This is a genomic window from Streptomyces sp. SP18BB07, from assembly GCF_036322545.1.
In the GTDB taxonomy this organism is placed as follows: domain Bacteria; phylum Actinomycetota; class Actinomycetes; order Streptomycetales; family Streptomycetaceae; genus Streptomyces; species Streptomyces deccanensis.
Window position 1 is genome coordinate 1 of record NZ_JAQYWT010000319.1, and the last position, 112,564, is coordinate 112,564.

The window sequence follows — 112,564 nt, forward strand, 5'->3', positions numbered from 1 at the left end:
AGGCTCTGGAAGCTGACATCCGGACCTGGGTCAAGCACTGGAACGAAGACCCCAAGCCGTTCATCTGGACCAAGACCGCCGAAGAAATCCTCGACTCCCTCGCCCGCCTCTGCCGACGGATCTCCGGCGCAGGACACTAGCTCGGGGGTGCGGGTTTCGTCGGCGGGTGCGGGTCCGGGACTTCTCGCGCAGTTTCCCGCGCCCCTGAAAAGCAGGGGCTGCGCCCCGTGCTTTTCACCGCCCCACCCGGCCACCGTCTTCCAGGACCGCAGGGGCCTGGGCTTTTAGGGGCGCGGGGAACTGCGCGAGAAGCCCCACTCACCCGCAGTCGCCAACGAGACCCGCACCCCATGCCCCCTCAGGCGCCGTCCCCCAGGAACACCGCGTACTCGTCCAGCAGCCCCAGCACCTCCGCCTCCCCCGCCGGGGGCAACTGCACCACGGCCTCCTCGATGCCCAGCTCCGCGTAGTACGCCAGCTTCCCCGCACTCGGCTGCACGGCATACGGCACGACCTGCAAGCCCGCCGGATCGCGCCCCGCGTCGGCCCACGCCTGCCGCAGCACCGGCAGCGCCTCCCCCAGCCCCCGCCCCCCGATCGGCAGCCACCCGTCCGCGTACTCGGCGATGTGCGCGAACAGCTTCGGCCCGGCGGCCCCGCCGATCAGCGTGCGCGGCCCGACCACCGGCCCGCGCGCCTTCCGCACGGGCTTCGGGTACGCGGAGCTCGCCCGCACGCTCCCGAACTCCCCCTCGTACGCCGTCGGCTCCTCCGCCCACAGCGCCCGCATCAGGGCCATCCGGTCGCGCACCAGCTCCCGCCGGGTGCGCCACTCGACGCCGTGGTCCGCGGCCTCCTCGACGTTCCAGCCGTAGCCGACGCCGAGGGTGAGACGGCCTCCGGAGAGGTGGTCGACGGTCGCGATCTGCTTCGCCAGGTCGATCGGGTCGTGCTGGGCGACCAGGGTGATCCCGGTGCCGAGCCCCAGTCCCTCGGTGACGGCGGCGGCCTGGCCGAGGGCGACGAAGGGGTCGAGGGTGCGGCCGTACTCGCGGGGCAGGTCGCCGCCGGCCGGGTACGGGGTCGTCCGCTCGACGGGGATGTGCGTGTGCTCGGGGAGGTAGAGCCCCGCGAAACCGCGTTGCTCCAGCTCACGGGCGAGCCGGGTCGGAGTGATCGTCTCGTCGGTGAGGAAGATCGTCACGGAGATGCGCATGTGTCATCTCTAGCCCCTCAGGACAGGGATGTCCATACCGACCGGTCGGCACTTAGGGGAGCCGGCCGGTCGGCTGTTCGCACGCATCGGCCGGTCGCCGTTCAGGTGTGTCGGTCGGGTCGAGGTGGCGTGGCCGTGCGCAGGGCGCGCTGGGCGGTGGTGCCCGTGCCGGCGATGTCGCCGAGGCGGTGGACGAGGACCCAGCGGCCGTCGTCGTACGCGACGGCCACGACGGACGAGCCCCGGGTGGCGCCGTCGTGCCACCGGAGGGACGGGCCCCGTTGCCAGGAGGGCGCCGGATCGCCGAACCGGCGTGCCACGAGCAGGGCGACCACCAGGTCCGCCAGCGTCCGGCAGCTGGACCACAGGCCGCCGGCGGGCAGGATCGCGCCGGTCAGCGTCCACAGGGGTCGGGGCCGGCCGAACACATCGCGCGGCACGAGCCGTCGACGCTCCGGCGGACGCGCCGTCATCGCCCCCGCACCCAGCCCGAGCGGCAACAGGACGTGGGTGTCCAGCAGTTGCTGGTACGAGCGGCCCGTCACGGTGGTGAGCGCGAGCCCGAGCACGGCGTAGCCGAGGTTGGAGTACTCCTCCCGGCCCTGCCGTCCGGCCGTCACCCGGTCCAGCTCGCGCAGCGACTCCCGCAGGGCCGTCTCCGTGAAGCCGGCGTACGGGTCGTCGGGCGGGCCGGTGGGCTGCCCGGTGAGCCCGGCGGGCAGCCGGGGCAGGCCCGAGGTGTGCTCGGCGAGGTGCCGGAGGGTGATGCCGGTCCCCCTCGGCACCTCGTCGAGGCACTCCTCCAGCGGGGTGTCGAAGCCCAGTCCCCCGGCCGCCTCCAGCCGGGCCAGGACGGTGCCCGTGAGCACCTTGGTGAGGGAGCCGATCTCCACAAAACGGTCCGCGTCATGGCCGTACGCGACCCGGTCGGTGACACCGGATCCGCCCAGCAGACACGTCGGCGTCCACACGCGCACGCTCCCCCGCTCTCTCGAAAACTGGCGATTCCCTTCCCTTGCCCCACAGTTCACCACCGCATACGAAGGTGGCACGCACCACGCCACGCACCGCGACACATCACCGCACGCACCACGCCACGCACCACGCCACACATCACCACGCACCACCGGCAGCACCACCCACGCCATGTCACTCACGACCGACCTGGGGAGCAGCAGCATGTGCGACGACCACCACGGTGACGGGAACGGACTGGGAAGGCGCGCGCTGTTCGTGACGTCGGCCGCGGCCGCGCTTACGTTGGGAAGCGTGACCTTTGGGACGAGCGGCGCCGACGCCGCGGACGGCGAGCAGGAGACGAGGACGATCCGGGGCACCCTCCCCACCGGATCCCCCGATTTCGTGTACCTGCCGGTCGAGGTACCGGTGGGCGTAAAGGAGTTGAAGGTCTCCTACAGCTACGGGAGAACGACCGTCCCGGCCGGCACCATGGGCAACGCGCTCGACATCGGCGTCTTCGACGAGCGCGGCACCGAACTGGGCGGCAAGGGTTTCCGGGGCTGGTCGGGCGGCGCCCGTACGGAGTTCTTCATCCGGACCGACGAGGCGACGCCGGGCTACCTCCCGGGCCCCGTGCGCCCCGGCACCTGGCACATCGCGCTGGGCCCGTACACGGTGGCACCGGACGGGCTGCCGTACGAGATCACGATCACCCTGACGTACGGACGCCCGGCCCCGGCCGTGCAGCCGGTGTACCCGCCGGAGCGGGCCAAGGGGCGGGGCCGGGCCTGGTACCGGGGCGACTGCCACCTCCACTCCTGGTACTCCGACGGCCGCCGCACCCCCGCCGAGCTGGCGGCGCTCGCGCGGGCCGCAGGGCTGGACTTCATCAACAGCTCGGAGCACAACACCCAGTCCGCGCACGCCCATTGGGCCGAGCACGCGGGTGACGACCTGCTGATCATGCTGGGCGAGGAGGTCACCACGCGCAACGGGCACGTGGTGGCGCTCGGCGTCGACCCGGGCACGTTCGTCGACTGGCGCTACCGGGCGCGGGACAACCGGTTCGGCAAGTACGCGCGGCAGATCCGGCGTGCCGGGGGCCTGGTCGTCCCGGCCCATCCGCACGCCACCTGCATCGGCTGCAACTGGAAGTTCGGCTTCGGCGAGGCCGACGCGGTGGAGGTGTGGAACGGGGCGTACTCGCCGGAGGACGAGGTGGCGCTCGCCGACTGGGACGGCATGCTCGTCGCGGGCGTGCGCGAGGGCCGCCGGGACTGGATCCCGGCGATGGGCAACAGCGACGCGCACCGCGACCCCGACCCCGTCGGCCGCCCCCAGACGGTCGTCCTGGCCGACGAGTTGAGCCGGGAGGCGATCCAGGAGGGGTTGCGGGCGGGCCGCTCGTACGTCGCCGAGTCCAAGGACGTGTCCGTGGCGTTCACGGCGTCCGGGACGCGGGGCGAGCACGCGGGCATCGGTGAACGGTTGAAGGTGGACGCCGACACCCCGGTCACCGTCCGCCTGGAGGCGACGGGCTCCGCGGGCTGCGTCATCCGCTTCGTCACCGACCAGGGCGTCCTGTTCACCTCGCCCGCGATCCCGGACTCCGGTACGGGCTCGGCGGAGTGGCGTACGACGGCCTCGTACGCGGCGTACGTCCGCGCCGAGGTCCGCCGGCCCCCGGTCGTGCCGGGGTTCCCGGGCCCGCTGGCGGCCTTCACCAACCCGATCTTCCTGGGGCGGCGCCTGGGCCTGTAATAGCAGCCACCCGGAAGTCAGGGGGAACCCGCGTACGAAACAACTGTGTTGGGCCTTAGGTTTGGCTCGACACAGTACGTGCGTCTGTCTGGATGACGACGCATCTGCATGGCCAAGGAGACGGCGCCCATGACCGACAACGCGACGACGCCCGACCCGGCGGTGGCTTCGACGGCGAAGGAGAAGGTCGACACCTCGGTGCCCGCCTCCGCCCGCATCTGGAACTACTGGCTGGGCGGCAAGGACAACTACCCGGTGGACGAGGCGGCGGGCGACGCGTACGCCGGCGCCTTCCCCGGCATCGTGACCATCGCGCGCAGCAGCCGCGCGTACCTGCGCCGCAGCATCCGGCACCTGGTGGAGGTGGAGGGCGTCCGGCAGTTCCTGGACGTCGGCACGGGGCTGCCCACGGCCGACAACACCCACCAGGTCGCCCAGCGCAGCGCGCCGGACGCGCGGATCGTCTACGTCGACAACGACCCGATGGTCCTCGCGCACGCCCGCGCGCTGCTGTACTCCTCGCCCGAGGGCGCCACCGCGTACGTCGACGCCAGCCTCTACGAGCCCGAGCGCATCCTGGAGGCCGCGGCGGCGACGCTGGACCTGTCCCGGCCGACGGCGCTGATCCTCAGCGGCATCCTGGGGCACGTCAGCTCGTACGAGGAGGCCCGTGACATCGTCCGCCGCCTGCTCGCCGGCCTGCCCTCCGGCAGCTACCTCAACATCAACGAGGGGTCCCGGGGCACCGACCCGGACTACGAGCGCGCCCAGGACGCCTACAACGAGACGGGCGCCGTCCCGTACTTCCTGCGCCCGATCGACCAGATCACCGGCTACTTCGACGGCCTCGACCTGCTCGACCCGGGCGTCGTCTCCGTACCCCTGTGGCACCCGGACGACACGACGCAGGGCGAGCCGAAGCCGATCGGGCAGCACGGCGGGGTGGGCCGGAAGCGGTAGGGGGTGAGGGGCGGTGGAAGCGGCCGGGGGCCTTCAGCGCGCCCCGGCCTGACCACCGGTTCCGGGCCGACCGCCGGTATCGGGCCGACCGTCGGCTTCGGACCCACCCCCGTCCGGCAGGTCCGCCAGGTCGGTGGAGTCGGCCAAGTCCGTGACGACTGCTGTGTGGTCGGAGGGCCAGGTGCCGTCGACGGGGGTGTCGCCTGCTCTGCGGACGGCGCGTACGTGGCCGAGGCCGTCGGGGCCCGGCGGTCCGACGTGGATGTAGTCGACCCGTACGCTCGGCCCGTGCGAACCGGCGACGTACGGGTTGGCGAGGTCCCAGGTGGCCGACGGGGCGCCCGGTTCGGCGTACTCCCAGACGTCGAAGAAGTACTGTCCGGGCACGGCGGGCGCGGTCTTGTAGCCGCCGAACAGCCGGACCTCGTCGGAGTCGGGCCAGGCGTTGAAGTCACCGGTGATCACGGGCGGGTGGCCGGTGCCGCCCCGGTGCCGGGCCACGAACTCGGCCAGCGCGGTGACCTGGCGGCAGCGCTGCGCGGACCCGTCGGTCTCGGAGCTGAGGTGGGCGGTGAAGAACGGCACGGGCGCGCCCGGCGCGTCGAGGAGGGCGTACAGCGCGCCACGCCCGCTACCGCCCTCCGCTGTCGGCAGCCCGATGGCGTCCCGCTCCAGGACGGGCCACCGGCTCAGCACGGCGACACCGATCCCGACACCGGGGTCCTGGATCCGCCGCTGCCAGCGCTCGGGGTCGCCGTACTCGCCCCAGGTCCAGTGCATGCCGAGTTCCCGGGCGAGCCAACCTGCCAGGTTCTCCCGGTTCGTGCCGCTCGCCTCTCCCTCCCCCTCCTGCTCCCAGACCTCCTGCAACCCGACGACATCGGGGCGCAGTTCACGCAGCACGGCGAGGATCGCCTTCTGCCGCTCCTGCCACGGCCCGAACCGCCACCACAGGTTCCACGTCACGACCCGCACCGACCACCCACCACCTTCGCCCCGCACCCGTTCCTGTACTCCGTACCTCCCACGCCCCGAGGAGAACCACGCCGATGTCCCGCGAAACGGATCGCAAGCAGCGCGTCGTGACGGCCTTCCAGCGCCACGTCGCCAACCCGCTCCTGCGCAGGGTGCCGCTCCAGACCGTCCTGGAGACCACCGGCCGCACCTCCGGCCTGCCCCGCCGCACCCCCATCGGCGGCCGCCGCGTCGGCGACACGTTCTGGCTCGTCTCCGAGTACGGCGAGAAGTCCCACTACATCCGCAACATCAAGGCCGACCCGTCGGTCCGCGTCCGCATCCGGGGCCGCTGGCACGAGGGCACGGCCCACCTGCTCCCCGACGACGACCCGGTGGCCCGCCTGCGCACCCTGCCCCGCATGAACAGCGCGGCGGTACGGGTGCTCGGGGCGGAGTTGCTGACGGTGCGGGTGGATCTACGCGGCTAGTGCCGCATCAGGCAACGTTCGCCCTGGACGGTCTGCGACGATGGCGCCATGGACGAGGAAGCCATTCCCATTCTTCGCGTCGAGGACGCTGCGGCGGCGGTCGCGTGGTACGAGCGACTGGGCTTCGTCAAGCAGTGGGAGCACCGCTTCGAACCGGGACTTCCCGCGTTCGTCGAGATCGCCCGGGGCGGGGTGCGGTTGTTCTTGTCGGAGCACAAGGGAGATGCCCGCCCTGACACGTTGGTCTACCTCCGCATGCGTGATGTCGAGGCCGTCGCCTCCGAGTTCGGTGTGCAGGCGAAGGACGCTCCGTGGGCGCGTGAGATTGAGCTGCGCGACCCTGACGGCAACCGGCTTCGGATCGGCACGCCAACGGAATGACACTCGCCTGCAGCGCGCGGCAGGGAAGCTGTGCCGGTGGCTGAGCAAGTGCGCGTCCGCGCTCGTGCTCGACAACTTCTCCCCGCACCTGACCACGAAGAAGGACAGCCGGGTCGGCGACTGGGCCGCGGCCGACAACGTCGAGTTCGCCTGCACGAGGAACCGTTCGGCAGACGGCAGATGACCCGCGCACGGCCCTGGACGACACCGTTTCGCTCCCGTGGCCCTGGGAAGCCGAGCCCCAGCTGTCCCCCGGGGCCCGGCACGTCCCACGGCCCCCGCGACGGATAGCATCTCCTGTTCCTCCCCCCACCTACGTATTTGGAGTCCCCCCGTGAACCGCACCCCTGGCTTCCCTCTCTCCCGCCGCGGCCTCATACGCACCGGCGCCGGCGCCTCGCTCGCGGCGCTCGGGCTGGGCGTCGGCGCGCAGACCGCCTCCGCCGCGGTGGCCGCCACCAAGCGGTTCGATCTCACACAGCCGTCGTACGACCTGTTCCGGTCCAAGGACACGCACGGAGCGCGGGTCCAGCAGAGCTTCGCCTTCGACTGGGAGAACAAGTTCCTGTTCGTGGCGACCAAGCGGAGCGGAAGCACCGAGGCCGACGGCGACCTGTGCATCAACAAGATGGACTTCGACGGGAACTACCTGTCGTACATGCACCTCAACGGCTTCGGCCACGGCGTTGCCTTCGCCGCGCTGCCGCACGGTTCCAGCACCGAGCTGTGGATCGAGTGCGCCGCGAACACCAAGGGGTACGGCACCGCGCTCGCGCCCATCACCTACCAGGCCAACACCACCCTGGGCTCGCCGGCCGGCTCGGCCGCCTACCGGCCGATCTCCGGGGCCACCGAGTACACCTGCTCCGCCGATCCGGTCCACGACCGCATGATCGTGCGCTACCACACCAGCTCCGGCAAGCGCATCGCCGTGTACCCCCTGTCCGCCTTCCGGACGGGCAGCTTCGGCTCGCCGCTGGTCGACTTCGCACAGCCGGCGATCTCCGGCACCCCGCAGGGCTACGCCCTCTACGGCTCGTACATGTACTACCTGACGGGTGACGCGTACCCCGGCGACGGCAGCCCCGTCGGCGACGGCAACACCTACATCACCAGCATCGACATCAACACGGGCACCGTGAAGCAGGGCCCCGTCCTCAGCAAGGCCGGTTCCACCCTCCACCACCGAGAGCCCGAGGGCCTGGCGGTCTACCGCACCGACGCCGGCGAGACCCGCCTCTTCATCGGCTTCGCCACCGGCGTGGAGGGCGACCGGCGCTCCAGCATCTTCTACAAGAATGCGCTGGTCTGACCCATGTCCGTGCTGAGCCCGGGGAGTTCGCGGGTGCGATCCCGGTCAGGCCTCCTCGGGCTCCAGCTCGAACGTGAAGTAGATGCTCAGCGTGTAGGGCTCGTCCTCGTCGTGCGCGAAGTCCCATGACACGTCCACGAGGAAGACGTCGTGCTCCCCCACCCACTCCTGGGCCTTCCTGAAGGCGTCGGCGGCGGTCGTGGCGGGAAACAGCTTCCTCGCCATGGGATGCACCTGGGACTCGGCGTCCGTGTCGTCGAAGCCCTCCGGAACGGCCAGGCAGAGATCGGGATCGATTTCCATGGCGTACGCCCTTTCCGGTCGGTCGCTGGGACGAGTCGGGCGGAGGCCGACCCTCCGATCACGGCGTTCGGGTGACGCCGCCGGGTAAGACCGCCGCACCCCCGGACCGGTTGCTTCAGCCCGCTACGGCGCCGCAGTCGACCCACAACAACTTCCCGCCCCGCGAGACGCCGAGGTCGCGCAGCACGGACACGCCCCGATCCTCGGAGCAGGCCCGTACGAGACAGAGCCCCCGGCCGCGTTCCGCGTCGCCGTGGACCTCGACGCGTTCGCACCCCGCTTCGAACCCGGGCGGCACCCGCCAGTCCCGGTCCCACACCCCCACTCGCAGCCGCCCGCCGATCCCCACCGCCCTCAGCGCGTACTCCCTCGTGGTGTGCTGATGGGCGTTCGTCAGCAACTCCGTCGCCAACAACTCCGCGACCGGGCCGAGTTCCGCCAGGTCATGCGCCGCCAGCACGGCCCGCAGGGTGGCACGGCCCACGCCGGGGGAGCGCGGGTCGCGGGGAAGGCGCAAGGTGTAGTCGAGCGACGGCGATACGGTGGCCATGGAAGTCTCCGGTCACTGAGGGGAGTTGGATCGTGTCGTTGAGCAGTCGAAGTCGGGGTCGAGCAGTACCCAGTGGCCGTCGCCGCTCCGTCGAGCGGGGCACTTCTGGGTGGGGCGCCTGAAGACGAAGGTAGCCTGCCCGGCAAAGCCGCTTTGCAAGATTCCAAGGAAATCGATGCGGTTTCCCTCGTGTGAGTGACCCTCAACGACTGGCCGCACCTGGAGGAGCTGCATGACGACCAGGCCGGCGCCGTCAGCCAGGCGCACCCGTGTCGCCACCGAGCTACGGAAACTCCGTGAGCGCGCGGGCATGACCACCACGGAGGCCGCTCGGCAACTGGGCACGAGCACGGGTCAACTCAGCAATGTGGAGTCGGCCCGCTTCGGCGTGAGCGCGGACCGCATCCGCGCCATGGCCCGCGCGTACGACTGCCCCGACCAGGAGTTCGCCGAAGCCCTGGTCGACCTGGCGAGCGATCGGACACGCGGCTGGTGGGAGCAGTACCGCGGGATCCTCCCCGCCGGCCTGCTCGATCTCGCCGAGCTGGAACATCACGCGACCGGCCTGCGAACCGCGTTCACCTCTCACGTGCCGGGGCTGCTGCAGATCTCGGATCACGCACGCGAGATCTTCCGCCATGTGATCCCGGCACCGACTCCACCCGAGGTGGAACACCGTGCGTCCTTCCGGATCAAGCGGCAGGACGTGCTCTACAGATCAGGCGCCGTCCCCTACCGGACCGTCATCCACGAAGCGGCCTTGCGGATGAGGATCGGCGGCGCCTCCGTGGCCCGCGCCCAGTTGCACCACCTCATCGAGATGAGCGAGCGCGAGCACATCACCCTCCGCGTACTCCCCTTCGACGTCGGAGCCTTTCCAGGCTCAGGCCAGTCGATCAACTACGCGTACGGTCCGGTACCGCAACTGGACACCGTCCAACTGGACCAGTTCCACGGCCCCGTACTCCTGGACGCCGAAGCGCACTTGGGGAAGTACCGGCGCCTGCTCGACGTCGTGGAAGGCGTCGCGCTCAGCCCCGCCAAGTCCCGTGACCTGATCCACTCCATCGCCAAAGACCTCTGAGGAGCCCCCATGTCCACACCCCACTGGCAGAAGTCCTCCTACTGCCAAGAAGGCGAAGCCTGCGTCCACATATCCGCCGCCCCCACCACCATCCGCCTGATCGAATCCGCCGACCCCACCCGAACCGCACTCGACACAACCCCCACCGCCTTCGGCGCCCTGCTGCGCTCGCTGAAGGAACGCCGACGTCGCGACTGACAACCTCCGCGTGCTGACGGGCGATCGACATCGAGGGCTCGATGTACTACACAACCTCAAGCAGGCGCTGGCACTGGTGCACGCCTGATACCCGGGAGTCACACCCCCGGCGGCCGACGCGCCACGAACACGAACTCCCTGCCGGGGCGGTCGGGAGCGTCCCGTACGTCCTCCAGCACGTATCCGTGAGCGGCCAGTTCCGTCTCGATCTCGTGCCGCTCGCGGAATCTGAGGGTGGAGTCGGAGGTGAGCTGCGTCTTGTCGCCGCCGCGAGAACGGCCGTCGCCGTCGCCGTCGCCGTCGAAGGTGTAGTGCCAGCGGAAGGTGACCAGTTGGCCGGTGACCTCGGTCAGCTCCACCCAGCTCTCGACCGCGCCGAAGCCCGGCACCTCGGTGACCCCGTACGAGTCCTCGCGATTCCACGCCTCCCAGGCCCGTCTGGCCGGGTCGCGCGTCTCGAAGACCAGACGGCCGCCCGGCCGAAGGGCCTCGCGCGCGGCCGTGAGGGTCCGCCGCCACAGCTCCGGGGCGACGATCGCCTGCGCCACGTTGGCTGTCATCGTGACGAGGTCGACCTGGAGCGGGGGAAGGGCCGTCGCGTCCCCGTGGATCCAACGGACCCGGTCCGCCCCGGGTTTGGCCCGTGCGACGTCGAGGGAGGCGCCGGCCGGGTCGACCCCGACGACCTCCACCCCACGGTCCGCCAGGAGCAGCGCGAACACGCCGGTCCCGCAGCCGATGTCCAGCACCTTCCTAGCGCCGAACTCCTCCGCGAGCAGGAGGTAGGCGTCCAGATCGCCGCGATCGGGGTCGAGCGGGTCGTAGAGCTCGGCCAGCCGCCGGTCGTGGAAGATCTCGTCAGCCATGGGGCCCAACGGTAGTGGGCGAGACCACCAACGACACGGAGGGCGCCCGCAGCCGTACCTCCCTCCCCGCCTCCCTCCCCCGACCGGAATTCACGCGACACGGCACGACCGCTCTGGAACGCTGAGCCGTCGGAGCCCGGGGCCCGGGGCACAGCCACACACCGGGCCCGGAACGCACCATGAAGGCTGTACCGGCACTCGATTGGCTTTGGCGGCAGATGAGTTTCACGCTTGAGGGACCGGTTCTTGAGGGCACACGCGTGCGCCTGGAGCCGTTGGATCACCGCCACGCGGCGGACCTGGCCGTGGCGGCCGAGGAGGACCGGAGTTCGTACCGGTTCACCTGGGTGCCGCGAGCGGCCGAGGTGGAGGCGTACGTCGACGCGCAACTCTCCCGTGCCGCCACCGGGTTACTGGCCCCGTACGCGCAGATCGAGCAGGTGTCGGGGCGGGCGGTCGGGGCGACGGGCTTCCTGGATCCGCGGCTGTGGCCGACGGAGGACGGCGGGCTGTGCGCCATCGAGGTGGGCTACACCTGGCTCGCGGCGTCGGCGCAGGGCACGGGGCTGAACACAGAGGCCAAATACCTCCTGTTCCGGCATGCCTTCGAGCGGTGGGACGTGGCCCGCGTCGATCTGAAGACGGATGCGCGCAACAGCCGTTCGAGGGCGGCGATCGAAGGTGTGGGCGCCCGCTTCGAGGGGGTACTGCGCAACTGGTCCCGCTCCTGGGCGCCGGGGGAGGGCGGACGCCTCCGTGACTCCGCGATCTTCTCGGTCACCGCGGCGGAGTGGCCGGGCTGCCGGGCGGCGCTGGAGGCTCGCCTCGCCCGCGGGGCCGGCGCCGCCTCCCAGCGCGCCCCCGCCGACCACTGACGACTGTCCACCGGCCCGGAACCACCGGGCCACAGCCGACAAGCCCACAGCCCACAGCCCACAGCCACTGAACGAGGTGTCCGAATATGACTTCCCGGCCGACGACCGTGTCCATCACGGAGTTCCCCGTCTCCGACGCCGAGGCGGGGCCCTACGGAATCGCCGCCGGGCCGGACGGCGCGCTGTGGTTCACGCTGGTGCACGCCGGGCGCATCGGCCGCCTCGCGCTCGACGGTGACGTGACGTCGTACGCCCTCGCATCCACGACCGGTGGGCCGTCGGTCCTCACGTCCGGGCCGGACGGGGCGCTGTGGTTCACGGAGTTCCAGGGGCATCGGATCGGGCGGATCAGTACGGCCGGCGAGGTCACGTCCTTCGCGCTGCCGACGCCCGGGGCAGGCCCGTTCGGTATCGCGGTCGGCGCCGACGACGCGTTGTGGTTCACGGAGTCGGGGGCCGACCGGATCGGTCGGATCACGACCGACGGGGAGGTCACCGAGTTCCCGCTCCCGATCACCGGGGCGTTCGCGTCGGCCATCGCGGCCGGGTCGGACGGTCGGCTGTGGTTCACGCTGAACCAGGCGAACGCGATCGGTGCGATCACGCTGGACGGCGAGGTCACGGTCCACCCGCTGCCGACGCCGGGCGCGGCGCCCGTGGGTATCGCCGCCGGTGGTGACGGGGCCCTGTGGTTCGTGGAGATCGGCGCGGGTCGGATCGGGCGGATCACACCGGACGGCAAGATCGACGAGTTCCCGCTGCCGGACCGCGAGTGCCGCCCGCACGCCATCGTCGCCGGCGCCGACGGCGCTTGCTGGTTCACCGAGTGGGGCGCGAACCGCGTCGGCCGGATCACCTACGACGGCCGTCACCCGGAATCGCACGAGATCCACGAGTACGACCTGCCGACGCCCTCCTCGGAGCCCCACGGCATCACCGTGGGCCCGGACGGCGCCGTGTGGACGGCCCTGGAGACAGGCTCCCTGGCCCGCGTAGAGACGCGCTTCCAGGAGTGAGTCACCACCAACCTCAGATTCTCCTCTGAACCCGCCCCGCCGCCTTGTTGCCCCTCTCGCCCCGGTGTCACGATCACGCCCTCGCCCACCACCAACGGGCCGACTGACGGGGGTAGTTCATGTCACGAGCAGCACGCAGGCCGCACCGGGCTCTCGCCACCACCCTGGCGGCCCTCTCGGCGGTCGCGCTCCTCTCCACCACCGCGTGCTCGTCCGAAGCCGGCGGTGACACCAGGGCGGAGGAACGGCAGCCGGGAGGGTCGGTCGAGCAGCCCCGGGCGAAGGCGACCCCGGCCTCCGACGCGAACGAGGACGACACGGCTCACGAGTTGGCGGACGAGGCCCCGGACCCCGTGGCCGACCGCGTCGTCCTGCGTCAGAACAAGACGCGGAACAGCGCGCACCTGGAGTTCGGGGCGGCGAGGAAGGGCGAGGGCAAGGCCCTGACCGTCGCCGTGAACTGCGAGGGTGAGGGCACGATCGAGGTCACACTCCGCCCCACCGGCGCCTGGTTCCCCATGAAGTGCCTCGACGGCGAAGTGACGCGCATCGACAACGAGTTCGCCATCGACGACGCCGACCGCGCCGGCACGATCTCCGTCGCCGCCGCCCCGGGAGTGCTCTGGTCCCTGTCGATGGGCCGGGGCGAACCGTCCGGGCAGGACCTCCCTGACTAGGCCGTTTCCCCACTCAGGAGCAGGAGCGAACCGCGTCGTCCCAGGCGCGGGGGCTGCGGTAGTGGTTCTTGTGCCCCGCGGTGAGTACGTGGCGCAGTTCGGCGAGATGCCGGGTGTTCGTGGGGAGATCCAGCCGGTCGAGGAGGGCCAGTGCGGCAGCCGGTTCCAGGTCACCGGAGAGGTCGTGGAAACTCGTCCGAAGGCCGCAGAAGACGGCTGGATGCAGGGCGGTGCGGTACGTCGGCTCCTTCACCGTCCAGCGCACCGGGCCCGATAGGTGACGGCCTCGACGTCCCGGTCCTCCTCCAGCCGCCGGCGGTAGCCGTCCCACAGCACGTCGGCCGGCAGTGGACCCTCCGCACCCTCGTTCGCGAACCGGATCTCGCACGTGACCCAGTATGCGTCGAGGAGGTCCAGCAGCCCGAAGGCCAACCGAACCCGGTCGGCCGCGCTCAGATCTTCGGCGAACACATCGCCGGCCCAGGAATGCGCCACCTCGTTGGATGTGAGCAGCACCCCCGGCTTCTCGTCGCTCACCCACCCGTCGCGCACCTGGCTGACGCCCTGATCAGCCAGCCAACGCCGCGCCACCTCCACGGCTCGCGTCTCCATCCGGGAAGTATGGCAAGCCGCGCAAGCTCCGAACGAACGGCCCAGCCTGAACCCACCGACTCGGGGCGGCGTGGCGGCGGGCGCTACCGGAGGGGGAAGTCGATTCCGTGCTCGTCCGTGGGCCGGGGGCCGCGGATACGCCGATCGGCTTCAGGGATGGGGACGTCGTTGATGCTCGCCTCGCGGCGCCGCATCAGACCGCGCTCGTCGAACTCCCACAGTTCGTTGCCGTAACTGCGCCACCACTGGCCTTCCGCGTCGTGCCACTCGTACTGGAAGCGGACGGCGATCCGGTCCTCGTGGAACGCCCAGAGGCTCTTGCGCAGCGCGTAATCCAGTTCGCGCTCCCACTTCCGCGTCAGGAAAGCGACGATCTCATCGCGGCCACGGACGAACGTGTCCCGGTTCCGCCACGTCGAGTCCCGCGTGTACGCCGATGCCACTCGGCGGGGATCGCGGGTGTTCCAGGCATCCTCAGCCGCCTGGACCTTCTGCAGGGCCGTCTCCTGTGTGAACGGTGGGTAGGGCGGGCGATCTTCCGACACTGCGGCCTCCTCATATCGAGAACGTGCGTTCTCTACGGACGGAGCCTAAGGTAGGGAACGATCGTTCTCAACGTCAAGGAGCCCCGGATGCCAGCCCCGATCAGCGACGAGCAGAACCGCCTGGACCGCGAAGCGCTGCTCGATGCAGCGGAGAGGCTCTTCTACGAGCGAGGCATCCAGGCGGTCGGGATGGACGAGATCCGTGCGGCATCCGGCCTGCCGCTGAAGCGGATCTACCGGTTCTTCGCGGCCAAGGAGGACCTCGTGGTGGCGATGCTCAGACGTCGCGACCAGCGATGGAGGGGAAACCTGGCCGCCCACGTGGAGCAGGTCCCGGATCCCCGCGAGCGCGTACTCGCGATCTTCGACTGGCTTGCCGAGTGGTTCGCGGAACCCGGCTTCCGCGGATGCGCCTGGATCAACGCCCACGGCGAGCTCGGCCCATCGTCAGAGGCGGTGCTTGCCGAAGTCCGGTCGCACAAGCAGGGGTTCCACGATCAGATCGCGGTGTGGGTGCACGCCATCGGGCTGCCGGTGGCTGAACCGGTCTTCCTGCTTGCCGAAGGAGCCATCGTGACAGCCGGCATCAGTGGCGACCCAGCCCCGGCCCGTCATGCACGGGCCGCCGTCGCAAGGCTGATCGGGACACCTTGACGATCTTCGCCACCGCATGTCCGACCCGGCGCTGTACGCCGGTGGTGCCGTCGATGCGTTCTCGGAGCAGATCGGCGTGGCCGTTGTGGCGGGCGTACTCCTCGATCATGTGGACGTAGATCCAGCGGAGGGTGACGTCCTGGTGCCAGCGGCCGAAGTCGTCGACAGGCAGGGCCTCGCGGCAGGGCGGACGTCGACTGGTGCGGCATCAGGTGTGCTGTTCGGGGACCGCGTCGAGTTGGTGGTCCGCCCAGACGTAGGTCGCGGGCAGCAGGTCGGTGATGGGGACGGTTCGTGCGCGGTCGCCCTCGCCGACGATGACCCCGATCGTGGGGAAGTAGTCGAGCAGGACCTGCCGGCACCGGCCGCACGGCGGCACCACACCTCGGTCGCGGTCGCCCACGGCGACGATCACGTCCAGTTCGTAGGCGCCCTGCGCGGCCGCGGCGCCGATGAGCACCAACTCGGCGCAGGGCCCTCCGGTGAAGTGATAGGCGTTCACGGCGGTGACGATCCGACCGTCCCGGGCGCGGGCCGCGGCGGCCATGGTGTGGTTGTCGCCCCGGCAGCGCGTGCGGGCGACGTGGGCCGCGGCCCGGATGAGTTCGTGGTCGACGGGGTGGGTCTGCGGGGTCATCCGCTCAGCCTCTCCCGCCCACGCGCCCCAGCACCAGCTCCGCCAGCTCGGCCGGGCTCGACTCGCCGTCCAGGAACACCGTGTCGGCGGGGAGGGTGTCGGCCGCGGCCGTGCACACCGCTATGCGGTCCTTGCACCACCGGCGGACCCGTTCGTCCTGCTCGGGGTCGTCCGGGGTGAAGCTACGGCCGTCGATGCGGGCGGTCAGCACGTCCTCGGGGACCCGCAGGAAGAAGTGGTGGAGAGGGATGCCGGCGGCTTCGATCGCGCCGAACACCTCGGCCACGTAGTCGGACTTCACGAGGGTCATCGGCACCAGCACCGTCCGCGGCCCGTACTCCTCCGCCAGCCCCACCAGGAACCCGGCCACCTGCCGCCGCCACAGCCGCAGATCCTGGAAGTCCCCGGTCGGCACCTCCACTATCTCGCGGAGCACGTACCCGATCACCTCCGGATCGAAGACCAGCGCGTCGGGCCACCACCCCCGCAACTCCTCCACCAACGTGCTCTTGCCACTCCCGAAGGCCCCGTTCACCCAGACGATCATCAGCCGACCGTACCCATGTCCTGTCCGGGCCGCACTCCTGTCCGGGCGAAGTCGGCCAGTGCCGTGAAGTCCGGCTCGCGCAGGCCGAGTCGGGGGTCAATGCGGTGCAGCAGGGCGTGGGATCCGTGGCGTCCGGTGACGAAGGTGCGGTCGATCACGCTCAGTTCGTCGTCCACCCACGCGAACGGCCGCCCCGCCGCGTGCTCGACGAGATGCGGGGTCTTCCAGAACAGACCGGCCGGCCAGGACGTCGTGTCGAGCGGCTGGGTCCGCGCCGCCCCCGGCCACTCCACCACCGGCAGTTCCGGCAGCCCCAGCACCGGCCCGATGTACGTGTTCGCCTCGGCGCCCCACGTCGTCGCCCACACCAGGTCGTACAGGCGCCCCAGCTCCCGCAGCCGCCGCCCGTGCTCCTCGTTCAGCCACACCCGCAACGGCTTGACGTACGCCGCCGGCTCGCCCGGATGCTGGTCGAGCCAGCCCTGCGGCTTCATCCGGTGGGTCGAGTACCCGGCGGGCCGCCGCTCCGGCTTCGCCGCGTACGGGTTCAAGGGCCCGTCCACGTCCAGATAGAGCAGCGGACGCCGCCCAGCCCCACCAGCTCCGCCAGCCCCACCCGACCTACCCGTCCCACCCGATCCACCCGACCCACTCATCCAGCCATCATCACCTCAGCCGCGCGCCGAAGGGAGAGGGCATCGGCTCACCCCGGCCAGACGATCGCCTGCGTCTCGCTGTACGCGTGCAGCGCGTACGAGCCCACGTCGCGTCCCACTCCGCTCTGCTTGAAGCCGCCGAACGGCGCCTCCATGTTGCGGCCGACCGTGTTCACGCCCACGCCGCCCGCCCGCAGGCGCCGGGCCACCCGGAAGGCGCGGGCGACGTCGCCGGACCAGACGTAGTCGATGAGGCCGTAGTCGCTGTCGTTGGCGAGGGCGACCGCTTCGTCCTCGTCGTCGAAGGGGAGGACGACGACGACCGGCCCGAAGATCTCCTCGCGGACGACCCGCATGTCGGGGGTACAGTCCGCCAGCAGGGTCGGCGCCACCCAGAAACCCCGTTCGTACGGCGGCCGTTCACCCCCCGCCACCACCCGCGCCCCCTCCTTGCGGCCCAGCTCGACGTACGACTCGACGCGGTCGCGGTGGGCCGCCGAGATCACCGGCCCGACCACCGTGCCCGGCGCGCGCGGGTCGCCCACCGGCAACCGGGCGGCGTAGGCGGCCAGTTGGCTCACCAGCCGGTCGTACACCCCGCGCTGCGCGATCACTCGCGTCGGCGCCGTGCAGATCTGCCCGCTGTAGAAGGTGAAGGTGGTGGCGATGCCGGCGACGGCCGCGCCCAGGTCCGCGTCGTCGAAGACGACCGCCGCGCCCTTCCCGCCCAGCTCCATCAGCTGGCGCTTCATCCCGCGCCCGCACACCTCCGCGATCCGCCGCCCGATCGCCGACGAGCCGGTGAAGCTCACCATGTCGACGTCCGGTGAGTCCACGGCGGCCTCACCGACGTCCGCCCCCGACCCGCCCACCACGTTCACCACACCCGGCGGAACACCGGCGGCCTCCAGGGCCTCCGCCATACGGTGGACGGAGAGCGGGTCCTGCGGGGCCGGTTTCACGACCACCGTGTTGCCCATGGCGAGGGCGGGGGCGATCTTCCCGGCCGGGTTGGCCCAGGGGTTGTTGTACGAGGTGATGCAGGTGACCACGCCCACGGGCTGGCGTACAGCGAGGGCGCCCATCACGGCCGCCTTCCCGAAGGGCCCGGCCTCGTTGATCTGAGGCGCGATCGGCTCCTCCACCGGCTCCACGCGCGCGTACCGCTGGAACCGGGCGGCGCCCACCCCGACCTGCATGCCCCGCGCCGTCCCGGTCGTCGCACCGCTCTCGGCCTGCGCGAGCGCGGCGTACGGGACGAGGTGGCGTCGTATGTGGTCCGCCGTACGGGCGAGGATCGCGGCCCGCTCGGCGGCGGGCGTCCTCGACCACGGGCCGAAGGCCTCCCGGGCGGCGGCGGCCGCCGCGTGCACCTGTTCCCGTGAGGCCTCCGGCGCCCACCCGACGACCTCCTCCGTCGCCGGGTCGACCACCTCGTAGTGCCCGCCGTCGGGCTCCACCCAGGAGCCCCCGATGAACAGCCGCCGCTGCGAGGACTTCTCCGACGCCCCCTCCGAGGACTTCTGCGACGCGCCCTCCGAAGACTCCGGCCGGCTCACCGCGTACTCACCGTCCGCGTGTCCCGCCCGCTGCGCAGCACCTTGCCGGGCACGGCGCCCGTCACCACGTCGTCGCGGATCGCCTCGACGCCGTTGACCCAGACCGCCCGTACGCCGATCGCCTTGGAGTCGAGGCGCGGGCTGTCACCCGGCAGGTCGTGCACCAGGGTGGCCTTGCCGGCGTCGACGCGCTCCGGGTCGAAGAGGACGAGGTCCGCATGCCACCCCTCCCGCACCTGCCCCCGTTCCCGCAGACCGAAGAGACGCGCGGGGTCGTCCGTCAGCATCTTCACCGCTTGCTCCAGCCCGACGAGCTTGCGGCCGCGCAGACAGTCGCCGATGAACCGGGTGGTGTACGGGGCGCCGCACATGCGGTCCAGATGGGCGCCCGCGTCGGAGCCGCCGAGGAGGACGTCCTCGTGCCGCCAGGTCTCGGCGCGCAGGGTCCAGGAGTCGGGGTCGTTGTCGGTGGGCATGGGCCACAGGACCGTACGGAGATCGTCGGCGGCGCAGATCTCCACCAGGCACTCGAACGGCTCCTGCCCCCGCTCGGCGGCGATGTCCCGCACGACGCGCCCGGTGAGGCCCTCGTTCGCCTCGCTGTAGGTGTCCCCGATGACGTACCGGCCGAAGTTGGCGAGCCGCCGGAAGACGCCCGCCTCCTTGGAGTCCGCCCGGCGCAGCATCTCCGCCCGCACCCCGGGGTCGCGCAGGCGCGCGATCCGCTCGGGCACCGGCAGGCCCAGGATCGGCCCCCAGCCGGGGATCAGGTTCAGCGCGCAGAACGTGCCCAGCGACATGTTCATCGGGGTGAGGATCGGCATGGTCAGGGCGACGACCCGACCGCCCGCTTTGCGGGCCCGCTCGCTCGCCTCCAGCTGCCGCGGTACGCGTTCGGGGACGGCCGAGTCGATGGTGAGGACGTTCCAGTTGAGGGGGCGCCCGGCCACCGCGCTCATCTCGACGAAGAGGTCGATCTCGTCGTCGCTGAACTGGTCCAGGCAGCCGGCGACGATCGCCTCGATCTGGGTTCCCTCGTGCTCGCCCACCGCCCGCGACAGCGCGATCAGTTCGGCGGGTTTCGCGTGCCGTGAAGCGACCGGCTGCCCGTCGCCGTCGCTGTGCGTCGAGGACTGCGTGGTCGACAGCCCCCAGGCGCCCGCCTCCATCGCCTCGTGGAACAGCCGTAGCATGGCGTCCAGTTGCTCGGCGCTCGGCTGCCCGCCGATGGCGTCGGGCCCCATCACATACCGCCGCAGCGCGCAGTGCCCCACCATGAACCCGGCGTTGACCGCGATCCGCCCTTCGAGCGCGTCCAGATACTCCCCGAAGCCACTCCAGGTCCAGGGCGCCCCCTCCTCCAGCGCGACGAGCGACATCCCCTCGACCTTGGACATCATCCGCCGCGTGTAGTCCGCGTCCTCGGGCCGGTCGGGGTGGAGCGGCGCGAGTGTGAACCCGCAGTTCCCGCCGGCGACGGTGGTCACCCCGTGGTTGAGGGACGGCGTCGCGTACGGGTCCCAGAACAACTGCGCGTCGTAGTGCGTGTGCGGGTCGACGAACCCGGGCGCGAGCACGAGCCCGGCCGCGTCCTCGGACGTGCGGGCCTCTTCGGTCACGCTCCCGATGACGGCGATACGGCCGTCCCGTATCCCGACATCGGCGGTGTACGCGGGAGCCCCGGTCCCATCGACGACGGTCACACCTTTGATGACATGGTCGAGCACGACTCGCTCCTTCCGGGTGCCTGGTAAGAACTGGGTGCCCTTGACGCTCTTAGGGGCGCGGGGAACTGCGCGACCAGCCCCCACGAACCCGCTGCCGCCGTACCGACCTCAACTCGCCGCCCGGAAGCGGGACGTCCGATGCACAGGATCCGTATCGATCTTCGGAATCACGTGCTCCCCAACGAGCCGAATCGTCTGCAGGGTCTCCTCCTTGGGCACCCCCACCGGCAACCCGAAGCTCAACTGGTCCGCCCCGGCCTGCTCCCACCGCTTGCACTGCCGGAACACCTCATCGGGGTCCCCACAGATGAGCAGCTCCTCCTCGATGAGCAGTTCGATGAACTCCTCGTTGTACGCGGGCAGCGTCTCCGGCCACACGGGGAAACCGTCCGGCCGGGGGAACGTGTCGTGGTACCGGAAGACGAGCGACGGCAGATAGTGCAGCCCGCCGTTGACCGCGATCCGCACCGCCTCGTCGTGCGTGGGCGCGCAGATCGCGGTCGTCGTCACCATCACGTTGTCGTTGACGAAGTCCCCGATGGGCTCGGCGTCGACGATGGCGGTCTTGTACTTCTCCAGCACCCACTCCATGTCGGAGACCTTCTGCACACTGAAGCCGAGCACCCCGAGCCCCTTGCGCGCGGCCATGGAGTACGAGGGCGGCGACCCGGCGGCGTACCACATCGCGGGGTGCGACTTCCCGTACGGCTTGGGCAGGATCTTGCGCGGCGGCAGCGACCAGTGCTTGCCCTGGAAGCCGACGTACTCGTCCTGGAGCCACATCTTGGGGAACTCGGCGATGGTCTCTTCCCAGATCTCCTTGGTGTAGTTCATGTCGGTCACCCCGGGGATGAACCCGAGGATCTCGTGCGAGCCGGCCCCGCGCCCGCTGCCGAACTCGAAGCGGCCCTCGGTGAGATGGTCGAGCATCGTGACCTTCTCGGCGACCTTCACGGGGTGGTTGACCTGGGCGAGCGGGTTGAAGATGCCGGAGCCGAGGTGGATCCGGTCCGTGGCGTGCGCCAGGTAGCCGAGGAAGACGTCGTTGGCCGACAGGTGCGAGTACTCCTCCAGGAAGTGGTGCTCGGAGGCCCACGCGTACTTGAAGCCGGACTTGTCGGCCTGGATGACGTACTCGGTCTCCTCCATCAGCGCCTTGTGCTCCGCGAGGGGGTCGGTCTCGGCCCGCTTGCCCACGTATCCCTGTACAAAGAGCCCGAATTCCAAGGAGGTTCACCGTCCTCAGCCATATCCGGCAGTCGTCGTCTCGACCGTTTCTGACAGTCCGTCAGATCTCGGTACGGCCGACTGTTCCACCGGCCCCGTGGAGCGTCAATAGCTGACGTCCCGTCAGATACGCGTCCGGCCCGGGGCGGTCAGAGGCTCACGCCGGCCAGCCAGCCCCCGTCGATCACGAAGGGCTGCCCGGTGATGTAGGAGGAGTCGGCACAGGAGAGGAAGAGGGCGAGGCGGGCAACCTCCTCGGGGCGGCCGATCCGGCCGAGCGGGATGCGCTTGCGGTAGAGCTTGTCGACGGCCTCGGCGGACGCCTCGTCGCCCGGGTCGGTCATCGCGGTGTCGATCGAGCCGGGGCAGACCGCGTTGACCCGGATGCCCTTGCGGGCCAGCTCCAGCGCGGCGACCCGGGTGAGACCGACGATGGCGTGCTTGGTCGCGGCGTACGCGCCGACGTACGCCATGCCCGTCATCCCCGTGTACGAGGCGGTGTTGACGATCGTGCCGCCGCCGGCCGCCTCGATCTCGGGGGCGAGGGCCTTGATCCCGAGGAAGACGCCCACCTGATTGACCCACACCACCTGCATGAACTCGTCGAGAGGGGTGTCGACGAGGGAGTTGAAGCGCAGCACACCGGCGTTGTTGACCAGTCCGTCGACGCGGCCGTACGCGCCCTTGGCCGCGGCCACCGCGGCGGTCCAGTCGTCCTCGCGGCTCACGTCCAGATGGATGTAGAGCGCGCCGATCTCCTTGGCGAGGGCCTCTCCCTGGTCGTCGAGCACGTCGGCGACCACGACTTCGGCCCCTTCCGCCCGGAACAGCCGGACCTCCTGCTCCCCCTGGCCGCGCGCGGCGCCTGTGACGAGGACGACACGTCCGTCGAGCTTGCCCATGCGGACTCCCATCGCGGTGTGTTGGTCGAGGTCAGGGTACCGGCAGACCTGACGATGCGTCAGTCCGGCTGGTGACAGCTTGCTTCCGTGATCACAAGTGACCGGAGAGTAGGGACATTTGACTCTGTCCACTGGCTGTACACGGCCCCAATAATTCTCCATCAGAAGGTAAAGCAACTCCCAAGGAGAGACAGCCATGGCAGCCAAGAGGCGCTTCAAGAACAAGAAGGTCCGATACTTGGCGATCGGCGCTTCACTCGTGACCGGCGCGGCCACCGTCACCGTACTACTGCCTTCGGCCAACGCCGCCGACGAGCCGTCCGTAGAGCGGATCATGAGGATGTGCGAAAGGACTGCCAAGCTCAACGGAAAACAGCAGTCGGTGAGCGATTTCAAGGGCGGACTCGGCGATGGATTCGAATCCGATACCTGTGATTTCGTCGAGACGAAGTTCGAGACCTTCGACGGTCCCACGGAGAAGGTCACCGTCGATTTCCCGAACTGCGAACCGAACGCCACGGAACCGTCGAAGGTGACCACCGAGTTCTCGAAGGCGGTGGGCCAGGGCCAGGGCAAGTACACCGCGACCCAGCAGGGCGCACTCGGCGGGCTTTTCGGGGCCCTGAGCGGCGGCTGGGTGAAGCACAAGGGCACGCTGGACATGACCGTCAGGACGGCCACCGCCAGCGAGTCGGAACAGCGGGAAGTTCCTGTGGGCAAGGTCATGCATGTGACCTTCACGCCGAAGATGCAGCGCATGACCGGCGAATGGCGGGTGCATCTCGACGCCGACCCCGGCAGCTTCGCCGTAAACCCCTCCCCCGAGAAGAACTTCGTGGCGCCGGAGGTCGTCGAGGGCCCGGTCATCCTGGACAGCGCCGCGGGCACCCCCGGACTCGCGGACGGCACCACGAAGGTCGTCCTGGAGGACTGCTGACCTCCCCCTCCCCCTCTCCCCCACCCCTCTCTCCCTCCCCGTCCCCCACCCCTCCCCCCACCAGCACTTCCCTCTCGATTCGACCCTTTTCGCAGGAGACCCCCATGACACGCACCGGGCGCAGCGGCAACCACCGCAGCAAGAAGAAGCGCATCACCCTCGCGCTGGCGCCGGTCGCCGCCCTCGGACTGGCCGTCCCGCTGATGTACAGCGCGGGAGCCGCCACCCCCGACGAGGTGGCCACCGACTGCCGCACGGACTCCGACAAGCTGGAGAACTGCGAGTTCGTCGACGTCCAGTTCAAGGCCAACAGCCTCGGCCCCAACGAGCGGGTCACCTCGGTGACCGACAACTGCGGGGTCAGCACCGCGGCGACGAAGACCTTCAGCGGCACGGCGTCGGTGACCCGCGTCATTCAGCTGGAGGACGGTTTCAACACGGACGGCAGCACCAAGCTGGCGAGTTCCGTTTTCGAGATCGGCGTCAAGTTCGCCACGCAGGAATTCAACATCAAGCGCGACGACACGACGTCGTCGTTCTCCTTCTCCAGGTCCGACACGGTCAAGGCGGACCACGTCGCCTTCTTCATGTGGTCCCACAAGCGCACCGACGTGAGCGGTTTCCTCAAGGCCACCTACAAGGAGGCCCAGGACGGCCAGAAGGTGTTCTTCTCGCCCAGCGAGAACGCCGCCACCGTCCACGTCTTCTATCCGCAGCTCCTGCCCAGCGGAACACCGGACGGCCGCCTCTGGCTGCGCAATGTGAAGTGCGATTCCCCGCAGGCGAACGGAATCCTCAACAGTGAGGGAAGCGTCCGCGCCGAGCCCGGATTCGAAGAGGGTGGCGCGAACGTGACCGACGTCGAGGTGCCGCTCTCCGAAGTCACCATCCAATAGCGACCGGAGAAAGCCGAATGATCCCCCGTGCCTTGCGCGGGGGATTTTTCAGGAGACCTTCGGGAGATCTTCGGGAGATTACCAGGAGACCGTCAGAGCGTTCTCATACGCGAACCGCGGAGGCCGCGCCCAGCCATCTCAGCACTGCCTCCGTGCTCCCCCGGGCATCCAGCTTGGCGTAGATGTTGCTGAGGTTGTTGCGGACGGTCTTCTCGCTCAGTGTCAGTCGGAGCCCGATCTCCTGGGCGCCGAGTCCGGTGGAGAGGAGCTCCATGATCTGGCGTTCACGCGGCGAGAGCAGGGAGCGCAGGTGCTCCGTCGCCTGCGCCTGCTCCGGCAGTTGTCGCGCCGCGTCGCGGATGGCGGCGCAGGCCACGGGCGAGAAGGAGGTGTGGCCGACGGTAGCGGCCACGACCGCGGACGACAGCATGCAGGTGCAGTAGTCGCCCTCGACCAGATACCCGGCCCCGCCCCGGAACACCTCCACCACCGTGTCGGTGTCCTGCCGGGGGCTGACGACGATCACCGGGGCGCGCAGGGAGCCCATGGCCTTCAGCAGCCCGGCGAAGGACTCCGACGGGTCCTCGCAGTGCAGGACCACGACATCCGCGTCGGTCTCGCGCAGTTCACGGTAGGGCGGCGGGACGAGGAGCGCGCTGCTCACGTACCGGTCGTCGGGGGCCGGCCAGTCGTCGTGCGGCCACCGGCCCGGGGCACAGGCCAGGGCGACGGACAGGCCCGGGGACGACGGTGAGGGTTGGCGGGGTGGGTGTGTCGGGAGGTGGGAGGGGCGTGCGGGAACAGCTGATACGGGGGTGCCTGTGTGCTGGGACGTTCTGACGTGCCGGGGGGATCGCACCTCGCGTGTCCTTCCGCCGAAGCCATGACTCCCCTACATACGTGACTCCGGCGCCAGTTGTTCGAAGTTTCAAGAACGAACCGCGAAGCTGTCAGACAGGTTGCGTGGCTCGGCCCACGGTGACGACCGAAACCCGCCTGTCCCGAACTTCGTTGCGGGACAGGGGAGTTCGCCGACGAGCCGGTCAGTGCGCGGAGACAGGGCCGCTCCGGCGGGGGGCGGGACCCGGGTGCTCGGTGGGCCCGGTAATGGGGTGATCACGACGAGCTGATCCGACACACTGGTTCGATGCGGCCCGATGATGAACAGCCTTTGTCCGGTGGCAACGTAAGTGAGGGTGTCGTTCGCGTCGGGGACACCGTTCGCCGTCCGGCCGGACCATGGACTCCCGCTGTGCATGCCCTGCTTGCCCACCTGCACAAGGTGGGATTCGGCGCGGCGCCTCGCCCACTCGGCATTGACGATCAAGGGCGTGAAGTCCTGACCTTCATGCCGGGAGATGTGGTCTGGCCCGACCGGTTCCCGCTGATGGAACCCGCTCGACAACTGGCTCGCGTCGCACGGCTGATCCGGGACTTCCACGACGCCGTGCAGGACTTCACGCCGCCCTCCGATGCGCGGTGGCAGACGCTGATCCCCGCTGAGGGCAGTGACATCATCGCCCACAACGACCTGGCCCCCTGGAACCTCGTGGTCGCGGACGAGGCGCGGTGGGCCTTCATCGACTGGGACGCCGCAGGTCCCGGTTCGCGCCTGTGGGATGTCGCATACGCCATGCACGGGTTCATCCCACTGTCCGCGCATCCGGACTGGCAGAGCCCGGACGCCGCGGACCGACTGCGCGTCTTCGCCGACGCCTACGGTCTGGCTGAGTCCGAACGCCGTGGGTTGGTCCCTCTCCTGGGGCGCCGTACGCGTTCCATGCACGACTTCCTGCGCGAACAGGCAGCCCAAGGAGCGCAGCCCTGGGCAAGGCTGTGGGCTGAAGGCCACGGCGACGCCTGGCGAAACGACGCCGAATACATCGAGCAACGCGAAGACCAGTGGCTGCGGGCCCTGCTCGCCGGCTGAGGCATCAGTGCCCGTGCCTGACAAATTGCGTAGCGAGTTGTTGCGCGTGTGGGGACACTGCGGCGGTGACCGGTTCCGCACCGCCTCAACTGCCTCACCTGCTTCGGCCTCGTGCCCTGAAGCCCGGGGATCTCGTCGTTGTCGCAGCACTCTCCGGACCGCTCGACGCGGTGTACGAGCCCGACCTCCAGCAGGCGGTGGCCGTGCTCGAGCGGATGGGGTTCCGGGTGCGTCGGGCACCGCTGCTCGAAGCGGGGCGGCACCGTTGGTGGAGCGCGGCTGCGCCGACGGAGATCGCCGGGGAGTTCAACGCTCTGCTGCGTGATCCTGAGGTGCGCGCGATCATCGCGCACGACGGCGGGCAGACCGCGCTCGGTTACCTCGACCTGATCGACTTCGAGGCGATCGCGGCCGACCCCAAGCCGATCCTCGGCTACAGCGACATCTCACTGTTGCATCTGGTGCTCTACGCGCGGACGGGGCTGGTCGGATTCCACGCCGACGTGGCCACCCGTGGACTCGGCGGGTACTGGCAGTCCGCGCCCGCGGCACGCAGAGCAGAACTCGAAAAGCTCTACTCGACGCTGCTGACCGGCGACGAGGCGATCGGTGCGCTGCCGGCCACCCCGTCGTGGGAGTGCTGGCGCGCCGGTCGCACCGAAGGCCGGCTGATCGGCGGAGTGATCAACCGTATCGCGCTGGTGCAGGCGACGTCTTTCGCGCTGCCACTCGAATGCTTCGACGGCGCGGTGCTGTTCTGGGAGGAGGCGGGCGGCCAGGCATCGCATGTATGGAGCTATCTGCAGGTACTGCGACACGCTGGCATTCTCGATCGGATCTCCGGCATGGTCGTGGGCGTTCCGGACGCGATCGACGGGCTCGGCACGGCCGATGCTCCTGACGCATCACCGACCCTGGCCGAGATAGTCCTCGACGTCCTCGGCGACCGTGATATCCCCGTCCTGGGCAACGTCGAGTTCGGGCATGCCGGCCCGAATCTGCCGATGCCGGTCGGCATCCGCGTCGGCCTCGATGCGCACCAGCGGACATTGTCGCTGCTCGAACCGGCGGTACGGCCGCTCGCGACGACGGGACCGGTCGGCTGAGCAAAACGGATCAGTGAACGGCCTCGGCAGCAACCCAGGACGAGTGCGGGACTCGTGCGACGGGTGGGCGGTAGGGTCCGCAGGTGCGTTGATCTGCCGGGCGGTGGCCGAGTGCCGCCGCAGAGGATGCGGGTGACCCCGGCGCGTCCCGGGGCCGCCCGGTTCGGCATACCCGTCCTCCACCCACACCGGGAGATCACGCCATGACCGCCCCTCGGCCCCGCATGTCCTACGACTACGACACGTTCGTCGAACTCGCCACCGCCGACCCCGCCGTCGTCGGCCTCGTCCTCAAGGGCTCCCGGGCCCACGAGGGCATGACCACCGCCCACTCGGACCACGACCTGTACGTCGTCCTCGCCGAGGGCGCGTCGACGGCCCTGACCCGGTTCGCGGGGCACCGCACCCCCGAGCTCGACCTCGTCGTCCTCACCCTCGACGAGTTCCGCGCCGCCGGGATGCCCGGCTTCGAGCGGTACGCCCTCGCCCGCGCCCGGGTCGTGCTGGACCGCCTGGACGGAGGGATCGCCCGGATCCTGTCCGCCAAGGCCCGGCTCGACGCCGACGAGGCCCACGGGGAGGCGGCCGCGTACCTCGACGCCTACGCCAACTCCCTCTACCGCTCGGTCAAGAACGCCCGCGACGGCCTCCCTCTCGCGGCCCGCCTGGACGCCGCCGACAGCGTCCGCCTCCTCCTGGAAACCCTCTTCGCCCTGGACCGCCGCCCCCGCCCCTACAACAAGTACCTGGCATGGGAGCTGACCCGATACCCGCTCCCCGACTGGACCACCGCCCCCCTCCTCGACGCCGTTCAACACATCACGGCCACGGGCGACGTATCCGCACAGCGCCGACTCTTCGCCCAGGTCGAGACCGTGGCCCGCCGGGCAGGACACGGAGCGGTGCTGGACGCGTGGGGTGAGGATCTGCACCTGATGAGGCCACAGCGGTGACCGCCCGGTCCGGCTCGGTGCCTCGGTGCTCCGGTGCCGCGTTCAGCCGGGCAGGTCCTGGCCCGGCCCTTCCGGGGAGGCGAACTGCTGGGTCATGGCGGTGCATTGGGCTTCCTGCGCGGCCAGGACCTCATCGCCATGCTCGAAGGCCCAAGCCCCGACAGCGTCGATGGGGGCCAGCAGAGACCGCCCCAGGGCGGTGAGTCGGTACTCGACGCGCGGTGGCGCTCCGGGGTGTGCCTGCCGGTCGACCAGTCCGTTGGACTGCAGGCGCCGCAGTGTCTCGGTGAGGACCTTGGAGCTGATCCCCCCGATCTGCTCGCGCAGTTCGACCGGGCGTCTGGGGCCGTCGCGCAGTGCCCAGAGCACGACGGCGTTCCACGTGTTGGACAGGAGGTCGAAGGCCAGGCGGGCGCGGCAGTCGGCGAGGAAAGCGTCGGTCGTCACGTACCGAATGGTGCCCGACGGGCTCTCTAGCGTGGTTGCGAACGGTCCAAGCGGGCCCTGGGAGGACACGAGTGAGGGGAAAAGCAGTGATGAGAATCGGCGTACTGGGCACCGGCAACATGGCGGACGCGCTCGCCGCCCACTGGGTCCGGGCCGGGCACGACGTGGCCGTCGGAGGGCGGGACGTACACAAGGCGGAGCGGCTCGCGACGCGGCTCGGGGGCCGCGCGAAGCCGGCCAGTCTGCGTGCGGCGGCCGAGTTCGGTCAGGTGGTGCTGGCCGCGCTGCCCTTCGGCGCGGGGGCGAGCGTGGCGCGGGAACTCCGGACGGCCCTGCACGGCAAGGTACTGATCGACTGCTCGAATCCGGTCGGTCCGGGCTTCCAACTGCTGACACAGGGCGGCCTCTCGGCTGCACAGCGACTGGCCGCGGCGGCACCGGGAACCCATGTGGTCAAGGCCTTCAATCTCTGCCACGAGGATGTGTGGCGCATGGCGCCGCCCGTCTTCGACGGGCGGCCGCTGGCCGTTCCGGTCTGCGGAGACGACGAACCGGCTCTCGCACTTGTTCACCAGTTGGTGCGGCATGTCGGCTGCGAACCCGTGGCCGGCGGCGGTCTCGAACGAGCCGGGCTCCTGGAAGCGACCGCCGCGCTCTTCATCGGACTGTGGGTCGGCGAGGGAGCCGACGCCCAAGCCATCGCACCCCCGCTCGCCTATGCCGCCGGCCCCGGGCAAGCGGAACCGGACGACGCCGAAAGGGCTTCTCGCTAGGAGCTTTCACAGGAGGGGCCCCGCCTCGGCCCCGAACTTGCCGATCTGATCTATGAGTTCGCCTACGTCCCGACTCCGGAACCGCACCTGGATCTGATCCACCCCCATCGCCCCGTAAGCACGCAAGGACTCGGCGATCGCGGCCGGGCTCCCGGTGAGGGTGCGGCGACCGACGTCCCACCCCGGCTCGCCCACGTACAGCGGCTCGGTGATCGCGCCGATGGTGAAGGGGCCGGTGACGCCCGCCTCCTCCCGCAGTCGCCGGAGTCGGGCGATCTGGGCCGGGAGGCGGTCGCGGGGGTCACCCTGGGGCAGCCAGCCGTCGCCCCGGACGGCGGCCCGGCGGACGGCGGCGGGGGACGAACCGCCGACCCACACCGGGATACGGGCCTGGGCCGGGCGAGGCCGCTGGCCCAGGTCCTCGAAGTCGTACACCTTGCCGTGATGGGACGGGAATTCGTCGGGGCCGAGGGCGGCGCGCAGGGCGTCGACGCACTCGTCCAGCACCGCTCCCCGCCGGTCGAAGTCCACCCCCAGCGCCTCGAACTCCTCCCGTACGTGCCCGGCGCCCACGCCGAGGATCAGCCGGCCGCCGGCGAGGTGGTCGAGGGTGGCGTACTGCTTGGCCGTGAGGAGGGGATGGCGCAGGCCGACGACCGCGACGTGGCTGAGCAGCCGGACCCGTTCGGTGACGGCGGCCAGGTAGGCGAGCGTGGCGACCGGGTCGTACCAGACCGTGCTCATCGCGGGTGCGAGGCGGCGCGGGACGGCCACGTGGTCGCAGACGGCGACATACGCGAACCCCGCCCGGTCGGCGGCCCGCGCGACCTCGGCCAGCTCCGCCGCCCCGGCGTCCGCCTCCCAGAGCTCGGCGTAGAGGGTGCTCTGCGACTGGACGGGGAGCTGCATCCCGTAGGTCAGTGGGGCTTCGTCCGCTGATGGCACGGCTGCTCCTCTGTCTGTCGGACCACGAGTCGGTCGGAACCCTCATCGTCGTAGCTGACGGCCCGTCAGACAAGGGACGTGGCGGCATCGTCCAGGGGCGAAGGCGGTCGGTGCCGAGGGTCGGGCCCGACCTTGGGCTCGATGCGTGGATCGCACCGGATCACGCCGGATCACACAGGGGGGCCTCGTTGCGGGGCGCCGCCGCGGGCGCGATGCTCGGCTGATGTCGGAGACCTCGGAGATCCTGCTCGTGCTGCTGGCCGGGCTCGCTGCGGGCACGCTGAACGCGGTCGGCGGTGGGGGCACGTTCGTGGCGCTGCCCGCGCTGGTCGCGGCCGGTCTGCCGCCGGTGACGGCGAACGCGGCCTCGACCATCGCCCTGCTGCCCGGCTCGGTGGCCGGCACCTGGGTCTCCCGGCACGAGATCACACAGGTCGGCGGGGCCTCCACACGGGCGATGACCACGACGAGTGTGCTGGGCGGCGGCGTCGGCGCGGCCCTTCTGCTGGTCCTTCCGTCCGCGTCCTTCGACGCCGCCGTGCCGTGGCTGCTGGCATTCGCCACGGTCGTCCTCGCCTTCGGGCGGCCCGCCCTGCGGCTGCTAGGCGCGGGCCCGGAGCGGGTGGGCAGCCTAGGGCCCGGGGTCCTGCTGGCCGGTCAGTTCCTGCTTTCCATCTACGGCGGATACTTCGGCGGAGCCGTAGGCATCCTGATGCTGGCCCTGTGGAGCCTCGGCCTCGGGCTTGATCCGGCCACCGGCAATCCCATGCGGATCGCCCAGGTGACCGCCGTCTACGTCAGCGCCGCCGCGCTCTTCCTCGTCGCCTCGGACGCACTGGCCGCGCCGGTCCTCCTCACCGCCATGCTCATGGGCGCGGTCGTCGGCGGCTTCGCCGGGGCCCGGCTCGCGCTCCGGCTGCCGGGGCGTGCGCTGCGGGGCGTCGTGCTGGGCACGGCGGTGACGATGACGGTGCTGTACTTCCTCCGCACAGGCACCGACTGACAGGCGGTTCGGGGTGGGTGGGTAGACGCGGGTCCGGTGGGGGTTCTCGGGCAGTTCCCGCGCCCCTTAGGAGTCCTTGCAGAAAGATCGTGTTGGGGCACGGCGGAGAGGTATGTGATCCCGTCTTTTGTGGGGTGTGACCATGGCGCGGCGGAAGCCGTGGGAGGTCAGTGACGGGTTGTGGGCGGTGATCGAGCCGCTTTTGCCGAAGGGGCTGGCCGACCTCGCCGACCCCGACCAGCCCACGCTCCGCACCGCCACCCGCGCCTACGACAAGCCGTGGACGACTACCTCCGACGAGCCGGACCAGCCACCTGAACAGCCAAAATCTGCACCATCACGCAAACTTGACCCGATCAGGACGGCTAGCTCGTCCAAGCCTTCTAGGGGATGCTGACCGTGTAGGTGCCGTTGGAGACGTCGGCGGCCGTGGGCTTGACGGTCACGCCGCCGAGGGACTGCATCCCCCCACCCGAGCCGCAGTTGCCGCCCTCCCAGGCGGAGATGTTATAGGTGGCGCCCGTGGTGATCTTGTAGTCGGTGGCGAGTATGATCCGGCCGTTGCCGCCGGAGACGTCGGCGTCCCGCGCGCCCAGGCAGGTGACGGAGGTGCCGTCGTCGATCCGGAGAGTACCGAAATACACGACGGACATGCCGGCCCCTCTGGCGGCCATCGGTACGTTGGCGGTGAGTGAGGCCGTGGTGGCTGCGGACGCCGTGGGCGCTGCGACAAGGGCGGTGGCACCGGTGAGGGCGAGCAGGGCGGCCAAGGAAGCGGAACGGACCGTGCGGCGCGTGCGGCTGTGGGGGGTCGTGAGGCGCATGCCTTCTTCCAATCACCGAAGGGTTGTACAAGTCTCAAGTAACTTACGTGCCCAGTGATACCCGAGGGAATATCAGCACGGGACCCCAGTTTCGGCCATGTTTGAGCTCCGTCGTGACCCGGACGTACGGAGGAACCGCCGACCCCGTTCCGGCCTGTGGATAAGAACCCCTGACGAGATGAGGTGGCGATTGCACTCCGGCGGGGCGACGATCTCTCGGCACTCGCCGATGAAGGGGTGGCTATGGACGACATCACTCCGAGGGAGCTCATCTCCCTCGCCGATGACGAGGGGAACAGCGTCACCGTCAACGTCCTGGGGCGTAACCCCGGGTGGGCTGCCGGGCTCGATGCCGAGATCGTCGTCGGGACGCCCTTCGTGTCCGGCCGCTGTTACCTGGCGTTGTCCGTTTCGAAGCTGGAGAGCTGGTCCCACGCACTGAACAAGCTCGACGCCGGCGAGGATGTCGCATGGATGGAGATGAGCAGGGGAGCGTCCATCTTCATCCAACTCACTGGCGAGCGTGACTGTCCGGAGGTGGTGGTAGAGGACGAGTCAGGATCCATGGTCACCGTGCGCGTGCCGATCGCCCTGCCCGACGACTGGATCGCCGACCATCGACAGCGTCTGCACCAGCTGATGAAGCACTGGGTTCCGATGCTCTCAGCGTAGCTTCGTGGATGTCGTCCCGTATCGCCCAGCGGATCCGCAGGCGGCGGAACCAGTGCAGGTGGGCGAAGGCGCGCTCCACGACCCAGCGTTGGGTGCCCAATCCGGAACGACGAGGCGGCGGTACTTGTCGTGATCGTAGCCACGGTCGCCGAGTACGACGTCGGGACGGCGCCGGGGCCTGCCGCGCTTGCCCCGCACGGGCGGCACGGCTTCGAGAAGCGGGATGAGTTGGGTGACGTCATTGCGGTTCCCGCCGGTCAGGGTGGCGGCGAGCGGGATGCCGGTGGCGTCGGTGATCAAGTGGTGCTTGCTGCCCCTACCAAACCCGCACCCGACGACGCACCCGATCCCCCGACCCGACCCGACCCGACCCACCCCTCAGGGCCCCGCCCACAACCCCTCCTCCGTCAACCCCAGCAACTCGATCGCGTTCCGCCGCACGATCCGGTCCACGACGTCCGGGGCCAGGTGGCCCATCTGGGCCTCGCCGACCTGGCGGGACTCGGGCCAGGTGGAGTCGGAGTGGGGGTAGTCGGTCTCGTAGAGGACGTTGCCGACGCCGATCGCGTCCAGGTTGCGGAGCCCGAACGCGTCGTCGAAGAAGCAGCCGTAGACGTGGTCGGCGAACAGTTCCGACGGCGGGCGGTGGACCTTGTCCGCGACGCCGCCCCAGCCCCGGTTCTCCTCCCAGACGACGTCCGCGCGCTCCAGGATGTACGGGATCCAGCCGATCTGGCCCTCCGCGTACATGACCTTGAGGTTCGGGAAGCGTTCGAACTTGCCGCTCATCAGCCAGTCGACCATCGAGAAGCAGCAGTTGGCGAAGGTGATCGTCGAGCCGACGGCCGGTGGCGCGTCCGCCGAGGTGGACGGCATCCGGCTGGAGGAGCCGATGTGCATCGCGACGACCGTGCCGGTCTCGTCGCAGGCCGCGAGGAAGGGGTCCCAGTCGTCGGTGTGGACGGAGGGCAGGCCCAGGTGCGGGGGTATCTCCGAGAAGGCCACGGCGCGGACCCCGCGCGCCGCGTTGCGGCGGACCTCCGCCGCCGCCAACTCCGCGTCCCAGAGCGGGATGAGGGTGAGGGGGATCAGGCGCCCCTGTGCCGCCGGCCCGCACCACTCCTCCACCATCCAGTCGTTGTACGCCCGGACGCCGAGCAGCCCCAGCTCACGGTCGGCGGCCTCGGTGAAGGTCTGGCCGCAGAAGCGCGGGAAGGTCGGGAAGCACAGGGCCGACTGGACGTGGTTGACGTCCATGTCGGCGAGGCGCTGCGGGACGTCGTACGAGCCGGGGCGCATCTGCTCGTAGGTGATGATCTCCAGTTTGATCTCGTCCCTGGAGTAGCCGACGGCGGTGTCGAGGCGGGTCAGCGGGCGGTGCAGGTCCTCGTAGACCCACCAGTCGCCGATGGGGCCGTCGTCGCCGGGGGCGCCCATCACGGGCTTGAACCGGCCGCCGAGGAACGTCATCTCCTTCAGCGGCGCGCGGACCACCCGGGGGCCCGTGTCCAGGTACTTCTTGGGGAGCCGGTCCTGCCAGACGTCCGGGGGCTCCACCGTGTGGTCGTCGACGGAGATGATCTTCGGGAAGGGGGCGGGGGCGGGGCGGTCGGGATCCGTGGCGCTCGTCTCCAAGGTGTCCATGTCCGTCACGGTAGCGCCGATCTGACGGTCCGTCAGCAATGCCCGTCAGTAATGGTGCCGCCGCCAACCCCGCTGCGAAGAGTCTGTGTGGAGCTCGTGACATCCCGCGTGGCTCCCTGTGATCGACCTCTCGCACGGCTGACGGATCTGCCATGAACAAGGCAAACTGGCCTGGATATCAGGAGGCCTGAGGGGGCTGTCGATGGGCGGTGGACCGGGAGTGCCGGAGGTCGGTGGGCCGCGAGTGCCGGAGCAAAGGACCGCAGTGGACGCCGAGATCGCGACACCGGCCCCCGAGGCCCCGGCCGAGCTGCGCTTCAGCGTGCTCGGACCCGTGCGGGCCTGGCGCGGCACCGAACCCCTCGCCACCGGTTCGCCACAGCAACGCGCGCTGCTCGCCGCACTGTTGCTCCGCGAGGGCCGCACCGCCACCGCGAGCGAGCTGATCGACGCGCTGTGGGGCGACGAGTCGCCGTCCCAGGCGCTGGCCGCCGTACGGACGTACGCCTCCCGGTTGCGCAAGGTCCTCTCCCCCGGTGTCCTGGTCAGCGAGTCCGGCGGCTACGCGATCCGCGCGCTGTCCCCCGGCGCCCTGGACCTCGCCGTGGCCCAGGAACTGGCGACCGACGCGGAGAAGGCCAAGAACTCCGGGGACCTGTGCCAGGCCCGCCAACTGCTGAACAAGGCGCTCGGACTGTGGGACGGCGAGGTCCTGGCGAGCGTTCCGGGGCCGTACGCGGAGACCCAGCGGGCCCGCCTCGACGAGTGGCGGCTCCAACTGGTCGAGTCCCGGCTGGACATGGACCTGGAGCAGGGCTGCCACGCGGAGGCGATCTCCGAGCTGACCGCCCTCACCGCCGCGCACCCGTTGCGGGAGCGACTGCGCGAACTGCTGATGCTGGCGCTCTACCGCAGCGGACGCCAGGCGGAGGCCCTCGCGGTGTACGCGGACACCCGCCGCCTGCTCGCGGACGAACTCGGCGTGGACCCGCGCCCCGGCCTGCGGGAGTTGCAGCAGCGCATCCTGCGAGCCGACCCCGGCCTCGCGGAACCCTCCGCGCCGCTGGCCCCCGAGCCGGCCGCCGCCGCGGTCCGCCCGGCCCAGCTTCCCGCCACCGTGCCGGACTTCACCGGCCGCGCCTCCCTCGTCGAGGATCTGAGCGCGGTGCTGGCGCAGGCCTCCGCCGCCGAGGGCCAGGTGATGGCCGTCTCCGCGCTGGCCGGCATCGGCGGCGTCGGCAAGACGACCCTCGCGGTGCGGGTGGCCCACCAGGCCAGAGGGGCCTTCCCCGACGGCCAGTTGTACGTCGACCTCCAGGGCGCCGGCGCCCGCCCCGCCGAGCCGGAGACGGTCCTCGGCGCCTTCCTGCGCGCCCTGGGCACGGCCGACTCGGCGATCCCCGACTCCCTCGCGGAACGGGCCGCCCTCTACCGGTCGGTCCTCGACGGCCGCCGGGTGCTGGTCCTGCTCGACAACGCGCGCGACGCCGCCCAGGTACGGCCCCTGCTGCCGGGGACGGCGGGCTGCGCGGCCCTCGTCACCGCCCGGGTGCGCATGGTGGACCTGGCCGGTGCGCATCTCGTCGACCTCGATGTGATGTCCCCCGACGAGGCCCTGCGGCTCTTCACGAAGATCGTCGGCGAGGAACGCGTCGCGGCGGAACGCACGGCCGCCCTCGACGTCGTCGCGGCCTGCGGCTTCCTGCCCCTCGCCATCCGCATCGCCGCCTCCCGGCTGGCGGCGCGCAGGACCTGGACGGTGTCCGTCCTGGCCGCGAAACTCGCCGACGAACGGCGGCGGTTGGACGAACTGCAGGCCGGCGACCTCGCGGTGAAGGCCACCTTCGAGCTGGGCTACGGCCAGCTGGAGCCCGCGCAGGCACGGGCGTTCAGGCTGCTGGGGCTGGCGGACGGCCCGGACATCTCGCTGGCCGCCGCGGCCGCCGTACTGGACCTGCCGCCGGAGGAGACCGAGGACCTGCTGGAGATCCTCGTCGACACGTCCCTCCTGGAATCCGCCGCACCCGGCCGCTACCGCTTCCACGATCTCGTCCGGCTCTACGCGCGTGCATGCGCCGAACGCGACGAACAGCCGCCGAGCGACCGGGAGTCGGCGATGTCGCGGCTGTTGGACCACTATCTGGCGACAGCCTCCCAGGTCTACGCGATCGAGCGCCCCGGCGACCGGCTCGTGGACCATCTGGAGCCCACCGTCTATCCGGGCCTGCGCTTCACCGAGGGTTCCGCCGCGCTGGACTGGCTCTACACCGAGGCGTCCTGCCTCCTGGCCTGCGTACGCCAGTCCGCCGGCACGGACCGGCTGCGCCGCGCGGTCGACCTGCTCTGGGCCGCCAAGGACCTCACCGAGTCGGGCGCCAACTCCCACCAGTACGAGACGACGGCGCGCGCGATGTGCGACGCGGCGCGTGCGGCGGGGGACGCGCGGGCGGAGGGGCGGGCGCGAACGATGCTGACCAACGTCCTCCTGGTCTCCGGCCGTATCCAGCAGGCCGGGGACCAGGCACGGCTGGCCATGGACCTCACAGCCACAGCCCAGGACGTCGCCGCCAGCTGGGTGGCCAACGACCGGGGCCTCATCTCCATGCACCAGGGCCGCTACGCGGACGGCAAGACGTTCCTGGAGCAGGCGATCGAGGGCTACCGGGCGGCGGGCAACCGGCTCAACGAAGCGGTCACCCTGGCGAACCTCTCCCGCGCCCACCTGGGCATGGGCAATGTCGAGAAGGCGATCGACATCGCCCGGCACAGCCTCGACCTGCACGCCGAGATGGGGCGGCCGATGCGCCGTGCCAACGCCCATCTCGCGCTCGGTCTGGCGCTGACCAGCGCGGGCCGCCACGACGAGGCGCTGGGGCAGTTCTCGGACGCCCAGTACATCTTCGCCGAGCACCGGCAGCGGCTCTGGGAAGGGAACACCCACTTCCGCAAGGCCGAGGTGCATCTCGCCGCGCGACGTCCCGCACGCGCCGCCCAGCACGCCGAACAGGCCCTCGCCCTGGGCTGTGTCGGCGGCGACCGGATGCGTGGTCACATCGTGGCCCTCCTGGGGCGGGCCCTTTCCGCCGTGGGCCAGACGGACCGGGCGAGCGCCTGCTGGCGGGACGCGATCAGCCTGTACGAGCTGAGCGGCGCCACCGACGAGGCAGCGGCCGTGCGCAAGCTGATCGCTCGCTCCCCGGCGGTCTGACCGTCGCACGCGCGGTCGTTCAGCATTCGTTTATGTCCGACCGGCAGTCTCATACGTGCCAGACCGTCGCGTCGGGGGGCAGGCGGTCTGAGCAGGGAGCGCCCCGGTTAGGGTGCGACTCCGATTCGCCCGTCCGGCGGCCCTCGGGGGAGCTTCCGGGCGGGCGTTTCTGCCCAGTCACCACAGCAGAGGAACTCAGACCATGAGCGACAAGAAGACGGACGCGGAGAACACCACTCAGGACAACAGCATGCCCAGCGAGCCGGTCAAGACCGACGCCGCGACCATCACGACGATGGACAACAGCATGCCCACGCCGCCGAAGAACCCGATCGTCAAGCCGCTGGACAACAGCATGCCCAGCGAGCCGGTCGACACCGACGCCATCACCACGATGGACAACAGCATGCCCGCCCCGCCCGCCCTCGACCTCGACGGCGGCAAGTAGGCGCACCGGACGTTCCGTACCGACGGGGACACGGGGATCGGCCGCGGTGGCGCGGAGGGGGAGCCACCGCGGCCGAGGTGTGTCCGGGGAGCGGGCCGGTACGAGCGAGGAGAGGACCAGGATGGTCACAGCGGAGGTCGAACCCGGTGCTCCCGTCGCCTCGCGGCCGGAGCGGACACCCCCGGCGCTGCGAGCGGCCCTTGAGCAGGTCGCCCCGCACCGCGTGGGCGAGATGGAACGGCAGAAGGACGAGGCGATCACGCTGGCGGCCCGCACGGGCAGCCTCGGCCCGATCACCCGGTTCCTCGACACCTGGGCCGTGGCCGTCGAGATCGCCCGCGTCCCCGCCACCGCCGCCCGCCTGCGCACCGCCGAGCACACCGCCCGCACCGTGAACCCCGACGACCCCGCCTGGCGCGAGGCGATGGAGGAGATCCACGCACTCCACACAGCGGCCCGACAGTCGCTGAACAACACCTGACCGTAGGCCGGACGGCGATTCGGCGCCGGCCGGACGGCAACTGGGCGGCGGCCGGGCCGCCGTGTGGAGGGCGGCGGCTGAGCGGCGGCTGAGGCGAGACTCTCCCGCCGTTCCGGCCGCTCTCCCCCGCTACCACCCCCGCAACTCCCCCTTCACCACCTTCCCGCTCGCGTTCCGCGGCAGTTCGCTCACGAAGTGCACCACCCTCGGGACCTTGTAGTTGGCCATCTCGCGGCGGGACCAGGCGATGAGGTCGTCGGCGGTTATCAGGGACCCCGGGCGGCGTACGACGAACGCCTTGCCGACCTCGCCGAGGCGGGGGTCGGGGACGCCGACGACCGCCACGTCCGCGACGTCCGGGTGGAGGCCGAGGAGTTGCTCGATCTCGGCGGGATACGCGTTGAAGCCGCCGACGATGAACATGTCCTTGAGCCGGTCGGTGATCCGGAGGTTGCCGTCCTCGTCCAGGACGCCGATGTCGCCGGTGCGGAGCCACCCGTCGGCGGTGACCGTGCGCGCGGTCTCGGCGGGATCCTCGAAGTAGCCGCGCATGACGTTGAAGCCACGGACGAGGACCTCTCCGGGGGAGCCGGCCGGCAGGGGGACGCCCAGCGGATCGACGACCCGCACATCCGTCCCCGGGACCGCCCGTCCGGACGTCGACGCGATCACCGACGGCTCGTCGCCGCGCCGGCACATCGTGACGATGCCGGACGCCTCGGACAGGCCGTACGCCGTCAGCACGGTGTCCACGCGCAGTTCGGCCCGCAGCCGTTCGACGAGCCGGAGCGGGACCACCGCCGCGCCCGTCACCACCAGGCGCAGGGCGCTGAGGTCGTAGTCGTCGCGGGCAGGGTGGTCCAGGAGGGACTGGTGGAGGGTGGGCGGCCCGGGCAGGACCGAGACCCGCTCGGCCGCCACGTTGGCCATCGCCGTCTCCACGTTGAACACCGGCTGGGGGATCATCGTCGCGCCCCGCATGAGGCAGGCGATCACCCCGGCCTTGTAGCCGAAGGTGTGGAAGAACGGGTTCACGATGAGGTAGCGGTCGCCCTGCCGGAGCCCGGCCAGCTCGCTCCACACCTCGTACGCCCGCAGGGTCTGCGCGTGGGTGATCACCGCGCCCTTGGGGCGGCCGGTCGTCCCGGACGTGAAGATGATGTCGGAGGGGGAGTGGCCCGTCAGTCCGGCCGACCGCGCCCGCACCTCCTCCGCCGTGACACCGTCACCGCTGGCGAGGAAGTCCTTCCAGGTGCGGAAGTCGGCGGGGGCGTCGTCCGAGAGCACCACCACCTGTTCCAGCTGCGGCAGTCCGGGCAGCGGCCCCGGCGGCTCGCACCCGCTCCCGGCCCCCGGCGCCCGCAGCCGCCCCCCGTCCGCGCCCGCCGCGCGCCGGAGCGAGGCCACGTACGAGGTGCCGAGGAACGTTCCGGTGACGAACAGCAGCTTCGCCCTGCTGCGTGCCAGCACGTCCGCCGCCTCGCCGCCCTTGAAGCGGGTGTTCAGCGGGACGAGGACCGCGCCCGCCGAGACCGCGCCGAGCGCGGAGACGATCCAGTCGAGGGAGTTCGGCGCCCAGAGGGCGACCCGGTCCCCGACCCGCACCCCGTTCGCCACGCACGCCGCCGCCGCGCGCTCCACCCGGGCGCCCAGCTCCGCGTACGACACCCGGGTACGCCCGTCGACGACGGCCTCGACCCCGGCGAACCGTTCCGCCGCCGCGCGGACCAGCCCCGGGACGGTCCCCCAGGCCAGATCTCCGCGCTCCTCCACGCCACCGTTCACAGCAGGCCTCCGTACCCGAGAACCAGTGTCCAAGTGCGCCAGCGGCAGCCGGACACCCGACCGGGCACCCGTAGCTGACTACCCGTCAGATTAGCTGTACCCTGACGGACTGTCAGCAGCCGAAAGCCCCCGTGCGGAGGTGTGCCTTCATGGCCGTGCTCAAGGACGCGACAGCCATCGTCGGCATCGGCCAGACCCCCTTCGCCAAACAACTCCCGGAGAGCGAAAGGGCGTTGGCGTGCCGCGCGATCCTCGCCGCGCTCGACGACGCGGGTATCGCGCCCGACGAGGTGGACGCGCTCGCCTCCTACACGATGGAGGAGACGGACGAGGTCGAGGTGGCGAAGGCACTGGGCCTCGGCGACCTCACCTTCTTCAGCAAGGTCGGCTACGGCGGCGGCGGTTCGTGCGCCACGGTCGCGCACCTCGCCGCCGCGATCGCCACCGGCCAGGCCACGGTCGGCGTCGCCTGGCGCTCCCGCAAACGCGGCTCCGGCCCGCGCCCGTGGAAGAACACCACGGTCCAACTCCCCACCCCGGCCCAGTGGACCCGCCCCTACGGCCTGCTGCGCCCCGCCGACGAGATAGCCATGCTGGCCCGCCGCCACATGCACGAGTACGGCACCACCCGCGACCACCTCTTCAACGTGGCCCTCGCCTGCCGCAACCGGGCCAACCAGAACCCCGCCGCGATCATGTACGAGCGCCCGCTGACCCGCGAGATGTACATGACCTCCCGCTGGATCAGCGAGCCCCTGTGCCTCTTCGACAACTGCCTGGAGACGGACGGCGCGCTCGCCTGCGTGGTGGTCTCCGCCGAGCGCGCCCGCGACTGCCGCCGCACCCCCGTCTACGTCCACTCCGCCGCCCAGGGCCTGCCCGCCCAGCACCACGGCATGGTCAACTACTGGAACGACGACCCGCTGACCGGCCCCGCCTGGACCGCCGCCCGTCACCTCTGGAAGCACGCGGACCTCACCCCGGACGACATCGACGTCGCCCAGATCTACGACGCGTTCACCGCCCTGATCCCCCTGTCGCTGGAGGGGTACGGCTTCTGCGCGCGCGGCGAGGGCGGCGCGTTCACCGAGGGCGGCGCCCTGGAGATGGGCGGCCGGCTCCCCCTGAACACCTCCGGGGGCGGCCTCAGCGAGGCCTATGTGCACGGCTTCAACCTGATCAACGAGGGCGTACGGCAGCTGCGCGGCACCAGCACCGCCCAGGTCCCGGACGCGGCGACCTGTCTGGTGACGGCGGGTGAGGGGGTACCGACCTCCGCCCTCCTGCTCAGGAACTGAGGAGTCGAGGACATGCTGACACCGGTGGTGGACGACGACGGCGCCCCCTTCTGGGAGTACGCCGCGCGGGGCGAACTACGGATCCAGGCCTGCGCCGACTGCGGCGAACTCCGCTTCCCGCCCCGCCCCTGCTGCCCGCACTGCCGCTCCTTCGCCACCGAGTGGCGCCGGGTCTCGGGCCGGGGCCGGATCTGGTCCTACGTCCGCCCGCACCCGCCGCTCCTCCCCGACTACGCCGAGCAGGCCCCGTACCACGTCGTCCTCGTCGAACTGACCGACGCGCCCCGCATCCGCCTCGTCGGCAACCTGGTGAGCGGACCGGGTGCCCGGCTGGACTCGGTCCCGGCCGAGCGGATCCGGATCGGGGCGAGGGTGCAGGTGGTGTTCACCTCCACCGGACTCCCCCAATGGGCACTGGAGCGACCGTGACCCTGCGCACGACGACGGACAGGACCACGGGCGTGGCCCTGCTGACCCTGGACCGCCCGGAGCGACTGAACGCGATCGACCTGCCAATGGCAGAACAACTCACCCAATTCTGGCGGGAGTTGAGGTACGACGACACGGTACGGGCGGTCGTCGTGACCGGTGCCGGCGAGCGCGCCTTCTGCACGGGCCTCGACCGGGACGCGGCGACGGCCGTCCCGCAGCCGAACTCCCCGTACGCGATCGAGGACCCCCTCCTCAGGATCGGCCCGAAGTCCAACGACTGCTGGAAACCGCTGATCGCCGCCGTGAACGGCATGGCGTGCGGCGGGGCCTTCTACCTGCTGGGCGAGTCGGAGTTCCTCGTCGCCGACCCCTCCGCCACCTTCTTCGACCCCCACACCGGCTACGGCATGGTCAGCGCCTTCGAGTCGATCCTGATGGCCCAGCGCATGCCGTACGGGGAGGCCGCGCGCATGGCCTTGCTGGGCACCGCCGAGCGGATGTCGGCCCGGCGGGCGCGGGAGGTGGGGCTGGTGTCGGAGGTGACGGAACCCGGCGAGGCGGTCCCCGCGGCCGTGCGGTGCGCGGAGATCGTCGCCGGGTATCCGACGGAGGCCGTCCAGGGCACGGTACGGGCCTGCTGGGCGGCGTGGGAGGCGGCGCGGACCCACGCTCTGGCGCAGGCACCGCACCTGATCTCCCTGGGCAACCTCCCGGCCGACCGGCAGTCCGAGCTGTTCGCCGAACGCCGGCCGGGCGGGTTCCGGGTGCGGTGAGCCCCGGTACGGAGCCAAGAAGCGAGCCTCAGAGGTGAGCCTCAGAGGTGAGCCTCAGAGGTGAGCCTCAGAAGGAGGAGCGCTCCAGGTCGGCCAGCTTGCAGCTGCCGCCGCTCGCGCCGCCGTCGTCGACCGTGCCGGCGGGCGCCTTCACCTCGACGGTGGCGGACTCGCCCGGCGGCACCGAGGGGATGCTGTTGTCCTCGGCCGTGTGCAGCACGGTGCCGCTCGCGTCCGTGAACTCCAGGTCGAACTCGTACGAATAGGTGCTGCTGGAGCTGGTGTTGGTGGCGCGGACGCGGGAGACGAGGCCGTTGTCGTAGGTGCAGGTCTCGATCTTCAGGTCCCTCGCGGCGCCGCGCTGGGAGCTCGACGAGCCGCCCGTCCCCACGGTGGTGCTGCCGCCCGAGGTGGACGTGGAGCCGCTGTCCGATCCACCGCTGGAGCTGGAGCCGCCGCTGGAGCTGGACGAGGAGGACGAGCCGCCCGAGCAGCCGCCCCCGCCCGAGCCGCGGGCCCCGGTGAGAGCGAAGACGACGATGCCGAACACGGCGACGGCTCGGACATGACGAGTTTTCACGTTGCTCAACCCCCGTTGAGTAGCGTCGATTTGAGGCCACACGCACGCAAACGGAACAATCGCGGCGGTGACAGGTGCACGACACCATACCGTTTTCGGCCGCGCCCCGTGCCCCGGTCCGCGCGGGGCCGTCCACCGCCGCGCGGCCTACGTGGTCCGCGCCGTCCCCGTCCCCTTCTCCGCGTCCAGGGCGTACACGCAGCGGTCCTTGCTGCACGCGTACACGACGCCGTCCTTGACGACCGGCGACCCGGTGATCTCCCCGCCCGTCGCGAGCTTCCACCGCAGCCGGCCGTCGTCCGCCTTCAGCGTGTAGAGGAGGTGGTCGGTGGAGCCGAAGTGGATACGGCCCTCCGCCACCGACGGGGCGCCCACGATCTCGCCGCCCGCCTGGAAGCGCCACTTCGGTGTCCCCGTGACCGCGTCGAGGGTGTAGAGCCCCTTGCCGCTGCCGACGTGCACATGGCCCGCGGCAACCAGCACCGGTTCCACCGAGGCACGGGACTCCGTCGCGATGCGCCAGCGGTCACGGCCGTCGGTCGCGTCGAGGGCGTAGACCGTGCCGAGGTAGTCGGCCAGGTAGACACCGCCGCCCGTGACGGCGGGGCCCGGCGCGAAGGTGGGGGCGGACAGGAACACCGCAGGGGCCTCGAAGTGCCAGCGGACGTGACCGCCGGCGATGTCGATGGCGAGGACGCGGCTCCCGGCGGCGATGTAGACGTAGCCGTCGGAGGCCGGGGTCAGCCGTACCGGGACGCCGCCGCAGGAGGCCGCGTCGCCGATGGGGTACGACCAGCGCTCCTCGCCCGTCCGGGCCTCCAGCGCGCGCAGCCGGGCGTCCTTCCAGATGTACACCGTGCCGTCCTGGACGACCGGCCCGGCCTCCGGGGACTCGAAGTCGGTCTGCGCGCCGGTGAGCTCCCACAGCTTCTGCCCGTTGGACGCCTCCCAGCCCTGGACGCCGCCGCCCCGGGTGGCGGTGACCACCGTGCCCCGGTCGGCCTTCAGCGAGTACACCCAGGCCTCCGTGGACAGCCGCCACAGGTCGGCGCCCTCGCGGGCGTCGAGCGCGAAGAGGGTCGGGCCGTCCGAGGCGTGGATACGCCCGTCCGCGACCGCCATCGACCAGGCGACGTCCCGGGTCTTGAAGCGGCGCCGGCCGGTGGCCACGTCCAGGGCGTGCACCTCGAAGGAGGTGACGTAGACGAGGTCCCCGGCGACGGACGGCGTGCCCCAGACGTCGTTCGACATGCGGAAACGCCAGGGGCGCCAGCCGGAGGCGGCCGGTTCCGGGGCGGGCGGGGCCACGGCGGGCGCGGGGTCGGCGCCGTTCACGCCGGCGCGCGGCCGGGACCAGGACGCGGCGAGACCGGCCTCCGGAGGGGGCGCCTTGACGGCGGCGGCGCGGGCGTCGGCGACGCGCGGACCGGGCCCGATGGGCACCTGACCGCCCGCGAGCCGTACCGGCCCGGTGTCGGGTGCGCCGAGCGCGACGGGCGCGGGGTCGTACGAGGGCGGGGGCGGGGGTACGGGTGCGGGGCGCGCCCCGCCACCGCTGCGGCCGCCGGAGGCCTGTTGGGGCTTGGCCGCGGGGCGTCCGCCCCGGCGGGTCTCGATCAGGCTGACCGCCTTCTCGGGCAGCCACGCCGACGCCGTACCGCTGTCGTCCGAGCCGGAGCCGAAGAGGTGGGGCGCGAGCTGCGCCTGGAGGTCGGCGGGGTTGGGGCGCGCGGTCGGGTCCATCTGCATACAGGACTCGATGAGGGGGCGCAGGTCGTCCGGGAGCCCGGAGAGGTCCGGCCCCTCCCTCAGCAGCATGAAGACGGTCTCGACGGGGTTGGCCCCGTGGAACGGCGCGTGGCCGGTGGCGGCGAACACGAGCATCGAGCCGAGCGAGAAGACGTCGCTCGCGCCGGTCACACTGCGCGAGTCCTTCGCCTGCTCCGGCGACATGTACGCCGGGGTACCGACGGCGACGTTCGTCATCGTCAGACGCGTGTTCGAGACGCCGGAGGCGATACCGAAGTCGATCACGCGCGGCCCGTCCTCGACGACGAGCACGTTGGAGGGCTTCAGGTCGCGGTGGACGAGTCCGGCGCCGTGGATGGACTGGAGGGCTTCGGCCACACCCGCGGCGAGCCAGCGAACGGCCTGGACCGGCATGGGCCCGCAGTCGTTCACTATCTCCTCGAGCGAGGGCGCGGGGACGTACGCGGTCGCCAGCCACGGCACGGCGGCACGCGGGTCGGCGTCGACCACGGCGGCCGTGTAGAAACCGGACACCGCGCGGGCCGCCTCGACCTCACGCGTGAAACGGACCCGGAAGAGCTGGTCCTCCGCGAGCTCGGTCCGCACCGTCTTGATCGCCACGCGCCGACCCGACGCCGAGCGCGCCAGATAGACCAGCCCCATGCCGCCGGCCCCCAGCCGTCCCAGCACCTCGAACGGCCCGATCCGCCGCGGATCGTGCTGCGTCAGCTGATCCACCACTTGCCCTGCCACCTCCCCGTACGGACCGCGTCACCCACGTTGTGCGCGCGACCCCCGTGCAGCGTCTCACCACCGCACCGCCATGGCGGCACGCACCCCGATTCTTCCTGCTACCGGGGGCAGGTGCGAACCCGGGTGCGGAACGGGGTGTCTCAGGACAAAACCACGTTGTCCGCCCCTCGGGAAGTGGGAGCCCGGATGGTGGGACAGTGCGGCGGGCCGCGTACCACCGGCGCACAACCCCGTACGTCTGCCTGCCCGGCGCCCCCCGCGCGCCCCGCGCGAGCACCGGACCGCCGCTCGGCCGGTCTCCTGAGCCGCAGCGGTCTTCCCGCTGGTCAGCCGTCGTCCTCCGGGCCGTCCGCCGCGCGTTCTCCCGCAGGTCGCCCCTCGTCCTCGCGCCGGTCCTCCCCCTGTTGCCGCAGGTCGTCCGGGCGCTGTTCGGCCTGATCCGGCGCCTGCGGGGCCTCCCGCCAGCCGTTTTCGTCCGTCCGCTGGAGCAGTGCGAACGATGCCCCTTGATTGTCCGTGACGACCGCCACATTTCCGTACGAGGTGTCGAAGGGCGGCACCTGCACCCGGCCGCCGAGCCGGCTGACGGTCCCGAGCGCGGCCTCGCAGTCCTCCGTCCCGAAGTGGACCAGGAAATGCGGCGGCATCTCCGCCGGGAAGACGTCCGTGAGCGTGGCACGGCCGAAGTCGGGGGTGGCGTCCGGGCCGAAGAGGGCGTCGTGGAAGAGGTGCGCGTAGAAGGAGTTGGCCGCCGTGGTGTCCCGGGTGTAGAGCTCGGCCCACGTGAACGTGCCGGGCTCGTGGCGCCGGCCGAAGCCGTGGTGCGCGGCGGCCTGCCAGAGGCCGAAGACCGCGCTCTCGGGGTCCGTGGCGAGCGCGGCCGTACCGAGGCCGCCGACGGGGGTGGGCGGGGTGATCACCTGGCCGCCGGCCGCGACGATCCGGGCGGTGAGGGCGACCGCGTCCGGGGTCGCGAAGTGCACGGTCCACACGGTGGGGAGGCGGCCGTCGGGTTTGGGGGCGAGGGCGGCGACGGGGGCGCCCTCGATATGCGCCCACACCTCGTGCGCGCCGTCCCCGGGGGCCACCGTGAAGGTCCACCCGAAGAGTTCGCCGTAGAACCGCTTGCCCGCTTCCACGTCGGGCAACTGGGCGTCCACCCAGCAGGGCACGCCCTCGGGATACGGGGCGATTCCCGTCTCGGCGGCGCCACCCGTCACATCGGCCATGCCGCCAAGCTACGGGCGCACGCCCCCACCCGCGCGCCGAACGCGTCCGACCGCGCGACGTTCTGAGGCCGGCGGGGGGTGGGGGGTGCCTGTGCGTCGCCGGGTACGGGTGATTCGTGGTTGCTCGCACAGTTCCCCGCGCCCCTTGGCGGCATGGGTCGCGCCCGGCGCTTTTCAAGCCCCTGGGTGGGGGCACCTCCCGCTCGAGCGAAGCCGAGAGTGGGGGAGGGACGGGTAAGGGCGGCCGGGGCGAAAGAAAATGGCCAAGGCGCCCCCCGCTCACCACCCGAACCCCTTGGTGAAGCCCACACTCCCCATTTGCAGTCGGCCGAATCGCGCTCCGATCACCCCTCGGTAAGCTGACGGCATGACAGGACAAGTGCGTACCGTCGACGGCCGCGTGGCCGGCCGACGAGGGCAGGCGACCCGGCAGAAGCTGCTCGACTGCCTCAGCGAGATGCTCAGCTCGTCGCCCTACCGGGACGTCAAAGTCATTGATGTCGCCAGAAAGGCGGGCACTTCACCCGCGACCTTCTACCAGTACTTCCCGGACGTCGAGGGCGCCGTCCTGGAGATCGCCGAGCAAATGGCCACCGAGGGCGCCACGTTGACGCGCCTCCTCGATGGCCGCTCCTGGGTCGGCAAGGCCGGCTGGCAGACCGCCCAGGAACTCGTCGACGGCTTCCTGGAGTTCTGGCGCAAGAACGACGCCATCCTCCGCGTCGTCGACCTGGGCGCCGCCGAGGGCGACAAACGCTTCTACAAGATCCGTATGAAGATCCTGAACTCGGTCACCAACTCCCTCTCGGAGACGGTCGCCGAGCTCCAGGCCAAGGGCCGCGTCGACAAGGACGTGAACCCGGGCGCCCTCGCGGGTTCCCTGGTCGCCATGCTCGCCTCGGTCTCCGGCCACCAGAAGGGCTTCCAGTCCTGGGGCGTGAAGCAGGCCGAACTGAAGCCCAACCTGGCCCTCTTGGTCCACCTGGGCATCACCGGCAAGAAGCCCACGAAGTAGCCAGGAGCCCCCGGGCACGCCCCCGGACGCGATTCCTGTCACGCAGACGGCACCCTCACCCGAGGAGTGCCGCCTGCCGCGTTCAGGGCCCGGGGCCCGCGACTCCCTCGGCGAGCGCCTCAGCGCCGCACGATCCGGAACACCCGGATCTCCCGGTCCACCCGGGCCTGGTACGTCGAGTACGGCGGCCAGAACCGCAGCAACTCCTTCCATACGGCGGCCCGTTCCGCACCCGCCAGCAGATGCGCGGTGACGGGGATGTCCTGCCCCTTCCAGTTGATCTCGGCCTCGGGGTGGGCCAGCAGGTTGGCGCTCCAGGCGGGATGACCGGGCCGGCCGAAGTTCGACCCCACGAGCACCCAACTGCCGCCCCCTTCCTCGGGCATACAGGCCAGCGGCGTACGACGCGGCACCCCGCTGCGCGCGCCGGTCGCGGTCAGGACGACCCCGGGCAGCAACTGCGCGCTGAGCAGCACACGCCCCCGGGTGACCCGGTGCACCGCCCGGTCCAGGGCGGGTATGACGTGCGGCGCGACCCGGGCGAACGCGGGTGCCGAGGACACCTTCTGCACCAGTCGTACGCCCATGTCCTTGATCCCGCCGGTCATCCCCGCCGCACTCCTCGAAGCCATCAGCCCCGCACCTCCTCGCGTACGTCCCGTTCACCGAGATCCCGAACCCCGGGAGCCCGCACACCACCGCCCAGGCCGTCGCGGCCCTGGCCGTCCCGCTCCCGGCCGTCGCCCGTGAAGACCCCCGCCGCGTCGGCCGCCCGCCCCCGTAGCCGGTGCACCGGCCCGAAGAGCAGCTCGTCCCCCGCCGCCCGCTTGAAGTACGACTGCGCCTCGTGCTCCCAGGTGAACCCGATCCCCCCGTGCAGCTGGATCCCCTCCCCGGCGGCCACCCGCAAGGCCTCCAGGGCCTGGGCGAGCGCCAGCCCACCGACCCGTTCACCGCCCTCACGACGGCCCTCCCCGGGGGACTCGGCCGCGACCGCCCAGGCGGCGTAGTACGCCGCCGAACGGGCCGCCCGCACCGCCACGTACACATCCGCGAGCCGGTGCTTCACCGCCTGGAACGACCCGATCGGCCGCCCGAACTGCTCCCGCTGCCGCACATACGCGACCGTCCGCTCCAGCACCCGGTCGGCGGCGCCCACGGCCTCCGCGGCGAGCACGGCGGCCGCGGCGTCCCCGACTTGCGCCAGGGCTCCCGGCACGTCCGCCGCGTCATCGACGCCCAGCAACTCTGCCTGCACGTCCCGCAGTTCGATCCTGGCCAGCGGTCGCGTCTCGTCGACGGAGGTCTGCCGCACCCGCATGACCCCGGCGCCGACACCAGCCCCGCCACCGTCCCCCCTCCCCATCCGCACCAGGAACAGCAGCGTCCGCGAGCGGGCGTACCCCCCGGTGTGCGCGGCGACGACCAGCAGCCCCACGCTGTGCCCGTCGAGGACCTGCCCGGCCTCCCCGTAGAGCCGCCACCCCTCCCCGACGCGTCGCGCCTGGACGCCGCCGGCCCGCCCGCCGCCCGACCAGGCGCCTCTGTTGTCGGAGGTCAGGGCCAGTGCGGTGGAGAGGGCGCCGCCCGGTACCGCGAGGGCGGCGGTGAGCCGGCCGGAGGCGAGCGGGGGAAGCAGGTCGGCGCGCTGCCGCTCGGTGCCGAGGACGAGGATCAGGGGAGCCACGAGGACCGAGCCGGACAGCAGCGGCGAGGGCGCGAGCACCTTCCCCAACTCCTCGGTCGCCAGGGCGAGTTCGGTCACCGAGCAGCCGACGCCGCCGTACGTCTCGGGGAGTGCGAGCCCCGGCAGCCCGAGCTGGTCGGAGAGGGCGACCCACAGCCCGCCGTCGTACCCCTCCGCCGTCCGCACGGCGGCCCGGACCTCCTCCGGACCACAGCGCTTGAGCAGCAACTCCCGTACGGTGCGCCGGATCTCCTCCTGCTCGGCGGTGAAGCGGGCGTCCATGGGCGGTCCCCCTTCGGTTCCCAGCCAACGTTCTCCGGATCTGACGGTCCGTCATATTAGGGCTGATGGCGAGCGAAGCACAGGGTTGCCGCGCGGAGTTACCGCAGACAGCCGCAGCCCCTCTTATCTGATGTACCGTCAGATTCATGACCGCTGTGCCTGTCCCACAGAAGTCCACGCAGAGCACCACGAAGAGCGCCACGCGGAGCGCCAAGCGGAACACCGGACGGAACGTCGCGATCGTCGGCGTCGCCCTGTCCGACTGCGGACGGGTGGACGACGCGACCCCGTACGCGCTCCACGCGCAGGCGGCCCGACGGGCCCTCGCCGACGCGGGGCTGGAACGCACGGCCGTCGACGGGCTCGCCTCGGCCGGCCTGGGGACGCTCGCGCCGGTGGAGGTGGCGGAGTATCTGGGCCTACGGCCCACCTGGGTGGATTCCACCTCCGTCGGAGGCGCGGCCTGGGAGGTCATGGCGGCGCACGCGGCGGACGCGATCGCCGCCGGGCACGCGGACGTCGTCCTCCTCGTCTACGGCTCCACGGCCCGCGCGGACATCAAGGCGGGCCGCCGGACCGGCAACCTCTCCTTCGGCGCGCGCGGCCCGCTCCAGTACGAGGTCCCCTACGGGCACACCCTGATCGCCAAGTACGCCATGGCCGCGCGCCGCCACATGCACGAGTACGGCACGACCCTGGAACAGCTGGCCTCGGTGGCCGTGCAGGCCCGGACGAACGCGGCGGCGAACCCCGAGGCGATGTTCCGCACCCCGATCACCGTCGACGACGTGCTGTCGTCCGCGCCGATCGCCGACCCCTTCACCAAGCTGCACTGCTGTATCCGTTCCGACGGCGGCGCGGCGGTCGTGCTGGCGGCCGAGGAGTACGTACGGGACTGCCGGCCGACGACACCCGTCTGGGTCCTCGGCACCGGCGAGCACACCTCCCACACGACCATGTCCGAGTGGCCCGACTTCACCGTCTCCCCGGCGGCGGTCAGCGGGCGCCTGGCCTTCGAACGCGCCGGAGTGCGCCCCGCCGAGATCGACTTCGCCGAGATCTACGACGCCTTCACGTACATGACCCTCGTGACCCTGGAGGACCTAGGGTTCTGTGCCAAGGGCGAGGGGGGCGCATTCGTGGAGAAGGGCCGCCTGACCCTGACCGGCGACCTCCCCGTCAACACCGACGGCGGCGGCCTCTCCGCCCAGCACCCGGGCATGCGCGGCCTCTTCCTCCTCGTCGAGGCCGTACGCCAGCTGCGCGGCGAGGCCGACACCCGCCAGATCCGCACCCGCACCGGCGACCTCCCCCGCCTGGCGGTCGCCTCGGGCACGGGTGGCTGGTTCTGCTCCTCGGGGACGGTGGTCCTGGGGCGGGGGTGACGGGCCCGGAATAGGCGGCGGGGCCGACGCGCTGAAGCGACTCGGCAGGCGAAGGCGCCCCGACGCACCACGGGGCGGTCCCAGGCACCCCGAGGCATCCCGGAGGAAGTGACATGGCGCTGTCCCGCAAGGAACGCGAGGAGTTTCTGGCCGAGGTTCATGTGGCCGCGTTGGCGGTGGACGCGGGAGAGGGGCGGGCCCCACTGACGGTGCCGATCTGGTACCAGTACGCACCCGGGGGCGACATCTGGGTCATGACCGGCCGGGACTCCCGCAAGAACCAGCTGATCCAGGCCGCCGGACGCTTCACCCTGATGATCGACCGGCTGGAACCCACCATCCGCTACGTCTCCGTCGAGGGCCCCATCACCGACACGGCCCCCGCCACCCTCGACGACCTCCGGGAGATCACCGCGCGCTACCTCCCGCCCGAGAAGGTCGACGGCTACGTGGAGTTCTCCTCCGCCAACCACGGCGACCAGGTCGTCATCCGTATGCGTCCCGAGAGGTGGGTCTCGTCCGACCTGGGCACGGTGTGAGACCGTCCCACCCATGATCGAGCCCCCTTCCCGGCCCCAGGCCCAGGCCCAGTCGCAGGAGCAGTCCCAGCCCCGGCCCCAAGCCGAGGCCGAGGCCGCATTCGCGCCCTGCCCGTCGTCCGAGTTCGTCCAGGCGCTGCGCGGGCTGCGCGTCTGGGATCCGCAGGTCAGCGCGCTGCCCCTGTTCGACCCGGCCACGGCCCCTGCCGAGCCGGTGCCGCTCTTCGCGAGCTGGTTCGGGGAGGTCGTGGCAGCCGGGGAGGTGGAGCCGCACACGATGTCGCTGGCCACGGCGGACGCGGAGGGGCGACCGGACGTCCGTACGGTGATGCTGCACGACGTGGACGCGCGCGGCTGGCACTTCGCCTCCCACGCCGGAAGCCGCAAGGGCCGCCAGCTCGCCCACCGGCCGTACGCGTCGCTCGGCTTCTACTGGCCCCTCCTCGGCCGCGCGGTACGGGTGCGGGGCCGTGTCACGGTCGAGCCCGCCGAGGTCGCCCAAGCCGACCTGCACGCCCGCTCGATGGGGGCACTGGCCGCCGCCCTCGTGGGTCACCAGAGCGAAGTCCTTTCCTCGTACGAGGAGTTGGAGCATGCGTCGGAGGCGGCCTGGGCGCGGGCCGAGCGGGAGCCGGATGTGCCCGTGCCCTCCTGGACGGCGTACGTCGTGGAGCCGGACGAGGTGGAGTTCTTCCAGGGCGACGCACGGCGCCGACACGTACGGCTCAACTACCGCCGGGAAGGGGAGGGTTGGGTCACAGAGCTGCTGTGGCCCTGACGGGGGACTCCGCTCGGACCTTCTCCCACACGGACACGTGCTTGGTGCTGTCGTTCGTGAAGGGCTCCCCCTTCCACCCCGCCCACCGGTCCCGCAGCCGCATCCCGGCCAGCCGGGCCATCAGATCCAGCTCGGCCGGCCAGACGTATCGGAAGGGGATCGACCGGTACTCGGTCCGTCCGTCGACGACCGTCACATGGTGCGACCGCATCCCCTGCGTCGCCACGTCGTACGTGTCGAACCCCAGCCGCGTCGGACCGACCCGGAACGGCACCGCGTTCTGCCCCGGCGGCAGCCGCCGCAGGTCCGGCACCAGGACCTCGATCACGAAACAGCCGCCGGGCACGAGATGCGCGGCGGCGTTGCGGAAGCAGTCCACCTGGGCGTCCTGCGTGGTCAGGTTGTTGATCGTGTTGAAGACGAGGTACGCGACGGGGAAGCCGGGGCCCTCGACCCGGGCGGTCGCGAAGTCCCCGATGGTGACCCCGATGTCCTCGCCTCCCGGCTTGGCCCGCAGCCGCTCCACCATGGCCCGCGACAGGTCGATGCCGTGCACGCGCACCCCCCGCCGGGCGAGCGGCAGCGCGATCCGTCCGGTGCCGACCCCGAACTCCAGCGCCCGCGCGCCCCCTTCGGCTCCCGGCCCGCCCGCGAGACCGGCGATCAGGTCCACCACGGGGTTCACGGCCTCCGGGCCGAACACCTCGTCGGAGGGGTCGTCCGAGGCGCCGTCGTAGTGCGCGGCGACGGCTTCCCCGAAGTAGCCGTCGGGATCGTCGACTTCTTCGTACAGTTCGCTCATCGAATGCTCTCCGGGGCCGGGTCGGTGGCCAGTCGTGCGTGCAGGTGGGCGTCCCGGAACGCGTCCTGGCGCCCCTCGGCGAACGCCGCCCCGCGCAGGAGCCCCTCGTACCGGAATCCGCACAGCTCGGCGATACGGCAGGACGCGGCGTGGCCGACGGCATGGTCGAGTTCGAGCCGGTGGATGCCGAGTTCGGTGAAGGTCCAGCGGGCTGCGAGATCGAGGGCGCGGGTGGCGACCCGGCGGCCACGGGCCTCGGGCAGCACCCAGTAGCCGACGACGGCCCTGCGCAGATGCGCGTCGATCCCGCTCAGCCCGACCTGCCCGAGGGTCGCGCCGCTCTCCGCGTCCGTGACGCGGAAGGCCACGGTCGTGCCCGCCGCATCGGACTCGGCCCGCCGCCGCAGCGACTCCCGGGCGCCCTCGAAGGTCGCGTCCCACACCAGGGGCGTGTTCCACCGCTGGAAGTCGGGATCGGTACGTCCCCGCAGCCACGCCTCGACATCGGCGTCGGACTCGGCGTCCCAGGAACACAGCCGCAGCCCGTGCCCCTGCGGCTCGGCGGAGGACGGGTCGGACGGTTCGGGGAACGGCCCGGGGGACGACGGTTCGGACGGGTCGGGGAACGGGCCGGAGGATCGCTCATCAGTACGGCTCACAGCCCCATTGAAACGCGCCGTCCCTCACGCCCGCACGCGAAATACGGGCACCACGAACCCCCCGCCCTCCCGGAAGGCGACCTGGAGCCCCATCCCCGCGCGCAGCTCCCCGCCCCCCTCCGCCCACTCCACGACCTCGGTCATCATCCGGGGCCCCTCCGCGAGATCGACGACGGCGGGGACGTACGGCGTCCGCGCCCCGAAGGGCGGCAGGTCGTTGCGGTGGACGACGGACCAGGTGTAGAGCACGGCGCGTCCGGAGGCCTCCTCCCACCGCACGTCCTCGCTCCAGCAGTACGGGCAGAACTCGCGCGGATAGTGATGGGCGCGCCCACAGCCCGCCGCTCCACAACGCCGCAGCAGCAGACGCCCGTCGGCGGCGGCGTCCCAGTACGTACGACTGAGACCGTCGACCTCCGGCAGATCGAACCGCGCCCCCACTAGAACAACCCGAACGCGCTGTCCAGGGACCACGTCTGCCACGACATCCCGAACAGCGCCACCACCGAGATGAGCGCCATCATCGAGTTCTGCCCCTGCTCGGCCCAGTCGTGGATCATCAGCACGAGATAGAGGAGGTTGAGCAGAAGCCCGCCGACGAGCGCGATCGGCGTGAGGAACCCGAGGACCAGCCCGAGCCCCAGGGCGAGTTCGGCGTAGACGACGACGTAGGCCATGGCCCTCGGCCGGGGCCTGACCACCACGTCGAACCCGCCGCGCACCGCCCCCCATCGGTGCTTCTCCGCCACCCCCGCCGCCCAGGCGATCCCGGTCCCCTCCTGGAACCAGGCCCTCTTGTCCTTGTGCCGCCAACTCTCCAGCCACCACAGCCCGAGCCCGACACGGAGCACGGCCACCCATTCGGCACCACTGAGCCAGATCGTCTCCATGGACAACGCCCTTCCGCACCCACGCGGGTTTCTGACGGTACGTCAGTTCAGCGGAAGGTGGGTGGATGCGCAAGAGACGCGGACCGGCGGACAGACCCCGGTCCGTACCCGCGAAGCCCCGTCCGCCCCGCACCTCAGGGCACGAACCCGATCGGCATGGCCCGCCCCACGGCACTGCAGAACGCCAGCCCGCAGCGGGTCGCGTCGAAGCCCCGACCCGTCAGCAGTTCGCGGGCCGGCTCAGCCGCTCCAGATGACCGACACCCAGCACGCTGCCCCACTTCGCTGGGCGCTTAGGACCACACCCCTAAGGACCGTAGTCCTACACACTCGGTTCGCCCTGCCGCTGCTCTCGGCGCTCGCGGAGGTGCTCCCCCGGCTCGCCACGGCAGATCACGGCCTCGGTCCGGTCCACCTCCCCTCCACATACCAGGCGACCTACGCCACAGACCCCACCCACCCCTCCTACACCCGTGATCAATCCGCAACCAATTCCGGTCTTGACCGAGACCCAACAAGTGAGGGCGTGAATACGCTCAGGCCCATGGCCGACTCCAGTGCATCCGCGGGACCCGTGACCCCTGCCTCCTCCGACCACCCCGTCTATGTGATCGGCGGCGGACCCGGCGGGCTGGCCGTCGCGCACGCGTTGCGGGTCCAGGGGGTGCGGGCGGTCGTGCTGGAGAAGTCGGACGCGGTCGGCGCGTCCTGGCGGCGGCACTACGACAGGCTGCACCTGCACACCACCCGGCGGCTGTCCGGCCTGCCCGGCCTGCCCATGCCGCGCCGCTTCGGCCGGTGGGTGTCGCGGGACGACGTGGTGCGCTACCTGGAGAAGTACGCCGAGGTGCACCAGCTGGAGATCGTGACGGGCGTCGAGGTCTCCCGCGTCGAACGCAGCGCGGACGGCACCGGCTGGCTGCTGCACGCCACCGGCGGCCGCGAACTGACCGGCAGCGCGGTGGTCGTCGCCACCGGCTACAACCACACGCCGAAGATCCCCGACTGGCCCGGCCGGGACTCGTACGAGGGCGAGCTGGTGCACGCCGCCGAGTACCGCAACCCCAAGCCCTACGCCGGCCGGGACGTCCTCGTCGTCGGCATCGGCAACACCGGCGCCGAGATCGCCGTCGACCTCGTCGAGGGCGGGGCGGCGCGTGTACGGCTCGCGGTGCGGACGGCCCCGCACATCGTGCGCCGGTCGACCGCCGGGTGGGCCGCCCAGTACACCGCCGTCCTCGTACGGCGGCTCCCGGTCGCCCTCGTGGACCGGCTCGCCAGGCCGGTGGCGAAGCTCAGCGTCCCGGACCTGTCGGCACACGGCCTGGCCCGGCCCGACACCGGTCTCTACTCCCGCGTCAACGAAGGCTCCATCCCCGTCCAGGACGTCGGGATCATCGACGCCGTACGCAAGGGGAAGGTCGAGATCGTCGGCCCGGTCGAGGGGTTCGAGGACGGCAAGATCGTCCTCGGCGACGGCACCCGCGTCGAGGCCGACGCCGTGATCGCCGCCACCGGCTACCGGCGCGCCCTGGAAGGACTCGTCGGACACCTCGACGTGCTCGACGGACGCGGCAAGCCCGTCGTGCACGGCGCCCGCACCCCCGGGAACGCCCCCGGCCTGTACTTCACCGGCTTCACCAACCCCATCAGCGGCATGTTCCGCGAACTCGCCCTCGACGCCGAGAAGATCGCCAAGGCCGTCGCGAAGACCGGCGGTGTCGCCACCCGCGACGCGATCACCGTACAGATCCGCACCACCCGCTGACCGACCGAGGACCACGTCCACAACGACCGGATCGTCACTCATGGACGACTCCGGTCACAGGTCTGACCGCCGCCCCGCGTGGGTACAACCTCCTTACTGCCGCGTAACTTTGCTCGCACACCCATTCCTGACACAGCGTCAGTTCAGTAGTCTGAAATCTGACGTGTCGTCAGATACGTGCACGCGTCACGTCGCTCGTCACGTCACTGAATTGGCTGTCACACAGGAGCGGGCGGACCGATGCTTGGATCAACCCACGGCACCCTCACCACCGACTCCCGCCGGGCCCGGGCCATCGCGTGCGGCGAGCACCCCGCACAGGCCGTGCACGGCAGGCCCGCAGGCGCCGGCGACCTGGACGTCAGCGGGCGCCCGCTGTACGCCGCGGTCCCCGATCTGGACCGTTTCTTCCGCCCGGAGTCCGTGGCGGTCGTCGGCGCCTCGGACACGGAGGGCCGGCCGAACACCGGTATCACCCGGCAGTTGCTCGCCTGGTCCGAACGGGTCGGCGCCCGGCTCCACCCCGTGCACCCCACCCGCGAGTCGGTCTTCGGCATCCCCTGCGCCCCTTCCGTCGCCGCCCTGCCCGAACAGGTCGATCTCGCCGTACTGCTCCTCTCCGACCCCCTTCCCGTGATCGGTGAACTGGCCGAGGCCAAGGTGAAGTTCGCCGTCGCCTTCGCCTCCGGTTTCGCCGAGACCGGCGCCGAGGGTGCCGCCGCCCAGGAGCGGCTGGCCGCCGCCGTGGCCCGGGCCGACGGTCTGCGGCTGCTCGGCCCCAACACCAACCTCAACGCCTTCGAGCGGTTCAGGGAGGACCTCGACGGGCCGGCCATCGCGCTGATCACCCAGTCCGGCCACCAGGGCCGCCCCCTCTTCTCCCTCCAGGAACTCGGTATCCGCCTCTCCCACTGGGCCCCCACCGGCAACGAGGCCGACCTGGAGACCGCCGACTTCATCTCCTACTTCGCCGAACGCCCCGAGGTGGGCGCCATCGCCGCCTACGTCGAGGGCCTCAAGGACGGCCGCGCCTTCCTCCTCGCCGCCGACCGGGCCGCCCGGCGCGGTGTCCCCGTCGTCGCCGTCAAGGTCGGCCGCACCGAGACCGGCGCCCGCACGGCCGCCTCCCACACCGGCAAACTCACCGGCGCGGACGCGGTGGTCGACGCGGCGATGCGGCAGTACGGAGTGATCCGCGTCGACGGACTCGACGAACTCCAGGACACGGCCACCCTGTTGGCCAGGGCCAGGCGACACCGGGTCCCGGACTCATCGGCCTCGGCGCCCTCGGCCCCGGCGTCCTCGGCCCCGGGGTCAGCGATGTCGAGCCCGGCCGCGTCGAGCCCGGCCGTATCGAGGCCGGCACTGCCGAGGCCCGAAGGTGTCGTCGTCTATTCGATCTCGGGCGGCACGGGCGCGCACTTCGCCGACCTTGCCACCGAGGCGGGGCTGCCCCTGCCCACGCTCTCCGAGGCCAAGCAGGCCGAGCTGCACCAGTGGATCCCCGACTATCTGAGCGTGGCCAACCCCGTCGACAACGGCGGCCACCCCGTGGGCGACTGGCGCGGCCCCCGCATCCTCGACGCGATCCTCGACGACCCTGCCGTGGGGGTGCTGATCTGCCCCATCACCGGCCCCTTCCCTCCCATGAGCGACAAGCTCGCCCAGGACCTGGTGGCCGCGGCGGAACGGACGGACAAGCTGGTGTGCGTGGTCTGGGGGTCGCCGGTGGGCACGGAGGCCGCGTACCGCGAGACACTGCTCGGGTCGTCCAGGGTGGCGACCTTCCGCACCTTCGCCAACTGCATCACGGCCGTGCGCGCCCACCTCGACCACACCCGCTTCACCGCCGCCTACCGCTCCCCCTTCGACGAGGCCCCCCGCTCCCCCTCGCCGTCCTTCCGCAAGGCGCAGGCACTGATGCGGCCGGGGCAGCAGCTGAGCGAGCACGCGGCCAAGCAGTTGCTGCGCGCGTACGGCATCCGGGTGCCGCGCGAGCAGCTGGTGACCAGCGCGGCGGCGGCCGTGCGCGCGGCGAGTCTCGTCGGCTACCCGGTGGTGATGAAGGCGTCCGGCGCGAGCATCGCCCACAAGACGGAGCTCGGCCTGGTCAAGATCGGGCTGACCTCCGCGAGCCAGATCCGCGACGCCTATCGCGAACTCACCGACATCGCCCGCTACGAGGACGTCTCCCTCGACGGGGTGCTGGTGTGCCAGATGGTCGAGCGGGGTGTGGAGATGGTCGTGGGCGTGACCCATGACGACCTCTTCGGCCCCACGGTCACGGTGGGCCTCGGCGGTGTCCTCGTGGAGGTGCTCCGCGACTCCGCCGTACGCGTGCCGCCCTTCGGTGAGGACCAGGCCCACGCCATGCTCGCCGAACTGCGCGGGCGGGCCCTGCTGGGCGGGGTGCGCGGGGCTCCCCCGGCCGATGTGGACGCCCTCGTGGAGGTCGTGCTCCGTGTGCAGCGCATGGCGCTCGAACTCGGGGACCAGATAGCGGAGCTGGACATCAACCCGCTGATGGTGCTGCCGAGGGGGCAGGGGGCGGTGGCCCTGGACGCGCTGGCGGCGTGCCGCTGAGCGCCGACGCGCGCGGAAGGCGCCCCACACCCCCAGGAGCGCCGTCACCAAAGGCACCGTCACCCCCCGTAAGAATCGGAGCACCCACATGTCCGCTTCCCCCTCTGAACATCCCGAAAAATCCCGTGACTCATTGATACTGCACGCCACTGACAACGCCGTCTCGTGGATCACCCTCAACCGCCCCGAGGCGATGAACGCCATCGCCCCCGACCAGCGAGAACGCCTCATCCACCTCCTTTCCGAGGCCTCCGCCGACCCCACCGTGCGCGCGGTGGTGATCACGGCCACGGGACGCGGCTTCTGCGCGGGCGCGGACCTGCGGGGCACGGGGGACGGCGGCGGGGCCACGCGGGTGGCGGGTGACGTGGCGCGCGTGATCCGCCTCGGCGCCCAGCGCCTCGTCGCGGCCGTACTGGACTGCGAGAAGCCGGTGATCGCGGCGGTGAACGGCACGGCCGCCGGCCTCGGCGCCCACCTCGCCCTCGCCTGCGACCTCGTCCTGGCGGCCGAAGAGGCCCGCTTCATCGAGGTGTTCGTACGGCGCGGCCTCGTCCCCGACGGGGGCGGGGCGTACCTCCTCCCCCGCCTCGTCGGCCCCCAGCGGGCGAAGGAGCTGATGTTCTTCGGCGACGCCCTGTCCGCTGCCGACGCGTATCGCCTCGGCCTCGTCAACCGTGTCGTCCCCGCCCAGGACCTGGAGAAGACGGCCCGCGAGTGGGCCGAGCGCCTCGCCGCCGGCCCGACCCGCGCCATCGCCCTGACCAAACACCTGGTCAACGCCTCCCTCGACACCGACCGCGCCACCGCCTTCGCCGCCGAGGCCGCCGCGCAGGAGATCAACATGACGACCGCCGACGCCCAGGAGGGCGTGACGAGCTTCGTCGAGCGGCGGAATCCTCGCTACGAGGGCCGCTGACGACCGAGGAGAGGCTCCGTACGCCCCTTCAATTCTGACGGGCCGTCAGCTCTAATGACTCACGTGATGGGACACGCGGGAATGGCGGCCGCCGCCGTCCGCTATCTGAGAGCGGCCCCGGCGGACAGGGGCCGTGGGACGACGAACGCGCCACCGGTCGTCGACGCCCTGCCCCGCCCCGAGCTGCGCTGCGTCGGCGAGCACGAGCGGGCGCCGGTCGACCAGGCCGAGTTCCGGCGCGTCCTGGGCAACTTCGCGACGGGCGTCACGGTGATCACGGCCCCGGGAGTCCAACGAGCCGCGGAAGCCCTGCCGGAATCGGGCACCCCGGCGGAACCGGTAGCCCCGGCCGAATCGGGAATCCCGGCGGTCCCACCCCCGGCGGCCGGCTTCGCCTGCCAGTCCTTCTCCGCGCTCTCCCTCGACCCGCCCCTCGTGGTCTTCATGGTCGGCCGTACGTCGACGACCTGGCCCCGGATCGCCCGCGCGGGTGTGTTCTGCGTGAACGTACTCGGCGCGGAGCAGGGCGAGTTGTGCCGGCGGTTCGCGGTGAGCGGTGCGGACAAGTTCGCCGGAGTGGCCCACACCCCGGCCCCCGCGACGGGCTCCCCGCGCCTCACCGGGGCCCCCGCGTGGATCGACTGCACGATCCACGCCGTCCATCCCGGCGGCGACCACCTGATCGTGGTGGGCCGCGTGGAGGCACTGGGCACCGACACCGAAGCGACACCACTGCTGTTCCACCGGGGCCGCTTCGGCGCCTTCACGCTCGACTAGACCGCCGCCATCGCCGCGCCCCCTAGCAGCAGACACAGTGTGGCCAGGGTGCCCCAGAGGATGATCGCCGCGCAGGGCTGGACGGGACGACCCATGTCGGCGCGTACCAGGGTGTGGTGGGTGATCAGGGCCGGAGGCAACGCCGCCGCGTAGAACGCGAGGCCGGGGAGCAGCCAGGACGGTACGGCCAGGGCGGGAAGCACCCAGAGGGTGCAGGCGGGCGGGATCCACCACCACGCGACACGCCCGGTGACCTGCCGCGCCGTCCAGTGGGCGAGCGCCACGGCCGGGAGCACGTACGCCACGGTCATGAGGGCGGCTGCGAAGAGGATGAGGAGGAGCAGCAGCGGAGAGAGCAGGAGCACCCCGAAAGACGGCGCGGATGCCCGCCCCGAGTCGATCCCGACCAGCAGGAGGCCCGCGCACGACAGCCCGCCTTCCACGCCCAGTACCGCCATCGAGACAGCGGACGGCGCCGCGCCCGCGCGAGTCCCGGTCTCGCCCCCGTCCTCGTCCGGCACCCCGGCTGTCGCCGCCATGGACATCACCAGCATCCCTCCCACCTACAGGGAGGGTGCCACGACCGCATCGGTTGTGCCGCACGGGCTCCCGACGCGTCCCTGGCCCCTCAGGCCCCCACCCCCACCCTCCCCACCGGCCGTCGCCGTATCACCAGCGCCATCAACGCCGCCGCCGCGCACAGCGCGCCCGAGGCGTACCAGACGACGTCGTAGCGGCCGAAGGTGTCCCGGGCCAGGCCGGCGAGGAAGGCGACGAGGGCGGCGCCGACCTGGTGGGAGGCGAGGACCCAGCCGAAGACGATGGCGCTCTCCTCGCCGTAGTGCTCGCGGCACAGCGCCATGGTCGGCGGGACGGTCGCGACCCAGTCGAGGCCGTAGAAGACGATGAAGAAGATCATCGGAAGATGGACGGCCGGCGCCAACAGCATCGGGAGGAAGAGCAGCGAGACGCCCCGGAACGCGTAGTACACCGCCAGCAGCCGCCGTGAGTCGAAGCGGTCCGTGAACCAGCCCGAGGCGATCGTGCCGAGGACGTCGAAGACCCCGATGACCGCGAGCAGCGAGGCCGCCGCCGTGATCGGCATGCCGTGGTCGTGGGCGGCGGGAACGAAGTGGGTCTGGACGAGGCCGTTGGTCGAGGCGCCGCAGATCGCGAACGTACCGGCCAGCAGCCAGAACGGCCCCGTCCGCATCGCCGAGAACAGCACCCTCACCGCCCGCCGCGCCGCCCCCTGAACCGGCGCCGGCTTCGGCACGAACTCCCGCGCCCCGTACGGCTTCAGCCCCACGTCCGCCGGGTGGTCGCGCAGCAGTAGCCAGACGAAGGGCACGACGGCCAGCGCGGCGAGCGCCACGGTGACGGAGGCGGGCCGCCAGCCGCGCTCGGAGACGATCCACGACAGCAGCGGCAGGAAGATCAGCTGGCCGGACGCCGAGGCCGCGGTCAGGATGCCCGAGACCAGACCACGTCGTCCGGTGAACCAGCGGTCGGTGACGGTCGCCGCGAACGCCAGCGCCATCGAACCGGAACCCAGCCCCACCAGCAGGCCCCAGCACAGCATCAACTGCCAGGCCGAGGTCATCCACACCGTCGCACCGGCCCCGGCCGCGATCACCGTCAGCGCCACGGCGACGACCCGGCGGATGCCGAAGCGGTCCATCAGCGCGGCGGCGAAGGGGGCCGTCAGACCGTACAGCGCGAGATTGATCGAGACCGCCGACGCGATCGTGCCGCGCGACCAGTCGAACTCCTGGTGCAGCGGATCGATCAACAGCCCCGGCAGCGAACGGAAGGCCGCCGCCCCGATGATCGTCACGAAGGTGACGGCAGCGACGAACCAGGCACGGTGGATACGGCCCCGGCCCCGGCCGCCACGGCCGACAGGGGCACCGTCGGCGGCAGCAGTGGAGCGGGAATCGGCCACGTCGTCGGCTGTCTGCGTCATGCCGTCAAGCTTCCGACCTGCGGTCATTCCGGACGAGTGGCCGAAAGGACAGCATTCGTTAGGATCGGGCCATGCCTCCCGCCCCACCGACCGAGCCCACCCCCGAGCCCACCCCCGGGCCCACCCCCGGGCTGAACCACGGGCCCAACCACGCAAACGGTGGTGCCGAACCGCCCGCCACCCGGCACCGCGTCGTCGTGCTCGCCCTCGACGGCCTGCTCCCCTTCGAACTCGGCATTCCGCAGCGCCTCTTCGGCAAGGCGCGGGACGCGGCGGGACGACCGCTGTACGACATCGTCACCTGCTCGATCCGGCCGCCCGGCCCCGTGGAGACGGACGCCGACTTCGAGATCCTCGTCCCGAACGGCCCGGAGGCCCTCGCCACCGCCGACACGGTCGTCGTCCCCGCCTCGTACGAACTCGGCCCGGTCTACGAGGAGGGCGTCCTCACCCCCGAACTGGCCGCCGCCCTCGCCCACATCCGCCCCGGCACCCGGCTGGTCTCCATCTGCAACGGCGGCTACGTCCTGGCGGCGGCCGGCTTCCTCGACGGCCGCCCGGCGACCACGCACTGGTCCCTCGCCGAGCACTTCCAGCGGCTCTTCCCGAAGGTCCGGGTCGACGCGAACGTCCTCTTCGTCGACGACGGCGACGTCCTCACCTCGGCGGGCGTCGCGGCCGGCATCGACCTGTGCCTGCATCTCGTACGACGCGACCACGGCACCGGCGTCGCCAACGACGTGGCCCGGCGCACGGTCGTGCCGCCGCACCGGGACGGCGGGCAGGCCCAGTACATCCAGCGGCCGCTGCCCGAGCCGCAGGCCGCGACCACGAGCACCGCCCGCGCGTGGGCGCTGGGGCGGCTCCACGAACCGATCCAGCTCCGGGACATGGCCGCGCGGGAGTCCATGTCCGTCCGCACGTTCACCCGCCGCTTCCGTGACGAGGTCGGCGTCAGCCCGGGTCAGTGGCTCACCCAGCAACGCGTCGAACGCGCCCGCCACCTCCTGGAATCCACCGACCTCACCATCGACCAGGTCGCCCAGGACGCGGGCTTCGGCACGGCCCAGTCCATGCGGCAGCACCTTCAGGGGGCGCTGGGGGTGACCCCGACGGCGTACCGCCGAACGTTCCGCTCCACCGGAACCCCCGGACCTACTCAGAACGTGAGCACCGCCCGTGCCACGCGCCCCTCCCCCGCGTCCTCCGCCGCCTTCGCGAAGTCCTCCACGGGATAGGTGGCCGTGACCAGCTCGTCCAGGAGCAGTCGGCCCTCCCGGTACAGGTCGGCGTAGAGGGCGATGTCCCGCTGCGGCCGGGAGGAGCCGTAGCGGCAGCCCAGGATCGACTTGTCCAGGTACAGGGAGGAGACGAGGAAGGAAGCCTCGGCGGTCGCGGCCGGCACTCCGAGCAGCACCGCCTGCCCGTGCCGGTCCAGCAGGTCGACCGCCTGGCGGATGAGCTCGACGCGACCGACGCACTCGAACGCGTGGTCGGCGCCGGTGGGGAGGATGTCCCGCACCCCCTCCACCGACGTCAGGAAGTGCGTGGCCCCGAACCGCCGCGCCACCGCCTCCTTCTCCGGATTGGCGTCCACGGCGACGATCCGGGTCGCCCCCGCGATCCGCGCGCCCTGCACCACGTTGAGCCCGATCCCCCCGGCCCCGATGACGACGACACCGTCCCCCCGGTCGACGCGGGCCCGGTTGAGCACCGCACCCACCCCGGTCAGCACCCCGCACCCGATCAGCGCGGCGGAGGTCAGCGGGATGTCCTCCGGTATCCGTACCGCCTGCACGGCCTTGACCACCGTCTCCTCCGCGAAGGCGGAGTTCGCGGCGAACTGGAACACCTCCCTCCCGCCCCGCGAGAACGGTCGCGTGGGCCGTCCGATCGCCCGGCGGCACATGGTCGGTCGCCCCCGGTCGCAGTCGGCGCAGGCCCCGCAGTTGGCGAGGGTGGACAGGGCGACATGGTCCCCGGGCCGGACGTGCCGGACCCCCGCCCCGACCTCCGCGACGACCCCCGCTCCCTCATGCCCGAGCACCACGGGAACGGGGAACGGAATGGTCCCGTCCACCACCGACAGATCGCTGTGGCAGAGCCCGGCGGCCGCGATCGCCACCCGTACCTCACCGGGCCCCGGCTCCCGCACGGCCAGATCGTCGACGACCTCGGCCCGCTTCCCGTCGAACACCACTCCGCGCATGGCCTCCACCCCTCAGCGTCTCAGCCTCTCGGCTCCCTCGGCAGACCGAGCACCCGCTCGGCGATGATCGTGCGCTGCACCTCGTCGGAACCGCCGTAGATGGTGTCGGCCCGGCTGAACAGGAACAGATGCTGGAACGGGTCCAGTTCGTACGGCTCCGCCGCCGACCACTCCCGCGGTCCGACGGCCGCCCGCGCGCCCCGCACCTCCATCGCCAGCTCCCCGAGCCGCCGATGCCACCGACCCCACAGCAGCTTGGCCACACTCGGCGCGCCCGGCTCCGCGCCGCCCTCCGCCCCGCCGAGCGTCCGCAGGGCGTTCCACCGCATCGTCCTCAACTCGGCCCACTGCCGTACGAGTCGGTCGCGTACGACGGCGTCGTCCACTGCCCCGCTGTCGACGGCGGCCCGTACGACGTCCTTCAACTCCTCCTCGAACCCGATCTGTTGGGCGAGAGTCGACACCCCGCGTTCGAAGCCGAGCAGCCCCATGGCCACCCGCCAGCCGTTTCCGTCGCCTCCGACGACGTGCTCCGCGCGGGCGTGCGCCCCGTCGAAGAAGACCTCGTTGAACTCGCTCGTCCCGGTCAGCTGCCGGATGGGCCGTACCTCGATCCGTCCCGGCTGGTTCATCGGCACGAGCAGTAACGACAGCCCGTGGTGACGCTCGGAGCCCGCCTCGGTACGGGCCAGCACGAAGCACCAGTCGGCCTCGTGGGCGAGCGAGGTCCAGATCTTCTGCCCGGTGATCCGGTACGAGCCGTCCTCGGCGCGCTCCGTCCTGGTCCGCACCCCGGCGAGGTCCGACCCGGCGCCGGGCTCGCTGTACCCCTGGCACCAGAGTTCGTCGCCGCGCGCGATCGGCGGCAGGAACCGCCGCTTCTGCTCCTCGCTCCCGAACGCGATCAGCGTCGGCGCGAGCAGCTTCTCTCCGATGTGGCCGGACCTGGGGGGTACGTCGGCCCGGGCGTACTCCTCGGCCCACACCACCTGTTGGACGAGGGTGGCCGTCCGGTTCCCGTACCCGCCCTCGCCCCAGCCGAGCCCGATCCACCCGGCGGCACCGAGCGTCCGCTCCCACGCACGCCGGTCCACTCCCACGCCGGCGTGCGCCCCCAACCACTCCCGCACCTCCGCCCGGAAGGCCTCGTCCTCATCACCGAACCCGAAGTCCATGCCGCCTCCAAGATGACCGCCGCGGGTGATGTCGGTGCGTTGTCGGGTGCGGGCCCGGTGGGGCTTCTCGCGCAGTTCCCCGCGCCCCTGAAAGACCAGGCCCCCGCCGGCTTGAAAGGCGACGGTCGTGCGGACTGAAAAGCACGGGGCGCAGCCCCTGCTTTTCAGGGGCGCGGGGAACTGCGCGAGAAGCCCCACGCACCCGCACCCGCACCCGCACCCGCACCCGCCAACGAACCCGGCACCCCCCACCCCCTCACGCGTTCGGCCGCCGCCCCGCCGCCGCAGCCGCAGCCATCCCCTCCACCCGCTCCAACATCGGCATCGGATCCACCCCCACCACCCCCGGCAGCACCTCCGCGATCCTCTCCGGCGTCCACCCCCCGTCGGCGTACGCGGCCCGCACCTCCCGCGGCTGCGCCCACACCGCGATCTTCGGCCCGGCGACGGTGTACACCTGCCCGGTGATCCCCGCCTCCCGAGCCCGCTCGGACAGCAGGTACACCACGAACGCGGCCACCTCCTCCGGCTCACCGATCTCGGTCAGCTCCATCGGCACCCCCGCCGACATCCGCGTACGCGCCACCGGCGCCACCGCGTTCGCGGTCACCCCGTACCGGTGCAGGCCGAGCGCCGCGCTCCGCACCAGCGAGATGATCCCGCCCTTGGCCGCGCTGTAGTTGGCCTGCGAGACGGACCCCTGGTGGTTGCCGCTGGTGAACCCGATCAACGTCCCGGCCCGCTGCTTGCGCATGACGGCGGACGCGGCCCGGAACACCGTGAACGTGCCCTTGAGGTGGGTGGCGATCACCGGATCCCACTCCTCCTCGGCCATGTTGAACAGCATCCGCTCCCGCAGGATCCCGGCGACGCACACGACCCCGTCGATCCGTCCGTACGTCTCGACCGCCGTGTCCACGACGCGCTGCCCGCCGGCCATCGTGGAGATGTCGTCGGCGACGGCGACCGCCTCGCCGCCGGCCGCCTCGATCTCCTTGACGACGGCCTCGGCGACGGAGCTGGTGGGCGCGGAGCCGTCGACGGAGACGCCGTAGTCGTTGACGACGACCCGCGCGCCCTCGGCGGCGGCGCCGAGGGCGACCGCCCGGCCGATCCCCCGCCCCGCTCCGGTGACGGCGACGACCTTGCCTGCCAAGAAGTTTCCCACCCCGGCCCCTTCCCCTCATCGCAGTATCTGACGGACCGTTAGATTTGCTCGCACGGCGATTCTACGACCCGTCAGACGCACCCACACAAGCCCCGGGGAGGGCCCGATGTCATCGCCCACGGAGTTCGCCGCGTTCACCGACATCGCCAAGCGCGTGAACAACTGGGGCCGTTGGGGGCCGGACGACGAGATCGGCACCCTCAACCTGATCACCGACGAGGTCGTCCGGGAGGCCGCCGCCTCGGTCCGCTCGGGGCGCCGCGTGCCGCTGGCACTGCCGCTGCAACAGGACGGTGTGCAGACGGGGATGATGCCGGGCCGGGTGAACCCGCTGCACGCGATGGTGCAGATCAACCAGGAGATCTTCGGTCCGGGCACGGTCGCGTGCAGCGACGACGCGGTGACCATGGGGCTGCAGGCGGCGACCCACTGGGACGCGCTCACCCATGTCTCGCACTCGGGCCGGATCTACAACGGCCGCCCCGCGGACACGATCACCCCGCACGGCGGCGCGGCCTTCGCCGGCATCGACAAGGCACGGCACATCGTCTCGCGCGGTGTCCTGCTGGACGTTCCCCGCGCGCTGGGGCTCGACGACGACCGGCTGCCCGGCGGCTACGCCGTCACCCCCGAAGACCTGGACGCGGCCGAGGAGTTGGCGGGCACCCGGGTCCGCGCGGGCGACATCGTCCTGGTCCGCACCGGACAGATCCGCACCTACCTCGCCGGGGACAAGCACGGGTACGCGTTCCCGTCGCCGGGGCTGTCGCTCCGTACGCCCGAGTGGTTCCACGCGCGCGATGTCGCGGCCGTCGCCAATGACACCCTGACGTTCGAGATCTTCCCGCCGGAGGTCGAGGACCTGTGGCTGCCGGTGCACGCGCTCGACCTGGTCGAGATGGGCATGCCGCAGGGCCAGAACTGGAATCTGGAAGAGTTGTCCACAGCCTGTGGACAAGCAGAGCGGTACGACTTCCTGCTGTCGGCGATGCCCGAGCCGTTCGTCGGAGCGACGGGCACACCGGTGGCGCCGATCGCCATCCTGTAGGACCGCCACCGCCACACGGGACCGGCCGCCATCACGTCGCCGGACTCCGGAGTCGGCTGGCGGCGCGCCGCTGCCCGCCCCGAGCACGGCACCGCGCGCCGCCATCCGGCTTCGGCGTACCCGCCCCTGCCCCTGGGCCCTGCGGGGAGCCGACGCCGAATCACGACCCACACTCGTCGAGGGTCTCCGTCACCGAGACCCTCGGCGTCCCCTCGCGGCGAATCGCTGACACAAGCGTGATCAAACGGACACGAGACGTCAACACCCGTTCGGGGACGAGGCGGGCGAAACCGGCACCGGGACGGTGAGTACGGAAGCAAGTCCGGCGCACAACGCGGCCGCTACGGGGCAACCGCCCAACCCTGTGCGCTCGCGCGCGGCGTGTGCGACGCGAAGACGGGCAGCTGAGTGCGCCTCATGGCTCGGGGACAGAGGTCTCGTCGGCTGCCACGGGTCAGGAACTCTCGGCCTAGACCGCCTCGTACGCCACGCTCTCCCGCGCCACCGCCGCGACCCCGGTCACCGCGCTGCAGGCGGGGTACACCGCCGGCGCGACCACACCGCCGACCACACCCGGCGCACCCCCCGCCGCCCCGGAGGCGCCGGCCGACCCCGAAGCACCGGGCACCGCCCGGTCCAGCTCGCACCAGATCCGTTTGCCGACGCCCTCGTGGCTCCAGCCCCAGCGGTCCGCGAGCACGTCGACGAGGGCGAGACCGCGCCCGCCCGTCTCGTCGCCGTCGGCGCACCGCGGGGCGGGCGCACACGCGCTGCCGTCGACGACCTCCAGGCGGACCTTGCGGATGCCCCCGTCACGGAGTCCGGACAACAGCAGCCGCAGCACCGCCGGACGGCCGGTGTGCACGACCGCGTTGGTGACCAGCTCGGAGACGAGGAGGATCAGCGTCTCGGCGAGCGGCTCGTCGTCCCCTATCCCGGACCCGGAGAGCCGTGCACGGGCCCATCTCCGTGCACGACCCACCTCTGCGGGGTCGGGCCGGATCTCCAGCTGCACTTGAAGCACCTGCACCGCTCACACCATCCGAACCGGCGGACACATCGCCGCACGCCCCCGAGGGGCCACGATCGTGGTCATCTGCTGCCTGGCCGACGCCACCGCCAGCGACACCATCGGCACCGGGATCACGGAACGTGATCCCCTTACAGGACAGCATGGTTGACGTACAGTCACCCCAACAAGCGCTTCGGGCATATTCCAGCGCGAAGGAGTACGCATACGGCATACTGTGCGACGCTCATCACGGGGAGTCGAACAGACCGGGGCGTCGAGACTCCGGCCCACTTCACGAGTGCCGGGCACCGCCCATTCCGGGGCCGCCACAGGGGCAACACCGGCTCGGCTCGACCTCGGAACCACTCGCATCCACCAGAAGGTACCGGAGCGGAACTCCGACTCCAGGCCGTGACAAGTCACACCTAGGACACAACACGGTATCAACGCTCGGTAATTCCGGTATGCCACGTTCCGCGACATTCCAGCGAGCCCCCGCCACACATTTCCCTTACGACCCTGGTCAGCGCGCTCAACTCGCTTCGACCAGCAGTTCCCCCGCCAACAACTCCTCACTCTCCGTGATCGATCCGCCACGTTCCGCCCGCACCCACGCCCGCTTCAGACACAGGTGTACGTCGGCCTCCCAGGTGAACCCCGAACCGCCGTGGACCTGAAGGGAGTCGCGGGCCCCGCGCACCGCCGCCTCGTCGGCCAGCAGCCGGGCCGCCGCGATGTCCACCGGGTCGACGGTCACGGCAGCCGCGTACACGGCCACCCGCGCGACCTCCACCCGCACCAGCAGTTCGGCGCAGAGGTGCTTGACCGCCTGGAACGCGCCGACCGGCCGCCCGAACTGCTCCCGGGTCCGGGCGTGTTGCACGGCCGCCTCACAGGCCCGGACCGCCGTGCCCAACTGCTCGGCGGCGGTGAGCAGTACGAACAGATCATCGAGACGAGCAACTGGGTCCACCTCCGGCACCCGGTGCAACGGCGTCAACGGGTCCACCGACCGCAACGCCACGGCCCCTTCCACGGACCCCACCACCACGTCCGCCTCATCCAGCCACTCCACCAACCCCCCGCCCCCGACGGCCGTCACGACCGCCTCCCCGGTCGCCGCCCCCGGCACCCGCCCGGCGGCGAGATGCGTGGCCACCAGCGGCCCGGGCAACAGCGCCCGCCCCGCCTCCTCGAACACCACCACCGCCTCCGGCACCCCGAGCCCGACCCCGCCCCGCGCCTCGGGCAGACACAACGAGAAGAACCCCGCCGCACCCAACTCCCGCCACAGCCCCCGGTCCAGCACGCCGCCCCCGCTGACGGCGGCCCGCAGCCGCTCCGCCCCGAAGCACCGCCCCAACACCTCCCGCACCCCGGCCCGCAAAGCGACCTGATCCTCACTGAGCCGAAACCGCACAATCCACCAGCCCCTCATAACCCCCGAGCACAACACCCCGGGCCCCAAAGGGGCGCGGGGAACGGCGCGAGAAGCCCCACCTCACCCGCACCCGCCACACCACAGTCACCCCCACCCCACTAGGCGCCCTCGTTCACCCCTCACCCCTTCGGCAGCCCCAGAATCCGCTCCCCCACGATGTTCCGCTGAATCTCGGACGTCCCGGCCGCGATCGTGTACGACAACGAACTGAGCCGATCCAGCACCCACCCCCGCCCCAGATCAAGCGCGTCCGGCCCCAAAACCTCCGCCGCCAGCTCGAACAACTCCTGCCGCGCCCGCGAATACCGCAGCTTGAACACCGACCCCCCCACCCCCGGCACCCCGCCGGAGGCACCCGGCACCCCGCCGGAGGCCTCCCCCTCACTGACGTTCCACTGCGTGAGCCGCCACAGCGCCCGGAACTCCGCGTTCGACCGCCCGAGCCGCCGCCGCACACCGGAGTCGTCCCAGGCCCCGTTCGCCCGCGCCTCCCGCGCCACCTCGGCCAACACGCGACGACAGGCGACCACTTCACCCACGAACGCCGTCCCCCGCTCGAACGACAGCGTCACCATGGTCACCCGCCACCCGTCGTTCTCCGCGCCCACCCGGTTGGCGACCGGCACCCGCACGTCGTCCAGGAACACCTCGGCGAACTCCGTGGAACCGGCGAGCGTGCGCAGCGGCCGTACGGTCACGCCGGGCGCGTCCATCGGCATCGCCAGCCAGGAGATGCCCCGGTGCTTGGGCGCCTCCCCGTCCGTGCGCACGAGCAGCTCGCACCAGTCGGCGACCTCCGCGTGCGAGGTCCAGAGCTTGGAGCCGCTGACCACGTACGCGTCGCCGTCCCGTCGCGCCCGCGTCCGCAGCGAGGCGAGGTCCGACCCGGCGTCCGGTTCGCTGAACCCCTGGCACCACACCTCCTCGCCCCGCAGGATCGGCGGCAGCCAGCGCGCCCGCTGTTCGGCGGTGCCCTCGGCGGCGATCGTGGGCCCCGCGTGGAGCAGGCCCACGAAGTTGGCGCCCACATAGGGGGCGCCCGCCCGCTCGGTCTCCTCCAGGAAGATCAGCCGGGTGGTCGGGGAGGCGTCCCAGTGGACGTCGGCGTATCCGGCGTCGTACAGCGTGCGCTGCCAGCCGAGGTCGTAGGCGCGCCGCCCCGGCCAGTCGTCGGGCGACGGCTTCGGCGGCAGCGAGGGGAGCGTCTTCGCGAGCCACTCCCGCAGCCGCGCCCGGAACGCCTCCTCCTCCGGGCTGTACGCGAGATCCATCGCCCCGGGCCCCTACCGGCCGAGGTGGCGGTCGAAGTCCAGGTCGAGCATGCGGATGGCGTTGCCGCGCATCAGCTTGTAGACCGTCTCGTCGTCGAGGCCCTTCACATGGTCGAGGGCGACCTCCTTGGTGTGCGGGAAGGTCGAGTCGACATGCGGGTAGTCGGTCTCGAAGGTCGCGTTGTCCCGGCCGACGACGTCCAGCGAGGCGACCCCGTGCTTGTCGCGGAAGAAGCAGCAGAACATCTGCCGGTAGTAGTACGTCGACGGCGGCTCGGGGATCAGGTCGCGCACCCCGCCCCAGGCGCGGTGCTCCTCCCAGACGTCGTCGGCGCGCTCCAGGGCGTACGGGATCCAGCCCATCTGCCCCTCGCTGTAGGCGAGTTTGAGGGTCGGGAACTTCACCAGGACCCCGCTGAAGAGGAAGTCCATCATCGAGGCCATCGCGTTGTTGAAGGAGAGGGAGGCCTGGACGGCGGGGGGTGCGTCGGGGGAGGCGGCCGGCATCTGGGAGCTGGAGCCGATGTGCATGTTGACGACCGTGCCGGTCTCCTGGCAGGCCGCGAAGAAGGGGTCCCAGTAGCCGGAGTGGATGGAGGGCAGGCCCAGATAGGTGGGGATCTCCGAGAAGGTGACCGCCCGGACGCCCCGGGCCGCGTTCCGCTCGATCTCCGCGACGGCCAGCTCGATGTCCCACAGGGGGATGAGGCAGAGCGGGATCAGCCGGCCGCCGCTGTCGCCGCACCACTCCTCGACCATCCAGTCGTTGTAGGCGCGGACGCAGGCCAGGGCCACTTCCTTGTCGTGCGCCTCGGCGAAGGTCTGCCCGCAGAAGCGCGGGAAGGTCGGGAAGCAGAGCGAGCCCTCGACGTGGTTGAGGTCCATGTCCGCCAGCCGCGCCTTCGGGTCCCAGCAGCCGCGCCGCATCTCCTCGCGGGTGATCCCCTCCAGCGTCATCTCGTCCCGGTCGAATCCGACGGCCGCGATGTTCCGCTTGTACGGGAACTTGAGGTCCTCGTAGATCCACCAGTCGGTCGGCGGTCCGTCCGGGTCCATCGTGATCTGGTACTTGCCCCCGACGTACGCGAGCTCGCCGATCCCGGCGGTGAGGGGCTTCGGGCCCCGGTCGCGGTACTTCTCCGGCAGCCAGGTCTCGAAGAGGTGCGCGGGCTCGATCACATGGTCGTCGACGCTGATGATGCGGGGCAGTTCGGTCATGGGTCCCCTCCACCGAGCCATTTCTGACGGACCGTCAGCTAGGTCCTCTCCAGCAGGCTAGTGGCGCACCCCTGGACCGACAAGCCGCCCGGCCCTACGCTCTGCCCACGATCTGACACATCGTCAGCTGAATCGGCAGGGGGCTCCGCCGTGACCGACACCGCCCACGCGCTCAGCGACTCCCGCACCCTCTGGGAACTCCTCGACCGCCGCGCCGGCCTCACCCCCGACCGGCCCGCCCTCCTCCAGGACGACCGCACCCTGAGCTTCGGCGAACTGCGGTCCCGCGCCGAGCGCGTGGCGGCCGGGCTGTACGCCAGGGGCGTACGCCCCGGCACGGTCGTCGCCTGGCAGCTGCCCACCCGCATCGAGACGGTCCTGCTCTCCTTCGCCCTGGCCCGCCTCGGCGCCGTCCAGTCCCCGGTCATCCCCTTCTACCGCGACCGCGAGGTCGGCTTCGCGCTCCGGGAGTCGAGGGCCGAGTTCTTCGCCGTACCCGGCGAGTGGCGGGGCTTCGACCACACGGAGATGGCCCGGCGCCTGGACGCGCGGGGGACCCTCGAGGCGTACGACCGCCTCCCGGAGGGCGACCCCACGACTCTCCCCGCCCCACCCGCCGACGGCACCTCCGCCCGCTGGATCTACTGGACCTCGGGCACCACCTCCGACCCCAAGGGCGTCCTGCACACGGACCGTTCACTGATCGCGGGCGGCTCCTGCCTCGCCCACGCGCTCCGGCTCACCTCGGACGACGTGGGCTCGATCGCCTTCCCGTACGCGCACATAGGCGGCCCCGACTACATGGTGATGCTCCTGCTCTACGGCTTCCCGGCCGTGCTGTTCGAGCACTTCGCGCTGCCGGCCGCGCTGGAGGCGTACCGCAAGCACGGGGTGACGGTGGCGGGCGGGTCGACGGCGTTCTACTCGATGTTCCTGACCGAGCAGCGCAAGCAGCCGGGCGAGCCGGTCGTCCCGTCCCTGCGGCTGCTCGCGGGCGGCGGGGCCCCGAAGCCGCCCGAGCTCTACCACGCGGTCGTACGGGAGATGGGGGTGCAGCTCACCCACGGGTACGGCATGACCGAGGTGCCGATGATCACGATGGGGGCGCCCGACGACTCGGCGGAGAACCTGGCGACGACGGAGGGGCGGCCGCCGGAGGGGATGGAGATCCGGATCGCGGAGGACGGGGAGGTGCGGTTGCGCGGGGAGGCCGTCTGTCAGGGGTACCTGGATCCGGCGCAGTCGGCGGCGGCCTTCGACGCGGACGGGTTCTTCGTCACGGGCGATCTCGGGCACCTCACCGACAGCGGCCATCTGGTGCTGACCGGCCGCCTCAAGGACGTCATCATCCGCAAGGGCGAGAACATCTCGGCCAAGGAGATCGAGGACCTGCTGCACCGCCATCCGGCCGTCCAGGACGTGGCGGTGATCGGGCTGCCGGACCCGGAGCGCGGGGAGCGGGTGTGCGCGGTCGTCGAACAGCCGCCGGAGGCCGGGGCGCTGACGCTGCCGGACATCACCGACTGGCTGCGCGCGGAAGGGCTGTCCGTCCACAAGCTGCCGGAGCGGCTGGAGGTGGTGGACGCCCTTCCACGCAACGAGACCCTGCGAAAGGTGCTCAAGTACAAACTCCGCGAACGCTATGCATGACCGCCGCGACTGCCGACCGGCCACCACGTGACCGCGCACGAGCGGCTGAGGCCCGCGCACGAGCGGCTGCACTGCGGCCCGTGCGTGAGCGACGGCTGACCGCGCGCGAGCGAATCCGACCGATCGCCGGCGACTGCCGACCGCTCTCGGACCCCACCATGACCGCTGACGACTCCGCCATGAACGCTGACAAGCCCGCCGATGACCGCTGACGAGCGGCCCGTCGACGGGCTGTTGAGGTTCCCGCGACGGCTGTTGCGATGCCCGCGACGGCTGTCGTGATGCCCGGCCGTGGGACTACTCGGGCACGGTGAAGTAGCGTGCGAACGCGTTGACGACCTCCACCTCGTCCACCTTGCCGTCGGCGTCGGTGTCGAGGGTGGCGGCTGCCGCGGCGGCGGTCTCGGCGGAGGCGCCGAGGGCCTTGAGGACCCGCGCGGTCTCCTCGACCGTGGCCTTCCCGTCCCCGTCGGCGTCCGCGACGGCGAGCGCCGCGTGCAGGAAGGGGCGGGCGATCTCGGCGAAACGGTCGGGGTTGTCGCGCAGCCGCTTGACCGCGCCGTTCACGAACTCGTCCCGGGTGATGCGCTGGTCGCCGTCCCGGTCCGCTATTCCGGCCATTCCCTGCCAGAAGGCCTCGGCGCCCCCGTACAGGGCCTGGCCCTTGTCCGAACGGGCGGTGGTGCCGAACTCGTTGAGAACCGCCTTGCTCGCCGCGCTGAAGTCCTCGCGGTCGATCCAGCCGTTGCCGTCCTGGTCGAAGGTGGCGAACCGGGCGGCGATCCTGCGCTCGTACTCGCTGCTGACCATGTCTCTTCGGGCCCGCCTTACGTCAAGTGGGGTACTTCTCGGACGGAGCGTACGACGTCAGAGGCCCGGACGGAGCCGGAAAGCGGCGCTTGTACCAAGACTGCGGGAATTCCGGGACAACTGTGTGGCCGCCGGGACACCACCAGGTGGGACAGCTCACACGTACGTACTGCTCATGGGGAGGGTGCGGGGTCAGGCCGACAGGGGGTCGGCCTCGTCGTCAGCGTCCGGCGCGACCGCCGAGGGGACGTCCGGGTGGACGTCGAAGAGGCGGCGGACGCCGAGGGCGGCGAGGACACGGTTGACGTGCGCGCCCTCGGAGGGACCGCCGCCCGCGTGGCCGTCAGCGGGGAGGATCAGCCGGAGGCGCCCCTGGAAGGACCGCATCAGGCGGCGGGTGGCAACCAGCACGCCCACGCCGCTGGAGTCGCAGAAGACGACGGCGGAGAGGTCGAGGACGAGACTTCGGCGGCCGTCGGCCACCGCCTCGTGCACGCGCTGACGGAGCACGGGGGAGGTGACCAGGTCCATCTCCCCGGACACGTGCAGCACGGCCCAGTCCCCCTGTCCGCCCTGCTCGCCGTCGGTCACTTCGAACGCCACCGCGATGCCTCTCAGTCGCCGAACCGGAAGCCACTGCACCGCTTCCTGCTGCGCGGCTGCCCCGCCGTCGTTCCATGAAACACCCGTGGCCCGCCGAAAGCGCGGGGTAAGCGAGCCAATTCCGGGGCCTTTTCGGTGCGATTTCCATCGAGTACGGTCACATGTGATCGCACATTGATCATGAATGGCTTCGGTATCGATCCGATGCGGGCTCAGACGGGCGCCACTCGGTTGGATTCGCGCAGATCAGGTACCTCGTATGGTCGTACAGGCATACGAAAGGCGGGCGGACGCCCACGTGGGCGGTGTGGAAACGGCTTACCCAGGAGGCGCATACCACCTCCGGCCTTGCGAGGGGCGCGCATTGCCATAAAGGGGCGTGCGCGGTCAGCGGTGCCGACTACATTCGGGACGGCGGTGCGCAGAGGCTGGAAGCGGGCCGGAAACGGGCGGGCCGTTCGACCGGGCGGATATCAGGAACGGCGCAGGTGAGAGCAGGGTGAGGGGGCCGTATGGCGGCGATGGACGCACCGCCCCGCTGGGACCGCAAGATGCAGCAGCGGTTGGCGCGCGGCGAGGCGGCGGCGCTCGGTGAGCTGTACGACCGGTTCGCGTCCCTCGTGCACGGGCTGGCCCACCGCGTCCTCGGCGACGAGCGGGGCGCGGACGGCATCACCCGCGAGGTGTTCCTCCAGCTCTGGGAGAACCCCGAGGAGTACGACCCCAAGCAGGGGCCCCTGCGGTCCTGGGTGGCGGCGCTGACCCACCGTCTCGCGGTGCAGCGGCTGCGGGCCACCGAGACCGCGGCGCTCGCCCGGGGCGGCGAGGGCACGGCGGAGGACCTGGAGCGCAAGGTCCAGCAGGCGTCGGTGGCGGCCCGCGCCGACTACATCGTGCAGGCCATGCCCGCGCCGCTGCGGGCCGCTCTGAACCTGGCCTATTTCCAGCGCCGTGACTACCGCCAGACCGCGACGGACCTGGGCGTCACCGAGGACGAGGCCCGACGCCGCCTCCGGCTCGGCCTCCAGCTCCTCTCCACCGCCCACGACACCCGCCCCTCCGGCACCCCACCCGAACCCGGGCCCCACACATGACCACCACGCCGAGCCCCGACGAGCCGGAGCACCGGCCCACCCCACCCCCGCCGAACCACGGAGGACCACTCGGAGGCGGCTGCGAGGACCGGCTCGGAACCGGTCCTGAGGACCGCCTCGGAGCGGTGCCCGAGGCCGGGGCCGAGGAGCGGACCGAAGACAGGACCGAAGACAGGACCGAAGACGGGCCCGGAACCGGGCACGAAGACGGACCTGCCGTGGGGCCTGAACACGGGCTCGGGGGCGACCTTGGTGGGCCGGGCGGGTCGGGTGACACGACCTGGCCGAGCGGGACGGAAGGGCCAGGCGGACCGAGTGGGCCGGCTGGGGCCAGCGGTGGCGGTGACGGGCCGGCGGGGCCGCCCCGGATACCGCTGCCGCGCACCTCCGTGGAGGACACCGGAATGCCGCTGCCTGATGCCCTGCCGAACCCCACCCCAGAAGCGCCCCCGCAGACCCCACCGGCCGCACTGGCCCCACCGACGCGGCCAGCACCTCCGGCGCACCCGGAGCCCTCCACGCCCTCGGAACCTCCGGCGCACCCGGATCCCTCCAAGCCCACGGGCCCCGAATCGACCGCCTCGCAGGCACCGCCGCCCCCTTCCGGCGCTCCGGCTGCCTCCACACCACCCGACCCCGCCACGCCGCCGGCCACCCCCGTGCCCCCGGTCCCGGCCCCAACCCCCGGCTCCTCCGCGCCATCCGGAACTACCGTGCCGCCTGCCTCTCCGGAACTGCCCGACTCCTCCGTACCGCCGGCCTCCTCTCCCCTGCCCGACCCCGCCACACCGCCCGGCCCCCGGCCTCCCCTCGTGCTGGAGCACCGGGTGTTGAAGGCGTTGCTCGGGGCCTGGGCCCTGGCCGTGTGTTCGGGAGAGGAGGCGTTGGCGGTGGAGGAGCATCTCGGGGTGTGCGGCGGGTGCGCGGACGAGGCTCGGCGGCTGCGGGAAGCCGTAGGGCTGCTGCACCCTCCGGAGAGCCTCGACCTCGACCCGGCCCTGCGCACCCAGGTCCTGGACGTCTGTCTCGGCCGCCGCCCACCCCGTATCCCCGTCCCCCGCTGGGCCGCCCCGTACGACGCGGAGACGGCCCGGCTGGACGCGTTGCTCCAGGACATCGGCGCCTCCGACTGGCACGCCCCCGTACGGCTGCGCTGGTTCGAGGGCGAGGGCCCGGTGAGCCGTCGTACGACCGTCGCCGGAGTCATCGCCCACCTCCTGGCCGTCGACGGCCTCGTGGCCACGGCGCTCGGCCTGGACGACCCGCTCGGCCAACTCCAACCCGGCCCGGACGAGCCTCCCGTCGGCGTCTCCCCGGCGGCCCGCACCGAGGCGTACTGGAAGGCGTCCCACTTCCCGCCCACCCGCGCCCTCCGCGCCCCCTGGCGGCAGCAGAGCCACGACATCGTCCGCACGACCTCGTTCACGAGCGGCGGCGGCCACGACGGCTCCGACGCCTCAGGCGGGCCGGCGGTCTCGTACGGCGGCTTCGAACTCCCCCTCCAGGACGCGATGCTCGATCGTGCGTTCGAGTGCTGGATTCACGCGGAGGACATCGCGGAGGCCGTGGACTACCCGTACGAGCCGCCCTCCGGCCGCCATCTGCACGCCATGATCGACCTGGCGGCCCGCATGCTGCCGGTGTCGCTGGCCGAACGCCGCCGGACCGGCCTCGCGTCCCCGCCCCCGTCCGGCCGCCACCTCGTACCGGCCGGTGCCCCCGGCCGCAGTCTCCGCCTGGAGATCGAGGGTTCCGGCGGCGGCGAGTGGCTGATCCCCCTGGACTCCCCCGCGGCCCTCGGTTCCGCCGATCACGAGGTGGCCCACGTGGCCCTGGACGGCGTCGAGTTCTGCCGTCTCGCCGCCGGGCACGTACCTCCGGAGGAGGCGGCCGCCGGGCAGGGCGGCGACCGCGAGGCCATCAGGGACGTACTGTTCGCGGCGGCGGCCCTGAGCCGCATGTAGGAGGAGCGGCAGCCGAAGCGGCGGACAACAGGCGGATGGACGGACTCGCCGCGGTCGCCCAGCGCACGCGACCCGCGGCCGGCCCCGCCCTCGCGCTGGCTCAGAGTTGCCACACCAGCACCGCGTGACCGTCACGGTCCGCCGCGCCGAAGAAGTCCGTCAGGTCCTCGTACACGTGCCGCGCCCATTCCAGGGCGGGGGCCTCGTCCGTCCCCGGCGGGCAGATCCGTGCCTCGACGGCGCCACCCCGTCACGCACGGGCAGCGCCAGCTCCAGCTGGGCCCGCCCGGTGGAGATTCCCGAGTCGCCGGGGTCGTCACCCCTCGAACTCTCCGACAGCGGCCAGGCTTTCGCTGTCCTGGGACAGACGCTTCTGCGGCCCGGCCTTGTTACCTTCTCCCGTCGGCACTCGTCATGAGAGCGACGACCGCATACGAACGGTCGTCGCATCAACGAGTGAATCGAGAGCAGGATGCTGAACAAGATCATGTACGTGACGATCTACGTCACCGATCAGGACCGTGCACTGGAGTTCTACACCGAGGGACTGGGCCTGGAAAAACGGCTCGACTTCCCGGGACCCGACGGACGGTTCCTCACCGTGGGTGTACCCGACAGCCCGGTGCAGATCATCCTGTGGTCGCATGCGGCGGCCGCGGGGCAGCCGGGGGAAGCGGGCGCGCCCGGTCCGCTGATCCTCGAATCCGACGATCTGCGAAAGGACGTGGAGATCATGCGTCGGCGCGGCGTCGTCTTCGAAGAGTCCGAGCCCGAGGACTATCCGTTCGGGGCCCGCATCGAGGCGGTGGACCCGGACGGCAACCGGGTCTCGCTCCGTCAGCAGCGGAAGCCGTGACCGCCCACCCGTCCGGCCTTGTGACCGAGGCGTTCGAAGCCCAGCGCGATCGGCTGCGCGCCGTCGCATACCGCGTGCTGGGCTCGCACGCCGACGCCGAGGACGTGGTCCAGGAAGCCTGGATGCGCCTCGTCCGCCAGGACGCGGCGACCATCGGCAACCTGGCGGGCTGGCTGACCACCGTGGTCGGCCGAATCAGCTTGGACCTCCTGAGATCCCGCCGAGCCCACCCCGAAATCGCCTACGAGCAGGAGTTCGCGAACCTCGTGGTGATACCCGCCGATGACCCCGCGCCGGACGAGCAGGCGGCGCTGGCCGATTCGGTCGGCCTCGCCCTGCTCGTCGTGCTCGACTCGCTCACCCCGAGCGAGCGCCTGGCGTTCGTCCTGCACGACATGTTCGCGGTCCCGTTCCACGAAATCGGCCGGATCCTGGACAAGTCCACCGCCGCCACCAAGATGGCCGCCAGCCGCGCCCGCCGCAAGGTCCACGCCACGGACCGACCGGCGGGCTCCGGCCGCGAGCACCGAGAGGTCGTCCGCGCATTCGGCGCCGCCGCCCGCAGTGGCGACTTCGAAGCACTGTTGCGTGTCCTCGACCCGAACGTGGAGCTGACCGTCGACACTTCCGACGGCGTGGTCGTCACCCTCGGCGCCACCAAGGTCGCCTCCGGGGCCCGCATGTTCTCCGGCGAGGTCGCCCGCCAACGGCCCGTGCTGGTCAACGGCAACCCCGGCCACATGTCCTGGCGCCCCGACGGAACCCCTCTCTCCCTCATCGCCTTCACCGTCACCGAAGGCCGGATCACCGGCATCCACATCGTCGTCGACCCGGCCAAACTGGCCTCGATCCATCTGCCCGCCGAGACCTGAGCCGGTGCCGGGCACCTCGTACACGGCAGGACGGGATCCATCAGGATCCGCGCCACCTCCTGGTCCGTCGGGCGGAGATGCTCCCGATGCCACTCACGAACCCGGCCGAAACTACGCGAAGACGACCGTCCGGCGCCCGTTCATCAGGATGCGTCGCTCGGCGTGCCACTTGACCGCCCGCGCGAGCGCCTGGCACTCCACGTCCCGCCCGACCGCGACGAGCCCCTCGGGCGTCACCCCGTGGCCCACCCGCTCGACCTCCTGCTCGATGATCGGCCCCTCGTCGAGGTCGGCGGTGACGTAGTGCGCCGTCGCGCCGATCAGCTTCACACCGCGCGTGTGCGCCTGGTGGTACGGCTTCGCGCCCTTGAAGCTCGGCAGGAAGGAGTGGTGGATGTTGATGATGCGCCCGCTGAGCTGCTTGCAGAGGTCGTCGGAGAGGACCTGCATATAGCGGGCCAGCACGACCAGCTCGACGTTCTCCTCGCGCACGATCTGCAGCAGCCGCGCCTCCGCGTCCGCCTTGGTGTCCTTGGTCACCGGGATGTGGTGGAACGGGATGTCGTACGACCCCACCAGCTCGGCGAAGTCGGTGTGGTTGGAGACCACGGCCGCGATCTCCACCGGCAGCGCGCCCGTGCTCGCCCGGAAGAGCAGGTCGTTCAGGCAGTGCCCGAACCTGCTGACCATGAGGACGATGCGCATCTTCTCGTCGGCCAGGTTGATCTGCCAGTCCATCTGGAAGGAGTCACCGATCGCCGCGAAGCTGGCACGCAGCTTGTCCACGTTCACCGGTGCGTCCGCCGAGAAGTGGACGCGCATGAAGAACAGACCCGTGTCGTGGTCGCCGAACTGCTGACTGTCCTCGATGTTTCCGCCGGTCATGAAGAGGTAGCTCGACACGGCGTGCACGATGCCCGGCTTGTCGGGGCAGGCGAGGGTGAGGACGTACTGGTCGGCGGGTGCCGCGGCTCGGGTGGACTGCTCGTTCATGCCCGACAGGGTCCCATATGGCGTACCCATGTCGGCAATCGTCCCGAGGACCGGACCGCAGGGCCCCGCGCCACCGCCCGACCGGCTTCCCTACGCCGCCCTGGTCATGATCCGCAGCACTTCGAGGGTGCGCGGCGCTGTGTCCGGGTCCTCCCCGTCGCTCACCGAGAGGCGCACATGGGCCTCACGGGCGGCACGGACGGCCTCGGGCCAGGCGTCGTGGTCGAGGTACGCGGAGACGGGCGCGTCCGGACCGACCTGGTGCATGATCCGCAGCACGCGCAGCACGGCCGTGTCGACGAGGGCCGCCTCCTGGGCGTCACGGAAGATCGTGCCGACGTACTTCTCGGCGGACCAGTTGTCCAGCCAGGTGTCCTCGACCAGGCGGTACACGGCGTCGGTGACGTCCCCGTACCCGTCGACACCGGCCAGCCAGATGTTCTGCTGGAACGCGGGGTCGGAGAGCATGTGCAGCGCGGAGCGCACATTGCTGCGCCAGCGCCACCACGGCATGTCGTTCAGTGGCATGCCGCCCATGGTGGATGAGCGACGCCCGCGACGGGAAGGGGTCTCCGGACCTTGGACGGTCATCGATCGCGCATTCCTCTCTGAAACCACTCGAAAATACGATCGTAGCTCCTCGCAATTCACCTCCCGGTCACCTCGCGTTGACCATCCGTCACGCCTGGGTTGAGGATATGGCGGAATCGTGCGGAGCCATGACTGGCTTCCAGGCACGACGGACACCTCAGCCCCCAGGCCATCGCACTGGCCTCACCAAACGCCTGGTCAGAGCCACCACGCTGGCGGCGTGTGCCTCACTCGTCGCCGGGTGCGGGGTCATCCCCGGTACCACGGGGGGTAGCGGGGACGGCCCCGTCACCGTCATGACCTGGGCCCCGGAGAAGACGGCCGCCACCAACAAGCCGGGCATGCCCGCGATGGCCAAGGCGTACGCCCGCTGGATCAACGCGGGCGGCGGCATCAACGGCCGCGAGCTGAAGATCCTCACCTGCAACGACCACAACGAGACCGTCACGGCCGCGAAGTGCGCCCGCCGCGCCGCCGACGAGAACGTCGTCGCGGTCGTCGGCTCCTACAGCCAGCACGGCCGTTCCTTCCTCGCCCCGCTGGAGTCGGCGGGCATCCCGTACATCGGCGGCTACGGCGTCACCGACGACGAGTTCGCCAGCGCGCTGTCGTACCCGGTCAACGGCGGCCAGGCCGCGCTCATGGCCGGCCTCGGCGAACAGCTCGCCCAGGCCTGCGGCCCGGTCGCCCTCGTCCGCCCCGACTCGATCGCCGGCGACCAGCTGCCGCTGCTGCTGGACTCGGGGCTGCGGTCCGGGGGCCACGACCGGTCGGAGGACCAGCTGGCCGCCGAGGACGCGACCGAGTACGGGGGGCATGCCCGGGAGGCGCTGCGGCGGGCCAGCGCGGAGCCGGGCACGGAGGGGTGCGTGGTCCCCGCCCTGGGCGACCGCACCTTCACGTTCATGGACTCCTTCCGCCGGGACCGTGCGGACTTCCCGGACGTCCGTACGGGGACGGTGCTGGGCAGCGTCGACCAGACGGTGATCGACGCGACCGGCGGGAGGTCGGGGCTGTACGAGGGGGCGTACGTCACCGGCTGGTACCCGGTCGAGAACGACAAGCGGTGGGACCGGATGAAGGAGGTGATCCGGGAGCACGCGTTCGGCGACAACCGGATCGACCCCGCGGACCCGGGCGTGCAGACCACGTGGATCGCGTACACCGTCCTGACGGCCGCCATCAAGGAGATCGGCGACGGGGAGGTGACCTCCCAGACGATCCGGCGCGTCCTCGACGGCGGCCTGCGGGTCACCACCGGTGGCCTGACCCCGCCGCTCAGCTGGCGCTTCGAGGACCTCATAGCCTCCGCCGGCTTCCCCCGCCTCATCAACCCCGAGGTCACCTTCCAGGTCGTCCGCAAGGGCCAACTGGTCGCGGCCCGACGGAACTTCGTGAACGTGGAGAAGACACTGGTGGAGGCGGAGAACTGACCGAGGCCCTGCGGGCCTGAAAAGCATGGGGCGCAGCCCCTGCTTTTCAGGGGCGCGGGGAACTGCGCGAGAAGCCCCACGCACCCGCACCCGTCTCCCTACAGCTGGACCGCCTGGCGTTCGGTCAAGGTGTAGGTTTTGGCGATCTTGTTCCAGAGTTCGGCGGCCTTGGTCTTCTCGGCGCTGGCCGTGGCGCTGGCCTGGTTGCCCGCCTGGGTCTGGCCGGTGCTGCGGGCCTGACCCTTCCTGCAGCCCTTCTTCCCCGCCGTCTGGTCCGCCCACGCGGCGTAGTGGTTGTCCGCGGCGGCCGAGGCCTTCCAGGCCTTCGTCAGCGAGGTGGTCAGGGCCTCGTGGTTCGGCAGCTCGTCTACGGACAGCTCACCGAGCCGGGTCACCAGGTCGGTGCGCTGCTTCGCCGCGTCCCGCAGATCGGTGGCGGCCTGGCCCAGGTTGGAACACGTCTTGATGTCGGCGACCGCCTTGATCACACTGCTCCGGCTGTCGCCGCTGTCCGCCAGCAGCTTGTCGAGCGCGACCGCCTGCTCCCGCGCCGGATCCGCCGACGCGGACGCCGACTCCTCGGGCGCCCCGGTCGCCGACACGGGCTTGTTCCCGCTCGGCGACGAGTCGTCCCCCGACCCGGCCATCAGCGCACCCGCACCGATCCCGAGCACCGCGATCCCCACGCCGACGAGCGCGATCAACGGCACCCGCGATCTCGTACGACCACCCCCGCCGCCCCCGCTCTCCCGTCTCCCGGAAGCGCGCCCGGCATGCCCACCGTGGCCTCCGTGACCCCCGTGGCCTCCGGATCCGCCATGGCCGCCGTGACCACCCGGCCCGCCCGGGCCCCGCGGCGGCTGCGGGGCACCGTGGTCGATCTTCGGCATCTGCTGGGTGGATCCGGCGGCGCCACCGGCCCCCGGTTCGTTGCGGAAGAGGCTGTCGAACACGTCCGGCTGCTGATGTCCGTGCTGCTGCCCCTGCTGCGACCCCGGCGCACCGTACGACTGGGGCCGCGGCTGCGCCTGCGCGGCCACCGGCGGTATGTACTGCGTCGCCTCCGCGTCCGGATTCCCGGCGGGCCCGCCGGGCATGGGCTGCGCGGTCGGCGGCAGGGGCCCGGCACCGTTGTCCTGTACCCGCCCCAGATACGTCGTCGCGTCCCCCGCGGTCTCCGGCGGCAGCGCCCCCGGCCCGACCGGCGGCAGGAACTGTGTGGCGGCCTCGGCGGCGGGTGCCTCCCCGACCACCGGCGGTATGAACTGGGTCGCCCCCTCATCCACCGGCATGGGCCCGGACGCCGGCACATACGGGATGTACTGGGTGGCCCCCTCGTCCACGGGCGGCAACGGCGCGCTCTGCGGCGGCAGCGGCGACCCACCGGCCGACGGCCCGGCCACCTCCCCCGCGGCCGGCGGCAACGGCGCACCCGCACCGCCGTACCCCGCGCCTCCGTACGCCGCCCCCTGCGCCCCCTCGGGCGGCAACGGCATCCCCCCTTGGGCGCCGTACGCCTGCCCGGCCGCATCACCCTGGGCCGTCCCGTAGCCCTGCCCGGCCGCATCGCCCTGTGCCGTCCCGTAACCCTGACCGGCCGCGTCGCCCTGGGTGCCGTACGCACCGTGGGTGCCGTAGCCGGTCTGGCCGTCCTGCGTGCTGTACGCGTCCTGCGTGCTGTACGCGTCCTGCGTGCCGTACGCGTCCTGCGCGCCGTGCGCTCCCCACTCCGGCGCGGGGGGCGCGCTGTTCCAGTGGTCGGCCTGCGGCTGGGCGGGCGGCGCCGGGGTCTCCTCGGAGCCCCACTGCCGCTGCTGGTCCCACGGCTGGACCGGGGCCGGCGGCAGCGGGGCCGGCGGCAGATCGCTCGGGTGGAGCGGAGCCCCACCGTCCGAGGGCAGCACGATGCCTTCGCGCGCGGTCCGCGCCGAGGGCTCCTCGCCCTGTCCACTCTGCGTCACCGAGACTCCTACGAATGGGGGACTTGCGGAATCGTCGACTCACGCTACCGGGTCCGGGCGACACCCCACGCACCACCCGCGCCCCTGAGGAGGGGACGAAGCCCCCCTCAGGGGCGCGGGAACGGCGCGCTCAGCCACACCCCACCCGCAGCCGCGCGAACGACCTGGGTACCCCACCCGGAGCTCTCTACGCCGCCTGCAGGTCCATCCGCGCCCCGAACTCCCTGACCACCGCTTCCTCCCGGAACGGCTCCAACCGCTGCTGGAAGTCCTCCAGGTACTCGGCCCCCCGGTTCGACCGCAGCGACCCCAGCAGCTCCACGGCCTTCAACCCGGTGTGGCAGGCCTGTTCGACCTCCCGCTGCTGCACCTGCGCCGTGGCGAGCAGTACGTACCCGATCGCCCGCCGCCGCGCCCGCGACTGAGGATGCTTGGCCAACGACTCCTCCGCCCGCCGGGCGGCCCCCTCCGCCTGCCCGAGATCCCGGTGGCAGTGCGCCAGCTCGTCGGCCAGATAGGCCTCGTCGAAGTGCCTGATCCACACCGGGTCGTCCCCGGACGACGGATCCGCCGCCTCCAGCGCCTCCACGGCCCGCCCCGCGGCCGCCTGCGCGCCGCGCGCGTCGCCCATCAACGCGTGCCCGCGCGCCTCCGCCGCGTGGAACATCGACTCCGCGCGCGGAGTCGCCCGCCCCCGCGCCCCTTCCTGCGCCGCGCGCGCCAACTGCGCGATCTCCCGCGGGTTTCCGAGCTGCGCGGCGAGATGACTCATGGACGCGGCGAGGACATAGCCGCCGTAGCCGCGGTCGCCCGCGGCCTGGGCGAGACGGAGCGCCTGGATGTAGTACCGCTGGGCGAGCCCGGGTTGACCGGTGTCGACGGCCATGTACCCGGCGAGTTCGGTCAGTCGGGCGACCGCCGCGAACAACTCCCGCCCCACGGCCTCCCGGTAGGAGCCTGCCAGCAGCCCCGAGACGACGCTGTTGAGGTAGTGCACGACGACCGGCCGGACGTGACCGCTGCCGTACTGGTGGTCGAGGTCCACGAGCGCCTGGGTCATCGCGCGCACTGCCGCCACGTCCGCGAGCCCCACCCGGGGCCCCGCCGAGCGGGCCACCTGGGAGTCCGGCGCCGAGATCAGCCAGTCACGGCTGGGCTCGACGAGCGCGGAGGCGGCGACGGAGGAACCGGAGAGGAAGTCCCGCCGCCCCACATCACTGCGCCACAGCTCGCAGACCTGCTCGATGGCACCCAGCACCGTCGGCGAGAACTGCAGGCCGACGCCGGACGCCAGGTTCTTGCCGTTGGCCATGCCGATCTCGTCGATGGTGACCGTACGGCCCAGCTTGCGGCCGAGGGCCTCGGCGATGATCGCGGGCGCCCGGCCCCGCGGCTGCTGTCCCCGCAGCCAGCGCGCCACGGACGTCTTGTCGTAGCGCAGGTCCAGCCCGTGCTCCGCGCCGCACATGTTGACCCGCCGGGCCAGCCCCGCGTTGGAGCAGCCCGCTTCCTGGATGAGCGCCTGCAGTCGTTCGTTCGGCTGCCTGGCGACGAGCGGCCTTGCGGCCATGGCGTACCCCCTGTGGCTGTGGTGCCTTGCCCACGCACCGAGTTGACGTGCCTTCAGTGACCGCGCCCCGTCGCATACGTGTACCCACGTATCGAAAAGATCCGGCCTCGAAGATCAATGCCCCGCCGACATACCGAAGATGCGAGACATGCCAGAATTGCCGGGGTAAACACGGATGCTGTACCCCACACGTGGCTACCCGGCTCACTCCGTGATCCCTCCCGCGCGCCCCCGGGCATGCACCCATGCGCCCCGGCCCAGTTGACGATGCTCTCCCCCGCGCATGTGACATCCGTAACCCCTGATGACCGCTAGAGTTGTGTTCATCGTGGAAGAGACCATCGCGGGCCCTGAAGCTGCCCAAATCCCGAAGCAGCGTGGCGAATCGCTGCTGGACACCGCCGTTCGATACGCCGAAGAGCGCCACTGGGACGTGTTCCCCGGCACTTGGCTGGAAGCCGTCGACGGGGTGCAGATCTGCTCCTGCGGCAACGCAGCGTGCGCCACCCCCGGCGCGCACCCGGCGCGCGAGGACTGGGCGACCCAGGCGACAGGCAGTGCGACCGTCGCACGCCGTCTGTGGTCGAAGCAGCCGACCGCGTCGATCCTGCTGCCGACCGGCCGTACGTTCGACACGATCGACGTTCCCGAGACCGCCGGTCTGCTGGCGCTGGCCCGTATGGAACGCATGGAGCTGACGCTCGGACCGGTGACCTGGACCCCGGACCGCCGCATGCAGTTCTTCGTGCTCCCGGGCGCGTCGGTCAAAGTCCCCGATCTCGTACGGAAGTTGGGCTGGTCACCGCTCGCGCTCGACCTCAAGGCGCTGGGTGAGGGCGAGTTCGTGGCCGCGCCGCCCACGCGCTACGGGTCGAGGGGCGCGGTGCAGTGGGCCCGGCGCCCCACCCCGGCGAACCGGTGGCTGCCGGACGCGGAGGAACTGATCTCGCCGCTCGCGTACGCGTGCGGGAGGGACGGGCGGCGGTAACGCTCCGGGCGGGGGGTGCGGGTCGGTTTCGCGGCCGCGGGTGAGTGGGGGCCGTTCGCGCAGTTCCCCGCGCCCCTGAAAAGCCGGGGCTGCGCCCCATGCTTTTCAGGCCCGCAGGGGCCTGAAGCTTTTAGGGGCGCGGGGAACTGCGCGAGCAACCCCCACTCACCCGCACCCGCCGACGCACCGAAACCCGCCGAGCTCAGACGCGCACCTCAGCCGACCGCGCCGTCCCCGTCCAGCCCGTCCAGCCCGTCCAGGAACGGCTCGATCGCCGCGCGCCACGCGTCCGGCTGGTCGTAGTGGACGAGATGACCCGCGTCGGCGACCTCCGCGTACTGGCCGTGGGGCAGCACCCGGACCATCTCCTGGGACTCGGCACGCCCCAGCTCCCCGTCGAGGCCGCGGACGACGAGTGCCGGGCAGCGCACCTGGGTCAGCTCCTCCCAGTGCGCGTCGTACACCCAGGTCTCACGGGTCGTCAGCATCTGCTCGGGGTCGAACACCGGCCGCCAGCCGTCGGGCCCCTCGTGCATCACCTCGGCGTAGAACTCGCCCCGGGACGGGCTGGGGCGCTCCACCCAGGGGTCGTCCTCGCCGAACCACTTGCGGACGTCGGCGAGGGTGGCGAACGGCAGCGGCCAGGCCTTGAACCAGTTCTCCCACTCGCGCTGCGAGGCCGCGCCCAGCGCCGAGGCCCGCATGTCGCAGATGATCAGGCCGCGCACCAGGTCCGGGCGGCGGGCGGCCAGCTGCCAGGCGGTCAGCGCGCCCATGGCGTGGCCGATGAGGACGACCGGGCCGAGGCCCAGCTGTTCGACGGCGGCCTCGGCGTCCTCGACGTAGGCCTCACGGGTGTACGCGGCCTGCTCGGGCTTCGCGCTCCGGCCGTGTCCGCGCTGGTCGAGCGCTACGGCTCGGCGGCGTTCGGAGAGCCAGCGGGCGGTGGGTGCCCAGTGCGAGGCGCGGCCCATGAGGCCGTGCAATAACAGCACCCCGGGCCGGGGCTCGTTCTCGCCGGTCTTGGGCGGGTCGCCGAACTCCCAGGCGGCGAGACTCACGCCGCCCGCTCCCGTCACGTCGATGCGCCGCACCATTGGCACCCCCCAGACTCCCGCCCGGACCGCTCGCTCCCGCCTCTCGCTCCCGCTTCGAGCCGGCCGGTCCACTCGTCCCAACTGCTGTCGTACCGCTGTCGTGCTGCTGCTTCCGTACCGCATCCGCTGTCGCTTCCGCCCTGGCTTTCGCCGTCGCCTCGCCGTTGCTCCAGCTGCCGTTCGTGCCGTGCGCGCCGCTCGGACGGCGAGCACTTGTGTTACAGCGTGCGTATCGGTTGACACGTTACGTGTGGGGCGCGCGCATCAGTCATGGCGCGGGTCACGCAACGACACGCCGCACACGTTATCGAATGCACATTCGAAGATGCCGCTCTTGGCGACAACACCCCTCATTCGAGTGACCTCCCTCAAGGGTTGCCCGCCGCCGCCGAGGGGAGATCTTCAACGGGAGGCGGACCGCTCGGGGAAAACGGTCCGAGGGGGATGACCCTGGGAGCTCGGGGCTCCGGGTCAGCACTGGGGAGGACAGGCCCCGGCGCCGCACGGCGCCGGGGCCCTCCTCATGTCCACGGCACATCCGCCCCGCCCCCTCCCTCACCACCGGAGATCCTCGTCTCGGGCGGCCAAGAGCCCCTCAGGTCATATGCCTCACGCGCAAGCCTCGCACGCGAACGGCGCGAGCGCTGCGATTCGGCGCACTGAATCTTGGATTCGACGGGTTCCCTGACACGCACCCGAATACACCACAACTCCCCCTACCGCATCGGGAGTTGGCGGGTGCTGCGGACATCCGCCGACACGTGTCGAACAACGGCCGACAGAGGGCGTCACATGAACGGGCGGACGCGGGCGCGGTGCCCGGCACGAGCCCGCGGCGTGCCAGTACGGGCCCCCGGCATGCCGGGACAGGCCCGCGGTGCACCGATACGGGGCCCCCGGTGGTGTCGATACGGCCCCAGCGTGATGCCCACACGCCGGGGCCGGAGCCGGGGCCGGGGCCGGTCAGGCCGCGGCGCGAAGGTCAGCGCTTGGCGACGAACACGTGTGAGGCGACGTCCGCCTCCAGCTCCGCCGCCTCGCCGCCGCTGCCCACGAGGACACCGCCGGCCGCCTCCGTCACACTCACCACGGAACCGGGCTGGACGCCCGCGCGGCGCAGCGTGTACATCAGCTGGGCGTCCGTCTGGATGGGCTCGCCGATCCGGCGTACGACGACGGTCTTGCCCTCCGCCCCCGGGTCGAGGTCGGCCAGCGACACCATCCCCTCGTCCAGGAACGGGTCCGCGCCGTCCTTCTCGCCCAGCTCCTCCAGGCCCGGGATCGGGTTGCCGTAGGGCGACTCGGTGGGGTGGCGCAGCAGCTCCAGGACGCGGCGCTCGACCGCCTCGCTCATCACGTGCTCCCAGCGACACGCCTCCGCGTGGACCTGCTCCCACTCCAGACCGATCACGTCGACGAGCAGGCACTCCGCGAGACGGTGCTTGCGCATCACGCGCGTCGCCAGCCGACGGCCCTCCTCGGTGAGCTCCAGGTGACGGTCCGCGGCGACGGACACCAGGCCGTCGCGCTCCATGCGCGCGACCGTCTGGCTCACCGTGGGGCCGCTCTGGTCGAGCCGCTCGGCGATCCGGGCGCGCATGGGGACCACACCTTCCTCCTCCAGCTCGAGGATGGTGCGGAGATACATCTCCGTCGTATCGATCAGTCCGGACATACGTGCCCCTCGATGAGAATCAGCCGGAGGCTTCGACGGCCACACCGGCTGGCTGCGGCTTGCTGCGCTGGCCCTGGACTCAATTCTTACGCATCAGACCGACAACCGGGGGGCGCCGGGGGAACGACGGCGCTATGACTCCGATCAGGTGGCCGATTTATGACCCCGCGCCCCATTTCCCGGAGCCGGCTCGCCCCGTCGCACCGTATTGACACCCCGCTGGTCCAGACCACTAACGTGATCGGCGTCATCGAGGACGCGGAGAAGGCGGAGGGGTCGGCGCATGGGGCTGGACGGCGGCACGGCGGGTGGGCGGTTCCTCGACGCGGCGATCGGGCTGCTGGAACGCGTCCGGGACGAGGAGGGCGCGACGATCACCACGGCCGGAGAGCTGATCGCGGACACGGTCGTCGCCGGCGGACGCCTGTTCGCCTTCGGCGCCGGCCACTCCTCGCTCGCCGCCCAGGACCTCGTCTACCGGGCCGGCGGACTCGCGCTGATGAACCTGCTGGCCGTCCCCGGCGCCGTGGGCGTGGACGTGATGCCCGCGACCCTCGGCTCGGCGCTGGAACGGGTCGACGGGCTCGCGACCGCCGTGCTCGACAGCAGCCCGCTGCGGGCCGGGGACCTGCTCGTGGTGATCTCGCTCTCCGGCCGCAACGCGCTCCCCGTCGAGATGGCCGCGCACGCCCGCGAGCTGGGCGCCAAGGTCATCGGCGTCACCTCGGTCGCGTACGCCACGGAGACGACGTCCCGCCACTCCTCCGGCACCTTCCTCAAGGACCACTGCGACCTCGTCCTCGACTCGAAGATCGCGGTCGGCGACGCCGAACTCACCCTCGACACCATCCCCGCCCCCTTCGCCCCGGCCTCCACCGTCGTCACCTCGGCGATCCTGCAGTCCGTCATGGCCACCGCCGCCGCCTCCCTCGCCGACCGGGGCGTCGAACCGCCCCTCCTGCGCTCCGGCAACGTCGACGGCGGGCTCGACTGGAACGACCGCGTGATGCGCGAGTACGGAGATCGGATCTTCTACCTCCGCTGAGTGCTCCCCCGGATTCGTGGGAACGCTGAGAACGGTGAGGAGGAAATCCGGCGTACAACGATTTCGTCCAAATCTTGCGTGAAGCAGATGTGGGCTGGGTCACGTTCGAGTTGAATGATGACGAGTGAGCGAACCAACGCGCCGTACCAGCCGTACATGCGGACGCAACGCAGCCTGCAGGGGGTTCAGGTGAGTGCTTCCCGGCGGAGTGGGGCCACCGACGAACTCGGGCCCGACAAGCCCGAGCGGGACGGCCCGACGAACGAGGACACCGAGGACATCGAGGGCACGGTGAACACCGAGGACACCGAAGGCACCGAGGGCTTCATGGATTCCACGGACTCCGGTGGCTCCGACCTCCTCGCCGCCCTCCTCGACGGGATGGACGCCGCCCTCTGCGCCTTCGACGCCGACGGCGTCGTCACCCACTGGAACCGCGAGGCCGAACGCATCCTGGGCTGGAGCCCGGAGGAGGCGGTGGGCCGCCGCGGCTTCGCGGGGTGGGCGGTGCGCACCGCCGACGCCGAGGAGGTCGAGGGGCGGCTGATGGCCGCCATGCACGCCAGCGGCCGCCAGGTGCACGAGTTCGCCCTGGTCACCAAGGACGGCGGCCGCGTCCTCGTCCGCACCCAGTCCGCCGCCGTGCGCGGCCCCGACGGCAAGCCCGTCGGCCTCTACTGCGCCTTCAGCGAGGTCCACACACAGATCGACCTCGAACGGTCCATCGCCCTCAGCGAGGCCCTCTTCGAGGACGCCTCCTGGGGCGTCGTCCTCGTCGACGCCGACCTGCGCCCCGCCGTCGTCAACGCCCACGCCGCCCGCGCCCTCGGCATCGGCCGTGCGGCGGTCCTCGGGCGCCCCCTCGGCGAGCTGCTCGCCCAGGGCGCCGAGGAACTGGAGAGCGCCCTCACCCACGTCCTCGCCGAGGGCGCCCCGCCCGCGCCCGCCGAGATCTGGGTCGGCGTCCGCGGCCCCGACGGCGAGAAGCGCCGGTGCTGGCGCAGCGGGTTCCTCCGCCTCGCCTCCCCCCTCGCCGAGGAACCGGTGCCGCTCGGTGTCGGCTGGCTCTTCCAGGACATCACCGAGTCCAAGCAGACCGAGCAGGAGGCCGCGCAGCTCCGCTTCCGCGTCAACCAGCTCCACCGGGCCGCCCGCGCCGCCGCCGAGTGCGAGGACCCCGGCGAGGCGGCCACCGTCCACCTCGACTTCGCCCTCGCCGGCTTCGCCGACCACGCGCTCATCGACCGCGTGGCCGGGGGTTCGATCGCGGACGGCGAAGGGCCCGCCCGGCTCGTACGCGCCGCCGCCACACCCTCCGGCCGGCCCGGCCCCAGCCATCTCGCCGGCCACGCCGGCATCCCCGTCCGCTACGGCCCCGGCCACCCCGCCCTGCAGTGCGTGGAGCGCGCCGGCTCAGTCCGCGCCAGCGCCGGTACGGCCGCGCCGGAGACGGCCCGCGAATGGGCCATCGGGCGCCAGTGGCCCCCGGAGACCGTGCACGCCCTCTGCGCGGTCCTCCGCAGCCGCGGCCGCACCCTGGGCGTCGTCACCTTCCTCCGCAGCGCCGGCCGCACCCCCTTCGAACGCTCCGACGCCATCTACGCGGAGGACGTCGCCATACACATCGCCGCGGCCCTGGACCTGGAGGCCCTGGAGAGGTCGTCGGAGTAGGGACACAGGCGGGCGCGGCCGCGCGGGAAACACCTCGCGGCGGCTCGGCCGTGCGGCGCAGAATCCCAGCATGGCGATCATCCACCGCACCACGCTCACACCCACCAAGCTCGAACTGCTGGCCTCCTGGCTGCCGACCCGCCCCTGGTACGCCGGCGGTCCGGCAGCTCCGGAACTGGCCAAGGCAGGCGGCTTCCGGCTCGACGACCCCGCGGGCGAGGTCGGCATCGAGTTCATGGTCGCCACCGACACCTCCGGCGCGGCCCCGGTCCACTACCTGGCCCCCCTCACCTACCGGGGCGCCCCTCTCCCCGGCGCGGAGCACGCTCTCGTCGGCGCCACGGAGCACGGCGTCCTGGGCACCCGCTGGGTCTACGACGGCGCCCACGACCCGGTCCTGGTCGCCCAGCTCCTGGCCCTCTTCGAAGGCAGGGCCGTACCCCAGGCCCAGAGCCTCACCGACGCCCCGGACCACGAGATCACCCACTCCTACGAGGGCGACGGCCCCCTGCCCACGACCGCCTCCCCCGCCACCGACACCCAGGACGCCACCGAACTCCCCCTCACCTCCGGCGCCACGACCCTGCACCTGAACCGAGTCCTCCACCCGGACGCCCTGGACCTGCCGACTCAGACAAAGGGCCAGGTCACAGGCCACTGGACGCTGCCGGACGACACCCGGGTGCGGGGGATCTTCGCCGTCCTGCGGTAATTCCTCGGCAATCCCCTCGGAAAATCACTTGAGCGTCCTCGGGACGCTTCTTAAGGTGTGCGGTACACGAGAGAGGAGGTGGTTCGGCAGATGTATTGCAACCGGACGCGTGAGGTGGCTGCGGGCTAGCGGCCCTGCACCACACACAGTGCGGTGCCGGACCAGCGCGTGTTGAGCGTGCAGCCGGCCCAATCTCAAGCAGTCACCCGACCCGTGGGCTCGCCGGTACGTCCGGCCGGCTTCTTCGGTCCTTAGGGGCCGGAGGGACCCAGAGCCCGCGGGTCGTCTGCGTTTCGTAGGGCGCAGTATGCTTTCGCCATGCTTCCGATACTCGTTCGACGCCGGCACGTGGACTTCGTGCGCGTCACGAGCATGGGCTGTCGGTTCTCCGTCTGAACCCCGGACCCGGCCCCAGCCCTCACCTCTCACTCTCGGACGCATCCCATGACGAACTCAGCGACGGCATCGTCGTACCTCCAGCTGCCCATCATCGATCTCTCCGCCGCCGATCGCGGGCCCGAGGCGCGGGCGCTGCTGCACGCGCAGTTGCACAGTGCCGCGCATGACGTGGGGTTCTTCCAGCTCGTCGGGCACGGGGTCACCCGGGAGGAGATCGGGCGGCTCGACGCGGCCATGCGGGCGTTCTTCGCGCTGCCCGAGGCCGAGCGGCTCGCTCTCGACAACGTCAACTCGCCGCACTTCCGGGGCTATACGCGGACCGGGGACGAGCGGACGGGCGGCAGTCGGGACTGGCGGGACCAGTTGGACATCGGTGCCGAGCGGGCCGTTCGGCGTCCCGGTCCCGGGGAGCCCGCGTACTGGTGGCTCCAGGGCCCCAATCAGTGGCCCGCCGCCCTGCCGGAGCTGCGGTCCGCCGCGCTCGCGTGGATCGACCGGCTCAGTTCCGTGGCGCAGCGGCTGCTGCGGGAGCTGCTGGTCTCGATCGGGGCGCCCGCCGGTTTCTACGATCCGGTCTTCGGGGAGCGGGCCCATCCGCATCTGAAGCTCGTGCGGTATCCCGGCAGTGCGGGGGACGGGGCCGATCAGGGGGTGGGGGCGCACAAGGACTACGGGTTCCTGACCCTGTTGCTGCAGGACCAGGTCGGCGGGCTCCAGGTGGAGCGGGCGGACGGGCTGTTCCACGACGTGCCGCCGATCCCGGGGGCGTTCGTGGTGAATCTCGGGGAGTTGCTGGAGGTGGCGACGAACGGGTATCTGCTCGCCACGAACCATCGGGTGGTGAGCCCGCCCGGGGCGACCGAGCGGTTCTCCGTCCCCTTCTTCTACAACCCGCGGCTCGACGCCCGGGTCGAGCCGCTGGTCTTTCCGTACGCCTCCACCGCGCCCGGGGTGACCGACGATCCGGGGAACCCGCTCTTCGCCGAGTACGGGTTCAACGAGCTGAAGGGGAAGCTGCGGGCGCATCCGCTGGTCGCCGAGCGGCATCACGCGGGGCTGCTCAGCCCCGCGTGACGGTACGGTCCGTCCTCTAGTGCGCGGCGATGTCCGCGTAGCCCTCGATCTCCTGGGGGCTGCGCGTGCCGGGGCCGACGTAGCGCGCGGAGGGGCGCACCAGTCGTCCCGTGCGCTTCTGTTCGAGGATGTGCGCCGACCAGCCCGCCGTGCGGGCGCAGGTGAACATCGAGGTGAACATGTGGGCCGGGACCTCGGCGAAGTCCAGGACGATGGCCGCCCAGAACTCGACGTTGGTGGCGAGGACACGGTCGGGGCGGCGGGCGTGGAGTTCGGCCAGGGCGGCCTTCTCCAGGGCTTCGGCTACCTCGAAGCGGGGGGCGCCGAGGTCGCGGGCGGTGCGGCGGAGGACGCGTGCGCGGGGGTCCTCTGCGCGGTAGACGCGGTGGCCGAAGCCCATGAGGCGTTCGCCCTTGTCGAGGGCCTGCTTGACGTACGCGTCGGCGTCGCCGGTGCGTTCGATCTCCTCGATCATGCCGAGGACGCGGGAGGGGGCACCGCCGTGGAGGGGGCCGGACATGGCTCCGACGGCGCCGGAGAGGGCGGCGGCCACATCGGCGCCGGTGGAGGCGATGACCCGCGCGGTGAAGGTGGAGGCGTTCATGCCGTGCTCGGCGGCGCTGGTCCAGTAGGCGTCGACGGCGGCCACGTGCTTGGGGTCGGGCTCGCCGCGCCAGCGGATCATGAAGCGTTCGACGACGGACTGGGCCTTGTCGATCTCGCGCTGCGGGACCATGGGCAGTCCCTGGCCCCGGGCGGACTGGGCGACGTAGGAGAGGGCCATGACGGCTGCGCGGGCGAGGTCGGCGCGGGCCTGCTCCTCGTCGATGTCGAGGAGGGGTTTGAGGCCCCAGACCGGGGCGAGCATGGCGAGCGCGGACTGGACGTCGACGCGGATGTCACCGGAGTGGACGGGGATGGGGAACGGCTCGGCGGGCGGGAGGCCGGGGCGGAAGGCGCCGTCGACGAGGAGGCCCCAGACGTTGCCGAAGGAGACGTGGCCGACCAGGTCCTCGATGTCGACGCCCCGGTAGCGGAGGGCGCCGCCTTCCTTGTCCGGTTCGGCGATCTCCGTCTCGAACGCGACGACTCCTTCGAGCCCGGGTACGAAGTCGGACATCAGGCGGCTCCTCTTGATGTGTGCGACAGGAAGTCAGGCGGTTCCAGCACCATACGCCTGAGTGCCACATTTGGGGAGAGTCCGCGGCACTCAGTGCCACTTCTCCTCCGGTCCGCCGTTCGTACGGCAGGATGACCATGTGAACGATCACGATCCCGCTCTCATGCGCAAGCAGTACCGTGCCGACGGGCTCAACGAGAGCGAGCTGGCCGCCGGTCCCATGGAGCAGTTCGGGCGGTGGTTCCTCCAGGCTGCGCAGGAGGGGGCGGTGTTCGAGCCGAACGCGATGGTGGTCTCGACGGCGGACGCTGCGGGGCGCCCCTCTTCTCGTACGGTGCTGATGAAGGCGTACGACGCGGACGGCTTCGTCTTCTACACGAACTACGACTCCCGCAAGGCCCGTGACCTGGCGGAGAACCCGTACGTCTCGCTGCTCTTCCCCTGGCACGCGCTGGCCCGGCAGGTGATCGTGACGGGTACGGCGGTGCGGACCGGGCGGGACGAGACGGCGGCGTACTTCCGGACCCGGCCGCACGGTTCGCAGTTGGGGGCGTGGGCCAGCGCGCAGTCCTCGGTGATCTCCTCGCGGGCCGAACTGGACGCCGCGTACGAGGCGTTGCACGCGCGCTATCCGGAGGGGGAGCAGGTGCCGGTGCCGCCGAACTGGGGTGGTTTCCGGGTGGTGCCGCGGAGTGTGGAGTTCTGGCAGGGGCGGTGGAACCGGCTGCACGACCGGCTGCGGTACGTGGCGGAGCCGGACGGGTCGTGGCGGGTGGAGCGGTTGAGTCCCTGAGGTCGAGCCTTTGATGTCGAGCCGTTGATGTCCCGGGGGCGCCTCAGCCGAGTTTCTCGTCGAGCAGGGCCGCCCACTGGGCCACCACCTTGTCGCGGCGGCTCGTGTCGTCGGTGAGGAGGTTGGCGAGGCCGAGGCCGCGGGCCATGTCGAGGAGGCCCTGGACGGTTTCGCGGACGCCGGGGACGGTCTCGTCGGCGCGCAGGAGGTCGACGGCGATGCGGTGGGTCTCGCGGCCGACGCGGGCTTCGAGTTCGGTGACGCGGGAGCGGAGCTGGTCCTCGTTGGAGGCGGCGACCCAGAGGTGGAGGGCGGCGCGGAAGAGGGGGCCGGTGAAGAGGTCGACGACGGCGGAGACGACGGCGCGGCGGTCGGCGGTGCCCTCGGGGAAGAGGGCGCGCAGGGCGAGGGAGCGCTCTTCGGCGACGTATTCGACGGCGGCGGTGAACAGGTCCTCGCGGGTGCGGAAGTGGTGTTGGGCGGCGCCCCGGGAGACGCCGGCGCGTTCGGCGACGACGGAGACGGTGGAGCCGGCCCAGCCGTGTTCGGCGAGGCAGGCGACGGCGGCTTCCAGGAGGCGCTGGCGGGTGGCGCGGCTGCGGTCCTGCTTGGGGCCGCGATCCACGCCCGGCCCTGTTTCCGTCATGCTCACAACACCCATCCCGGGTCCCGTCCTTCGAGGAACGCCGTCATGCCCTCGCGGGCGTCGGCGGAGGCGAACAATCGGGACGAGAGGCTGGTCAGTTCGCCCGCGTCCGCGTCGAAGTTCTCCAGCACCTTAGCCGTGAGCAGGCGTTTCGTCTCCGTCAGGGCCCTCGGTGAGGCTCGGCGCAGTCCGTCGAGGACGGGTTCGAGCAGGTCGTCGACATCGGCGCCGGCCATCGTGAGCACGCCGATGCGGGCGGCTTCGGCGGGGCCGAACCTCTCGCCGGTGAGGGAGTAGCGGGCGAGGGCGCGGGGGTCGGTGCGGGGCCGCAGGGTGAGGGAGATGACGGCGGGCGCGACGCCGATGCGGACCTCGGTGAGCGCGAACCCGGCGTCCGGGCCGCCGACGGCGATGTCGCAGGCGCCGAGCAGGCCGAGGCCGCCCGCGCGGACGTGGCCGGTGACGCGGGCGACGACGGGCCGGGGCAGTTCGAGGATCCGGCGGAGCAGATCGACCAGGGCCTTCGGGTCGGGTGGGTCGCGCAGGTCGGCGCCCGCGCAGAAGGTGTTCCCGGTGTGGGTGAGGACGACGGCGCGTACGTCGTCGTCCTCACCGCACCGGGTGAGCGCGTCCGAGAGCTCCCTCACGAGGGGCACGGAGAGCGCGTTGCGGTTGGCCGGGGAGTCGAGGGTGAGGGTGGCGATGCCCCGGTGGTGCGTGACACGTACGAGGGGGCTGAGGCCCGCGGCGGTGTCGGTCTCGGTTTCGGTCATAGGCGCTCCCTGAGTTCGCGGCGGAGGATCTTCCCGGAGGCCGCGCGGGGCACGTCGGCGATGAAGGTGACGTGGCGGACGCGCTTGTAGGGGGCGACGCGTTCGGCGACGTACATCATCACCTCGCCTTCGGAGAGGGCGTGCGCGGTGGGCCGGCGGACGACGAAGGCGTGCGGGACCTCGTTGCCGTCGTCGTCGTAGTGGCCGATGACGGCGGCGTCGGCGATGCCGGGGTGGGTGACGAGGAGGGCTTCGAGTTCGGCGGGGGCGACCTGGAAACCCTTGTACTTGATGAGTTCCTTGACGCGGTCGACGACGTACAGCCAGCCGTCGGCGTCGACGTGTCCGATGTCGCCGGTGAAGAGCCAGCCGTCGGCGTCGATCATCTCCGCGGTGGCCTGGGGGCGGCCCAGGTAGCCCTTCATGACCTGGGGACCCCGGATGACGATCTCGCCGGGTTCGCCGACGCCGACCTCCTTTCCGGGGTCGTCGAGGGAGACGATCCGCATCTCGGTGCCGGCGATGAGTTTGCCGACGGTGCCGGGGGGTGCGACGGCGGCCTGGACGAGGGGGACCAGGTGGGAGCAGGGGGAGAGTTCGGTCATGCCGTAGCCCTGGACGACGGGCGGCAGGGAGAGGCGGGTGGAGCAGGCGGCGGCGAGGCGCGCGTCGAGGGGGGCCGCGGCCGAGAGGATGTGCTGGACCGTGGAGAGGTCGTAGCGCTCGGCGGCCGGGTGTTTGGCGAGGGCGAGGACGATCGGCGGGGCCACGTAGAGGTGGGTGATGCGGTGTTCGGCGATCGCCTTGAGGTAGCCCTCCAGGTCGAAGCGGGGCAGGACGACGACCGTGGCGCCGAGCCGCAGCGGGGCGTTCATCAGGGCGGTGAGCCCATAGATGTGGAAGAACGGGAGTACGGCGAGGATGCGGTCGCCGGGGCCGGCGGGCATGACCGGTTCGAGCTGGGCGAGGTTGGTGGCGATGGACCGGTGGGTGAGCATGACGCCCTTGGGGACGCCGGTCGTGCCGGAGGAGTACGGGAGGGCCGCGAGGTCGGTCACCGGGTCGATGTCGACGGCCGGTTCGGGCGCGGCGGAGGCCAGCATGTCGATCAGCGAGCGGTGGCCGGGGGCGCTGTCGCAGACGAAGATCTCCCGTATGCCGCCGACGCGTTCGGCGGCGGTGCGGGCGGTCTCCAGCAGCGGTGAGACCGTGACGATCCAGCTCGCCCCGGAGTCCTGGAGCTGTGTGGCCAGCTCACCGGGGGTGGCCAGCGGGTGCACGGTGGTGACGGTGGCGCCCGCGCGGGTGGCCGCGTAGAACGCCGTCGGGTAGGCGATGGTGTTGGGGCTGTGCAGGGCGAGGACGTCGCCCTTGCGGACGCCCGCGTCGGCGAACGCGGCCGCGAGCCGCCGGTGGAAGCGGTTCAGCTGTTCGTAGGTGAGGGTCGTGCCGTCGACTCCGTCGATCAGCGCGGGCAGGTCGCCGAACTCGGCGGCGCGGCCCAGGACGGCGTCGTGGATGGGGAGTTCGAGGGGTGGGACGTCTGCGTACTCGCTGCGGAACATGGTTCCTCCAGGGCGACCAGGTGTGGGCCTGGAAAGTGTCAGTACGACTTCGGCAGGCCCAGGGTCTGGTGGGAGACGTAGTTGAGAATCATCTCCCGGCTCACCGGCGCGATACGAGACACGCGCGCGGCGGTTATCAGTGAGGCGAGGCCGAACTCGGCCGTGAGGCCGTTGCCACCGAGGGTGTGCACGGCCTGGTCGACGGCTCGCACGCAGGCCTCGCCCGCCGCGTACTTGGCCATGTTGGCGGCCTCGCCGGCCGCCGCGTCGTCGCCGGCGTCGTAGAGGTGGGCCGCCTTCTGCATCATCAGGCGGGCCAGTTCGAGTTCGATGTGGGACTGGGCGAGGGGGTGGGCGATCGCCTGGTGCGCGCCGATGGGCTGCCCCCAGACCGTGCGGTCGCGGGCGTACTCGACGGCTTTGCCGAGGGCGTACCTGGCCATGCCGATGGCGAACGCGGCCGTCATGATGCGCTCGGGGTTGAGGCCGGCGAACAGCTGGAGGAGGCCGGCGTTCTCGTCGCCGACCAGGGCGTCGGCGGGGAGCCGCATGTCGTCGAAGCTCAGCTCGAACTGCTTCTCGACGGCGCGGAGTTCCATGTCGATCTGCCGGTACTCGAAGCCGGGGGTGTCGGTGGGGACGATGAAGAGGCAGGGCTTGAGGGTGCCGGGGCGGCCCTCCTTGGTGGACACGGTCTCGGTGCGGCCGACGATGAGGACGGCGTCCGCCCGGTCGACGCCGGAGATGAAGACCTTGCGGCCCGTGAGCAGCCAGTCGCCGGCCTCGTCGCGGCGGGCCGTGGTGGTGATGCGGTGGCTGTTGGAGCCGGCGTCGGGTTCGGTGATGCCGAAGGCCATGAGGCGGGTGCCGTTCGCCAGAGCGGGCAGCCAGGTCTGTTGCTGGGCCTTGGTGCCGAAGCGGGCGATGACGGTGCCGCAGATGGCGGGCGACACGATCATCATGAGCAGGGGGCAGCCTGCGGCGCCCAGCTCTTCGAGCACGATGGAGAGTTCGGCTATGCCGCCGCCTCCGCCGTCGTACTCCTCGGGGAGGTTGACGCCCAGGTAGCCGAGTTTGGCGGCCTCGGACCAGAGTTCGTCGGGGTGGCGGCCCTCTTTGTTGATCGTGGTGATGTAGTCGCGGCCGTAGCGTTTTCCGAGGGCGGAGACGGCGGCTCGTAGGGCTTTGTGTTCTTCGCTTTCGAGGACCGGGGACGGCATGAGAGGGCTCCTCAGGGGGAGGGTTCGTTCGTTGTTTGGAGGGTGCGGGTCTGTGGGGGCCTGTCGCGCAGTTCCCCGCGCCCCTTAGGTGGGCTGCCCTTGAACCACGGCCAGAAGTGCGCCCATTTCCACCTGTTGGCCAACTGCCGCGTGCAGGGCCGTCAGGGTTCCCGTCGTCGGGGCCGTGATTTTGTGTTCCATCTTCATCGCCTCCAGCCAGAGGAGGGGTTGGCCCGCCTGTACGGATGTGCCCTGCTGCAGGTTCTCCGCCACACGGACGACCGTGCCCGGCATGGGGGCCAGGAGGGAGCCGGGGGCCTGTTGGGTGGTGGGGTCGGGGAAGCGGGGGACGGCGGTGAGCGTCGTGGTGTTGACGTGGATCCGGTCGCCGTAGCGGGTGACGTCGAACTTCCGCTGGACGCCGTCCACTTCGAGGACGACGCGGCGGGGGGCGGCGTGGACGACACGGACCCCGTCCGCCTCGGGGCCGTTCCTGGTGTGCCGGTAGTGGACCTCGTGCTCCTCCCCCGCCGTTGCGTACCGCTTGACCTGGGGCTGGGAGGGCACGTTGCGGAAGCCGCCGAAACGGGGGTCGCCCTCGGTGGCCTCGGCCAGGGCGGCGGCGAGCGGGGCGTACGGGTCGGGGGCGGGGGTGGTGAGGTCGGTGAGGTGGCGGTCGTAGAAGCCCGTGTCCATGCGGGCGGACGTGAACTCCTCGTGGCGCAGGGAGTTCACCAGCAGGGCCCGGTTGGTGGTCGGGCCGTGGAGCGTCGCCCGTTCCAGGGCGCCCGCCAGTCTGCGGATCGCCTCCGCCCGGGTGGGGGCGTGGGCGATCACCTTGGCGAGCAGGGGGTCGTAGTGGACGCCGATCGTGTCGCCGTCCTCGTAGCCGGTGTCCAGGCGGACGCCCTCGGGGACCGCCAGTCGGTGCAGGGTGCCCGTCTGCGGGGCCCACGCGCGGGCCGGGTCCTCGGCGTACAGGCGGGCCTCGATCGCGTGGCCCTGTGCGGTCGGCGGGGCGGTGGGCAGGGCGTGGCCCTCGGCGACGCGGAGCTGTTCGGCGACCAGGTCGAGGCCGAAGACGGCTTCCGTGACCGGGTGTTCGACCTGGAGGCGGGTGTTCATCTCCAGGAAGTGGGCCGTGCCGTCGGACACCAGGAACTCGACCGTGCCCGCGCCGACGTAGTCCACGGCTCGGGCGGCGCGTACGGCCAGGGTGTGGAGTTCCTCGGTGAGCTCGTCCGACAGGGCGGGGGCCGGGGCCTCCTCGACGACCTTCTGGTGGCGGCGTTGCAGGGAGCAGTCGCGGGTACCGAGCGGCCAGACGGTGCCGTGGGTGTCGGCGAGGACCTGGACCTCGACGTGGCGGCCGTCCTCGAGGTACGGCTCGACGAAGACCTCGCCGTCCCCGAAGGCGCTCGCGGCCTCGGCGCGGGCGCTCTCCAGGGCGGCGGGCAGCTCGTCGAGCCGGCGTACGACGCGCATGCCGCGTCCGCCGCCGCCCGCCGCCGCCTTCACCAGGACCGGGAGGTCCTTCTCGGTGACCTCGGCCTCGTCGAGGGGGGTGAGGCCCATGAGTTCCTTGGCGCGGGTCTTGGACGCCATGGCCTCGATCGCCTCGGGGGGCGGGCCGATCCAGACGAGGCCCGCGTCCTGGACGGCACGGGCGAAGTCCGGGTTCTCGGAGAGGAAGCCGTAGCCGGGGTGGACGGCGTCGGCGCCGGCGGCGAGGGCCGCCTTCACAAGCAGGTCGCCGCGCAGATAGGTGTCGGCCGGGGCCGCGCCCGGCAACCGTACGGCCGCGTCGGCGACGCGGGTGTGGAGGGCGCCCGCGTCGGCGTCGGAGTGCACGGCGACGGTACGGATGCCCAGCTCGGCGCAGGTGCGGAAGATCCGGCAGGCTATCTCGCCCCGGTTGGCCACGAGCACAGAAGTGATCACTGCTTCCCTCACATCCGGAAGACGCCGAAGCCACCGCGCGCGCCCTCGTAGGGCGCCGTGTGGATCGCGGACAGGCACAGGCCGAGGACGGTGCGGGTGTCGCGGGGGTCGATGACCCCGTCGTCGTACAGCCGTCCGGACAGGAACATCGGGAGCGACTCGGACTCGATCTGCTGCTCCACCATCGCGCGCAGGGCGGCGTCCGCGTCCTCGTCGTACGGCCGTCCCTTGGCCGCCGTCGACTGCCGGGCCACGATCGACAGGACGCCCGCGAGCTGCTGCGGGCCCATCACGGCCGACTTGGCGCTGGGCCAGGCGAAGAGGAAGCGGGGGTCGTAGGCGCGGCCGCACATGCCGTAGTGACCGGCGCCGTACGAGGCGCCGAGGAGGACGGACAGGTGCGGGACCCGGCTGTTGCTGACCGCGTTGATCATCATCGCGCCGTGTTTGATGATGCCGCCCTGCTCGTACTCCTTGCCGACCATGTAGCCGGTGGTGTTGTGGAGGAAGAGGAGGGGGATGTCGCGCTGGTTGGCGAGCTGGATGAACTGGGCCGCCTTCTGGGACTCCTCGCTGAACAGCACCCCTCGGGCGTTGGCGAGGATGCCGACGGGATAGCCGTGGAGGGTGGCCCAGCCGGTGGTGAGGCTGGTGCCGTAGAGGGGCTTGAACTCGTCGAAGTCGGAGGCGTCGACGATCCGGGCGATGACCTCGCGGGGGTCGAAGGGCGCCTTCAGATCGCCCGGGACGATGCCGAGGAGTTCCTCGGCGTCGTACTTGGGGGGCTGGACCAGGTGCGGGTCCGGATCGGCGTACGCCTTGCGGTGGTTGAGGCGGGCGACGACCCGGCGGGCCTGGCGCAGGGCGTCCGGCTCGTCGACGGCGAAGTGGTCGGCGAGGCCCGAGGTGCGCGCGTGCATCTCGGCGCCGCCGAGGGACTCGTCGTCGCTCTCCTCGCCGGTGGCCATCTTGACGAGGGGCGGGCCGCCGAGGAACACCTTCGCGCGTTCCTTGACCATGATCACGTGGTCGGACATGCCGGGGATGTAGGCCCCGCCGGCGGTGGAGTTGCCGAAGACGACGGCGATCGTGGGGATGCCGGCGGCGGAGAGCCGGGTGAGGTCGCGGAAGATCGCGCCGCCGGGGATGAAGATCTCCTTCTGGGAGGGGAGATCGGCTCCTCCGGACTCCACCAGGCTGATGCAGGGCAGCCGGTTGGCGAGGGCGATGTCGTTGGCGCGGAGGGCCTTCTTCAGGCTCCACGGGTTGCTCGCGCCGCCGCGTACGGTCGGGTCGTTGGCGGTGATCAGGCACTCGACGCCCTCGACGACCCCGATGCCGGTGACGAGCGAGGCGCCGACGGTGTACTCGCTGCCCCAGGCGGCGAGCGGCGACAGTTCGAGGAAGGGCGTGTCGGGGTCCAGCAGCAGTTCGATGCGCTCGCGGGCGAGCAGCTTGCCGCGCCCCCGGTGCCGGGCGACGTACTTCTCCCCGCCTCCGGCGAGGGCCTTCGCGTGCTCGGCGTCGAGCTCGGCGAGCCGCGCGAGCATGGCCTCGCGGTTCGCGGCGTGGTCGGGGGCGTTCGGGTCGAGGGCCGAGCTGAGGACGGTCACAGCAGGATCTCCGGTACGTCCAGGTGGCGGGAGCGGAGCCATTCGCCGAGGGCCTTGGCCTGGGGGTCGAAGCGGGCTTGTGAGGCGACGCCCTCGCCGAGGATGCCGACGATCTCGAAGTTGAGGGCGCGCAGGTTGGGCAGCGTGTGCCGGGTGACCGGCAGGTCCGCCGTCTCCGGCAGGAGTGCGCGCAGCCGGGCGGTGGTGAGGGTGTGGGCCAGCCAACGCCACGCGTCGTCCGTACGGGCCCAGAGGCCGATGTTGGCGTTGCCGCCCTTGTCGCCGCTGCGGGCGCCGGCGACGAGGCCGAGGGGCGCGCGGCGGGTGGGAAGGCCGGGCGGCAGCGGCTCCGGGAGGGCCGGCTCGTCGACCGGTCGCAGGGGGAGGGTGTCGTCGCCCGGCGGCACGGGCAGTCGGCGGCCGTCGTGGAGGACGGCGACGTGCCGCACGGCGTCCCGGGCGACGTGGGCCGCCTCGAACACCCCGTAGGGGGCGCCCTTTCCGGGTGGGGCCAGGACGTGGAAGCCGGGGTAGCTCGCGAGGGCCAGCTCGACGGCGGCGCCGCTGAGGGCCCGGCCGACGGCGGCCTGGTCCGGGTCGCGGACGACGAGGCGGAGGAGGGCGCTGGCGGTCTCCTCGGTGCGGGCGTCGGGGTGGTCGGTGCGGGCCAGCTCCCAGTCCACGTGCGCCGGACGGGACTTGGCGGCGGCGAGCGCGGTCTCCAACTGGTCGCGGACGAGGGCGGCCTTGCGTTCGATCTCCAGGCCGGTCAGGACGAAGGTGACCTCGTTGCGGAAGCCGCCGAGCCGGTTGAGGCCGACCTTGAGGGTCGGGGGCGGGGCCTCGCCGCGTACGCCGTGGACCCGGACGCGGTCGGGGCCGTCCTGGGTGAGCGTGATCGTGTCGAGGCGGGCGGTGACGTCGGGGCCCGCGTACCGGGCGCCGCCCGTCTCGTAGAGGAGTTGCGCGGTGACCGTGCCGACGTCGACGAGGCCGCCGGTGCCGGGGTGTTTGGTGATCACGGCCGTGCCGTCGGCGTGGAGTTCGGCGAGGGGGAAGCCGGGGCGACGCAGGGCGGCCGGGGCCGACTCGTGGAAGAAGGCGTAGTTGCCGCCGGTGGCCTGCGCCCCGCACTCCAGGACGTGACCGGCGACGACGGCGCCCGCGAGGCGGTCGTACTCCCCCGGTCCCCAGCCGAAGTGCGCGGCGGCGGGCCCGGTCACCAGGGCCGCGTCCGTCACCCGGCCGGTGACCACGATGTCGGCGCCCTCCCGCAGACAGGCCGCGATGCCGAAGCCGCCGAGGTAGGCGTGGGCGGCGAGGCTGCCAGGGTGGTCGGCGGTCAGGTCGTCGCCCTCGACGTGCGCGACCCGGACGGGGACGCCGAGCCGGCTCGCCAACTCCCGTACGGCGTCGGCGAGTCCGGCGGGGTTGAGGCCGCCGGCGTTGGCGACGATCCGCACGCCACGCTCGTGCGCGAGCCCCAGGCACTCCTCCAACTGGCGCAGGAACGTGCGCGCGTACCCGCCGGCGGGGTCCTTCAGGCGGTCGCGGCCGAGGATGAGCATGGTCAGCTCGGCCAGATAGTCGCCGGTGAGGACGTCGAGTTCACCGCCGGTGAGCATCTCGCGCATGGCGTCGAAGCGGTCGCCGTAGAAGCCGGAGGCGTTGCCTATGCGCAGGGGGGCCGCCGTCACGGGGTGGCTCCCTTCGCCGCGCGCCCGGCGCCCGGCGGGCCCGCGAAGGCCTGGGCGATGTCCAGCCAGCGGTCGGCGCCTGCGCCTTCGGCGCGCAGGGCGAGGTCGGAGCGGTGGGCGCGCTGGGTGACCAGGAGGCAGAGGTCGAGTGCGGGGCCGGTGACGCGGTCGGTCGCGTCCTCGGGGCCGTACGTCCACAACTCGCCTGTGGGGCTGGTGAGTTCGACGCGGAACTCCTCGAAGGGCGGGGTCAGTCCGTGCGCCCCGAAGGCGAAGTCGCGGGTGCGGATGCCGAGTCGGGTGATGTGCCGGAGGCGGTCGCCGGGGGTGATCCGGGGGACGCCCAGCGCGTCGGCGATGTCCAGGCCGTGGGCCCAGGTCTCCATGAGGCGGGCGGTCGCCATCGAGGCGGTGGACATGGGCGGGCCGTACCAGGGGAAGCGCGCGCCCTCGGGTGCCGCGCGCAGGGCGGCGTCCAGGGCGTCGCGACCGGCCCGCCAGTCCGCGAGCAGTTCGGCGGGCGGTTTTCCGGCCCCTTCCTCGGCGCCCCTGTCCACGAAGTCGCCGGGCGCGGTCATCGCGCTTTCGACCTCACGGGCGAAGGCGGCCTGGTCGGTCACGGCCAGCACGGACGAGTGGTCCGTCCAGGCGAGGTGCGCGATCTGGTGGGCGACGGTCCAGCCGGGCGCGGGCGTCGCGAGCGCCCACTCCTCCGAGCTCAACTCGGCCACGAGCAGGTCGAGTTCCTCGCTCTCGGCACGGAGATCGTCGATCACGGGTGTGGGGTCGGCCATGGGGGGAGCATGGCAGCGGACCCAGAAACAAGCAAGCATGCTTGCATTTTTGGTGGCGCCCCCGCCCCCGATTCGGCAGGCGTGCCCAGGCCAAGGAAAACTCGTTACCCCCTTGAATCGCCTGCCGTGGACGCCCGCCTCTCCCGTACCACCCTCGCAGCGACGACCCTTGCCGGGACGCGTTCAGCCATGGAAACTTGTGCTATGTGGCAATTTAGCTTCTATCGGATTGGAAGGAAGGTAAGGGCTACCTTTCTCTCTTGCATGCGACACAGCGCTACGGGTCAGGACGCAAGGCACGTCACGGTCACCACGCATCCTGCCGGGCATGGCCCTGTCAGCAGGCACGATGCCACGACGCCCGCTAACCTGTCTCACCTGCGGCCTCAGTCGCACCGGCGGACGCGGCCGCGCACCTGCCTCCACGAGAAAGGGCTGCCGTGATCATGTCCGAAAATCCGATGTTTCTCCGCCAACGCCTGCGAGATCGCCTCAAGCGCGCGCGAGAATCCGCCGGAATGACACAGCAGCAGGTCGCCGAGGCATTCGCCTGGTCGCCCAGCAAGGTAATTCGCCTGGAAAACGGGAAAATCGGCGTCAACATTACCGACGCGATGGCACTCGTACAGCATTACGGAATCGCGGAGGACGAGGCGGCGCAGCTGATCGACCTGGCAAAGGCAGCACGTCAGCCCTCCTGGTACGCCCCGTACAGGAGCGTCATGTCCTCGGAACTGGAAGCCTACATCTCCTACGAGGAGTCAGCGTCCATCGTACGTAACTACGAGCGGAACGTGGTACCCGGACTGCTCCAGACAGAAGAATACGCACGCTCCATCCAGAAGGAAGTCTGGAGTGGCTCCGACCTCGATATGAGCGTAGAACTCCGCATGCGCCGGCAGCGCGCACTGGAATCCACCGAGGCGGAATTCTTCTTCATTCTCGACGAATCCGTTCTGCGTCGGACCATCGGGAACGAGACCATCATGCAGCAGCAGCTCGACGCGCTGCTGCGCTTCAACGACTACCCGAACGTCCAGATCCAGTACGTCCCGTTCAGCAAGGGCATGTACCCGCTGTTCCGGACGCCGTACCAGATCTTCGAGTTCTCCGGCGGCACCGACGACCTGGTCGCCTACCTGGAGAACCCCGAAGGGGACGTCCTGCTCAGCGAGGCGATGCCGAAGTACGGATCCAGGCGGACACCTGCGGACTACCTGGACGCCTTCTGGGACGTCGAACGCAATGTGGCGGAGGACATCAGGGACGGGGTCACCGTCGCCGCGTGAGACCGCACCTCGGACCGGATCAAGAGAAGGGTAAAGAACATGTCTTGATGGATTCAATGAAATCAGCCCACGCGTCGACACCGCATGTCACGCATCCCTTGTTCGGCACCTTCGAGTCCCGAACAAGAAGAACTCCGTGGGCCTTGATTTCCAGGCACGCGCCATTGATGTCGCTGTGCGAACTCTTTTTCCACTTACCTTCCGACCGGATCACGGCACCTCCACATTCCTGTTGTTCGGCAAAGGAATTATGGGTGATCGTTCAATGCCTGACAAGGACCAATTCAAGGCAATTGATCCTTCAAGGCGAGGTAGCCGGAAAAGCATGCCTCTTTCATCCCAAAGGGGACTTTTCGCCTTTTCCGGAAGAGTGGGAAGATGTCATAAAAAAAGAGGGAGCCCCTGGCCTAGCCGGCAAGCATCCGGCCGAGGGCTCCCTGGCAGAGCACACCTTCGATGATCAGGAAGGGCACCCTACGCATGAAGTGTAACGAGTCTCCCGGCGAAGTCAGCCGGAAGAAAGCCCGGGAGCGTTGGAAAAACTGGGGGCGGGTGACGGCTCACCAGGTCTTGCGCGGCGCCGGCTCGGCTGCCGGAGCCGCCCTCGTCTCCTTGATAGTCGTGTGGATCCAGAGCAGGTAAGAGCAATACCGGCCTAGCGAGGCCACACACCGTCGGGGCCAGCAGGCGGGGCCCCGACGGATCATCGGCCCGCCGGGCGGCGGGCGTGGGGTTCACACATGGGCTTTTGTCCGTTTCCGGCCGTCAGGATCCTTGCCACGCCCGCGGTCGTCGCGGCGTGGACCAGGCGACTCCGCGCGCCTCTGCGCGCCTCTGCGAGGAAAGAGACCTGCTCAAGGCCGGGAAAACGGCTGTGTCCGATTCCAGACACTAGTGGGCTTGGACATGCCTGCCCATCAAGCTCCGGGCCACGGCGAATCCACAGTGGCCGGGAGGCCCCATCGCAAAGGTGACGCGCCGCGTAGGTAAGGTGCAAAGTTGGCTACAGGCATGACTTAGTCCATTGCTTTGCACTGTCAAGTCCTCCATACTGAACGACGTCGGTTCGTCGCCCCCTCTGCCTCGCTCTCCGCTCTTCTGGACGGTCCCCGTGACACTCCCCCGCGCTGAACAGTCCGCGCCCGCCGCGACGGCCGTACCCCCGGCCGCGCCCGCCCCCGACGGCGTGCGCCGCGCGCGCGGCCTGGGCTCCCTCGGGCCCGTGGGGCTGGTGCTGGCCGGTGGGATATCGGTGCAGTTCGGCGGGGCGCTGGCGGTGACTCTGATGCCGCGCGCCGGGGCGCTCGGGGTGGTGACGCTCCGGCTCGCGGTGGCCGCGCTGGTGATGATGGTGATCTGCCGGCCCCGGCTGCGCGGGCACTCGCGCACCGACTGGGGGACGGTGGTCGCCTTCGGCGTCACCATGGCCGCGATGAACGGCCTCTTCTACCAGGCCGTCGCCCGTATCCCCCTCGGCCTCGCCGTCACCCTGGAGGTGCTCGGCCCGCTGACGCTCTCCGTCCTCGCGTCCCGGCGGGCGCTGAACATGGTGTGGGCCGGGCTGGCCCTCTGCGGCGTCTTCCTGCTCGGGAAGGGCGGCGGAGTCGGCGGCCTCGACCCGCTGGGCATCGCCTTCGCCCTGGCCGCCGGGCTGGCGTGGGCCCTGTACATCGTCTTCAGCGCGCGTACGGGGCGGCGGTTCCCGCAGGCCGACGGGCTGGCGCTGGCCATGGCCGTCGCGGCGGTGCTGTTCCTGCCGCTGGGGATCGTCGAATCGGGAGGCCGGCTCGTCGAGCCGACGACGCTCGCCCTGGGCGCCGCCGTGGCCGTGCTCTCCTCCGTCCTCCCGTACACCCTCGAACTCCTCGCGCTGCGCCGACTGCCCGCCTCCACCTTCGCGATCCTCATGAGCCTGGAGCCCGCGATC

The 112,564-nt window shown here is 71.4% G+C and carries 106 protein-coding genes and 4 pseudogenes (1 of these 110 cut by a window edge); 51 read left to right on the forward strand and 59 right to left on the reverse strand.

What is annotated here, in order from left to right; all coding sequences use genetic code 11:
* Nucleotides 1-358 precede the first annotated feature (358 nt).
* Nucleotides 359-1,216, reverse strand: coding sequence for an LLM class F420-dependent oxidoreductase (locus tag PUR53_RS22070; protein ID WP_329895540.1), 858 nt, complete (start codon nt 1,214-1,216; stop codon nt 359-361).
* A 101-nt stretch (nt 1,217-1,317) separates the two neighbouring features.
* A complete protein-coding gene (locus PUR53_RS22075) occupies nt 1,318-2,187 on the reverse strand; it encodes a serine hydrolase domain-containing protein (RefSeq protein ID WP_329909404.1) in 870 nt (289 codons plus the stop codon).
* Nucleotides 2,188-2,395: 208 nt separating this feature from the next.
* On the opposite strand from PUR53_RS22075, the gene PUR53_RS22080 reads away from it, so the two are divergent.
* Nucleotides 2,396-3,937, forward strand: coding sequence for a CehA/McbA family metallohydrolase (locus PUR53_RS22080; protein WP_329909579.1), 1,542 nt, complete (start codon nt 2,396-2,398; stop codon nt 3,935-3,937).
* Between the two features lie 129 nt (nt 3,938-4,066).
* Nucleotides 4,067-4,897: an SAM-dependent methyltransferase gene (locus PUR53_RS22085; RefSeq protein WP_329895538.1), complete on the forward strand. Its 831-nt coding sequence runs from the start codon at nt 4,067-4,069 to the stop codon at nt 4,895-4,897.
* A gap of 33 nt (nt 4,898-4,930) precedes the next feature.
* Here PUR53_RS22085 and PUR53_RS22090 read toward each other — a convergent pair whose 3' ends face one another.
* Nucleotides 4,931-5,872, reverse strand: a complete 942-nt coding sequence (locus tag PUR53_RS22090) for an endonuclease/exonuclease/phosphatase family protein (RefSeq protein ID WP_329909406.1) — start codon at nt 5,870-5,872, stop codon at nt 4,931-4,933.
* A gap of 74 nt (nt 5,873-5,946) precedes the next feature.
* On the opposite strand from PUR53_RS22090, the gene PUR53_RS22095 reads away from it, so the two are divergent.
* The 3 genes from PUR53_RS22095 to PUR53_RS22105 all read left to right on the forward strand — a co-directional run bounded on the left by PUR53_RS22095 (nt 5,947) and on the right by PUR53_RS22105 (nt 8,035).
* Entirely contained in the window at nt 5,947-6,342 is a 396-nt protein-coding gene (locus PUR53_RS22095; RefSeq protein ID WP_329895536.1) for a nitroreductase/quinone reductase family protein, read from the forward strand.
* 48 nt (nt 6,343-6,390) lie between these two features.
* Nucleotides 6,391-6,723 (forward strand): glyoxalase superfamily protein, encoded by a 333-nt coding sequence (locus tag PUR53_RS22100; RefSeq protein ID WP_329899823.1) that lies wholly within the window; start codon nt 6,391-6,393, stop codon nt 6,721-6,723.
* A gap of 334 nt (nt 6,724-7,057) precedes the next feature.
* A complete protein-coding gene (locus PUR53_RS22105; protein ID WP_329899824.1) occupies nt 7,058-8,035 on the forward strand; it encodes a phage baseplate protein in 978 nt (325 codons plus the stop codon).
* Nucleotides 8,036-8,080: 45 nt separating this feature from the next.
* On the opposite strand, the gene PUR53_RS22110 is transcribed toward PUR53_RS22105, so the two are convergent.
* Together PUR53_RS22110 and PUR53_RS22115 are read right to left on the reverse strand one after the other, a co-directional pair.
* On the reverse strand, nt 8,081-8,338 hold the full coding sequence (locus PUR53_RS22110; RefSeq protein WP_329909408.1) for a hypothetical protein: 258 nt from the start codon (nt 8,336-8,338) through the stop codon (nt 8,081-8,083).
* A gap of 115 nt (nt 8,339-8,453) precedes the next feature.
* Nucleotides 8,454-8,888 carry an ATP-binding protein gene (locus PUR53_RS22115; protein ID WP_329909409.1) on the reverse strand — a complete coding sequence of 145 codons (435 nt, stop codon included), beginning with the start codon at nt 8,886-8,888 and terminating at the stop codon, nt 8,454-8,456.
* Between the two features lie 232 nt (nt 8,889-9,120).
* Between PUR53_RS22115 and PUR53_RS22120 the strand changes: the two genes are divergently transcribed.
* Together PUR53_RS22120 and PUR53_RS22125 are read left to right on the forward strand one after the other, a co-directional pair.
* Nucleotides 9,121-9,972 carry a helix-turn-helix domain-containing protein gene (locus tag PUR53_RS22120; protein WP_329909410.1) on the forward strand — a complete coding sequence of 284 codons (852 nt, stop codon included), beginning with the start codon at nt 9,121-9,123 and terminating at the stop codon, nt 9,970-9,972.
* A 9-nt stretch (nt 9,973-9,981) separates the two neighbouring features.
* On the forward strand, nt 9,982-10,170 hold the full coding sequence (locus tag PUR53_RS22125; protein ID WP_329899828.1) for a DUF397 domain-containing protein: 189 nt from the start codon (nt 9,982-9,984) through the stop codon (nt 10,168-10,170).
* A gap of 98 nt (nt 10,171-10,268) precedes the next feature.
* On the opposite strand, the gene PUR53_RS22130 is transcribed toward PUR53_RS22125, so the two are convergent.
* On the reverse strand, nt 10,269-11,036 hold the full coding sequence (locus tag PUR53_RS22130; protein WP_329899829.1) for a class I SAM-dependent methyltransferase: 768 nt from the start codon (nt 11,034-11,036) through the stop codon (nt 10,269-10,271).
* A gap of 218 nt (nt 11,037-11,254) precedes the next feature.
* Between PUR53_RS22130 and PUR53_RS22135 the strand changes: the two genes are divergently transcribed.
* The 3 genes from PUR53_RS22135 (at nt 11,255) to PUR53_RS22145 (ending at nt 13,604) form a co-directional block, all read left to right on the forward strand.
* Entirely contained in the window at nt 11,255-11,911 is a 657-nt protein-coding gene (locus tag PUR53_RS22135; protein ID WP_329909411.1) for a GNAT family N-acetyltransferase, read from the forward strand.
* Between the two features lie 86 nt (nt 11,912-11,997).
* Entirely contained in the window at nt 11,998-12,927 is a 930-nt protein-coding gene (locus tag PUR53_RS22140) for a Vgb family protein (protein WP_329909412.1), read from the forward strand.
* 119 nt (nt 12,928-13,046) lie between these two features.
* Entirely contained in the window at nt 13,047-13,604 is a 558-nt protein-coding gene (locus PUR53_RS22145; protein WP_329909413.1) for a hypothetical protein, read from the forward strand.
* A gap of 13 nt (nt 13,605-13,617) precedes the next feature.
* On the opposite strand, the gene PUR53_RS22150 is transcribed toward PUR53_RS22145, so the two are convergent.
* From PUR53_RS22150 to PUR53_RS22160, 3 genes are all read right to left on the reverse strand, one after another.
* Nucleotides 13,618-13,857: a hypothetical protein gene (locus PUR53_RS22150; RefSeq protein WP_329909415.1), complete on the reverse strand. Its 240-nt coding sequence runs from the start codon at nt 13,855-13,857 to the stop codon at nt 13,618-13,620.
* Nucleotides 13,854-14,216 (reverse strand): hypothetical protein, encoded by a 363-nt coding sequence (locus tag PUR53_RS22155; RefSeq protein ID WP_329909416.1) that lies wholly within the window; start codon nt 14,214-14,216, stop codon nt 13,854-13,856. Before PUR53_RS22155 ends, PUR53_RS22150 begins: the two co-directional genes overlap by 4 nt.
* Nucleotides 14,217-14,299: 83 nt before the next feature.
* Entirely contained in the window at nt 14,300-14,761 is a 462-nt protein-coding gene (locus PUR53_RS22160; RefSeq protein WP_329909417.1) for a nuclear transport factor 2 family protein, read from the reverse strand.
* A gap of 87 nt (nt 14,762-14,848) precedes the next feature.
* Between PUR53_RS22160 and PUR53_RS22165 the strand changes: the two genes are divergently transcribed.
* The gene (locus PUR53_RS22165) at nt 14,849-15,415 is read left to right on the forward strand and encodes a TetR/AcrR family transcriptional regulator (RefSeq protein WP_329899835.1); all 567 of its coding nucleotides are present in this window, start codon (nt 14,849-14,851) and stop codon (nt 15,413-15,415) included.
* Between the two features lie 34 nt (nt 15,416-15,449).
* Here PUR53_RS22165 and PUR53_RS22170 read toward each other — a convergent pair.
* The 8 genes and pseudogenes from PUR53_RS22170 to PUR53_RS22205 form a co-directional block, all read right to left on the reverse strand.
* A pseudogene (locus tag PUR53_RS22170) lies at nt 15,450-15,587 on the reverse strand (mycothiol transferase); the annotation flags it as partial.
* Nucleotides 15,588-15,623: 36 nt separating this feature from the next.
* Nucleotides 15,624-16,052 (reverse strand): cytidine deaminase, encoded by a 429-nt coding sequence (locus PUR53_RS22175; protein ID WP_329899836.1) that lies wholly within the window; start codon nt 16,050-16,052, stop codon nt 15,624-15,626.
* A 4-nt stretch (nt 16,053-16,056) separates the two neighbouring features.
* Nucleotides 16,057-16,599 (reverse strand): AAA family ATPase, encoded by a 543-nt coding sequence (locus PUR53_RS22180; RefSeq protein WP_329909418.1) that lies wholly within the window; start codon nt 16,597-16,599, stop codon nt 16,057-16,059.
* The gene (locus tag PUR53_RS22185; protein ID WP_329899838.1) at nt 16,599-17,162 is read right to left on the reverse strand and encodes a hypothetical protein; all 564 of its coding nucleotides are present in this window, start codon (nt 17,160-17,162) and stop codon (nt 16,599-16,601) included. Before PUR53_RS22185 ends, PUR53_RS22180 begins: the two co-directional genes overlap by 1 nt.
* 140 nt (nt 17,163-17,302) lie before the next feature.
* Nucleotides 17,303-18,736, reverse strand: a complete 1,434-nt coding sequence (locus PUR53_RS22190) for an aldehyde dehydrogenase family protein (RefSeq protein ID WP_329909580.1) — start codon at nt 18,734-18,736, stop codon at nt 17,303-17,305.
* 74 nt (nt 18,737-18,810) lie between these two features.
* Complete coding sequence (locus tag PUR53_RS22195) at nt 18,811-20,625, reverse strand: N-acyl-D-amino-acid deacylase family protein (protein ID WP_329909419.1); 1,815 nt, start codon at nt 20,623-20,625, stop codon at nt 18,811-18,813.
* A gap of 24 nt (nt 20,626-20,649) precedes the next feature.
* A complete protein-coding gene (locus PUR53_RS22200; RefSeq protein WP_329899840.1) occupies nt 20,650-21,768 on the reverse strand; it encodes an LLM class flavin-dependent oxidoreductase in 1,119 nt (372 codons plus the stop codon).
* 149 nt (nt 21,769-21,917) lie between these two features.
* Entirely contained in the window at nt 21,918-22,670 is a 753-nt protein-coding gene (locus PUR53_RS22205) for an SDR family NAD(P)-dependent oxidoreductase (protein WP_329899841.1), read from the reverse strand.
* Between the two features lie 196 nt (nt 22,671-22,866).
* Here PUR53_RS22205 and PUR53_RS22210 point away from each other — a divergent pair, with 196 nt between their 5' ends.
* Together PUR53_RS22210 and PUR53_RS22215 are read left to right on the forward strand one after the other, a co-directional pair.
* Nucleotides 22,867-23,607 (forward strand): hypothetical protein, encoded by a 741-nt coding sequence (locus tag PUR53_RS22210; protein WP_329909420.1) that lies wholly within the window; start codon nt 22,867-22,869, stop codon nt 23,605-23,607.
* Nucleotides 23,608-23,711: 104 nt separating this feature from the next.
* A complete protein-coding gene (locus PUR53_RS22215) occupies nt 23,712-24,503 on the forward strand; it encodes a hypothetical protein (protein WP_329899843.1) in 792 nt (263 codons plus the stop codon).
* A gap of 103 nt (nt 24,504-24,606) precedes the next feature.
* Here the strand turns inward: PUR53_RS22215 and PUR53_RS22220 are convergent, their stop codons facing one another.
* Nucleotides 24,607-25,167, reverse strand: a complete 561-nt coding sequence (locus PUR53_RS22220) for a LuxR C-terminal-related transcriptional regulator (RefSeq protein WP_443080345.1) — start codon at nt 25,165-25,167, stop codon at nt 24,607-24,609.
* Nucleotides 25,168-25,650: 483 nt separating this feature from the next.
* Here PUR53_RS22220 and PUR53_RS22225 point away from each other — a divergent pair, with 483 nt between their 5' ends.
* The 3 genes from PUR53_RS22225 (at nt 25,651) to PUR53_RS22235 (ending at nt 28,492) form a co-directional block, all read left to right on the forward strand.
* The gene (locus tag PUR53_RS22225; RefSeq protein WP_329909421.1) at nt 25,651-26,433 is read left to right on the forward strand and encodes a phosphotransferase enzyme family protein; all 783 of its coding nucleotides are present in this window, start codon (nt 25,651-25,653) and stop codon (nt 26,431-26,433) included.
* Between the two features lie 65 nt (nt 26,434-26,498).
* Entirely contained in the window at nt 26,499-27,539 is a 1,041-nt protein-coding gene (locus PUR53_RS22230; protein WP_329909422.1) for a S66 peptidase family protein, read from the forward strand.
* A 203-nt stretch (nt 27,540-27,742) separates the two neighbouring features.
* The gene (locus PUR53_RS22235; RefSeq protein ID WP_329899846.1) at nt 27,743-28,492 is read left to right on the forward strand and encodes a hypothetical protein; all 750 of its coding nucleotides are present in this window, start codon (nt 27,743-27,745) and stop codon (nt 28,490-28,492) included.
* Between the two features lie 42 nt (nt 28,493-28,534).
* On the opposite strand, the gene PUR53_RS22240 is transcribed toward PUR53_RS22235, so the two are convergent.
* A complete protein-coding gene (locus PUR53_RS22240; protein WP_329909423.1) occupies nt 28,535-28,939 on the reverse strand; it encodes a winged helix-turn-helix transcriptional regulator in 405 nt (134 codons plus the stop codon).
* A gap of 89 nt (nt 28,940-29,028) precedes the next feature.
* On the opposite strand from PUR53_RS22240, the gene PUR53_RS22245 reads away from it, so the two are divergent.
* The gene (locus tag PUR53_RS22245; RefSeq protein WP_329909424.1) at nt 29,029-29,712 is read left to right on the forward strand and encodes an NADPH-dependent F420 reductase; all 684 of its coding nucleotides are present in this window, start codon (nt 29,029-29,031) and stop codon (nt 29,710-29,712) included.
* Nucleotides 29,713-29,718: 6 nt separating this feature from the next.
* Here PUR53_RS22245 and PUR53_RS22250 read toward each other — a convergent pair whose 3' ends face one another.
* On the reverse strand, nt 29,719-30,621 hold the full coding sequence (locus PUR53_RS22250; RefSeq protein WP_329909583.1) for an LLM class F420-dependent oxidoreductase: 903 nt from the start codon (nt 30,619-30,621) through the stop codon (nt 29,719-29,721).
* A gap of 259 nt (nt 30,622-30,880) precedes the next feature.
* Here PUR53_RS22250 and PUR53_RS22255 point away from each other — a divergent pair, with 259 nt between their 5' ends.
* A complete protein-coding gene (locus PUR53_RS22255; protein WP_329909425.1) occupies nt 30,881-31,660 on the forward strand; it encodes a sulfite exporter TauE/SafE family protein in 780 nt (259 codons plus the stop codon).
* Nucleotides 31,661-32,043: 383 nt separating this feature from the next.
* Here PUR53_RS22255 and PUR53_RS22260 read toward each other — a convergent pair whose 3' ends face one another.
* Entirely contained in the window at nt 32,044-32,484 is a 441-nt protein-coding gene (locus tag PUR53_RS22260) for a hypothetical protein (protein ID WP_329899850.1), read from the reverse strand.
* 243 nt (nt 32,485-32,727) lie between these two features.
* Here PUR53_RS22260 and PUR53_RS22265 point away from each other — a divergent pair, with 243 nt between their 5' ends.
* A complete protein-coding gene (locus PUR53_RS22265) occupies nt 32,728-33,156 on the forward strand; it encodes a DUF5959 family protein (protein ID WP_329899851.1) in 429 nt (142 codons plus the stop codon).
* Here the strand turns inward: PUR53_RS22265 and PUR53_RS22270 are convergent.
* A pseudogene (locus PUR53_RS22270) lies at nt 33,053-33,471 on the reverse strand (transposase); the annotation flags it as partial. The gene PUR53_RS22265 and the pseudogene PUR53_RS22270 overlap by 104 nt on opposite strands.
* Before the next feature lie 63 nt (nt 33,472-33,534).
* On the reverse strand, nt 33,535-34,800 hold the full coding sequence (locus tag PUR53_RS22275) for an amidohydrolase family protein (protein ID WP_329899852.1): 1,266 nt from the start codon (nt 34,798-34,800) through the stop codon (nt 33,535-33,537).
* 202 nt (nt 34,801-35,002) lie between these two features.
* Here PUR53_RS22275 and PUR53_RS22280 point away from each other — a divergent pair, with 202 nt between their 5' ends.
* The 3 genes from PUR53_RS22280 to PUR53_RS22290 all read left to right on the forward strand — a co-directional run bounded on the left by PUR53_RS22280 (nt 35,003) and on the right by PUR53_RS22290 (nt 38,937).
* Nucleotides 35,003-38,008: an AfsR/SARP family transcriptional regulator gene (locus tag PUR53_RS22280; protein ID WP_329909426.1), complete on the forward strand. Its 3,006-nt coding sequence runs from the start codon at nt 35,003-35,005 to the stop codon at nt 38,006-38,008.
* 202 nt (nt 38,009-38,210) lie between these two features.
* A complete protein-coding gene (locus tag PUR53_RS22285) occupies nt 38,211-38,456 on the forward strand; it encodes a hypothetical protein (protein WP_329899854.1) in 246 nt (81 codons plus the stop codon).
* 121 nt (nt 38,457-38,577) lie between these two features.
* A complete protein-coding gene (locus PUR53_RS22290) occupies nt 38,578-38,937 on the forward strand; it encodes a DUF6247 family protein (RefSeq protein ID WP_329909427.1) in 360 nt (119 codons plus the stop codon).
* 129 nt (nt 38,938-39,066) lie between these two features.
* On the opposite strand, the gene PUR53_RS22295 is transcribed toward PUR53_RS22290, so the two are convergent.
* Entirely contained in the window at nt 39,067-40,722 is a 1,656-nt protein-coding gene (locus tag PUR53_RS22295; RefSeq protein ID WP_329909428.1) for a fatty acid--CoA ligase family protein, read from the reverse strand.
* A gap of 149 nt (nt 40,723-40,871) precedes the next feature.
* On the opposite strand from PUR53_RS22295, the gene PUR53_RS22300 reads away from it, so the two are divergent.
* From PUR53_RS22300 to PUR53_RS22310, 3 genes are read left to right on the forward strand one after another with little or no spacing between them, the layout of a single operon-like run.
* Nucleotides 40,872-42,020, forward strand: a complete 1,149-nt coding sequence (locus tag PUR53_RS22300; RefSeq protein ID WP_329909429.1) for a lipid-transfer protein — start codon at nt 40,872-40,874, stop codon at nt 42,018-42,020.
* Between the two features lie 12 nt (nt 42,021-42,032).
* A complete protein-coding gene (locus tag PUR53_RS22305; RefSeq protein ID WP_329899858.1) occupies nt 42,033-42,449 on the forward strand; it encodes a Zn-ribbon domain-containing OB-fold protein in 417 nt (138 codons plus the stop codon).
* Nucleotides 42,428-43,225 (forward strand): enoyl-CoA hydratase/isomerase family protein, encoded by a 798-nt coding sequence (locus tag PUR53_RS22310; protein WP_443080346.1) that lies wholly within the window; start codon nt 42,428-42,430, stop codon nt 43,223-43,225. The genes PUR53_RS22305 and PUR53_RS22310 overlap by 22 nt, the downstream gene beginning before the upstream one ends.
* 67 nt (nt 43,226-43,292) lie before the next feature.
* On the opposite strand, the gene PUR53_RS22315 is transcribed toward PUR53_RS22310, so the two are convergent.
* The 3 genes from PUR53_RS22315 to PUR53_RS22325 form a co-directional block, all read right to left on the reverse strand.
* Nucleotides 43,293-43,814 (reverse strand): hypothetical protein, encoded by a 522-nt coding sequence (locus PUR53_RS22315; RefSeq protein ID WP_443078232.1) that lies wholly within the window; start codon nt 43,812-43,814, stop codon nt 43,293-43,295.
* A 138-nt stretch (nt 43,815-43,952) separates the two neighbouring features.
* Entirely contained in the window at nt 43,953-46,295 is a 2,343-nt protein-coding gene (locus tag PUR53_RS22320; RefSeq protein WP_239755251.1) for an outer membrane protein assembly factor BamB family protein, read from the reverse strand.
* A gap of 338 nt (nt 46,296-46,633) precedes the next feature.
* The gene (locus PUR53_RS22325; RefSeq protein WP_329899860.1) at nt 46,634-47,536 is read right to left on the reverse strand and encodes a VOC family protein; all 903 of its coding nucleotides are present in this window, start codon (nt 47,534-47,536) and stop codon (nt 46,634-46,636) included.
* 367 nt (nt 47,537-47,903) lie between these two features.
* On the opposite strand from PUR53_RS22325, the gene PUR53_RS22330 reads away from it, so the two are divergent.
* A complete protein-coding gene (locus PUR53_RS22330; protein ID WP_329909432.1) occupies nt 47,904-48,551 on the forward strand; it encodes a TetR family transcriptional regulator in 648 nt (215 codons plus the stop codon).
* A gap of 119 nt (nt 48,552-48,670) precedes the next feature.
* On the opposite strand, the gene PUR53_RS22335 is transcribed toward PUR53_RS22330, so the two are convergent.
* Both PUR53_RS22335 and PUR53_RS22340 read right to left on the reverse strand, forming a co-directional pair.
* Nucleotides 48,671-49,183, reverse strand: a complete 513-nt coding sequence (locus PUR53_RS22335) for a nitroreductase/quinone reductase family protein (protein WP_329899861.1) — start codon at nt 49,181-49,183, stop codon at nt 48,671-48,673.
* Nucleotides 49,183-50,520 carry an acyl-CoA dehydrogenase family protein gene (locus tag PUR53_RS22340; RefSeq protein ID WP_329909434.1) on the reverse strand — a complete coding sequence of 446 codons (1,338 nt, stop codon included), beginning with the start codon at nt 50,518-50,520 and terminating at the stop codon, nt 49,183-49,185. Before PUR53_RS22340 ends, PUR53_RS22335 begins: the two co-directional genes overlap by 1 nt.
* Before the next feature lie 272 nt (nt 50,521-50,792).
* On the opposite strand from PUR53_RS22340, the gene PUR53_RS22345 reads away from it, so the two are divergent.
* From PUR53_RS22345 to PUR53_RS22355, 3 genes are all read left to right on the forward strand, one after another.
* Entirely contained in the window at nt 50,793-51,905 is a 1,113-nt protein-coding gene (locus tag PUR53_RS22345; RefSeq protein ID WP_443080349.1) for a thiolase C-terminal domain-containing protein, read from the forward strand.
* Between the two features lie 113 nt (nt 51,906-52,018).
* A complete protein-coding gene (locus tag PUR53_RS22350; protein ID WP_329909437.1) occupies nt 52,019-52,444 on the forward strand; it encodes a pyridoxamine 5'-phosphate oxidase family protein in 426 nt (141 codons plus the stop codon).
* 13 nt (nt 52,445-52,457) lie between these two features.
* On the forward strand, nt 52,458-53,222 hold the full coding sequence (locus PUR53_RS22355; protein WP_329909438.1) for a pyridoxine/pyridoxamine 5'-phosphate oxidase: 765 nt from the start codon (nt 52,458-52,460) through the stop codon (nt 53,220-53,222).
* Here the strand turns inward: PUR53_RS22355 and PUR53_RS22360 are convergent.
* The 4 genes from PUR53_RS22360 to PUR53_RS22375 are packed head-to-tail and all read right to left on the reverse strand — an operon-like array spanning nt 53,200 to nt 55,573.
* Complete coding sequence (locus PUR53_RS22360) at nt 53,200-54,024, reverse strand: class I SAM-dependent DNA methyltransferase (protein WP_329909439.1); 825 nt, start codon at nt 54,022-54,024, stop codon at nt 53,200-53,202. The two genes, PUR53_RS22355 and PUR53_RS22360, sit on opposite strands and share 23 nt — an antisense overlap.
* Entirely contained in the window at nt 54,021-54,683 is a 663-nt protein-coding gene (locus PUR53_RS22365) for a GNAT family N-acetyltransferase (RefSeq protein ID WP_329909440.1), read from the reverse strand. Before PUR53_RS22365 ends, PUR53_RS22360 begins: the two co-directional genes overlap by 4 nt.
* 24 nt (nt 54,684-54,707) lie before the next feature.
* Complete coding sequence (locus PUR53_RS22370) at nt 54,708-55,124, reverse strand: Zn-ribbon domain-containing OB-fold protein (RefSeq protein WP_329899867.1); 417 nt, start codon at nt 55,122-55,124, stop codon at nt 54,708-54,710.
* Nucleotides 55,124-55,573 carry a DoxX family protein gene (locus PUR53_RS22375; protein ID WP_329899868.1) on the reverse strand — a complete coding sequence of 150 codons (450 nt, stop codon included), beginning with the start codon at nt 55,571-55,573 and terminating at the stop codon, nt 55,124-55,126. Before PUR53_RS22375 ends, PUR53_RS22370 begins: the two co-directional genes overlap by 1 nt.
* Nucleotides 55,574-56,117: 544 nt before the next feature.
* Here PUR53_RS22375 and PUR53_RS22380 point away from each other — a divergent pair.
* The 5 genes and pseudogenes from PUR53_RS22380 (at nt 56,118) to PUR53_RS22395 (ending at nt 61,620) form a co-directional block, all read left to right on the forward strand.
* The gene (locus PUR53_RS22380) at nt 56,118-57,341 is read left to right on the forward strand and encodes a flavin-containing monooxygenase (RefSeq protein WP_329899869.1); all 1,224 of its coding nucleotides are present in this window, start codon (nt 56,118-56,120) and stop codon (nt 57,339-57,341) included.
* Nucleotides 57,342-57,581: 240 nt separating this feature from the next.
* A pseudogene (locus PUR53_RS48255) lies at nt 57,582-58,595 on the forward strand (CoA-binding protein); the annotation flags it as partial.
* A 114-nt stretch (nt 58,596-58,709) separates the two neighbouring features.
* Nucleotides 58,710-59,924 (forward strand): annotated as a pseudogene (locus tag PUR53_RS48260) (acetate--CoA ligase family protein); the annotation flags it as partial.
* An 88-nt stretch (nt 59,925-60,012) separates the two neighbouring features.
* Nucleotides 60,013-60,843: an enoyl-CoA hydratase/isomerase family protein gene (locus PUR53_RS22390; RefSeq protein WP_329899871.1), complete on the forward strand. Its 831-nt coding sequence runs from the start codon at nt 60,013-60,015 to the stop codon at nt 60,841-60,843.
* 66 nt (nt 60,844-60,909) lie between these two features.
* Nucleotides 60,910-61,620, forward strand: coding sequence for a flavin reductase family protein (locus tag PUR53_RS22395; RefSeq protein WP_329909442.1), 711 nt, complete (start codon nt 60,910-60,912; stop codon nt 61,618-61,620).
* Here the strand turns inward: PUR53_RS22395 and PUR53_RS22400 are convergent.
* On the reverse strand, nt 61,617-62,174 hold the full coding sequence (locus PUR53_RS22400) for a hypothetical protein (RefSeq protein ID WP_329899872.1): 558 nt from the start codon (nt 62,172-62,174) through the stop codon (nt 61,617-61,619). The genes PUR53_RS22395 and PUR53_RS22400 overlap by 4 nt on opposite strands.
* Nucleotides 62,175-62,248: 74 nt before the next feature.
* Entirely contained in the window at nt 62,249-63,586 is a 1,338-nt protein-coding gene (locus tag PUR53_RS22405) for an MFS transporter (RefSeq protein ID WP_329909443.1), read from the reverse strand.
* 71 nt (nt 63,587-63,657) lie between these two features.
* Between PUR53_RS22405 and PUR53_RS22410 the strand changes: the two genes are divergently transcribed.
* Complete coding sequence (locus tag PUR53_RS22410; protein WP_329909444.1) at nt 63,658-64,824, forward strand: GlxA family transcriptional regulator; 1,167 nt, start codon at nt 63,658-63,660, stop codon at nt 64,822-64,824.
* On the opposite strand, the gene PUR53_RS22415 is transcribed toward PUR53_RS22410, so the two are convergent.
* The 3 genes from PUR53_RS22415 to PUR53_RS22425 form a co-directional block, all read right to left on the reverse strand.
* Complete coding sequence (locus tag PUR53_RS22415; RefSeq protein WP_329899875.1) at nt 64,746-65,795, reverse strand: Zn-dependent alcohol dehydrogenase; 1,050 nt, start codon at nt 65,793-65,795, stop codon at nt 64,746-64,748. The two genes, PUR53_RS22410 and PUR53_RS22415, sit on opposite strands and share 79 nt — an antisense overlap.
* 20 nt (nt 65,796-65,815) lie before the next feature.
* Complete coding sequence (locus PUR53_RS22420; RefSeq protein WP_329899876.1) at nt 65,816-66,970, reverse strand: acyl-CoA dehydrogenase family protein; 1,155 nt, start codon at nt 66,968-66,970, stop codon at nt 65,816-65,818.
* A gap of 256 nt (nt 66,971-67,226) precedes the next feature.
* Nucleotides 67,227-68,138: an SDR family NAD(P)-dependent oxidoreductase gene (locus PUR53_RS22425; RefSeq protein WP_329899877.1), complete on the reverse strand. Its 912-nt coding sequence runs from the start codon at nt 68,136-68,138 to the stop codon at nt 67,227-67,229.
* Nucleotides 68,139-68,244: 106 nt separating this feature from the next.
* On the opposite strand from PUR53_RS22425, the gene PUR53_RS22430 reads away from it, so the two are divergent.
* The gene (locus PUR53_RS22430) at nt 68,245-69,186 is read left to right on the forward strand and encodes a cyclase family protein (protein ID WP_329899878.1); all 942 of its coding nucleotides are present in this window, start codon (nt 68,245-68,247) and stop codon (nt 69,184-69,186) included.
* Nucleotides 69,187-69,655: 469 nt separating this feature from the next.
* On the opposite strand, the gene PUR53_RS22435 is transcribed toward PUR53_RS22430, so the two are convergent.
* The 4 genes from PUR53_RS22435 to PUR53_RS22450 form a co-directional block, all read right to left on the reverse strand.
* A complete protein-coding gene (locus PUR53_RS22435) occupies nt 69,656-70,201 on the reverse strand; it encodes an ATP-binding protein (protein WP_443078242.1) in 546 nt (181 codons plus the stop codon).
* A gap of 529 nt (nt 70,202-70,730) precedes the next feature.
* Nucleotides 70,731-71,618: an acyl-CoA dehydrogenase family protein gene (locus tag PUR53_RS22440; RefSeq protein ID WP_329909445.1), complete on the reverse strand. Its 888-nt coding sequence runs from the start codon at nt 71,616-71,618 to the stop codon at nt 70,731-70,733.
* Nucleotides 71,619-71,758: 140 nt separating this feature from the next.
* Nucleotides 71,759-72,910 (reverse strand): acyl-CoA dehydrogenase family protein, encoded by a 1,152-nt coding sequence (locus PUR53_RS22445; protein ID WP_329909446.1) that lies wholly within the window; start codon nt 72,908-72,910, stop codon nt 71,759-71,761.
* A 12-nt stretch (nt 72,911-72,922) separates the two neighbouring features.
* Complete coding sequence (locus PUR53_RS22450; protein WP_329899882.1) at nt 72,923-74,128, reverse strand: amidohydrolase family protein; 1,206 nt, start codon at nt 74,126-74,128, stop codon at nt 72,923-72,925.
* A gap of 150 nt (nt 74,129-74,278) precedes the next feature.
* On the opposite strand from PUR53_RS22450, the gene PUR53_RS22455 reads away from it, so the two are divergent.
* Nucleotides 74,279-75,778, forward strand: coding sequence for a class I adenylate-forming enzyme family protein (locus PUR53_RS22455; RefSeq protein WP_329909447.1), 1,500 nt, complete (start codon nt 74,279-74,281; stop codon nt 75,776-75,778).
* Between the two features lie 297 nt (nt 75,779-76,075).
* Here the strand turns inward: PUR53_RS22455 and PUR53_RS22460 are convergent, their stop codons facing one another.
* Together PUR53_RS22460 and PUR53_RS22465 are read right to left on the reverse strand one after the other, a co-directional pair.
* Nucleotides 76,076-76,588: an EF-hand domain-containing protein gene (locus PUR53_RS22460; protein ID WP_033525878.1), complete on the reverse strand. Its 513-nt coding sequence runs from the start codon at nt 76,586-76,588 to the stop codon at nt 76,076-76,078.
* A 192-nt stretch (nt 76,589-76,780) separates the two neighbouring features.
* Nucleotides 76,781-77,197 (reverse strand): STAS domain-containing protein, encoded by a 417-nt coding sequence (locus PUR53_RS22465; protein WP_329900095.1) that lies wholly within the window; start codon nt 77,195-77,197, stop codon nt 76,781-76,783.
* 506 nt (nt 77,198-77,703) lie between these two features.
* Between PUR53_RS22465 and PUR53_RS22470 the strand changes: the two genes are divergently transcribed.
* From PUR53_RS22470 to PUR53_RS22485, 4 genes are all read left to right on the forward strand, one after another.
* Entirely contained in the window at nt 77,704-78,285 is a 582-nt protein-coding gene (locus PUR53_RS22470) for a sigma-70 family RNA polymerase sigma factor (RefSeq protein WP_329899884.1), read from the forward strand.
* 404 nt (nt 78,286-78,689) lie between these two features.
* Nucleotides 78,690-80,249: a zf-HC2 domain-containing protein gene (locus tag PUR53_RS22475; RefSeq protein ID WP_329909448.1), complete on the forward strand. Its 1,560-nt coding sequence runs from the start codon at nt 78,690-78,692 to the stop codon at nt 80,247-80,249.
* A gap of 472 nt (nt 80,250-80,721) precedes the next feature.
* Nucleotides 80,722-81,105, forward strand: coding sequence for a VOC family protein (locus PUR53_RS22480; protein ID WP_329909450.1), 384 nt, complete (start codon nt 80,722-80,724; stop codon nt 81,103-81,105).
* Entirely contained in the window at nt 81,102-81,977 is an 876-nt protein-coding gene (locus PUR53_RS22485) for a sigma-70 family RNA polymerase sigma factor (RefSeq protein ID WP_329909452.1), read from the forward strand. The genes PUR53_RS22480 and PUR53_RS22485 overlap by 4 nt, the downstream gene beginning before the upstream one ends.
* A 111-nt stretch (nt 81,978-82,088) precedes the next feature.
* On the opposite strand, the gene purU is transcribed toward PUR53_RS22485, so the two are convergent.
* Both purU and PUR53_RS22495 read right to left on the reverse strand, forming a co-directional pair.
* Nucleotides 82,089-82,970 (reverse strand): formyltetrahydrofolate deformylase, encoded by an 882-nt coding sequence (gene purU, locus PUR53_RS22490; RefSeq protein WP_329899888.1) that lies wholly within the window; start codon nt 82,968-82,970, stop codon nt 82,089-82,091.
* Nucleotides 82,971-83,060: 90 nt separating this feature from the next.
* Entirely contained in the window at nt 83,061-83,561 is a 501-nt protein-coding gene (locus PUR53_RS22495) for an SCO4402 family protein (protein ID WP_329899889.1), read from the reverse strand.
* Nucleotides 83,562-83,689: 128 nt separating this feature from the next.
* Between PUR53_RS22495 and PUR53_RS22500 the strand changes: the two genes are divergently transcribed.
* Complete coding sequence (locus PUR53_RS22500) at nt 83,690-84,994, forward strand: ABC transporter substrate-binding protein (RefSeq protein ID WP_329909454.1); 1,305 nt, start codon at nt 83,690-83,692, stop codon at nt 84,992-84,994.
* 98 nt (nt 84,995-85,092) lie between these two features.
* Here the strand turns inward: PUR53_RS22500 and PUR53_RS22505 are convergent, their stop codons facing one another.
* Nucleotides 85,093-86,955 carry a hypothetical protein gene (locus tag PUR53_RS22505; RefSeq protein WP_329909456.1) on the reverse strand — a complete coding sequence of 621 codons (1,863 nt, stop codon included), beginning with the start codon at nt 86,953-86,955 and terminating at the stop codon, nt 85,093-85,095.
* 187 nt (nt 86,956-87,142) lie between these two features.
* The gene (locus PUR53_RS22510) at nt 87,143-88,525 is read right to left on the reverse strand and encodes a transcriptional regulator (protein ID WP_329899892.1); all 1,383 of its coding nucleotides are present in this window, start codon (nt 88,523-88,525) and stop codon (nt 87,143-87,145) included.
* 328 nt (nt 88,526-88,853) lie between these two features.
* Between PUR53_RS22510 and PUR53_RS22515 the strand changes: the two genes are divergently transcribed.
* Nucleotides 88,854-89,513 carry a bifunctional DNA primase/polymerase gene (locus PUR53_RS22515; RefSeq protein ID WP_391807580.1) on the forward strand — a complete coding sequence of 220 codons (660 nt, stop codon included), beginning with the start codon at nt 88,854-88,856 and terminating at the stop codon, nt 89,511-89,513.
* Between the two features lie 215 nt (nt 89,514-89,728).
* Here the strand turns inward: PUR53_RS22515 and PUR53_RS22520 are convergent, their stop codons facing one another.
* Together PUR53_RS22520 and PUR53_RS22525 are read right to left on the reverse strand one after the other, a co-directional pair.
* Nucleotides 89,729-90,610 carry an alpha/beta fold hydrolase gene (locus PUR53_RS22520; RefSeq protein WP_329899893.1) on the reverse strand — a complete coding sequence of 294 codons (882 nt, stop codon included), beginning with the start codon at nt 90,608-90,610 and terminating at the stop codon, nt 89,729-89,731.
* 982 nt (nt 90,611-91,592) lie between these two features.
* Complete coding sequence (locus PUR53_RS22525; protein WP_086799052.1) at nt 91,593-92,285, reverse strand: metal-dependent transcriptional regulator; 693 nt, start codon at nt 92,283-92,285, stop codon at nt 91,593-91,595.
* A 283-nt stretch (nt 92,286-92,568) separates the two neighbouring features.
* Between PUR53_RS22525 and PUR53_RS22530 the strand changes: the two genes are divergently transcribed.
* The 4 genes from PUR53_RS22530 (at nt 92,569) to PUR53_RS22545 (ending at nt 97,186) form a co-directional block, all read left to right on the forward strand.
* A complete protein-coding gene (locus tag PUR53_RS22530; RefSeq protein ID WP_329899894.1) occupies nt 92,569-93,330 on the forward strand; it encodes an SIS domain-containing protein in 762 nt (253 codons plus the stop codon).
* A 189-nt stretch (nt 93,331-93,519) separates the two neighbouring features.
* Entirely contained in the window at nt 93,520-95,001 is a 1,482-nt protein-coding gene (locus PUR53_RS22535; RefSeq protein ID WP_329899895.1) for a PAS domain-containing protein, read from the forward strand.
* A gap of 70 nt (nt 95,002-95,071) precedes the next feature.
* Entirely contained in the window at nt 95,072-95,713 is a 642-nt protein-coding gene (locus PUR53_RS22540) for a maltokinase N-terminal cap-like domain-containing protein (protein ID WP_329899896.1), read from the forward strand.
* A 444-nt stretch (nt 95,714-96,157) separates the two neighbouring features.
* Complete coding sequence (locus PUR53_RS22545) at nt 96,158-97,186, forward strand: isopenicillin N synthase family dioxygenase (protein WP_329899897.1); 1,029 nt, start codon at nt 96,158-96,160, stop codon at nt 97,184-97,186.
* A 16-nt stretch (nt 97,187-97,202) separates the two neighbouring features.
* Here PUR53_RS22545 and PUR53_RS22550 read toward each other — a convergent pair whose 3' ends face one another.
* The gene (locus PUR53_RS22550; protein WP_045556076.1) at nt 97,203-98,306 is read right to left on the reverse strand and encodes a citrate synthase 2; all 1,104 of its coding nucleotides are present in this window, start codon (nt 98,304-98,306) and stop codon (nt 97,203-97,205) included.
* Nucleotides 98,307-98,469: 163 nt separating this feature from the next.
* Between PUR53_RS22550 and pdxH the strand changes: the two genes are divergently transcribed.
* Nucleotides 98,470-99,099 carry a pyridoxamine 5'-phosphate oxidase gene (pdxH, locus tag PUR53_RS22555; protein ID WP_329909458.1) on the forward strand — a complete coding sequence of 210 codons (630 nt, stop codon included), beginning with the start codon at nt 98,470-98,472 and terminating at the stop codon, nt 99,097-99,099.
* Between the two features lie 43 nt (nt 99,100-99,142).
* Here pdxH and PUR53_RS22560 read toward each other — a convergent pair whose 3' ends face one another.
* From PUR53_RS22560 to PUR53_RS22595, 8 genes are all read right to left on the reverse strand, one after another.
* A complete protein-coding gene (locus tag PUR53_RS22560; RefSeq protein WP_329899898.1) occupies nt 99,143-99,760 on the reverse strand; it encodes a TetR/AcrR family transcriptional regulator in 618 nt (205 codons plus the stop codon).
* Nucleotides 99,748-100,518, reverse strand: a complete 771-nt coding sequence (locus PUR53_RS22565; protein ID WP_329899899.1) for an enoyl-CoA hydratase family protein — start codon at nt 100,516-100,518, stop codon at nt 99,748-99,750. The genes PUR53_RS22560 and PUR53_RS22565 overlap by 13 nt, the downstream gene beginning before the upstream one ends.
* Complete coding sequence (locus tag PUR53_RS22570) at nt 100,515-102,083, reverse strand: 4-coumarate--CoA ligase family protein (protein WP_329909460.1); 1,569 nt, start codon at nt 102,081-102,083, stop codon at nt 100,515-100,517. The genes PUR53_RS22565 and PUR53_RS22570 overlap by 4 nt, the downstream gene beginning before the upstream one ends.
* Before the next feature lie 38 nt (nt 102,084-102,121).
* Entirely contained in the window at nt 102,122-103,303 is a 1,182-nt protein-coding gene (locus PUR53_RS22575) for an acyl-CoA dehydrogenase family protein (RefSeq protein ID WP_329909462.1), read from the reverse strand.
* An 84-nt stretch (nt 103,304-103,387) separates the two neighbouring features.
* Nucleotides 103,388-105,244, reverse strand: coding sequence for an acetyl/propionyl/methylcrotonyl-CoA carboxylase subunit alpha (locus PUR53_RS22580; protein ID WP_329909463.1), 1,857 nt, complete (start codon nt 105,242-105,244; stop codon nt 103,388-103,390).
* An 8-nt stretch (nt 105,245-105,252) separates the two neighbouring features.
* A complete protein-coding gene (locus PUR53_RS22585; RefSeq protein WP_329909464.1) occupies nt 105,253-106,857 on the reverse strand; it encodes an acyl-CoA carboxylase subunit beta in 1,605 nt (534 codons plus the stop codon).
* Nucleotides 106,854-108,554 (reverse strand): acyclic terpene utilization AtuA family protein, encoded by a 1,701-nt coding sequence (locus tag PUR53_RS22590; RefSeq protein WP_329909465.1) that lies wholly within the window; start codon nt 108,552-108,554, stop codon nt 106,854-106,856. Before PUR53_RS22590 ends, PUR53_RS22585 begins: the two co-directional genes overlap by 4 nt.
* A complete protein-coding gene (locus PUR53_RS22595; protein ID WP_329909466.1) occupies nt 108,551-109,348 on the reverse strand; it encodes a TIGR03084 family metal-binding protein in 798 nt (265 codons plus the stop codon). Before PUR53_RS22595 ends, PUR53_RS22590 begins: the two co-directional genes overlap by 4 nt.
* Nucleotides 109,349-109,794: 446 nt before the next feature.
* Here PUR53_RS22595 and PUR53_RS22600 point away from each other — a divergent pair, with 446 nt between their 5' ends.
* From PUR53_RS22600 to PUR53_RS22610, 3 genes are all read left to right on the forward strand, one after another.
* Nucleotides 109,795-110,637, forward strand: a complete 843-nt coding sequence (locus PUR53_RS22600; protein ID WP_329900097.1) for a helix-turn-helix domain-containing protein — start codon at nt 109,795-109,797, stop codon at nt 110,635-110,637.
* Nucleotides 110,634-111,128 (forward strand): hypothetical protein, encoded by a 495-nt coding sequence (locus tag PUR53_RS48265; RefSeq protein ID WP_443078235.1) that lies wholly within the window; start codon nt 110,634-110,636, stop codon nt 111,126-111,128. The genes PUR53_RS22600 and PUR53_RS48265 overlap by 4 nt, the downstream gene beginning before the upstream one ends.
* Before the next feature lie 620 nt (nt 111,129-111,748).
* Nucleotides 111,749-112,564 carry the 5' portion of an EamA family transporter gene (locus PUR53_RS22610; RefSeq protein ID WP_329909467.1) on the forward strand. 168 nt of this gene lie beyond the right edge of the window, so the window shows 816 of its 984 coding nt (coding positions 1-816); its start codon is at nt 111,749-111,751; its stop codon lies beyond the right edge, outside the window.

Bases quoted from the DNA above. Each gene is read 5' to 3' on its own strand.
- PUR53_RS22070 (WP_329895540.1), bottom strand. From the start codon at position 1,216: ATGCGCATCTCCGTGACGATCTTCCTCACCGACGAGACGATCACTCCG.
- PUR53_RS22080 (WP_329909579.1), top strand. From the start codon at position 2,396: ATGTGCGACGACCACCACGGTGACGGGAACGGACTGGGAAGGCGCGCG.
- PUR53_RS22085 (WP_329895538.1), top strand. From the start codon at position 4,067: ATGACCGACAACGCGACGACGCCCGACCCGGCGGTGGCTTCGACGGCG.
- PUR53_RS22095 (WP_329895536.1), top strand. From the start codon at position 5,947: ATGTCCCGCGAAACGGATCGCAAGCAGCGCGTCGTGACGGCCTTCCAG.
- PUR53_RS22100 (WP_329899823.1), top strand. From the start codon at position 6,391: ATGGACGAGGAAGCCATTCCCATTCTTCGCGTCGAGGACGCTGCGGCG.
- PUR53_RS22110 (WP_329909408.1), bottom strand. From the start codon at position 8,338: ATGGAAATCGATCCCGATCTCTGCCTGGCCGTTCCGGAGGGCTTCGAC.
- PUR53_RS22115 (WP_329909409.1), bottom strand. From the start codon at position 8,888: ATGGCCACCGTATCGCCGTCGCTCGACTACACCTTGCGCCTTCCCCGC.
- PUR53_RS22120 (WP_329909410.1), top strand. From the start codon at position 9,121: ATGACGACCAGGCCGGCGCCGTCAGCCAGGCGCACCCGTGTCGCCACC.
- PUR53_RS22125 (WP_329899828.1), top strand. From the start codon at position 9,982: ATGTCCACACCCCACTGGCAGAAGTCCTCCTACTGCCAAGAAGGCGAA.
- PUR53_RS22130 (WP_329899829.1), bottom strand. From the start codon at position 11,036: ATGGCTGACGAGATCTTCCACGACCGGCGGCTGGCCGAGCTCTACGAC.
- PUR53_RS22135 (WP_329909411.1), top strand. From the start codon at position 11,255: ATGAGTTTCACGCTTGAGGGACCGGTTCTTGAGGGCACACGCGTGCGC.
- PUR53_RS22140 (WP_329909412.1), top strand. From the start codon at position 11,998: ATGACTTCCCGGCCGACGACCGTGTCCATCACGGAGTTCCCCGTCTCC.
- PUR53_RS22145 (WP_329909413.1), top strand. From the start codon at position 13,047: ATGTCACGAGCAGCACGCAGGCCGCACCGGGCTCTCGCCACCACCCTG.
- PUR53_RS22155 (WP_329909416.1), bottom strand. From the start codon at position 14,216: ATGGAGACGCGAGCCGTGGAGGTGGCGCGGCGTTGGCTGGCTGATCAG.
- PUR53_RS22165 (WP_329899835.1), top strand. From the start codon at position 14,849: ATGCCAGCCCCGATCAGCGACGAGCAGAACCGCCTGGACCGCGAAGCG.
- PUR53_RS22175 (WP_329899836.1), bottom strand. From the start codon at position 16,052: ATGACCCCGCAGACCCACCCCGTCGACCACGAACTCATCCGGGCCGCG.
- PUR53_RS22180 (WP_329909418.1), bottom strand. From the start codon at position 16,599: ATGATCGTCTGGGTGAACGGGGCCTTCGGGAGTGGCAAGAGCACGTTG.
- PUR53_RS22205 (WP_329899841.1), bottom strand. From the start codon at position 22,670: ATGGGCAAGCTCGACGGACGTGTCGTCCTCGTCACAGGCGCCGCGCGC.
- PUR53_RS22210 (WP_329909420.1), top strand. From the start codon at position 22,867: ATGGCAGCCAAGAGGCGCTTCAAGAACAAGAAGGTCCGATACTTGGCG.
- PUR53_RS22215 (WP_329899843.1), top strand. From the start codon at position 23,712: ATGACACGCACCGGGCGCAGCGGCAACCACCGCAGCAAGAAGAAGCGC.
- PUR53_RS22225 (WP_329909421.1), top strand. From the start codon at position 25,651: ATGCGGCCCGATGATGAACAGCCTTTGTCCGGTGGCAACGTAAGTGAG.
- PUR53_RS22235 (WP_329899846.1), top strand. From the start codon at position 27,743: ATGACCGCCCCTCGGCCCCGCATGTCCTACGACTACGACACGTTCGTC.
- PUR53_RS22245 (WP_329909424.1), top strand. From the start codon at position 29,029: ATGAGAATCGGCGTACTGGGCACCGGCAACATGGCGGACGCGCTCGCC.
- PUR53_RS22250 (WP_329909583.1), bottom strand. From the start codon at position 30,621: ATGCAGCTCCCCGTCCAGTCGCAGAGCACCCTCTACGCCGAGCTCTGG.
- PUR53_RS22255 (WP_329909425.1), top strand. From the start codon at position 30,881: ATGTCGGAGACCTCGGAGATCCTGCTCGTGCTGCTGGCCGGGCTCGCT.
- PUR53_RS22260 (WP_329899850.1), bottom strand. From the start codon at position 32,484: ATGCGCCTCACGACCCCCCACAGCCGCACGCGCCGCACGGTCCGTTCC.
- PUR53_RS22265 (WP_329899851.1), top strand. From the start codon at position 32,728: ATGGACGACATCACTCCGAGGGAGCTCATCTCCCTCGCCGATGACGAG.
- PUR53_RS22275 (WP_329899852.1), bottom strand. From the start codon at position 34,800: ATGGACACCTTGGAGACGAGCGCCACGGATCCCGACCGCCCCGCCCCC.
- PUR53_RS22280 (WP_329909426.1), top strand. From the start codon at position 35,003: ATGGGCGGTGGACCGGGAGTGCCGGAGGTCGGTGGGCCGCGAGTGCCG.
- PUR53_RS22285 (WP_329899854.1), top strand. From the start codon at position 38,211: ATGAGCGACAAGAAGACGGACGCGGAGAACACCACTCAGGACAACAGC.
- PUR53_RS22290 (WP_329909427.1), top strand. From the start codon at position 38,578: ATGGTCACAGCGGAGGTCGAACCCGGTGCTCCCGTCGCCTCGCGGCCG.
- PUR53_RS22300 (WP_329909429.1), top strand. From the start codon at position 40,872: ATGGCCGTGCTCAAGGACGCGACAGCCATCGTCGGCATCGGCCAGACC.
- PUR53_RS22305 (WP_329899858.1), top strand. From the start codon at position 42,033: ATGCTGACACCGGTGGTGGACGACGACGGCGCCCCCTTCTGGGAGTAC.
- PUR53_RS22310 (WP_443080346.1), top strand. From the start codon at position 42,428: ATGGGCACTGGAGCGACCGTGACCCTGCGCACGACGACGGACAGGACC.
- PUR53_RS22325 (WP_329899860.1), bottom strand. From the start codon at position 47,536: ATGGCCGATGTGACGGGTGGCGCCGCCGAGACGGGAATCGCCCCGTAT.
- PUR53_RS22330 (WP_329909432.1), top strand. From the start codon at position 47,904: ATGACAGGACAAGTGCGTACCGTCGACGGCCGCGTGGCCGGCCGACGA.
- PUR53_RS22335 (WP_329899861.1), bottom strand. From the start codon at position 49,183: ATGGCTTCGAGGAGTGCGGCGGGGATGACCGGCGGGATCAAGGACATG.
- PUR53_RS22340 (WP_329909434.1), bottom strand. From the start codon at position 50,520: ATGGACGCCCGCTTCACCGCCGAGCAGGAGGAGATCCGGCGCACCGTA.
- PUR53_RS22350 (WP_329909437.1), top strand. From the start codon at position 52,019: ATGGCGCTGTCCCGCAAGGAACGCGAGGAGTTTCTGGCCGAGGTTCAT.
- PUR53_RS22355 (WP_329909438.1), top strand. From the start codon at position 52,458: ATGATCGAGCCCCCTTCCCGGCCCCAGGCCCAGGCCCAGTCGCAGGAG.
- PUR53_RS22360 (WP_329909439.1), bottom strand. From the start codon at position 54,024: ATGAGCGAACTGTACGAAGAAGTCGACGATCCCGACGGCTACTTCGGG.
- PUR53_RS22375 (WP_329899868.1), bottom strand. From the start codon at position 55,573: ATGGAGACGATCTGGCTCAGTGGTGCCGAATGGGTGGCCGTGCTCCGT.
- PUR53_RS22380 (WP_329899869.1), top strand. From the start codon at position 56,118: ATGGCCGACTCCAGTGCATCCGCGGGACCCGTGACCCCTGCCTCCTCC.
- PUR53_RS22390 (WP_329899871.1), top strand. From the start codon at position 60,013: ATGTCCGCTTCCCCCTCTGAACATCCCGAAAAATCCCGTGACTCATTG.
- PUR53_RS22395 (WP_329909442.1), top strand. From the start codon at position 60,910: ATGGGACACGCGGGAATGGCGGCCGCCGCCGTCCGCTATCTGAGAGCG.
- PUR53_RS22400 (WP_329899872.1), bottom strand. From the start codon at position 62,174: ATGCTGGTGATGTCCATGGCGGCGACAGCCGGGGTGCCGGACGAGGAC.
- PUR53_RS22405 (WP_329909443.1), bottom strand. From the start codon at position 63,586: ATGACGCAGACAGCCGACGACGTGGCCGATTCCCGCTCCACTGCTGCC.
- PUR53_RS22410 (WP_329909444.1), top strand. From the start codon at position 63,658: ATGCCTCCCGCCCCACCGACCGAGCCCACCCCCGAGCCCACCCCCGGG.
- PUR53_RS22415 (WP_329899875.1), bottom strand. From the start codon at position 65,795: ATGCGCGGAGTGGTGTTCGACGGGAAGCGGGCCGAGGTCGTCGACGAT.
- PUR53_RS22420 (WP_329899876.1), bottom strand. From the start codon at position 66,970: ATGGACTTCGGGTTCGGTGATGAGGACGAGGCCTTCCGGGCGGAGGTG.
- PUR53_RS22430 (WP_329899878.1), top strand. From the start codon at position 68,245: ATGTCATCGCCCACGGAGTTCGCCGCGTTCACCGACATCGCCAAGCGC.
- PUR53_RS22445 (WP_329909446.1), bottom strand. From the start codon at position 72,910: ATGGATCTCGCGTACAGCCCGGAGGAGGAGGCGTTCCGGGCGCGGCTG.
- PUR53_RS22450 (WP_329899882.1), bottom strand. From the start codon at position 74,128: ATGACCGAACTGCCCCGCATCATCAGCGTCGACGACCATGTGATCGAG.
- PUR53_RS22460 (WP_033525878.1), bottom strand. From the start codon at position 76,588: ATGGTCAGCAGCGAGTACGAGCGCAGGATCGCCGCCCGGTTCGCCACC.
- PUR53_RS22470 (WP_329899884.1), top strand. From the start codon at position 77,704: ATGGCGGCGATGGACGCACCGCCCCGCTGGGACCGCAAGATGCAGCAG.
- PUR53_RS22475 (WP_329909448.1), top strand. From the start codon at position 78,690: ATGCCGCTGCCTGATGCCCTGCCGAACCCCACCCCAGAAGCGCCCCCG.
- PUR53_RS22480 (WP_329909450.1), top strand. From the start codon at position 80,722: ATGCTGAACAAGATCATGTACGTGACGATCTACGTCACCGATCAGGAC.
- purU (WP_329899888.1), bottom strand. From the start codon at position 82,970: ATGAACGAGCAGTCCACCCGAGCCGCGGCACCCGCCGACCAGTACGTC.
- PUR53_RS22495 (WP_329899889.1), bottom strand. From the start codon at position 83,561: ATGACCGTCCAAGGTCCGGAGACCCCTTCCCGTCGCGGGCGTCGCTCA.
- PUR53_RS22500 (WP_329909454.1), top strand. From the start codon at position 83,690: ATGACTGGCTTCCAGGCACGACGGACACCTCAGCCCCCAGGCCATCGC.
- PUR53_RS22510 (WP_329899892.1), bottom strand. From the start codon at position 88,525: ATGGCCGCAAGGCCGCTCGTCGCCAGGCAGCCGAACGAACGACTGCAG.
- PUR53_RS22520 (WP_329899893.1), bottom strand. From the start codon at position 90,610: ATGGTGCGGCGCATCGACGTGACGGGAGCGGGCGGCGTGAGTCTCGCC.
- PUR53_RS22525 (WP_086799052.1), bottom strand. From the start codon at position 92,285: ATGTCCGGACTGATCGATACGACGGAGATGTATCTCCGCACCATCCTC.
- PUR53_RS22530 (WP_329899894.1), top strand. From the start codon at position 92,569: ATGGGGCTGGACGGCGGCACGGCGGGTGGGCGGTTCCTCGACGCGGCG.
- PUR53_RS22540 (WP_329899896.1), top strand. From the start codon at position 95,072: ATGGCGATCATCCACCGCACCACGCTCACACCCACCAAGCTCGAACTG.
- PUR53_RS22545 (WP_329899897.1), top strand. From the start codon at position 96,158: ATGACGAACTCAGCGACGGCATCGTCGTACCTCCAGCTGCCCATCATC.
- PUR53_RS22550 (WP_045556076.1), bottom strand. From the start codon at position 98,306: ATGTCCGACTTCGTACCCGGGCTCGAAGGAGTCGTCGCGTTCGAGACG.
- pdxH (WP_329909458.1), top strand. From the start codon at position 98,470: ATGCGCAAGCAGTACCGTGCCGACGGGCTCAACGAGAGCGAGCTGGCC.
- PUR53_RS22560 (WP_329899898.1), bottom strand. From the start codon at position 99,760: ATGGGTGTTGTGAGCATGACGGAAACAGGGCCGGGCGTGGATCGCGGC.
- PUR53_RS22565 (WP_329899899.1), bottom strand. From the start codon at position 100,518: ATGACCGAAACCGAGACCGACACCGCCGCGGGCCTCAGCCCCCTCGTA.
- PUR53_RS22570 (WP_329909460.1), bottom strand. From the start codon at position 102,083: ATGTTCCGCAGCGAGTACGCAGACGTCCCACCCCTCGAACTCCCCATC.
- PUR53_RS22575 (WP_329909462.1), bottom strand. From the start codon at position 103,303: ATGCCGTCCCCGGTCCTCGAAAGCGAAGAACACAAAGCCCTACGAGCC.
- PUR53_RS22595 (WP_329909466.1), bottom strand. From the start codon at position 109,348: ATGGCCGACCCCACACCCGTGATCGACGATCTCCGTGCCGAGAGCGAG.
- PUR53_RS22600 (WP_329900097.1), top strand. From the start codon at position 109,795: ATGTCCGAAAATCCGATGTTTCTCCGCCAACGCCTGCGAGATCGCCTC.